The organism is Bradyrhizobium vignae, assembly GCF_004114425.1.
Taxonomy (GTDB): Bacteria; Pseudomonadota; Alphaproteobacteria; order Rhizobiales; family Xanthobacteraceae; genus Bradyrhizobium; species Bradyrhizobium vignae.
The window spans coordinates 1-112135 of the sequence record NZ_RDQF01000022.1 but is presented as its reverse complement, the minus strand read 5'-3'; the positions used below and the strand labels follow the sequence as shown (position 1 = coordinate 112135).

Here is a 112135-nt window from a genome sequence, read left to right as displayed (position 1 = left end):
ACTGTTCGAGTACCTCGTCTACTACAACAACCACAGACCCCATCAGGCCTTGGCAGGACAAACTCCCAAGGCTTTCGCCGCTTCCAAGACCACCGCGATCCAATCAGCGAATTATTGAACATCGACAATTGCGAGCGCAGCGAAGCATTCCAGAAATGCATCCGCGGGAAAGATTCTGGATTGCTTCGTCGCGAAGGCCTCCTCGCAATGACGGCGTGTGAGGAAGACCCTTCGCGTCTCACCGCGCATGAGTTAAAGTCCGGCCGCAATGCAACCTTTCCGGGTCACGTGACGCAACTGCTCCATCCCATCGTCGCATTTCTTCTCGTCGCGGCTCACGGCGCGTTCGCGACACCGTGCCATTTCGAGTCACAAGGCGAGGGCCGCGTCGCGGCGATCGTGGATGCGCGCAGCGTGCGTCTCGATGACGGGCGCGAGATCCGCCTCACGGGGATCGAGCAGACGGCGACCACGAAGCAGGCGCTGACCTCACTGCTCTCCGGCCGCGACGTGACGCTGCGCAGCGCCGACGACACGCCCGACCGCTACGGCCGCCAGGGTGCGCTGGTCTTCATCGGCGAAAACGACACCTCGGTGCAGGCCATGCTGCTCGCCCAGGGCGACGCCTTCGTCTCCGCCGAGATTGTGGACAAGGACTGCGCGACCGCGCTGATGGCGTCCGAGGCGGCGGCACGGCGGCAAAAAATGGGCAGCTGGGCTGACCCGTCGGCCATAAAAAACGCGGAAAGTCCGGACGATATTTTGGCGGAGATCGGGCGCTTTACGGTAGTCGAGGGCAAAGTCCTGTCGGTCCGGCAAGCTGGGGCAACGACCTACCTCAACTTCGGACGGAACTGGACACGTGGCTTTGCCGTGACTATTTCAAAGCGCACGCTACCGGCGTTCGAAAGCGCTGGCATCGCCCTTAAGTCCCTGGAAAATAGGCGTATTCGAGTTCGGGGCTGGGTTGAGGGGAATACGGGGCCGCGCATCGATGTGCGCCTTGTGGGACAGGTCGAGTTGCTGGGCGCAAGCGAGCCGACAGGGGTAAGGCCTTAGATCAGGCCAGGCACGGGTTAAGCGACGTGGATGGGGTGCTAGAACGGCACGTACGGAGTGAACGCCGCCGGCTGCGGGCGGCGCCGGCTGCGCTGTGCCTTGTCCTGGGCACGGCTCTCGCCGGTTGTGGCGATATGGGCCGGTTCCAGACGGCGGCGCCCCCGCCGACCGTGGTGATGCCGAAGCCGAAGCCCGCCGTGGCGCAAACCCCCGCCACCGAGAAGGAGCACGAGCGCATCCTGGCGAGCTATGGCGGCACCTATGACGACCCCAAGCTCGAGGCGCTCGTCAGCAAGACCGTCGACCGGCTGGTCGCGGCCTCCGACCGTCCCGACCAGGGCTACAAGGTCACCATCCTCAATTCCGGCGCAGTGAACGCCTTCGCCCTGCCGAACGGCCAGCTCTACGTCACGCGTGGCCTGCTCGCGCTTGCCAGCGATACGTCGGAATTGTCCTCCGTGCTCAGCCACGAGATGGCGCATGTGCTGTCCAAGCACGCGGCAATGCGCGAGGACCAGGCTCGCCAGGCCGCGATCGTCACCCGCGTCGTCACCGACATGAGCAACGATCCCGATCTCACCGCGCTGGCGCTCGCCAAGACCAAGCTCACCATGGCGAGCTTCTCGCGCAAGCAGGAGTTCGAGGCCGACGGCATCGGCGTCGGCATCTCCGCCAAGGCGCATTTCGACCCTTATGGCGCTGCTCGCTTTCTGTCGGCGATGGAGCGTAATGCCGAGCTGAAGGCCGGCAAGAGCTCGCTCGATCCGCGCGCCCAGGATTTCACCTCGTCGCATCCGGCAACCCCGGAGCGGGTGCAGAACGCGCAGAACATCGCGCGGCAATACACTGCGCCTGAAGGCGCCGAGCGCGACCGCGAAAGCTATCTCGCCGCGATCGACAACCTCGTCTATGGCGAAGACCCCAGCGAAGGTTTTGTCCGCGGCCGGCGCTTCCTGCATCCGAAGCTCGGCTTCACCTTCCAGGCGCCGGACAATTTCACGCTCGACAACACCGCGCAGGCCGTGATCGGCGTGCGCGAGGGCGGCGCACAGGCGATGCGCTTCGACGTCGTGCGCGTGCCGGCCGAACAATCGCTCGGCGACTACCTCAATTCGGGCTGGATGGAAGGCGTCGAGAAGGCCTCGACCGAGGATCTCACCATCAACGGTTTTCCGGCGGCATCCGCCACCGCCAAGGGCGATCAGTGGCAGTTCAAGGTCTATGCGCTGCGCTTCGGTAGCGACGTCTACCGCTTCATCTTCGCGACACGGCAGAAATCGACCGAGAGCGAGCGCAACGCGCGCGAGACCGTCAACTCATTCCGCCGCCTGACGCTCGACGAGATCCAGGCCGCGCGCCCGCTGCGCATCAAGGTCATCACCGTGCAGCCCGGCGATACCGTTGAGTCGCTCTCCCACCGCATGGCCGGCGTCGACCATCCCGCCGAGCGCTTCCGCGTGCTCAATGGCCTCGATCGCACCGCGCAGGTGAAGGTGCGCGATCGCGTGAAGATCGTGGCGGATTGACACTCGCCCGACTGCCTTAGGGTGGGCAAAGCGCAAGCGTCCCCACCACTTCTCTATTGCGATCTCCGAAAGATGGTGGGCGCGGCGCAAAGCGCCTTCGCCCACCCAACAAGCTACGCGCTATAGCTAACGGCCCGCGTCCATATCCCCCGCCTCACGCTGGCCACTGAGCCAGAGCGCGAGCAGGGTCCAGAACGCGCCTGACAGCAGATACGCGCCCGAAGCGATGACGCCGAGATTGGTGGCGAGCAGCAGCGCGACCAGTGGAGCAAAGCCGGCGCCGAACAGCCAGGCCATGTCGGAGGTCAACGCGGACGCCGTGTAGCGGTACGCCTGCCTGAAGTTCGAGGCGATCGCGCCGGAGGACTGGCCGAAGGACAGGCCGAGCAGGATGAAGCCGATCACCATGTAGATGGTCTCGCCGAACGCGCCGGCATCGAGCAGTTGCGGCGCGAAGCCGCTGTAGATCGCAATTGCGATCGCCGATCCCATCAGCAGCGACTTGCGCCCGACACGGTCGGCGATGATGCCGGAGACAACGATCGCGGCGACGCCGAACACGGCAGCGACGATCTCGATGATCAAGAAGCGCACCGGGCTTTCGCGGGTGAACAGGAACACCCAGGACAGCGGAAACACCGTGACCATGTGGAACAGCGCGAAGCTCGCCAGCGGCGCGAATGCGCCGAGCATGATGTTGTGGCCTTCGCGCGCGACGGTCTCGGAAATGCGCGCGGGCTGGAGTTCGCGGGTCTCGAACAGCGTCGCGTATTCTTCCGTCGTCACCATGCGCAGGCGCGCGAACAGCGCGACGACGTTGATGGCGAAGGCGACGAAGAACGGATAGCGCCAGCCCCAATCGAAGAAATCATCGGCCGAGAGGTTGCCGGCGAAATAGGCGAACAGCGCGCTCGCCACGATCAGTCCGAGCGGGGCGCCGAGCTGCGGCACCATCGCGTACCAGCCGCGCTTCGAGGCCGGCGCGTTCAACGCCAGCAGCGAAGCCATGCCGTCCCAGGCGCCGCCCCAGGCCAGACCTTGTGCGATGCGCGCCAGCGCCAGCAGCCAGATCGCGGCAACGCCGATGTCGTGATAGCCGGGCAGGAACGCGAGCGCCACGGTGGCGGTGCCGAGCAGGAACAGCGCCGAGATCAGCTTGGCCGTTTTGCCGTAGGCATGGTCGATCGTCATGAAAATGACGGTGCCGATCGGCCGGGCCATGAAGGCCAGCGCAAAGATCATGAAGGAATAGAGGGTGCCGGTCAGTTCGCTCGCGAACGGGAACACCAGGCGCGGGAACACAATCACCGAAGCGATCGCGAAGACGAAGAAGTCGAAGAATTCGGAGGTGCGGCCGATGATGACGCCGATGGCGATCTCGCCGGGACTGGCCTGATCGTGGCCGTGTTCGCCCGTGTGGAGGTCTGCCATTGCGGGGGTCTGTGCCGTCGCCATTCGTGCGCCCTTAACGTCCTGAAAACCAAAGCCGAACGCCCGGCCGGACGCCAGGCAATCTGCCCTTGTCTGACCCAACCTCCCGCACTGCAACATTGGACAAATTGTCCAATGTCCGGATTGTTGCGCCGCAGCTACCCGTTGGCCCCGCATAGGAAACTCATTCTCAAAGGCTCGGCCCGTGTCTCGTCTCAAGATCCTGGCGCTACTACCTCTGGCTGCCGCACTCAGCGGCTGCGACTATGTCGTGCTGGCGCCAGCCGGCGACATCGCTGCCCAGCAGCGCGACCTCGTCATCATCTCCACCGTCCTGATGCTCCTGATCGTCCTTCCCGTGATGGCGCTGACGCTGCTGTTCGCCTGGCGCTATCGCCAATCAAACACGGCCGCTCGCTACGAGCCGGAATGGGACCACTCGACCAAGCTCGAGCTGGTGATCTGGTCGGCGCCGCTCTTGATCATCGTCTGCCTGGGCGCGCTGACCTGGATGGGTACCCATCTGCTCGACCCTTATCGCACCCTCGGCCGCATCCATGCCGACCGCGCCGTGGACCAGTCCAAAGCCCCGCTCGAGGTCGATGTCGTCGCGCTCGACTGGAAGTGGCTCTTCATCTATCCGGACTACGGCATCGCCACCGTCAACGAGCTCGCCGCGCCGGTTGATCGCCCGATCAACTTCCGCATCACCGCCTCCTCGGTGATGAACTCCTTCTACATCCCCGCGCTCGCCGGCCAGATCTATGCGATGCCGGGCATGGAGACCAAGCTCCATGCCGTCGTGAACCACGCCGGCACCTATAAGGGTTTCTCGGCGAACTACAGCGGCGCCGGCTTCTCCGGTATGCACTTCAACTTCCAGGGCCTCGACGACAAGGGCTTTGATGCCTGGATCGCCAGCGCCAAGTCCGCCGGCGGATCGCTCGGCCGGGCCGAATATCTCCAGTTGGAGAAGCCCAGCCAGAACGAGCCCGTGCGGCGCTGGGGCAGCGTCGATGCCGATCTCTACCGCCTGATCCTCAACATGTGCGTCGAAACCGGCAAGATGTGCCAGAGCGAGATGATGGCCATCGACGCCAAGGGCGGCAACGGCCATGAGGGCCTGAACAACACCCTGCCGCTCACCTACGACAAGTATGCCCGCCGCGGCACGGTGCTCGGACCGGAGCCGACCTTCGTCGCCGGCACCTGCACACCGGATGCGCCGCAAGGCCAGACCACCGCGTCGATCAAGGCGCCCACCGACACAATGCCGCTCATCGGCGCCGGCCTGAAGCGGCCGTCGTTCACGCCGCTGAAGTCCTTGTCCTTCTTCCTCGGACAGCGTCCGAAGTCAGACTCCTAAAGAGAACGCGCATGTCTCCTGATCTTCTCAAGCTCATCTTCGGCCGGCTCGGTTTCGAGTCACTGCCGCTGCACGAGCCGATCGTCGTCGGCACTTTCGTGGTGGTCGCCCTCGGCGGCGCCGCGCTGCTTGGCGGCCTCACCTATTTCCGTCTCTGGGGCTATCTCTGGCGCGAATGGTTCACCACGGTGGACCACAAGCGCATCGGCATCATGTACATGATCCTCGGTATCGTGATGCTGCTGCGCGGCTTCGCCGACGCACTGATGATGCGCGGCCAGCAGATGCTCGCCTTTGGCGGCTCGGAAGGCTATCTCAATGCCCATCACTACGACCAGGTCTTCACCGCCCACGGCGTGATCATGATCTTCTTCGTGGCGATGCCACTGGTCACCGGCCTGATGAACTACGTGGTGCCGCTCCAGATCGGCGCACGCGACGTGTCGTTCCCGTTCCTGAATAATTTCAGCTTCTGGATGACGGTCGGCGGTGCGGTGCTTGTGATGGCCTCGCTGTTCATCGGCGAATTCGCCCGCACCGGCTGGCTGGCTTATCCGCCGCTCTCGAACATCGGCTACAGTCCCGATGTCGGCGTCGACTACTACATCTGGGCACTGCAGGTCGCCGGCGTCGGAACGACATTATCCGGCATCAACCTGATCTGTACCATCGTCAAGCTGCGCTGCCCCGGCATGACCATGATGAAGATGCCGGTGTTCACCTGGACCTCGCTCTGCACCAACGTGCTGATCGTCGCCTCCTTCCCGGTCCTGACCGTCGTGCTCGCGCTGCTGTCGCTCGATCGCTACGTCGGCACCAACTTCTTCACGAACGATTTCGGCGGCAGCCCGATGATGTACGTGAACCTGATCTGGATCTGGGGCCACCCCGAGGTCTACATCCTGGTTCTCCCGGCGTTCGGCATCTTCTCGGAGGTCACCTCGACCTTCTCGGGCAAGCGGCTGTTCGGCTACACCTCGATGGTCTACGCCACGGTCGTCATCACCATCCTGTCGTACCTGGTGTGGCTGCACCACTTCTTCACGATGGGCTCCGGAGCCAGCGTCAATTCGTTCTTCGGCATCACCACGATGATCATCTCGATCCCGACGGGCGCGAAGATGTTCAACTGGCTGTTCACGATGTACCGCGGCCGCATCCGCTACGAATTGCCGATGATGTGGACGATCGCCTTCATGCTGACCTTCGTGATCGGCGGCATGACCGGCGTGCTGCTCGCGGTGCCGCCGGCCGACTTCGTGCTGCACAACAGCCTGTTCCTGATCGCGCACTTCCACAACGTGATCATCGGCGGCGTGGTGTTCGGCGCCTTCGCCGGCATCAACTACTGGTTCCCGAAGGCGTTCGGCTTCAAGCTCGATCCGTTCTGGGGCAAGATGTCGTTCTGGTTCTGGGTCACCGGGTTCTACCTGGCCTTCATGCCCCTCTACGTGCTCGGCCTGATGGGCGTGACCCGCCGCCTGCGCGTGTTCGACGATCCCAGCTTGCAGATCTGGTTCGTCATCGCCGCGATCGGGGCGCTCTTCGTCTTCATCGGCATCCTCTCGATGCTGATGCAGTTCGCAGTGAGCCTGCTCAAGCGCGAGCAGCTCAAGGACGTCACCGGCGATCCCTGGGACGCGCGCACGCTGGAATGGGCGACGTCCTCGCCGCCGCCGGACTACAACTTCGCCTTCACCCCCGTCGTGCACGACAATGACGCGTGGTGGGACATGAAGAAGCGCGGCTACCAGCGTCCGCTCACCGGGTTCAAGCCGATCCACATGCCTGCTAGCACCGGCACCGGCATCATCCTCGCCGGCTTCGCCACCGCGATGGGTTTCGGCCTGATCTGGTACATGTGGTGGCTGGCGGCCGTGAGCTTCGTTGCGATGCTCGCCGTCGGTATCGGTCACACCTTCAACTACCACCGCGACTTCGACATTCCGGCTGAAGACGTCATCCGGACCGAGGACGCGCGCACCAAACTGCTCGCCGGAGCCAAGTAAATGACTGTCTCTGTAAATCCCTCGCAAACCGGCGAGCCGCTGTTCTATCTCGCCGACGAACATCCCCATCCGGAAGGCTACAGCACCTCGCTCGGCTTCTGGATCTACCTGATGAGCGACTGCCTCATCTTCGCGATCCTGTTCGCCACCTTCGGCGTGCTCGGCGGCAACTACGCCGCCGGGCCGGCGCCGAAGGACCTGTTCGACCTGAACCTGGTCGCGGTGAACACGTCCATGCTGCTGCTGTCGTCGATCACCTACGGCTTTGCCATGCTGACGATGCAGCAAAATAAGATCGCCCAGACCCAGATGTGGCTGGCGATCACCGGCCTGTTCGGCGCCGCTTTCATTGGCATCGAGCTCACCGAGTTCGCCCACATGATCCACGAGGGCGCCACGCCGCAGCGCAGCGCCTTCCTGTCCGCCTTCTTCACCCTGGTCGGCACCCACGGCCTGCACGTCACCTGCGGCCTGATCTGGCTGGTGACGCTGATGGTACAGGTGCAAAAGTTCGGCCTGATCGAGGCCAACCGCCGCCGTCTGATGTGCCTGTCGATGTTCTGGCATTTCCTCGACGTGGTCTGGATCGGCGTCTTCACCTTCGTCTATCTCCTGGGAGTTCTGCGATGAGCACCGATACCCACGCCGCCCATGCGGACGACCATCACCATGGCGATGGCCACGCCCATGGCACGTTCTCGAGCTACATGCTCGGCTTCGTGCTCTCGGTGGTGCTCACCGCGATCCCGTTCTGGCTGGTGATGAGCGGTACGCTGCCGAGCAAGCAGATCACCGCGCTGGTGATCATGGCCTTCGCGGTCGTGCAGATCGTGGTGCACATGATCTACTTCCTGCACATGAACACGACATCGGAGAACGGCTGGAGCATGATGGCGCTGATCTTCACCATCGTCATGGTGGTGATCGCACTGTCCGGTTCGCTGTGGGTGATGGGCCACCTCAACAGCAACATGATGCCGGTCCACCAGATGACGGGAATGAATTGAGCGAGGCTCCAGATTGAGCAAGGCTCGGACCGTGACGCGCAGGACAGGAGGGACGCACAGCGAGGCTGTGCGCGCCCCCTCGCCGTGGCTCACGGTCCTCTCGCTTGCCGCCTTTGTACTTCTGATCGCGCTCGGCGTCTGGCAGATCGAGCGACGGGCCTGGAAGCTGGCTCTGATCGACCGCGTCGAGCAGCGCGTCCACGCTCCGGCCCAACCGATCCCCTCGCCCGCTTCATGGCCCGCCATCAGCGCAGCAAACGACGAATACCGGCACGTCAGCGTCAGCGGCCGCTTCCTGCATGACCGCGAGACGCTGGTTCAGGCCGTCACCGAGGAAGGCCCGGGCTATTGGGTGCTGACGCCGCTCGAGCGCGATGATGGCACGCTGGTGCTGATCAACCGCGGCTTCGTGCCGTCCGAGCGGCGCGACGTATCGACGCGCAGGGACGGCAATCCCGATGGTCAGGTCGAGATCACCGGCCTGCTCCGCGTGACGGAGCCGAAGGGCGGTTTTCTCCGGAACAACGTGCCCCAGCACAACCGCTGGTATTCGCGGGACGTCGCCGCCATCGCGGCGGCACGCGGTCTTCATGACGTCGCGCCCTTCTTCGTGGATGCCGACGCCGGATCACAAGTTCCCGCCGGTCCAATCGGCGGATTGACCGTGATCCGCTTTCCCAATAACCACCTGATCTACGCGCTGACGTGGTTTGCCCTGGCTTTCATGCTAGCCGGCAGGTTTTTCGTCACATTCGGCGGCGGGCTGTTCCGGCGCAAGCGCTTCGTCCAGGAACCGGCTGGCGGCTCGGATGCCGCCGCCCGCAGGACGGGATCAGATGCTGGAACGATCGTCGAGCCGACCTGACGACGGGAAGACGCTTCCCCAAACGCTTGCCCATGGCGGCGGGCCCGTCACGCTGCAATCGCAGGCGGACGCGCGCAGCGAGCTGATCGGTCCGGCTCCCACCGACGACGAGACCAATCGCAAGAACATGGCGCTGCTGATCCAGCTGCGCTGGACCGCGGTGGTCGGCCAGATCGTGACCATCGGTGCCGTGCATTTCGGCCTCGGCATTCGCCTGCCGCTGGAGCGGATGGGCGCGGTGATCGGCGCGCTGGTGCTGCTCAACGTCTCCAGCCTGGTCTGGGTGCGCCATCGCGCCGCGATCACCAATAACGAGCTGCTGGTCGCCTTGATGCTGGACGTCGCTGCGCTGACCGCACAGCTCTATCTCTCCGGCGGCGCCACCAATCCCTTCACCTCGCTGTTCCTGCTCCAGGTCACGCTCGGCGCAGTGCTGCTCGATGCCCGCTCGACCTGGTCGTTGGTCGCGCTGACTTGCGCGAGCTTCGTCTGGCTGACATTGGCCTACCGGCCGCTCGATCTGCCGCCGAACCCGATCAGTGAGACCTACAGTCTCACGGTTACCGGCATGCTCCTGGGCTTCGTGCTCAATGCCGTTCTGCTGGTGGTGTTCGTCACCCGCATCAACCGGAATCTGCGCGAGCGCGACGCGCATCTTGCGGCGCTGCGCCAGCATGCCGCCGAGCAGGACCACATCGTGCGCATGGGCCTGCTCGCCTCCGGCGCCGCACATGAGCTCGGCACACCGCTCGCTTCGCTCTCGGTGATCCTCAGTGACTGGCGCCGCATGCCGGATCTCGCCGCAGATCAAGAGCTGGCCGAGGATCTCGCGGAGATGGAGACTTCGCTGCAGCGCTGCAAATCGATCGTGACCGGCATCCTGGTGTCGGCGGGCGAAGCGCGCGGCGAAGGCTCCTCGCCGACGACGGTGACGGCCTTCGTCACCGCGCTGGTCGACGAATGGCGCAACGCGCGCTCGGCCCGCACGCTCTATTTCGTCAACACGTTCGGCGAGGACGTCGCGATCGTCTCCGACGTCGCGCTGAAGCAGGTGATCTTCAACGTGCTCGACAATGCCTATGAGGTCTCGCGCGACTGGGTCGAGCTCGTGGCCGAGCGCGAAGGCGACAATCTCGTGCTGTCAATCTCCGATCGCGGCCCGGGCTTTGCGCCGGAGATGCTGGCGCAGCTCGGCAAGCCCTATCAGTCGAGCAAGGGGCGCGCCGGCGGCGGGCTCGGCCTGTTCCTGGTGGTGAACGTCGTACGCAAGCTGGGAGGCAGCGTGACCGCCGAGAACCACAGGAAGCGCGGCGCCACCGTGCGCTTGACGCTGCCGCTCGCAACGCTCGCGATCGGAGGGAATTTTGACGCCTGACCGTTCACTCATCGTCGTCGAGGACGATTCCGGCTTCGCGCGCACGCTGAAGCGCTCGTTCGAGCGCCGCGGCTACGAGGTCGTGGTGGCCGACTCGATCGAGGAGATGCGGAAGGTGCTGGAGGAGCGTACTTTCGGCCATGCCGTGGTCGACCTCAAGCTCGGCGGCGCGTCGGGCCTCGCCTGCGTCGAGCTCTTGCACACGCACGATCCGGACATGCTGATCGTGGTGCTGACCGGATTTGCCAGCATCTCCACCGCCGTCGAGGCGATCAAGCTGGGCGCCTGCCACTATTTGGCAAAGCCGTCGAACACCGACGACATCGAAGCCGCCTTCCACAAGGCCGAAGGCAACGCCGAGGTCGCGCTCGATGCACGGCCGACCTCGATCAAGACGCTGGAATGGGAGCGCATCCACCAGACCCTGATCGAGACGGAGTTCAACATCTCGGAGGCGGCCCGCCGGCTGGGCATGCACCGGCGGACGCTGGCAAGGAAGCTCGAAAAGCGGCCGGTGAAGTAGCGTCGCGCGTCGTTTGATGAATGCTCTCTCCTCTCGTCGTTCCGGCGAAGGCCGGGAGCCATACCGCGGAATCTATCGTTGCGATCGGTAGGAGTGCCGAACAACCAATCTTCGCCGAACTTCTCCCTGGGATATGGGTCCCGGCCTCTGCCGGGACGACAGCGAATTTGTTGAGGCGACGTTCGCGAAGACCCGTCATCACTTCACGCCCCAAATAAAAAGCCCGGCCGAGCGGCCGGGCTTTTGAACTCTTGCAATCGGCGTGGCGCTTACGCGGCCTCGTCGGCGACGGTGGTGTCGTCGCCATCGGTATCGTCGGTATCGCCCTCGGCGTCCGTATCGGCTTCGCCGTCGGCGGCTTCCGCCTTGGCGCTGGCGCGGCGCGGGCTCTTGGCGAGCTGGGCCTCGATCTCCTTGACCGCTTCGGTCTCGGTCGAGTGCTGCACCACCGCGATCTCACGGGAGAGACGGTCGAGCGCCGCTTCATAGAGCTGGCGTTCCGAATACGACTGCTCCGGCTGCGACTCCGAGCGATAGAGGTCGCGCACAACTTCCGCGATCGCGACGATGTCGCCCGAATTGATCTTCGCTTCGTATTCCTGGGCGCGCCGCGACCACATGGTGCGCTTGACGCGCGCACGGCCCTTGAGCGTCTCCAGCGCCTTCTTCACCAGGGCCGGATCGGACAGCTTGCGCATGCCGACATTGGCGACCTTGGCGGTCGGCACGCGCAGCGTCATCTTGTCCTTGATGAAGTTGATGACGAACAGCTCGAGCTTGGCACCGGCGATCTCCTGCTCCTCGATGGCCAGGATCTGGCCGACGCCGTGAGCGGGATAGACGACGAATTCGTTGGCCTTGAAGCCCTGACGCTGGGTCACGACCTTCTTTTCCTCGACCTTCGGCGCAGCAGCGGGCTTGGCAGCCGGCTTGGCGGCGGCGGGAGCCTTGGCAGGCGCAGCAGCAACAGGGGCCTTCGGCGCGGGCTTGGCAGCGGGAGCCTTGGCAGTCACTGGCTTGGCAATCACAGGCTTGGCAGCAGCAGGCTTGGCAGCGGTCGCTTTCGCGGCCGGTTTGGCAGTCTTGTTAGGCATTGCGCTTCTTTTGTTCTTCGAGGACTTTGCAGCCGGCGCCTTCGTCGCGGTCCGACCCTTGGATGCGCTACGGCTGGCCGCGGCGACTTTTTTGGCCTCCTTATGGGAAGCCCTCGCTGAAGTACTCTTTTTACGCGTTTTCTGTGACACAGCCTGCGCGCGGAAACTGCCACGCCCCTGTTCGACATTTGGTTTCACGGGAACCCAGAGGGGCCAACGGGGCTGACGGGGTTCGGCTTAATGTGCCCAATATAGCACATTTCCCGCAAAAATCAATGATTTAGGGGTCTTGAGGGCTGGTTTTCGGCGGCAGCGCCGCTATTAGGGTTAAGTTTGGGCGCGAATTAGTCTCCCGAGCCGGGGTTCGGAGAAAAATATTTCTCGAACTTGCCTTCCATGCCGTCGAATTCCTTGGCGTCGGCCGGTGATTCTTTCTTCTGGGTGATGTTGGGCCAGCTCTTGGCGTATTCGGCGTTGACCTCGAGCCACTTTTCCAGGCCCGGTTCCGTGTCCGGCTTGATCGCGTCGGCGGGGCATTCCGGCTCGCACACACCGCAATCGATGCACTCGTCGGGGTGAATGACGAGCATGTTGTCACCCTCGTAGAAGCAGTCGACCGGGCAGACCTCGACGCAGTCGGTGTACTTGCACTTGATGCAGTTTTCAGTGACGACGTAAGTCATCCAACGCTCCGAAAAGCTCTTTCAAAAGTCGCGGCTTGCCTAGCGCGGATGGCCCGGCGCCGCAAGGTCGGGAAGGCCCGATCATGACGGCTTTGTGTGTTTGATCGACCAAGAAATGAATAACAAGCGCAATTAATTGCGCGTCCCGAGCTCCTCGTAGAGCACCCGAGCCGAGGCGGCATCGCCGCGGCGTTCGTTGAAGGCGATCACCTTCAGAACGCGCACGGTGCGGTCGAGCGCGATGGTGAGCACGTCGCCGGCCTTGATCGCATGCCCCGGCGACGTCTCGCGCGCGCCGTTGACGCGAACATGGCCGGTGACGACCAGCTCAGCGGCGGAGGTGCGCGCCTTCACCACACGGGCGTGCCACAGCCATTTGTCGATGCGCTGGCGCTCGGTCGTGGGGCTACTCCTTCCGCCCCGACAGCTGCTCCTTCAGCGCGGCGAGCTTGGCGAAGGGCGAATTCGGATCAATGGGACGGTCGCGCTCGCGCGGACTGGCGCTCGAAGCGTAGGGACGCAGCGAGGGGCCGGACTCACGATCGCGACGATCGCGCCCCTTGTCGCGGTCGCGGCCACGATGCTCGCGGCCGCCATCGCGATCGCCTGGCTTGCCCTTGCCGCGATCACGCTCCTTGCCTTCGAAGCGGCGGTTGTTGTCGCTGCGCTGCTCGCGGCGATCGCCACCTTCTTCGCGGCCCTTGCGGAAATCCTTCCGATGTCCGCCGTGGCGATGGCTCGGCTTCGCGCCTTCAGCAGCTTCACCGGGTGCAGCGCCAGCTTCGGCAGCCGCCTGCGGACGCGGCTGATGGTGGTGGCGCTGGTGGCGATGGCGCTCGTGGCGCGGCTTGCGATCCTCGTGACGGCCGGCCGGGCGCCAGACCTCGACGAGCGCGGGTTCTGTGGGCGCGGCCGCCCCCTCAGGCGCGGCAGCGTCGGGCGATGCGGCAGCTTCCGTCGCGGCCGTCTCGGCAGCAGCGGCTTCGAGGCCGGCAGCCTCGGTGAACGCCGCAGCTTCCTCGGCGGGCGGCACGATGCCGGGGGCGTCCTCGGGCGTGACGGGCGCTTCTGGTGACGCTTCGAGCGCCGGCTCCTCATGGACGGGCTCGTCGTGCGGCTCCATGCCGGGCGCGTCTTCGACCGTGACGGATTCGGCAGCGGCTTCGGTGGATGCAGCCGGCTCCACCGGCAGGCCGGCGACGGCCTCCGCCGCGGTCTCGGTCGAGGTCTCCGCGCTGCCCTCGGCGGGCGGTGTCTCGGCCGCAACCGTCTCGACGGCGACAGGCTTCTGTGGCAACGGCGGACGCTTCTCCATGCGATAGCCGAGCGCGCGCAGCACGGAGGCGAAGTCTTCGCCGGCCGAGCCCGTGAGCGAGGTCATCGCCTGCGTCACCACGAAGCTGCGGCCGTCGAACGCGCCGGCGGGCTTTTCGCCGGGCGAATTCTCGCGCCAGGCCAGCGCCGGGCGGATCAGATCGGCCAGCCGCTCCAGGATATCGACGCGCACGGCGCGCTCGCCGGCCTGCTTGTAGCCGAGCACGCGATAGGCATCGCGCGGCAGCTGCTTGTCGACCGGGAACGAGGTGCGCCCCGACGATGCCAGATGCTGCGCGCCCGACAACGCGGAGAGATCGACATTGTCCTGCTTCAGCGCCCAGAGCAGCGCGGCGAGCGCACGCGCGGCGGGCTTGAGCAGGCCGGGGAAATAGATGTGGTAGGCGCCGAAGCGGACGCCGTATTTCCGCAAGACGGCGCGCGAGGGTTGATCGAGATCCTTCAGCTCGCTCGCAATCTTCGGACGCTCGAGCACGCCGAGCGCCTCGACCAGCTGATAGGCGATGCCGCGGGCAATGCCGGTGACGTCCTCGGCCTTGGACAGCTCGAACATCGGCCCGAGCAGCTTTTCGATATGGGTCTTGAGCCAGAGCTCGAGCCGCGCCTGCACCTTGTCGCGCGGGCCGCCGGTCAGGCGCTCGTCGGAGATGATGCGGATGCGCGGATGCAGCGCGTCGTCTGCGGCGGCGAGGCGCGCCACGGCATCGCCGGTCCAGCGGATGATGCCTTCGGAGGTGAGCACGAACTGCTCGTCCGGCGCATTGCCGAGCTTCTCGGCGCGCGCATTGATCTCGCCGGCGAGCACGGCTTGCGCTGCGGCCTGCAAGGCTTTCGCATCGGAGCCGGCCTCCGCCGCATCCGGTGCAAAGGTGAAGCCGTCGAGGCGGCCGATGACATGGCCTTCGACGATGACTTCGCCGGTCTTGCCGATTTCAGTATTCAAGCTCGTGTTCTCCCGCAGGCGGCGCATCAATACACTGGTCCGACGATCAACGAAACGCTCAGTCAAGCGTTCATGGAGCGCATCCGATAATTTATTTTCGACCTCCCGCGTGATCCCCTGCCAGCGTTCGGGGTCTCTCAGCCAGTCCGGGCGGTTGGCGACGAAGGTCCAGGTGCGGATCTGGGCGATTCGGGCCGACAACGTGTCGATGTCGCCGTCGATGCGGTCGGCCTGGGTGACCTGGGCCTCGAACCAGGAATCGGGAATGCAGCCTTTCTGCATCAGGAAGCCATACAGCGTCGTCACCAGCTCGGCATGGGCGGCCGGCGACAGCTTGCGGTAATCGGGGACCTGGCAGACGTCCCAGAGGCGCTCCACCGCCGCCTTGCCATGCGCGATATCGCGCACCTCGCCGTCACGGGCGGCATGGTCGAGCACGCGCATGTCCTCGGCGATCGGCGCGCGCGTCAAGGTCTCGTGGCCGGGGGCGAGATTCAGCGACACCTGCAGGGCGCCGAGCGAAGAGAAATCCAGCCTGGAGTTGCGCCATTGCAGCACCTTCACCGCATCGAAGGTGTGGTTCTGCAGCGCGTTGACGAGCTCGGGCTCGAACGGCGCGCAGCGGCCCGTGGTGCCGAAGGTGCCGTTGCGGGTGGCGCGACCGGCGCGGCCGGCTACTTGCGCGAATTCGGCCGGCGTCAGACGGCGGAACTGGTAACCGTCGAACTTGCGGTCGGAGGCGAAGGCGACGTGGTCGACGTCGAGATTGAGGCCCATGCCGACGGCATCGGTGGCGACGAGATAATCGACATCGCCGTTCTGAAACATCGCCACCTGCGCATTGCGTGTGCGCGGCGAGAGCGAGCCCAATACCACGGCGGCGCCGCCGTGCTGGCGGCGGATCAGCTCGGCGATGGCGTAGACTTCATCCGCCGAGAACGCGACGATGGCGGTGCGGCGCGGCTGGCGCGTGATCTTGCGGTCGCCGGCGAATTCGAGGCTGGACAGGCGCGGCCGCGTGATCATGGAGACGCCCGGGAGCAGCCGCTCGATGATCGGGCGCATGGTGGCGGCCCCTAGCAGCAGCGTCTCGTCGCGGCCGCGGCGGTTGAGCAGCCGATCGGTGAAGACGTGGCCGCGTTCGAGATCGGCGGCGATCTGGACCTCGTCGACGGCGAGGAAGGAGACGTCGATATCGCGCGGCATCGCCTCGACGGTCGACACCCAATAGCGCGGGTTCTTCGGCTTGATCTTCTCCTCGCCGGTGACGAGCGCGACGCTCGCCGCGCCGGCGCGCTCGGCGATCTTGTTGTAGACCTCGCGCGCGAGCAGGCGCAGCGGCAGGCCGATCATGCCGGAGGGATGCGCGAGCATCCGCTCGATGGCGAGATGGGTCTTGCCGGTGTTGGTCGGTCCGAGCACCGCAGTGACGCCCGCGCCAGGCACTCGATCGGAAAGTGCGCGCTCGGAGGCAAAGGGGGAGGAAGAAAAAGCCATGTCTGAGAGATTAGGTAGTGGCGATTTGGGCGAATGTCAGTGCTGGATGAGGCGGTGAGGGGGCTGGGCCCTGTCAGCGAACGCTACGCGGCGACCACGCACTCCGCTGTCATGCCCCGTGCCGCCTTTGCTGAAGCTTCGGCAGGCCGAGCACCCCTGTGGGCCCCGTAGCCTAGGCGGAGCCGGGACCGGGGCATCCAGTACGCCGCGGCCTCTCGGCTCGACCACAACCGCCGCGGCGTACTGGATCGCCCGGTCAAGCCGGGCGACGACACCGTGGGTGTGGGAACGCTCTCCCCAAATCCCGCGCAACTGTCTCACTTTGCGACGCTTTTCCCGTTGGCTTTAAGCTTCGGAACGACTCTAGAACGAATCGCGGCCGAATCGCTGACTCCCCTGTGAGTCCTGTTCCGTTCACGCAACATGTCGCGGGACTCGTATTGGTTGCGCACTAGATGGAGTTTTGCGCGGCCGCACAAGCGATCGGGTTCGTTAAAGCTGGGGACGGCGCCGAGTCGAATCAGAATCGGGGTGGAGTCAAATGGATTCCCGGATCCGGGGCGCCAAACAAAAACTCCGAAAACAACCCCATGCACAGTAGGTAAGTGATTGAAATAACGCGACTTCTTTTTACCCTCCCCTGGAGGGGGAGGGTCGGCTCACATGGAGCACAGCGGAATGTGAGACGGGGTGGGGTGATCTCTTCCCACGGGCACCGTTCGCGCGGAGAGATCACCCCACCCCGCTCGCGCTGCGCGCGATCGACCCTCCCCCTCCAGGGGAGGGTAAGGTCACTGCGTCTTCGCGACCCGCGGGGGCTGGGGAGAGGTCACGAAGCTGGTGGCTTCCAGCATGGCCGGCCCGAGCGGCGTCGGCACTTTCAGCCAGAACGGGACCAGGATGCGCGTGCCCGCCACCGGCGCAAACGCGATCTCGATGTTGCGCTGGGCGGCGAGGTATTTGATCACGGGGCGATCGGGGATGTAGCCGGCCACAGGCACGAAATAGAGCGCGCAGACCACGACCGGGCCCCGGTACCCCTTCTCCGCCTTCACGGTCTCCATGCGCTTGAAATCGAGCTTGAGGTCGTAGCGCATGCGGCCGTCGAACACGGGCGCGGCGTTGTGGCAGGCCTCCGGCGCAACGGGGTCGCCGGTGCCGGGCACGCGCAGGAGCGAGGCCGTCATGGGGTCCCAGACGCCGCGGCGATGCGCCTCGGTGACGACGATGCGGTCGGGATCGACCGGCGGCTCCGGCAGGATGGCAAAATCCTTCACATTGCCCTTGTCGAGGGTGATGCGGATCTCTTCGGTCTTCTTCTGGGTGGTGGTGGAGGCCTGGTAGCCGGTCGCCACCAGCGCGCCGTTGACGATGCGCCCCTGGCTGGCGCCGGTGCCCGACCCGCCCGTGAACGACTTCAGCAGCCCCGTGGTGCCGCCGGAGGCCGCCGCCGAGAACACGTCGTCCTGGATATCGATGTTCCAGGCGCCCTTGCCGACGGGAATGCCCGATAGCGTCGCCTCATATTGCGCCTCGAGCTTGCCTTGCGCGGCGGCCGGCGCCACGCCCCACGCCAGGACCAGGGCCAAGACCAGCGCGCAAAAGACAACCAGCCAGCCGGCCAGGCCTGGGCGGGCCGGGCGCAGGTCCTGCGCAAAAAGGGGCGTTGTCGGCACGAAACAATCCAATCGGGGCGCGATGCGTTGTTACTTAAGCCAAAAACGGCGGCAAACAATGTGTGGGCGTCTTGCCCTTGGAACTCCACCTGAGTCTTCGGCGGCGAATACGCCCTTTATGTGATGGTAAGGTGCGACAATCATTGCCGTTTTGGTGATCGGAAGGTAACCGCGGGCTCCCTTCCTCTCCCGCTTGCGGGAGAGGTCGCGCGAAGCGCGGGTGAGGGCTTTCTCCTCTGGGGGGACACCATCCGTCATGACGTCTGGCCTCGCAGAGCAGAGAGCCCTCTCCCCAGCCCTCCCCCGCGCGGGGGAGGGAGCGCACCACCCGGGCGGCCGAATCCCCGCCCAAAACCTTGACGTCCTGCCCCTTCCCCCCTATACGTCCGCCCGCTCCCTGCAAGGACAGAGAATTTGCCCCCGTGGCGCCCAAAAATGGCGGCCGCAGATCGTTGGGGGTTCACGGATAAGGATTTTGCCATGTCTCGCCGCTGCGAACTGACGGCCAAGGGCCCCCTCGTCGGCCACAAGGTCAGCCACTCCAACATCAAGACCAAGCGCCGCTTCCTGCCGAACCTCGTCAACGTGACGTTCATGTCGGAAGCCCTGGGCCGCAACGTGCGCCTGCGCGTTTCCACCAACGCGGTCAAGAGCGTCGACCACAATGGCGGCCTCGATGCCTTCCTGCTCAAGGCCAACCCCGACGCCCTCTCCCCGCGCGCAGTCGAACTGAAGCGCGCCATCCAGAAGAAGGTCGGCGACACGCAGCCGGCGAAGCAGGCGAGCTGAGATTTTCGGAAATTGGGCGGGGGCTAAGTTGCGTCGCGCGGCGTAGGCTTAGCCGAGTAGAATTTGAGTAGCGGCCGGATCGGAAGATCCGGCCGTTTTTGTTTTGGTGCAAATGTCTACGTCCCCGCGTAGCCCGGAGTAAACTACGCTAAAATCATCAATTGACTGAGATTTTGGGAGTCCCTCAACTGACGGCCGCACCGTCATTCGCGCAGTACAGAATGAGTTAGCTTTTGAGCATTCGCCCAGCGGAAGCACGCCCCCTCATGCATAGTTACCAAAAACAAACGGTTGCCGTGCAGAATCACACCGACGAGCACATCGAAGGTGAACGACAAACCTTTCTTCGTGTCGCGGAGATTGTGTTGAGCAAGTCTCGTGTCCCACTTAGCGCGGGTGAGATCGTTGATCGAGGGATCGAGCAAGGGCTCTTTGGCGACCATGCAATGGGCCGCACTCCCCAAAAATCCATGCAAGCACGGCTTAGCATGGATATCTTACACAGAAGGACTGACTCCCGATTTGTTCGTACTGGTCGCGGGCGCTTTACCCTACGCACCTCGCTAGGCACACCAGCCAGTGAACCAGGCGTCACTGCTGGCGAAGCTCAATCTGAATACGTAGCTGAGCGCCGAGTCCTTCGTACCCCGAGAGAAGAAGTTCTGTGCGTTCCGGAGTCTGCTTTTCGCGATGTCCTCACCTTTCAGGGCATTGATACGGATACGGCTCCAATCCTGGGGCAACTACTTAGCGAAAAGAACACTACCTATGTCGGGCGGGGTGAGGCCGAAGTCAAAAATGACGCGAAGCAATTCATAACGTACGTCCTAGTTCAATGTGGTCAGCGCCTGCTGTTCTTCAAACGGTCCTATCTCAGCCGAGCAGCTGAATTTCTAAGAGGATCGAAGTGCATCGGCTTCGGTGGCCATGTCAGTGCGGCTGACCTCGATATGCTTTCGCGCGCCGACTTTGGCTTGTCAGCTTGCGGGCGCAGAGAACTCGCAGAAGAACTTTTCTTGCCGGACCGACCTCGACGAAAGCGCAAGGATTCGGCCGAGGCAAGTCTTACAGATAAGGCCACTATCGATCTCTTTCAAAGCGTCCCACTGGAGTGCCTTGGCGTACTAAACGACGATTCTTCGGAGGTCGGACGGCGGCACGTTGCCGTTGTTTATCGTGCGTGGCTTCCTGATTGGAACATCGCCAAAAAACTTCAGAAGGGCGATTCATCTATTAAGGGGCTGGGATGGATCGATCTTTCAAAGGACAAGGTCGACATAACTGACTTCGAATATTGGTCACAACTTTGTTTGCGACGCTTCTACCCGTCGACTCTATTCACGCGAGCGAGATTCGAGATCGTAAATAATTCTCGCTTCGCCAGCGACCGCATCCTGGTCGTCGCAGGCCGAATTGGATCAGGGAAGTCAGAGACCGCAAATTATCTGAGCCAGCGCCTGCATTGCTCATTGGTTAAAACCGGAGAGTTGGTTCGCGAGCTAATGGCGTCACCTCCAATCTCGGAGATCGGACGCGAGGCGTTCCAAAGCCGAGCATACGAATTCATAAGCGCGGAAGGCGGCACTCAGAAGCTCGCTGATGCGATAGCGAGCCAGATCGCTCGCAACGGAAGCAATCGCACGATCGTTGATGGAATTAGAAATCTCGACACGTTCGAGCACTTAGAAAAAGGGTGCAATGGCGGGGTTGGACTACTCTTTGTACAAACCCCACCTGACGTTGCCTTCGACATGTATCGCGCTAGAGAAGCGGGAACGCTCAAATTCAGCTATCGCGACTTTCTTAAAGTATACGATGCCCCAGTAGAGGAGGAGATTTCGAGCCTCGGGCGCCGAGCAAACGCATACATCTACAATTCATTTGGAATGGAAGCATTTCGGCGAACGCTAGATGAACTACTACCGAAAATGCGTTCATAGCGCTGGAAAGAGAGATGGCTCGGCGGCGAGACGATGCAACATGAATGCCTTCAGCGCCTTGATGGATTGCGATACGGCGAGCTTTTCCCCAAGCCCGGAATGATCAGCCTTTACGATCTCCGCATAGGTCCGATCGCCAAAGCCATCGGGACAGAAGATGGTATCCCAATAGAATTCTCTAGTTCCTCTTGCAGAGCGGCTCAAAGTACCTCGGGTCTCCCCAACAAAAGTATGTACGTTCAGGCCGTCGCAATAGCCGACTACAGCCCGTGCAACAGCTCTACTCGTGAGCGTCGAGCAAGCCGCTACAAACTGCTCTGGGGCAAGCGAGTCCCACATAGGTTGAGTGAGCCCACCAGGAAACGACTTGTCTTCCAATCCCTCGAGAATGAGCCCCGCATGCTCAACAATGCAGGGAACTTGAACCTGCCGATACGCAGACTCAACTTTGAACTTCACCATGGCCTCAAGATCGCACAATAGCGGCTCGGTTGTTGCGACCCTCCTAAAACGAATATCGAAGAGCTCGCCCAGCTTCTTGCCAGTAGCGTCAAGCTCAATCGCGTCCTTCGCTAACGCCCATTCTTCCTTCTTGTAGTTGCTCCAAGAGCAATAGACGATCTGGATGGGAGGGGAGCTCATCGCTAAATTCTCATTTCATGGAGCACTTCGGCCACGTTCTTTGATATTTCTTCGGCTCCAACCGGTATGACTTCGATGTTGCGCTCATTGAAAAGCCGCCGCTCGAACTCCGACGGCTCTGGCAGAACGATGTACGCCCTTCTGCCGCTCGGAGAGTTTGGCAGATCCGAAAACAGGCGATTCACGATGTGGAAGATGTAGTTCACATTAGGATCTCGGAAGCTGTATCCGATGAACAGAACGGCTCTACCGAGAATGTCGCCGCGCAATTTGAAGTCCATTGGGCTCTCTAGTCGCATTCGCTCCATGTATTGCGATTCAGACACCACCATCTGCTGTGGATTATTGAAGTCACCGTGAAACTTCACGACTTCGACAACCGACCTATCGTGCGCGATGGTGTGTTCGCCGGATACAATGTGCGCATTGCGGCCGCTCCTTTTTAGAGCTCGCTCGATAAAATCATCATAATTCGTTGTGTAATAAAGGCTGCAACGATCCAGCTCGACCAACTCTGAATGGATCGGCGAAGCAAGAATGTCCGCATCGGTCGCTTCTGCGAATTGCAACGATAACCAATTCGTTAGCGGCGCGAGCTCGCGGTTCATGATCTTGAAGTATTCCAGTATCTGGAGGTCACTCCCCCGCATCCGAAGTAGATTTTCTTCATTGCATCCAATCAGCTTGGCGGCGTGATCTACCATAGCCTCCCAAGACGGACCCCTCTTAGCACCTCCGTCCCAGCTAACTGACATAGACGCTCCCGCGCCAATGAACGGGACCACACGCCTATCACGATACAGTCTTCGAAGATCAGGGGGACAGGTCATAGAACCTTCTTCACCAGCAGCCGAGTAAGACTATGAAAGTGTGGAATGTTGTTGTGAGGGTGTGTCTCGTAAATAATTGAATCCGATTCAGTCAGGATCGCGTGACTCTCGTATTGATCAACATAGAACGAATGCGGTAGCAGCGTAGGTGAGAAATTTGGATGGGCTGACAGATCGTGCGGCCCATCATTGAACGAAACAAGGAAATGATACCCGCCGGGCCGCGTCCTCTGTAGCGCAGTTTGGATTAGCGAGGATATATCCTCAGGAGAACTAAGACAGTGCGCTAGGCCATAGAGCACAATCACATCAAATAGTTCATCCCTCGTAAGATAGGCTCTCGCATCTAAGACAAGCCATTCAATTCGCGGGTCTTGAAACGCGCGCCGCCCATTTTCTATTGCCTTCGCGGAGCAATCAACTGCAGTGACACTTGCACCACGACATGCAAATGCAGCGGCATTCTTCCCTTCCCCACAGCCCAAGTCGAGTACACGGACTCCACTCAGATCCGGGCTCTCTTCAAGAAACGACTGAACCAGCGAGCCCGGCGAAGCCCCCCAAAAGCAATCACTCGACGAATATCCATCATCGTAACCACCGTTGTCTTTTGTCATCTTGCCTGCAACATGGACTGAACCAGAAACCGGCAGTGTATGGATATCGACAAAGTCTCGCAATCACTGGTTGATTTTCGTCCACCGGCTGCTCTGCATATGACCACCGATCCGCTATACGCGCCCTCGGTAGCATCACCCGGAGGCACATCCCGTGGAGCACCGCGCGACGCCGACCACAAATCGGAGCCGAAAAAACCTCGTCATCTGCTGTGACGGGACCGGCAACGAGATCAGCGAGAACATCTCCAACGTCCTGAAGCTCTATCGCTGCCTGCGCAAGTCGGACAAGACGAAGCCGCGGCAGATGGGCTCTCCGATCCCGGGGATCGGCACGGTGACGCTATCCGTAAACACCCCCCTCGCCCGTTAACCGTCCATTAACCAACGCAGCCTAGCCTGCGGTAATCGTCCAGCCATCATTAGCTCGAAATGCCTTCCCGGTTCGCTCCAGGAGAAGCGCCGATGTGCGTTGAGTTGTTGACGTATGCCGATCTCGGTGCCCGCCTCGATATCTCGCGCGAGGCCGCACGGTCGCTGGCGAGACGTCGCCGCCTGCCGCGTTCGCGCTCGGAGGACGGCAAGGCCCTGGTGAGCGTCGATCTCGCCGCGCTCCGGTACACGCCCCGCCCGCGAAAGGGCCGCCGGGCAGACCCCGTCGATGCCTCCATGGCAAGGATCGAGGCCATCAAGATCGAGGCATTCAAGGCGGAGATCGCGCGGCTCGAAGACGTCGCGACCGCCTACAGGGCCGTGTTCGAGCGCGAGCGGGACCGCGCCGATCGCCTCGCCGTCGAGCTGCAGCAGGCGATCGCCGAGACCATGGCAGCCAATGCGTGGGCGGCACGACTGGACGACGAAGTGAGGGCGCTGCGGAACGATCGCCGCCCTGGCGGGACGATCGCGGGACACGCCGCGCGTCGATTGGGACATCTTGCCGCCGCCATCGTCAAAGCAGACCGCGCGGCTTGCAGGTAGCACTCGAGACTTTCTTTAACCCCCGGCTTGCCGGAGCAATCGCGAGGGAAGAATGACTGGCAATACCGATATCCATGAAATGAAGGCCCGCATCGTCGTCTTCGGCGTCGGCGGCGCCGGCGGCAATGCCGTCAACAACATGATCACGGCCGGACTGCAAGGGGTCGAGTTCGTGGTCGCCAACACGGACGCGCAGGCGCTGGCGATGTCGAAGGCGAAGCGCCTCATCCAGCTCGGCACAAGGGTGACCGCAGGCCTCGGCGCCGGCTCGCAGCCGGAACTGGGACGCGCCGCAGCCGAAGAGGCGATCGACACGATCCGCGAGCAATTGAACGGTGCGCACATGGTGTTCGTGACGGCCGGCATGGGCGGCGGCACCGGCACCGGGGCTGCACCCATCGTCGCCAGGATTGCGCGCGAACTCGGCATCCTCACCATCGGCGTGGTCACCAAGCCGTTCTACTTCGAGGGCCAGCGCCGCATGCGCTTTGCCGAAGCCGGCATCGAGGAGCTGCTGAAGACGGTCGACACCCTCCTGATCATCCCGAACCAGAACCTGTTCCGGGTGGCCAGCGAGAAGACCACGTTCGCCGATGCCTTCGCCCTTGCCGACCAGGTGCTTTATTCGGGCGTGGCCTGCATCAGCGACCTCATCGTCAAGGAAGGCCTGATCAATCTCGATTTTGCCGACGTCCTCTCCGTCATGAAGGAGAAGGGCAAGGCCATGATGGGACGGGGCGAGGCTTCCGGCGAGAAGCGCGTGCTCGCCGCCGCCGTGGCCGCGATCTCCAATCCATTGATCGAGAATCCCTCGATCAAGCGTGCCAGTGGCCTCATCATCTCCATCACCGGCGGCAAGGATCTGATGCTGTACGAGGTCGACGAAGCCGCAACCCGCATTCGCGACGAGGCCGACCCGGACGCCAACATCATCGTCGGTGCGTCGTTCGACGAAAGCCTCGAAGGCATCGTCCGCGTCTCGGTGGTGGCGACCGGAATCGATAATCTCGATCCGGCGCAGGCGCTGCCGGTGGAAACCGCCCTCACCCAGCTCGCCGGCAGGCTGCGCAACGACGGCCGTCGCATCGCCGATCGCATCGAGCGCAGTGCCCCCCTTCCGCAAGCGGGAAGCCCGCCGCTCCGCCCGCAGCCGCACCACCCCGTGGGGCCGCCGGCAAGGCCGGGCCTGGACTATGCGCGGCAGGCGGCGCTTCAGCCGCTCGATCCTTACGGCCGCGCCCCTGCGCGCAATGCGCCCGACGAGGCCGTTCTCGATATCCCGGCCTTCCTGCGCCGCGCCGCCAACTGAGGGGTGGCGAAGGAGGTGCGCTCCCTCTCCCGCAAGCGGGAGAGGTTCGAACGAGCCCACGGCCAGTCGATTCGACTTGAAGCCATTCCGCGTTAGGCTAGTCCAGGGTGCGATGAGATCAGGTTCGGCCGCCCGGTTCACCCTCTCCCAGCAGGGAGAGGTGGTCTAATTCTCAACGCGCTCCGAACGTCAGATATGCAGACAAGCTTTTGAGCTGCACAGCGTGCCGATGCTTCACGCCGCCGTGCTGCGCGGGCTCTCGGCGGTGTCCTTCCTGTCGGTCTCCTTGTCGCGGGACAGCCACGCCGGAAAACGAAGCAGGCGTTCGTTGGTGTCTTTCGGCAGCTCGATGGGCGGCGCTTCAATGGCCGAACTCGGCAGGTCCAGCGCTGCGTGTCCGGTTCGCACCGCATCCGCGCGCTGATCCAGTTCGCGGAGCAGGGGATCGAGCACGCTGTCGATCTCGGTCGCCACCGATACCAGGAAACTATTGAGCTCGCGCGCCTCGGGCACGACCGCCGCAGCCTGCTCGATCGCCCTCGAGAGACCATCGACGACAGGCGCAAACGCGCCGGCGGCTTGCTTGATTCGCGTCTTGATCGCTTCGACCTCGCTCAAGACGCGCTCACGCTCACGCCTTTTCTTTTCCTCCGAAAGACGGGCTTCAATTTCGGCGATCTGGGCCGCCAGAGTCGCGGCTTCGGATGCGAGCGCATCTCGTCTTCCGCGCGCGCGATCGAGATCGCGGCTGAGATTGTCCACTAAGTCGTCCTTTCCGAACATGGCTTTGCTCCGTAGGACAGGCGCTTTGCCCTGTAGGACGGCCTTGGCGCGAACAGCCAGCCTCGCCACCGACCGGATGGCCGGATCGGCCGAAACAGGCATCAACCTCGGTCGCGTCACATGGGCCGACATGGTGATCCCCCCATCGTCAACATTAGGCAACCGCATGGTTAACAACAGGTTAATGTCAACAGACGATGTGGCCATGGGGCTGGGTGCCGGCGACGTTGCCTCCCCGCTGTCATCCATTTCCGCTATACTCGCCCCGGTAGCATCACCCGGAGGCGCATCCCATGGAGCACGCAGCCAGCACCGACCACAAGCCCACCGGCAAGAACCTCGTCATCTGCTGTGACGGGACCGGCAACGAGATTTCGGAGAACATCTCCAACGTCCTGAAGCTCTATCGCTGCCTGCGCAAGACGGACAAGACGTCGCCGCGGCAGCTGGTGTTTTACGATCCCGGGGTCGGCACGGTGACGCAGCCGACGACGTGGCACCGCTGGAAGGCCAATATCAACCTGGTGCTGGGGCTCGCCACCGGCTATGGGCTCGATGACAACGTGCTCTCGGCCTATTGCTTCCTGGTTCAGCACTACGCGCCGGGCGACAAGATCTATCTGTTCGGGTTTTCGCGCGGGGCTTACACGGTTCGCGTGCTGGCGGGGCTGATCCACAAGATCGGGCTGATCTCGCCGGAGCAGGCGAACCTCGCTGGGAGCGGGCTCGTCGCCTACAAGCAATATTCCGGCACGGGGCGCGGCAACGATATCGAGGATCTCAAGGATATCGCGACCGACGAGAGCGGGCCGCTGCCGAAGGACGAATTCGACCTCGCCGCGCAGTTCGCGCGCATCACCTCGACGCGCTGGCCGACCATCCACTTCATCGGCGTCTGGGACACGGTGGCGAGCGTGATCGTGCCGCGGCGCGACAATTTCTTCTTCCTGTTCAGCCTGGAGGAGCTCGCCTTCACGCTGCGCAATCCCAGCGTCAAAATCTTCCGGCAGGCGATCGCGATCGACGAGCGGCGCTGCATGTTCCGCCTGAAGCAGTATGAAGAGCCGCAGGAGTTCTGGAGCAACCGCTACGTACCCGACGAGAAGAAAGTGCCGCAGGACATCCTGCAGGTGTGGTTTGCCGGCGTGCATTGCGACGTCGGCGGCGGCTATCCGGAAGCGGAGAGCGGGCAATCCAAATATCCGCTGCTCTGGATGATCGCGGAGGCCGAGAAGGCCGGGCTGAAGTTCAACCCGCGCACGGTGAACCAGCTCGCCTGGGGCGTCCCTCGCAAGAACTCGCCGTTCAAATACGTGGAGCCCGCTTACACCGGGAAGACGGGCGAGTTGCACAATTCGATGACGGCCGCCTGGCGCGTGCTGGAATATCTGCCGAAGCGTGCGACGTACAAGGAATGGCCGGAGCGGAAGGTCTATTTCGGCTTCTACATCCCCGATTGCGAGCCGCGCGTCATCCCCGAAGGCGCGCATGTGCATGAGAGCGTGTTGAAGCGAATGGCGGTGGAGCCGGGGTATCGGCCGGCGAACCTGCCGAAGGATTACGTGACGGTGCCGATGCCGGTGGAGCCGCGGGTGGATGTCGCGGCGGATGGGATGGAGGAGGGCGTGACGGGGTGAGGTGGCGGCGACCTCTCCACCCGTCATTTGCCCTTGCGACCAAGCAATCCAGGGTCCCTCCGCGGAAAGATTCTGGATTGCTTCACGGAGCCTGTCATCGGGCCGCGCTTCGCGCGGATCCGTTGGCTCGCAATGACGGTGGTGGGCAGGGTCGCGCAACGACAGGGCGGATTGACGCGAGACGTCCCACCCCGCTACCGCCGCTTTTCTGCTCTCGCCGACACTTTTCATTAAAATTCTCCCGGCAACCTTAGTCTGATCGCATCATCTCTTTTCCATCATGGGACAAACCACCCGCCGCGATACCTGCGGAATTGGAGGAGACGTGCCAATGCATCCGCGCAAGTATGTCCGTGTGAAGCCCGCCGGGCTGGTGTCGCGACAGGCCAAGATCATCACCGACCCGCGCGCGCCGGTGATCCCGTGCACGCTGATCGACTATTCGCCCGGCGGCGCCTGCGTCGATCTCGGCGGCCAGGTGAAGATTCCCGATCGTTTCGAGCTGCTCCACGTCAACACCAGGAAGCGCTGCCGCATCGCCTGGAAGCGCGGCACGCGCGTGGGCGTGGTGTTCTAGGCATCTTCCTTAGCCTCCCCTGGAGAGGTCTTGGAGGGGTAAGCTACTTCCGCATCCTCGCCTTGGCGCCGGCGACGATCTGCATGGCGACGCCGGCGATCCAGCCGGCGAAGACGAGCCAGGTCCAGGCCAGGTGCGGATCGAGCCGCAGCACGATCACGGCGACCGAGACGAACGCGGTCAGCGTGGCGCAGAGCGTGCCGGCCGAGCTCAGAAATTCCGCGGCGTCGATCGCGCTGTGCGCGTCGTCGAAAGGCATTTGCGGCGTGTCGATGCCGAGATAGAAGCCGACGGCGCCCAAGGCCATCATCAGCAGCAGGAATCCCTGCGTGGTCAGCGTGGGGATCGCAGATCCCACATAGGCGCCGACGAACAGGCCGCACGCGGCTCCCGCCATCGCAAGGGCCACGCGCTCGAACACATGGGCAGTTTTGCGGATACCAAAACGCATGGCCGGCCTCCGTGAGGCGTTGAGGAGACGGAGGTTAGGCCAGTTTTGGGGGGCGTGGAAGGCGAAGGGGATTATAGCAGGCGGCTTAGCTCTCTCTCCCAGCAGGCGGGGCCGCGAGGAGCCTCGTTTGCGCTGGAGGCGAGGAAATCACCTCGCCCCGAACGTGGTCTTGCCGAACAGCGCCTTTTGCGCCTGTGGCTGCGAGCGCCAATATTGCGGCGGGACCTCGACCACGCCGCCGAGCTCGGCGGCGGCGTGCCAGCCCCAGCGCGGGTCGTAGAGCATGCCGCGAGCGAGCGCGACCATGTCGGCCTTGCCGGATGCGACGATCTCCTCGGCATGCTTGGCATCGCTGATCAGGCCGACGGCGATGGTGGGCAAGCCGGTCTCGCGCTTGATGCTATCGGCAAACTGCACCTGATAGCCGGGGCCGAGCGGGATCTTCTGCAGCGGCGAGACGCCGCCGGAGGAGGCATCGATCCAGTCGACGCCGCGCGCCTTCAGCGCTCTCGCAAATTCTATTGTTTGCGCCAGATCCCAGCCGCCCTCGACCCAGTCGGTCGACGACACCCGCATGCCGACCGGCTTGTCAGCGGGGAACGCGGCGCGCACCGCGTCGAACACTTCGAGCGGAAAGCGCATGCGGTTGGCGAGGCTGCCGCCATATTCGTCGGTGCGCTTGTTGGAGATCGGCGAGAGGAATTGATGCAGGAGATAGCCGTGCGCGCCATGCACCTCGATGGCGTCGATGCCGAGGCGCGCGGCGCGTTTGGTGCAGTCGACGAAGGCCTCGCGAATGCGCTTCAGGCCTGCCGCATCCAGCGCCAGCGGGGCGGCCTCGCCCTCCTTGTGCGGCACCGCCGATGGCGCCACCGTCTGCCAGCCGCCATGCTCGACCGGAATCAGCTGGCCACCCTCCCACGGCCGCGCGCTGCTGGCTTTGCGGCCGGCATGGGCGAGCTGCATCCCGATCGCCGCGGAGGAATATCTCCGCACCGAATTGAGGATCGGCCTCAAGGCGGCCTCGCAGGCATCGCTGTAGAGCCCGAGGCAGCCCGCCGTGATGCGGCCGATCGCCTCGACATGCGTCGCCTCGATGCAGAACATCGCGGCGCCCGACAGGCTGAGATTGTTGATGTGGGTGAAGTGCCAATCGGTGGCGACGCCGTCCTCGGCCGAATATTGGCACATCGGCGACACCACGATGCGGTTGTTCAAGGTGAGGCCGCGCAGCTTGATCGGGTTAAACAGGGCGCTCATGTGGGGAGTTCCGGGAGATGGAGGAACAATGCAGGGAGTGTAGTGAGCAAAGCGCGGATTGCTAGGCGCGCGGGGGGAATGGCGGGCGCGACGGAATGCATTGCCGCACGATGGGAAGCGAATGCCTCCGCAATGACGGGGGGTGAGACCGCCCTACTCGACCAGCGTGAACTGCAGCAGCAGCGTCCGCTGCAGCATCGAGAAATTGTCGTCCGACACCAGGGTCAGCACGGTCTCGCCGTCGGGCGTGACATGGGCGTCGATGCCTTCCATGTTGTCGATCTCGTGGCCGAGATCGGCGGCGAACAGCGCGGGGCCGTCGACCAGCGCGCCCGGCGCGATTCCCTTCAGGGGGATCGCGCGAATGCGGATGTTGATGCCGGTGAACCAGGAGAATTTGCGTTCGAGGATCAAGAGCTCGCCGGAGGGCAGCAGCACGGCATCGCTGATGTCGTATTTCTCGGTGCGGCGGACGCTGAACTGGCCGGGCGTGGGGCCGCCGATCAGGAAGGCGACGAGATTGCCGTCGGCGTCGAGCCCGCGCTCTGAGAACGCGATCAAGGTGCCCGCGAGCGGCTGGCCCTTCGGGATGAACACCAGCGCTTCAATGCCCTTGTTGGAGGGCAGCTTGCGCAAGGCCGGCGGAACGGCGATCACCTCGCCGCGGGCACGCGTGCCGCCCTTGGCGAAATCGTAGCGCAGGATCTGGTTGACGCGCTCGAGCCCGACATAGACGAGGTTGCCGTCGCGCGCGATCGATTCCGAATCCCACCAGAGGTGCTTTTCCGTGATCGGCCGACCTTCGGCGCCGAGCAGCGGCGCGGCCTCGACCTCGGTGAGCCCGACCATCTCGCGGCCGGAATAGCGGATGGTGCCGGTGAACCAGCCGCCCTGGTCGGAGATCGCGACGAAGCGCTCGCCCTTGCCGTCGAGGAAGCGGATGCCGGACAGGCCGCCGAAGCCGCGATAGGGCGAGGTCAGCACCAGGCCGCTGCGATAATCCAGCGAGCCGAAGCGCGTGCGCGCGCGGTCGCGCGGTTCGAAATCGGGAATCGGACGCGCGTTGACCTCGATGCTGACAGGCGCGGCGACGGCGTGCTCGACCTGGAGCTCGCGTGGCTCGGTCGCCGCTTGCGCCTGCGCGAGACGCGAGAGCGCGAGAGTGGAGAATCCTGCCGCAGCAAAGCCAAGAAAGCTGCGGCGGGATGACGGCGTGCTCACGAATGCAATTTGCGTCGCGGGCGACCGGGTGCTTGCGTGGGCGCCGCGTTGGTCTCGCTGAACAGCTCGGCGAGTTTTTCGGTGATGGCGCCGCCGAGCTCCTCGGCATCCACGATCGTCACCGCGCGGCGGTAGTAGCGCGTCACGTCATGGCCGATGCCGATCGCGATCAGCTCGACCGGCGAGCGGGTCTCGATCTCCTCGATGATGTGGCGCAGATGCCGCTCGAGGTAGTTGCCGGGGTTGACTGACAGGGTGGAATCGTCGACCGGCGCGCCGTCCGAGATCATCATCAGGATCTTGCGCTGCTCGGGGCGACCGAGCAGGCGCTTGTGCGCCCAGTCCAGCGCCTCGCCGTCGATGTTCTCCTTCAAGAGACCCTCGCGCATCATCAAACCGAGATTCTTGCGCGCACGGCGCCAGGGCGCATCCGCCGACTTGTAGATGATGTGGCGGAGATCGTTGAGGCGGCCGGGATTGGCCGGCTTGCCGGCGGCAAGCCAGGCTTCGCGCGATTGCCCGCCCTTCCAGGCGCGCGTGGTGAAGCCGAGAATCTCGACCTTGACGCCGCAACGCTCCAGCGTGCGCGCGAGGATGTCGGCGCAGGTGGCGGCGACCGTGATGGGGCGTCCGCGCATCGAGCCGGAATTGTCGAGCAGCAGCGTCACCACGGTGTCGCGGAACGTCGCCTCCTTCTCGTGCATGAAGGACAGCGGGTGATAGGGATCGGTGACGACGCGCGACAGCCGCGCGGGGTCGAGGATGCCCTCTTCGAGATCAAACTCCCAGGCGCGGTTCTGCTGCGCCATCAGGCGGCGCTGCAGGCGGTTGGCCAGGCGCGCGACGATGCCTTGCAGATGCGCGAGCTGCTTGTCGAGATAGGCGCGCAGCCGCTCCAGCTCGTCATGGTCGCAGAGGTCTTCGGCGGCGATGACCTCGTCGAACTTGGGCGCGAAGGCGTGGTATTCCGGCCCGCGCGGCTCGTTCCTGCCGTGCTGGTTCGGACGCGTCGCCTCGCCCGGGGTCTCGTCGTCGCCGAGCTCGCCGTCGTCGAAGGTGTCGGAGGTCGAGGCCTGCGCGCTTTCCATCGCGCTCTCGCTCATCTCCTCGCTCGTCGCCTGCGCCTGGTCGGCGCTCATCTCCTGCGCGGCGTCGGAATCGGGCGAGCCTTCGGCGCCGGACTGATCGTTGTCGCCGTCCTGGTTCTCGTCGTTCTCGTCATTGTCCTCGCTGTCGGCGTTGCGCTCGTCGCCGAGCTCGAGCGCCGAGAGCAGATCGTGCACGGCATCGCCGAACCTGGTCTGGTCCTCGAGCACGCCGTCGAGCCGGTCGAGCCGCTTGCCGATCTTGTCTTCGAGAATGGGACGCCAGAGGTCGACCATCTTCTTCGCGGCCGTCGGCGGCGCCAGGCCGGTGAGGCGCTCGCGCACCAGCATCGCCAGCGCGTCCGCCAGCGGCGCGTCGGCACGGTCGGTGATCTCGTCGAACTTGCCGCGGTGGAAATGGTCGTCGAGCATCGCGGTGAGGTTCTTGGCAACGCCCGCCATGCGGCGCGCGCCGATCGCCTCGACGCGGGCCTGCTCGACCGCCTCGAACACGCCGCGCGCCTGCGGATTGCCGGGCATCAGCTTGCGATGAACCTTGGGATCGTGACAGGCGAGCTTGAGCGCGATGGAATCGGCATGGCCGCGCACGATCGCGGCGTCGCGCCTGGTCATCTTGCGCGCCGGCTCGGGCAAGCGGGCTTTGCCCGGCGCGAGCCCAGGCCGCTCGGCCGCGAAGGAGATGTCGAGCTCGGGCGTCTTGGCGATCGCCTTGAGGCAGGAGGCGACCGAGCGCTTGAAAGGCTCGGTCGGCGCTTCCTTGTTGTTGCGGAATTTGGAGTTGGAGGTGGTCATCTCGCCCTGTCCGTCGTCCCGAAGGGCGGGACGACATCTCAAACCTCAGCTGAGCGCGACGTTCACCGCCGATTCCGGCAGCTCCGCATTGAAGCAGCGCTGGTAGAACTCGGCGACCAGGGGGCGTTCGAGCTCGTCGCACTTGTTGAGGAAGGTGACGCGGAACGCAAAGCCGATATCGCCGAAGATGTCGGAATTTTCCGCCCAGGTGATCACCGTGCGCGGGCTCATCACCGTCGACAGGTCGCCATTGGCGAAGGCGTTGCGGGTGAGGTCGGCAAGGCGCACCATCTTGTTGACGATGTCGCGGCCCTCCTGGGTGCGATAATGCTTGGCCTTGGCCAGCACGATCTCCACTTCCTCGTCATGGCTGAGATAGTTCAGCGTGGTGACGATCGACCAGCGGTCCATCTGGCCCTGGTTGATCTGCTGGGTGCCGTGATAGAGGCCCGAGGTGTCGCCGAGGCCGACCGTATTCGCCGTGGCGAACAGTCGGAATGCCGGGTGCGGCTTGATCACCTTGTTCTGGTCCAAGAGCGTCAGGCGGCCCGAGACTTCCAGCACGCGCTGGATCACGAACATCACGTCGGGACGGCCGGCGTCGTATTCGTCGAACACCAGCGCGACGTTGTTCTGCAGCGCCCAAGGCAGGATGCCGTCGCGGAATTCGGTGACCTGCTTGCCGTCGCGGACCACGATGGAGTCCTTGCCGACGAGGTCGATGCGGCTGATGTGGCTGTCGAGGTTGACGCGCACGCAGGGCCAGTTCAGGCGGGCGGCGACCTGCTCGATATGGGTGGATTTGCCGGTGCCGTGATAGCCCGTCACCATCACGCGGCGGTTCTTGGCGAATCCGGCGAGAATGGCGAGCGTGGTGGCGCGGTCGAAGCGGTAGTCGGAATCGACTTCGGGCACATGAGGATCGACTTCGGAATAGGCAGGGACTTCGAGATCACTATCGATCCCGAACACCTGGCGCACCGACACTTTCATGTCGGGCAGACCGGAAACTTCCTCAACTTTGGACAGGGCGGCGGTCGTCATCAATCCTCCGAGGTCCCGGGCGGTCCCGAAACCGGTTATTCGCACGTTGGCTGCGGCTGGGTGCTGGACAGCAACCTATCAGAGACACGGGACGGGCAGAAGCCCGCCCTCCAATCAAAGTTCCATTGTCTTTTCATTTAGATAGGCAAGGAACGCAGATTTTGGAGGGCTGCGTTGCGAATCACGCCCGCATTTCGCACCCGGGAGGACCGGCCCAACCTATGCGAATGGCAAATTTCGCCGGTTCTCCTTATGTAGGGTCCACTGCCCCGCGCGCCAGCCCGCCACAGAGACGACGTGACGTCCTTCCTCGATCCTCTCATCTCCTTCGTCTCGGCCCATGCGTGGCTGGGCTATCTGACCCTGTTCCTGGCGGCGCTGCTCGAAGCCGTTCCGGTGGTTGGATCGGTGATCCCCGGCTCGACCATCATCCTGGCGCTGAGCGCCCTCGTGCCGGGCGGCGAGCTGCAGCTGCCGTGGGTGCTGCTGGCGGCGGCGCTTGGCGCGGTGTTGGGTGACGGGTCGGCCTATTGGATCGGGCACCGGCGGCAACGCGAGATCCTCAACACCTGGCCGCTGACCAATTATCCGCGCGTGGTCGCGGAGAGCGAAAGCTTCTTCAACCGCTTCGGCACCTGGGCCGTGTTCTTCGCCCGCTTCGTGCCGCCGATCCGCGCCTTCGTGCCCGTGACCGCCGGCGCGCTGGGCATGGCCCCCACGAAATTCTACGCAGTGAACGTTCCCGCGATCCTGCTCTGGGCGCCGGCGCATGTGCTGCCGGGCGTGCTCGCGGTGTCGGCCTTCCACCAATATTTCGGGGTGCCGCACGCGGGGCATCCGTTCAAGCATGTCTGGATTCTAACCGTCGTTGGGATTGCAATCATTGTCGGCGCTGCAATCTGGACCATCCGCCGCCGGCACGGCAGCGCAGTCGCGGAAGCCAAACCACGGGCCTGATGGCGCGATGCCCGGCGTCCGCTCGCGGCCGCGACCTTGCTCCTCTCGAGCACGACTGCCGAATAGCTGAGGACCGCGGGCCGGACAGCACGCCGCACAAGAGGCGGGCAAACAGAGCTTTCCGCTGCCCAAATTGCGATCCGCTACGGCTCCGCGATGCGCAAATGTTCGTCAGCGGAACACGTTGTCGATTAATTGCTTCACGGCGCATCGCCTTCGGATGACCCTCCTCCAATCACAGGCTGGCCGTTGCGGCCGCCGACATGACCGGAGGTGGTTGCATGCGCGCGAAAACAGCTCTTCGCATGGTCTCGTTTGCGATCTCGGCCTGTGCGGGCATCTTGAATCCGGCTTGCCAGGCCGCGGCCGAGGAGGTGCTGAAGGCACGGCTTGCGCAGAACCTCGCACCGATCTCGGCCCTCGCGATCGTCGCCAAGGCGAACGGCCTCTTCGGCAAGCAGGGACTCGATATCTCGGTCTCGAATTTCACCAGCGGAAAACAGTGTCTCGACACGGTGATGGGAGGAGGCGCGGACATCGCGACGACCGCCGAAGCTCCGGTCACCGCGGCCGCGATGGCGCAGCAGCCGATCGCCTTCGTCGCCGGCATGGAGTACTCGGATCTGAAGACGATGACGGCGGCGGCCGCCGCAATCAGGACCAAAGCGGATCTGCGCGGCAAACGCATCGGCTTCACGGCCGGCACAGGGAGCGAGGTCTACACTTCGGCTCTGCTGAAGGCGGCGGGATTGACCGCCAAGGATGTCACGCTCGTCAACCTTCGCCCCCAGGAGATGCTTCCCGCTCTGGCGGCGGGGAGCATCGACGCGTTCGACACCTGGGAGCCGCACCTGGCGAATGCAAAGAAGGCGCTCGGCGAGGGCGCCGTCCTGCTCGATACCAAGGGGCTCTACTCGGAGAGCTTCAACATCGTCGTGACGCGGCCCTATCTGGAGGCAAACCCGGCAATCGTCAGCAAATTCCTGGCGGCTCTCATTGAAGCGGAAGGCTGGATGAAGTCCCATCCGGACGAAGCGATCGACATTGTCGCCGCCGCAAGTGGCATGAAGCGCGACGAGCTGGCGCCGATCTGGTCGGATTACGTCTATCGCGTGCGCCTCGACGACAAGCTGCTCGAGACGCTGAAGACGCACGCGGCCTGGCGGCTCGAGACCGGCAATCACCCGCCGGGGGCGGGGATGCCTGATTTCTCGAAGGTCATTGTGGCGGCGCCGCTGAAGGCGCTTGATCCCGCACGTGTGACACTGTCGGCCAATCCATGAGCACCGGCGGGCACAACCGCGCGACGGCGGCCGGACGTCTGAGCATGCTTCTCGGCGCGCTTTCCGTGCCAGCCTTCGTCGGCGTCTGGGAATTGATCGCGCGCTCCCGGATCGTCAACGCGGTGCTGTTCCCGCCGCCGTCGACGGTCGCTGTCGCCATCCTTGACTGGATCCACAGCGGGCAGTTTGTCGGCGACCTTTCCGCGAGCCTATTCCGCGTCACCATGGGCTTCCTGATCGGGACGACGGGTGGCATCATGCTCGGCGTGCTGACGGGCCGGTTCCGGCTGGTCTCGAGCCTGCTCTCGCCGCTGTTTCATATCCTCCGCCCGATCCCCCCGATCGCCTTCGTGCCGATCGTGATCCTCTGGTTCGGCTTGTCCGAGGCCGGCAAGCTCTTTCTGGTCGTCTGGGGCGTGTTCTTCACCGTATGGCTCGCGACCCATATCGGCGTTCAGAAGGTCGATCGCGGCCTCATTCGCGCCGCGCTGATGCTCGGCACGCCACGTCGGCAGATGCTCACGGAGATCGTCCTGCTGGGGGCGCTTCCCTACATCGTTGTCGGTCTGCGCACCGCCGTCAGCATCTCCTTTTACACGCTCGTCGCCGCCGAGCTGGCGGGTGCGTTCGCCGGCATCGTCTACCGGATCGAGATTGCGCAACAGAACATGCAGACCGGACAGGTCATGGGAGGGCTGGCGGCGCTCGGACTGCTCTCCTTCGTTGCCGATCGGTCCTTCGCGGCCATTGCCGAGCGCGCCGTATGGTGGCGATGATGCACACCCCGCTTCGCCCGACATCACCGCTCCGGCTCGTGGATGCTCAGCCGGAGCCTTCATCGACGGCGCCGGAAGCAATCATCCGGGTCGAGGATTTGAGCATCGTGTTCGATGTGCCGCGCGGCGCGGTCATTGCCGTGGACCGGGTGTCCCTGGCCGTGATGCCGGGTGAATTCGTCTCGCTGGTTGGTCCGTCGGGCTGCGGCAAGTCTACGCTCTTGAACGCGATGGCGGGCCTCGAACGGCCGTTCGAAGGCGAGATCACGGTCGCCGGCAAGCCGATGCTGGCACCTCGACCCGATATCGGGATGGTCTTTCAGCAGCCGCATCTGTTCCCCTGGAAATCGGTACGCCGTAACATCGCTCACGGACCGCGCGCGCTCGGCAAGTCGAAAACGGAGGCGCTTCGTATCGCCGACGACCTGATCGACATGATCGGGCTGACAAAATTCGCCAGCGCCTATCCGCATACGCTTTCAGGCGGCATGCAGCAGCGGGTGGCGATTGCTCGCGCCCTCGCGAACCAGCCGCGTGTGCTGCTCATGGACGAACCCTTCGGTGCGTTGGACGCGCAGACCCGGGCCGTGATGCAGGACAACCTGCTCGAGCTGCGCGACCGGATCAACGCCACGATCGTTTTCGTCACGCATGACATCGACGAAGCCATTCTCCTGTCGGATCGCGTGCTGATCATGAGCGCCGGCCCGGGCCGCATCCTGCGGGATCTTTCGGTGGCCCTGCCGCGCCCGCGCTCCAGCGCTATCTTGACCGACCCAGCCTATCTCGCGCTCAAGCGGGATTGCCTTGACCTGATCCGGACCGAAGGCCGCAAGGCGTTCGAGCAAATGGAGCGGTGACCTGAAGCGCGATGAGCTCGCTTCAATTTAGCCGCAGCGAGGGCTGGCATAGCTCTTGAATGGATCTGCTCCAGCTACGATGGAGCGGGCAGATGTCAGCGGCAACTCTCAAGGCGACGGCCGGGATCATGCTGGCGGAGTCGGATGCTCTGGTCAGATCGCTGCCGGGCTTGCTCGACCATCTGAGCGAGGCTGACCGGGGCCGTGTGCTGGCAATCGGTCGCCACCAGGTTCTGGACACCGGCAAGCATATCTGGCGCCAGGGAGAGAGCCAGAACGGCATATATCTGATCGAGTCCGGCCGGATCCGCAGCTATTACGCAGCACCTTCGGGGCGTGAGGTGACGCTCGCCTACTGGTTCGGCGGCAATTTCGTCGGCGGGCCGGACCTCTTCGGCTCCGGAGCGCATATGTGGTCTTCGGTTGCGATCGAGCGCAGCCGGCTCCTCTTTCTGCCTGGCCCCGCGCTGCGCGAGCTTGCGCTTCAGTCGGCGACCATCGCGGTAGCCCTGCTGGATGCGCTGGCCTTCAAGGCAAGGTGTTACTCGGCCATGGCGCAAATGCTCGGCACACGATCGGTGACCGAGCGGTTGCAGCGTCTGCTGATCTTTCTCTCGAATATCTACGGCTCGCAGCACGGCCGCGAGATCGTGCTCGGCATTCCCTTCACCCATGGCGATCTCGCCAACCTGATCGGAGCGACACGACAATGGGTGACGGTGCAGCTCTCTCGCATGCAGGCGAGAGGCATCATCCGCTACGACAGAGGTCTGATCGTCATTCTGAATTTGCGCGCGCTCGACCTCGAGATCGTCTAACCGACGCCGCGCGAATAGACGTTCAGTCCGAACAGAGCGCCGTCATTGTCCGGCTGCCATCGCGAGGCGAAGTCCAGGAGGGCGTGGTCGTGCCATGCGGGTGCCAGCAGAGTGACGCCCATCGGCATCCCGCTGGTGAGCGTCGCATTGGGAAGCGCCACCGCACACAGATCCAGAAGATTGACGGAATAGGAGTAGTGACCAAGACGCGTATTGAGCGTGACGGGGTCTTCCAGCATGTCCGCAATGGTGAAGGGACGCGGCGCTGTCGGCACGACCAGGACGTCGATCTGCTTGAAGAGGAGCTGGACCTGTCGGCGCAACTTCAGGAGACGATGTTGCGCCGCGAATGCGTCAGCCGCTGAAAATTGCGCCGCAAAATGCAGGACTTTGCGCGTGACCTCCAGCAGATCGCCATGATCGACGTCAAAGAGCTTGCTGATCGCCGCGTAGCGTTCGGCGATCCACGGTCCCGAGAACAGCATTTCGCCGGCCTCGGCGAAAGGCGTGAAGTCGATCTCGAGGGCCTCGCCTCCCAGTCCCACCAGTCTCCCGCAAGCCTGCTCGTAAAGCGCGTCGCATTCAGGCAACCCGAATGAATTGAGCTGAGAGGCGGAAATGCGCCCGAAGCGGAATTCCTGGGGGACAGCGGATGACCGGCCGCGCGCTTCGCGGCTGTAGGGATCCGCCTCGTCGAAGCCCTGGATGAGCTCCAGCAACAATTTGCCCTCGGTGACGGAGTTGCAGAAGATCGACGGACAATCGAGCGTGGGGCAGTTCGGAACGAGCCCGCGGGATGAGACAAGCCCGACCGTCGGCTTGATCCCGATGATGCCGTTGAAACCTGCCGGCACCCGACCTGAGCCGCCGGTGTCGGTGCCGAGTGAGAAGGCAACGTGACCGGCCGCCACGGCGACGGCCGAGCCCGAGCTCGATCCGCCCGCGACATAGCGATCATCGGCGGCGCTTGGGCAGGCGCCGTGAGGTGACCGGGCCCCGGATAGCCCGGTTGCGAACTGATCCAGATTGGTCTTGCCGAGACAGATTGCGCCCGCCGCGACGAGGCGCTCGACGCACTGAGCCGATCGCTCCGCAACATAGGCGAAGGACGGACAGGCCGCCGAGGTCGGCATGCCCGCCACGTCGATGTTGTCCTTCACGCCAAAAGGCACACCGAGCAGAGGCAGCAGTTCGCCCTGTGCGCTGCGCCGCGCGAGAGCCTCGGCCTCCGCCAGCGCCTCTTCCTTTGGCCTCACATGGATCCAGCAATTGCGGTGTTGGTCACGATCGATGCGCTCATATGCCGTCGCGAGGACCGAACTGAGTTCGGCCGAGGTACGAAGCGGGCGACTGCGGCGAGTTAGGGCGGCGGCTTGCGACACAAATGGCTCCCGGGGAGATCGAAGGTGCCACGAGCCTGCCCGGAGGTAGACCGGACGGAAAGCAATTAAGCGCTTCTGCTGCCGCCGTGAACCGGACCGCAAGTGGAGCGATCACGAACTCCCCGCCCGTCTCCCTGGCGCCGGCCCGACGTAGCGCGCCCTGGGCCGGATCAGCTTGCCGAACTGCAATTGCTCGCTGGCATGGGCGATCCAGCCGACACTGCGGGCCATCGCAAACAGTGCGAGCTCGCTGCCCGCCGGCAGGCGCAGGGCGTGCACGAGGACTGCGAGCGCATAGTCGATGTTGACGAACTCGCCGGTCGCTTCGGCGATCCGCTCGGGCACCTCGCGGGTGAATTTGCGCGGCGCGCCGGCGCGGGAGAGTGCGTTCAGCAGCGATTGCGCGCGGGGATCGCCGCGCTTGTAGACGCCATGGCCGAAACCCGCGAAACGCTCGCCGAGCGCGACGCGCTCGCGCACCATCGGCTCGACGTCGCGGTCGACCAACGTCTTGACCAGCTGCGAAGCCAGCACGCCGGCCCCGCCGTGCTTCGGCCCTTTCAACGCGGCGAGCCCGGCGATGACGGAGTCGTAGAGATTGAGGCCGGTCGACGCGGCGCAGCGCGCGGTGAAGGTCGAGGCATTCAGCTCATGATCGGCGAGCAGCACCAGCGCGCGGCGGATCAGGTCGGGCGCGTGCTTGTTGTCCGCCGCCCAGGCGCGCGCGACCTGCTGATGCAGCGGCTCGGCCGACGGCTCGGCGTTGAGCATGGTCGCAACCAGCAGGCGGACGATGCGCGCCCCGACCATGGCGCGGCCGTCGGGCGCTCGGGTGAAGGCGCGCGGATCGGCGCTGGCGGCGAGCGCGAGCACCGCGATGGCGCGGTCGATCGGCGCGGCGCGGTGCGCAGCCGCTGCGATCGTGCGCATCTCCTCGGACATCTCGGGCTGATTGTCCGGATCGAACGGATCGACGCCGGAGACGTCCCAGAGCAGCGTCGCGGTGTGCTCGAGCGTGTCGCTCTCGGAAAGATCGACGCAATTGACGCCGCGATAGATCGCGCCCTCCTCCGTGATGGTCGAAATCTCGGTGTCCATCACCGGCAGGTCGGCATCGAAGCTGCGCAGGCCGCGCGGTTCCGGCGGCACCCGGCGCTCTTTCAACGCGCGGACGTCCTCGGCGCGGTAGCGGTTCTTGCGCGAATCCGGCGTCGGCTCGGAGCGGATCAGGCCGCGGCTGACATAGGCATAAAGGGTGGCCGGGGAGATCGCGAGCTCGGCAGCGGCTTCCCGGGCGGACAGGTACAGCTCCGGAGGATTTTTCATATTGATTCATGTAATCAAGATTGATCAATCTGTCGAGAGGCCCGACCTTTCCAGTCGTGAAAGGAGACAGGCCATGAACATCCACCTCACCAAAAGCCAGATCGGGCTGGACGGCGTTCCCGCGGCTGAGACCGTGCTGAGCCACGTCGATGGCGAGCGCGGCGAGTTGATCATCGCCGGCGAGCATGTCGGGCGCCTCGCCGCCGAATCGAGCTTCGAGGGCGTCACCGCCCGACTCTGGAATGGCGCGAGCGGGACCAGCCGCAGCGAAGCCAATGTGCGGGCGAGCCTGGGCGCGGCGCGCGAGCGCGCCTTCGCGCGGCTGGACGAGTTGCTGCCGGCGACGCGCGGCATGGGCATTATCGACGGGTTCCGCGCAGCGGTCGCCGGGCTTCGCGCGGAGCACGGCCTGGAACATGAGGCGACCATCGTCGGCGCATTTCCGGTGATCGCGGGCGCGCTGGTCCGGCGCGCCAAGGGGCTCGAGCCGGTCGCGCCGAATCCGGACGCGAGCCATGCCGCGGACACGCTGCGCATGCTGCACGGACGCACCCCTGCGGCGCGCGAGGTCACCGCGCTCGATGCCTATCTCGTTACCGCCAGCGATCACGGCATGAACGCCTCGACCTTCACCGCGCGCGTGGTGGCCTCGACGCAAGCCGACCTGTTTGCCGCAGTGACCGCCGGCTATTGCGCGCTCACGGGTCCGCTGCATGGCGGCGCGCCGGAACCGGTGCTGGAAATGCTCGACGCAATCGGCTCGCGCGAGCGCATCCAGCCGTGGGTGGATGCGGCGCTGGCGCGTGGCGAGCGGATGATGGGATTTGGCCACCGCGTCTACCGGGTGCGCGATCCGCGCGCCGACGTGCTGAAGGCCGCGGTCGAGGCGCTCGCATCCAGCGGCACCGACCTGCCGTTCGCCGGCGAGGTCGAAGCCTATATTCGGCAAGCGCTGCGCAAGAAGAATCCGGATCGGCCGCTGGAGACGAATGTCGAGTTCTTCACCGCGATCCTGCTCGATGCGCTGGCGATTCCACGGCAGGCGTTCACGCCGATCTTCGCGGTGGCACGCAGCGCAGGCTGGACCGCGCATGCGCGCGAGCAGCAGCGGACCGGGCGCTTGATCCGGCCGAGCTCGTCTTATGTCGGGGCGATGCCGGAGGCGTGACGAAGTAGCCCCGCATGGAGCGGCAAGCGTAATCCGGGAAAGTCGTGGTTGTGAGAGAAAGGTCCCGGATTACGCTTGGGGAGAAAGGAAGCTGCGAGGCCCTACGCCTCCCGTACCACCGTCTTCAGATAGTTGTACGCCTTGATGATCTCGATCAGACGGTCTTCGGTGGAGCGGTCGCCGCCATTGACGTCCGGATGATGCTGCTTGACCAGCGCCTTGTACTTGCTCTTGACGTCGGCGAGCGTGGCGTCGGCGCCGAGGCCCATGACCTGAAGCGCCTTGCGCTCGGCGTTCATCACCTTGCGCGTCTCGGCCTTGGGCGCAGCTTCCGGGCCGCCGCGCCAGCTGGCGCGGCCGTTGATCTCTGAGAACATGCTGAACGGGTCGAAGGCGCCATCGATCTCGGCTTCCGATCCCTTCTTGCCGCCATTGGCACCCATCTTCCAGGTCGGACGATGGCCGGTCAGCGCATCCTTCTGGTAGCGCGCGACGGCCTCGGCATTCATGCCGGAGAAGAAATTGTAGTTCTGGTTGTATTCGCGCACGTGGTCCAGGCAGAAGTGCCAGTACTCGCGCTGGTTCTCGCGTCCCTTCGGCGCGCGATGGCTGCCCTTGTTCTGACAGCCGGCCCATTCGCAGGCGACCACGGTCTCGCGCGGCTTCGCTTCCGGTTTCGCGCCTCTCGGCTTGACGCGGATGGAGTCGAAGAACTTTGATGAATCGATCGGCATGGCTGACTTTGACTACGCAATGCACAAACCTTCAAGTCTTGACATTGCAATTCGCTGAGCACCCGGTCGCAGTGACCTCGGACGTCCGGGTATTGACGGGGTGCGATCGCACACCTTAATGGCACAGATGGCTATGAAAGACACTATCAGCAACAAGTTGCAGGAAGCTTTCACGCCTGAAAGCCTGCAAGTCGTCGACGAGTCACATCTGCATGAAGGCCACGCCGGCCATCGGCCGGGCGGTGAGACGCACTTCCGTGTGTATATCGTGTCTGCCGCCTTCAAAGGGAAGAGCCGGGTCGACCGCCATCGCATGATAAATTCGGCGCTCTCCACGGAACTCTCCGGCGGCGTGCACGCGCTCGCGATCCATGCGCAGGCGCCGGGGGAAGGGTGACTGCCGCAAATTCCGCTGTCATGCCCCGCGCAGGCGGGGCTCCAGTACTCCGCCGCACTAGTTAGGTCCGCCGCGGAGTACTGGATCGTCCGCCTGCGCGGACGACGACAGCGGTGGGGAGACTAAAACGACGTCCCCGCCCTTCTCGGCTTTGCCTCTTCCAGCTCGGCCTCGCGCGGCACCGGCGAAATGCGCAGCGCGGTGATGCGGTTGCGCTCGCGGCGGAGGACGCGGAAGCGGAAGCCGTGGAAGGTGAAGCTCTGGCCGCGGTCGGGGATCGAGCGCGCCTCGTGAATGACGAGGCCGGCCACCGTCGTCGCCTCTTCATCGGGCAGGTGCCAATCCATGGCGCGGTTGAGATCGCGGATCGGCACCGAGCCGTCGACCACGACGGAGCCGTCCGGCTGGGCGCGCACGCCCGCCACCACGACGTCGTGCTCGTCGGAGATGTCGCCGACGATTTCCTCCAGGATGTCTTCCAGCGTCACAAGGCCTTCGACCTCGCCATACTCGTCGACGACGAGCGCGAAATGGGTTTTCCGCCGGCGGAACGCTTTCAGCTGTTCGGAGACCGGGCGCATCTCCGGTACGAACCAGGGCGGCAGCGCGATGGTGGAGACGTCGATGCGTGAGGTGTCGCCGTCGGAGGCGCGGATCGCGCGCAGCAAATCCTTGGCGTGCAGCACGCCGATGATGTTCTCCGGCTTCTCGCGCCAGAGCGGAATGCGGGTGTATTCGGTCGCCAGCACCTCGCGCACCAGCTCTTCCGGCGGCAGATCGGCGTTGATCATCATCATCTCGGTGCGATGGATCATGACGTCGGACACCTGGAGCTCACGCAGGTCCAAGAGACCGCCGAGCATGTCGCGGTCCTGCTTCTCGAACTTGCCCTCGTGGTGCAACAGATCGACCGCGCCGCGCAAGCGTTCGGTCGGAGACAGAATGGCCTGATGCTCGCCGGCCAAGCCAAACAGCCGCATCAGCAGGCGTACGATGACCTCGACCACTCTGAGCAGCGGGCCCAGCACATACATCGTCAGCCGCATCGGCCGCGCCACCGCGAGCGCGATGCGGTCAGGCGCGTTGATCGCGATGGTTTTGGGCAGCACCTCGGCGAAAATGACCACCAGCGCGGTCATCACACCGGTGGCATAGAGCACCCCGACATCGCCGAACCACGATGTGAAGATGCCGGTTGCGAGCGCGGATGCACCGATATTGGCGATGTTGTTGCCGAGCAACAGTGCGCCGATCAGGCGCTCGCGCATGTCGAGCAGGTCCGAGACGACGTCGGCGTCGCGATTACCCTGCTTGGAAAGCCTGAGCATGCTGGCGCGCGAGGCGCCGGTCAGCGCGGTCTCGCTCGCGGCGAAGAACGCCGAGACCAAGAGGCAGAGGACGACGATGGTGAATCCGAGCCAGTCCATGCACCACTCTAGCTACTTTTGACGCGTTTTCCTGACGCGAGCCGGTATCCACTTCGCTCGAAAACGCGTTGGCGAAATAAAGCTCCGCCGCGCATCAGGCCTTCTGCGCGAGCTTCTCCTTCAGGAAGTCGCGCACCGGCGCCGGCTCGACGTCCTTCGCGATCACGGCGCGGCCCACGGCCTCCAGCAGGATGAAAGTGAGCTTGCCGCGCTTGACCTTCTTGTCCTGCGCCATCAGCGTCATCAGCGCGTCGGCATCGGCAAGACCTTCCTGCGCGAAGCCCGCGATGTCCTGCAAGCGCGTCGGCAGGCCCGCTTCAATCAGGTGCCGTTCGACGCGTGCCGCATCGGATTCGCCGATCATGCCGAGCTTCGCCGAGAACTGGGCCGCCAGCGTCATGCCGATGGCGACGCCCTCGCCGTGGAACAGGCGGTCGGAGAAACCCGTCGCGGCTTCCAGCGCGTGACCGAAGGTGTGGCCGAGATTGAGCAGCGCGCGCTCGCCGGTCTCGCGCTCGTCGCGCGAGACGACGCCGGCCTTGGCACGGCAGGAGGTCGCGATCGCATGCTCGCGCGCGGAGCCGCCCTTGAAGATGTCGGAATGGTTCTTCTCCAGCCAGGTGAAGAAGGCCTCGTCGCCGAGCACGCCATATTTGGCCACCTCGGCATAGCCGGCGCGGAACTGACGCGGCGACAGCGTGTCGAGCACGGCGGTGTCGGCGATAACAAGCACCGGCTGATGGAAGGCGCCGAGCAAATTCTTGCCCTGCGGCGAGTTGATGCCGGTCTTGCCGCCGACGGAGGAATCGACCTGCGCCAGCAGCGAGGTCGGCACCTGCACGAAATCGACGCCGCGGCGCAGGATCGCCGCGGCAAAGCCGGCGAGATCGCCGACCACGCCGCCGCCGAGCGCGATGACGAGATCGTTGCGCTCGATCCTAGCGGCGATCAGGGCTTCGCTGACCTTTTCGAGGCCGGCATAGGTCTTCGAGATTTCGCCTTCCTCGACGACGATGCGCGAGCTCGGGATGCCGGCGGCCGCGAGCGAGGCCTCGGTCGGCTCGAGCCAGTATTTCGCGACGGTGCGGTCGGTGACAACAGCGGTACGTACGCCCGGCCGCAAGGCTGCGACCCTCTCGCCGAGCGACGACAGCACGCCGCGGCCGATGATGATGTCATAGGCGCGATTTTCCAGCGCGACGCCGACTTTGACGGGATCGGAATGTTTCATCGGCGCGGTCATCGTGCGGCACTCGCAACGTCGGCAGGTGGTTGGGCGGCCTGTCCGCCGCACAGATGGGCGTGCAGCGCCGCGATGCATTCCTCGACGATTCTGTCGTGCGGCACGTCGCGCGAGGCGATCGTGAGGTCGGCATTGGCATAGACCGGCTCGCGCTCGGTGAGGAGGCGCGTCACGGTTCCTTCGGGATCCGCGGTCTGAAGCAGCGGACGGTCGGCACGACGGCGCACGCGGCGCATGATGACGTCGTGATCCGCCCTGAGCCAGATCGAGATGGCTTTCGCCGCGATGCGCGCACGCGTATCCTCGCGCATGAAGGCGCCGCCGCCGGTCGCCAGCACCGCGGGACCGCCGTCGAGCAGGCGCGCGATCACACGGGCTTCGCCATCGCGGAAATGCTGCTCGCCATGGCGCTCGAAGATTTCCGGTATGGTCATGCCGGCCGCCGCCTCGATCTCGGTGTCGGCATCGACGAAGGGCAGCTTGAGCCTGAGAGCCATGCGCCGGCCGATGGTGGATTTGCCCGCTCCCATCATGCCGACGAGCACGATCGAGCGCGCACCGAGCGCCGACAGGATGTCGGCCTCAGGCGAAGCAGGAAGCGGCAACGCGGCGTCGGACATTGTCTCGCTCGATTGGATCTAGCTCGAACCGCCGCCAGATGCGGCATGGTTTGGCCACCTATACGACCCCATGGGGGCCCTCGCCAGAGGACTCTTGCCACGAAACGGCGAACATGTTGGATGATTTCATTGGTTAATTTGGCTGCCTGGCCCCCTACCCGAGACCTCAGAACGATGCCGAGCTTGTTCCGCTTCCTGACGGTCGTCGCCGTGATCGCCGGCATCATCTATGGCGTGGTCTTCGCGCTGGCGAACTTCGTCACTCCGAAGCCGCGGGAAATGACGGTGACGATCCCGCCGGATAAGTTTCTCAAGAAATAGGAGCTAGCCTCCAGGGCATGCCTACCCAGCCCTCAGACGCCAAGCTCACCGGCCTGTTCCTCGACATGCTCGCGGCGGAACAGGGCGCCGGGCCCAATACGCTCGACGCATATCGCCGCGACCTCACCGATTTCTCGGAATTTCTGGACCGGGTCGGCCATACATTCGCGGACGCGGAGACGCAGGTCCTGCGCGACTACCTCGCCGATCTCGACACCCGCGGCTTCAAATCCACCAGCGTCGCCCGGCGGCTATCGGCGATGCGGCATCTCTATCGTTTCCTGCTGAACGAGCGCATCCGCGCCGACGATCCCGCCGCCATCCTGTCCGGCCCGAAGCGCGGCCGCGGCCTGCCAAAAGTGCTGTCGATCGCGGACGTCGACCGCATGCTCCGCCGCGCGAAGGAATTGAGCGAGGCGGAGGATGCCTCGCCCTCGAAGCGGCTGCGCGCTTTGCGGCTCTATTGCCTGCTCGAGGTGCTCTACGCCACGGGCCTGCGCGTTTCCGAGCTGGTGGCGCTGCCGCGCTCGGCGGCCAAGCGCGATGCGCGCATGATCGTGGTGCGCGGCAAGGGCAACAAGGAACGCCTGGTGCCGCTCAACGAGGCCTCGCGGCAGGCGATGGCGGATTATCTCGCCGCGACGGACGCGGCAAAGACGGAAAAGAAAAACAGCGTGGCCGCCTCGAAATGGCTGTTCCCCTCCTTCGGCGAGAGCGGACATCTGACGCGGCAGCATTTCGCCCGCGACCTCAAGGAGCTCGCGGTCGCCTCCGGGCTTCAGGCCCGCCTGGTCTCCCCGCACGTGCTGCGCCACGCCTTTGCCAGCCACCTGCTGCACAACGGCGCGGATCTGCGCATCGTCCAGACCCTGCTCGGCCACACCGACATCTCCACGACCCAGATCTACACCCACGTGGTCGAGGAGCGGCTGAAGAGCCTGGTGCGCGACCTGCACCCGCTGGCGGAGAAGTGACGCACCGTAGATGGGCTACGGGCATCCCAGGAAACCGCCTTGACTTCGACCACATCTCCGCAGAAAGAGCCGTGGCCTCACGCATGATTTGGCCGGCTGCCACGAGCACACAAGTCAAACCATTGAAGACGCTACACTTCTGTCCGTGACCCTAACCTCGCTTCGCTTCTTTAGCCCCGTCCCCTTATATTGAGTTGATGCAAGACCAGATGCGCAGCTATCTCGACTTCGAAAAGCCGGTCGCCGAGCTCGACTCCAAGGTCGACGAATTGCGCGCGCTCGCTGCCTCCGGCACCGACATCAGCGACGAGATCGGCCGGATCGAGGACAAGGCGGCGCAGGCGCTGGCCGACCTCTACACGAACCTGACGCCGTGGCAGAAGACGCTGGTTGCGCGGCATCCGCAGCGGCCGCATTTCAACGATTTCATCAAGGGCCTGATCACCGAATTCACCCCGCTCGCCGGTGACCGCAAGTTCGGCGAGGACGAGGCGCTGGTCGCCGGCTTCGGCCGCTTCCGCGGCGAGCCGATCTGCGTGATGGGCCAGGAAAAGGGCGATTCCACCGAGAGCCGAATCCGGCACAATTTCGGCATGGCGCGGCCCGAGGGCTATCGCAAATGCGTGCGGCTGATGGAGATGGCCGAGCGGTTCGGCCTTCCGGTGCTGTCGCTCGCCGATTCCGCCGGCGCTTATCCCGGCATTGGCGCCGAGGAGCGCGGCCAGGCCGAGGCGATCGCGCGCTCGACCGACGCGTGCCTGGCGCTGACCGTGCCGAACGTGGCCATCATCACCGGCGAGGGCATGTCGGGCGGCGCCATTGCCATCACCACCGCCAACAGGGTGCTGATGCTGGAGCACGCGATCTACAGCGTGATCTCGCCGGAGGCGGCCTCCTCCATCCTGTGGCGCGACGGCACCAAGGCGCAGGAAGCCGCCAACAACATGAAGATCACCGCCCAGGACATGCTCCGCTTCGGGGTGATCGATCAGATCCTGAAGGAGCCCGTCGGCGGCGCCCATCGCGACCCCGCCGCCATGATCGCCACTACAGGCGAGGCCATCGCGAAGGCCTTTGACGAGCTCCGGGGCCTGGACGGGGATGCGATCCGCAAGCAGCGGCGGCAGAAATTCCTCGATATCGGCCGGAAACTGGGCTGATTCGTCTCGATTTGGTGTCCCGGACGCGGTGCGGCACGTTGTGACGCTCCGCGGAGCCGGTGCACGAGACCCCCCGGTAACCCCGCGTTAACCCTTTTTTTGCCCAAATCGGCGATCTCAGTGCCGGCTTGGCCGCAGGGCCCAAGTTCCGGCCCAGTTTAAGTCTCTGTTGACCACACCTTTGGGCCAACGTCCTCGTGATCCCCGCTTGGGTTGCGACCACATGACCCAGAGGTTAGAATTTTAATCAATGGCTTCAGGGCATAAGCGCTGGAGCGTGGTCTAAAAAGGGCCCGTTGCGACGGGCCCCCGGGGTACCCGGTCGGATCATGCGCCAAACGAATTGGGGTTCGCGCTTGCTGCCCGGCACGGTGTGGGGTCCATCTTGATTTCTCGTTCGCTTGCTCGCGCGCTCTTGGCTTCGGTTGCGCTGATGACGGCCGGCGTTCTGCTCACCGGCTGCGACACCGACCAGGTCTCGCTCGCGACCAACGCCAAGGCCAACCAGCCGGTGCCGCCGAAGCTGGTCGCCGCCATGGCCGAGAAGGACATGGACCTGCAATCGCCGATCCTGGTCCGCCTGTTCAAGCAGGAGGCTGAGCTCGAGGTCTGGAAGCAGACCCGCTCCGGCCAGTTCGCGCTGCTCAAGACCTATCCGATCTGCCGCTGGTCGGGCGATCTCGGCCCCAAGGTGCGCGAGGGCGACCGTCAGGCGCCGGAAGGATTCTACTCGATCAATCCGAGCCAGATGAATCCGCAGTCGGCCTATTACCTCTCCTTCAACACGGGCTTTCCGAACGCGTTCGACAAGGCGCTGGGCCGCACCGGCTCGCAGCTGATGGTACACGGAGACTGTTCTTCGCGCGGCTGCTACGCGATGACGGACGAGCAGATCGCGGAGATCTATTCGCTCGGACGCGAATCCTTCTTCGGCGGCCAGAAGGCGTTCCAGCTGCAGGCCTATCCGTTCAGGATGACGCCGGTGAACATGGCCAAGCACCGGAACAATCCGAACATGCCGTTCTGGAAGATGATCAAGGAAGGCTATGATCATTTCGAGGTGACGCGGCAGGAGCCGAAGGTCGATTTCTGCGAGAAGAAGTACGTCTTCGACGCGGCCAAGCCGGCCGACGCCAAGCGCGATCCGGTGTTCGACGCCTCGGCCAAGTGCCCGGCCTATGTGATCCCCGAGGACATCGCCAGCGCCGTGCGTGAGAAGCAGGCGAAGGACGAGGCTGAATACGCCAAGCTGGTTGCCAAGGGCACGCCGGTGGCGCGCATGAACACCGGCATCGACGGCGGCATGAACAAGATCTTCGCCGCAAAAATTCCGGAAGGCTCGACCGGCCTGTCCGAGAGCGCCGAAGGCACCACGCTGCAGATGCTGGCGATGGCGAAGGCGCCGGGCACGATCCCCGGCCACGTCAATCCGCCCAAGCCGAATCTCGATGCGGTCGCGTCCGCGCCCGCGCCGCAGGAAGAGCCTGTGGTCGCCGTGCCCGCGACCGGCACCCGCGTCGCCTCGGCGCAGCCTGCCGAAAAAGCCTCAAGCGGCGGCTTCTTCTCGAACCTCGGCCGCAAGATGGGCCTCGGCGCCGCCGATACCACCGCGACGGCAACGCCAGCGCCGCAGCAGGCCACCGCGTCTGTCGCTCCGGCCCAGACGTCCACGACCCCGCCTACGGCCGCGTCGCGGCTCAAGGCCGCAGTGACGAGATTCGTGCCGGGGCACGACAAGTCCAAGGACACCGCGAAGGATGCGCCGAAGCCGGCCGTAGCGGCGGCCAAGCCCGCCGAACCGGCAAAGCCGGATACACGGCTTGCTCAGACCCGTCCGGCGCTGAAGCCGTCGGTGTCGGAGGGCGCATCCGATAGCGGACAGATGGCGGGCGCCGCGCCGATCGTGCAGTCGAACTCGTTCGACAGCCGCTTCTCCGCGATGAAGTAGGCGTTCCGCGCCATGAAGCGAACGAGCGGTGAGCCCGTTCTTCGACGCCGATATCTTGATCTCCGCCTACTCGACCGACGTCCGGCGCGATCAGGCGCTGAACACGATTGCCGGCGGTGGCGTCATTAGCACACAGGTGCTGAACGAGTTCACCAACGTGCTGCGCAAGAAGCAGAGACAGGAGTGGCCGATCATCGAGGCCGCCGTGCAGTCAATTCGTTTCCGCTTCCCGGACATCGTGCCACTCACGGCTGACACGCACGCTACAGCGCTCACGCTTGCCCGTGGCCACAATTTTGCATTTTATGACGCGCTGATCGTTGCGACTGCAGTCGAGGCAGGCTGCGGACTCCCTCCGCGGGGGCATTCTGGATTGCTTCGCTGCGCTCGCAAGGACGGAAAATGAGGCGGCGGTGGCCCGCCTCACTCAAACCTCACGCATACCGCCCGTGGCAGTGCTTGTACTTCTTGCCCGAGCCGCACGGGCAATCCTCGTTGCGGCCGACCTTGCCCCAGCTGGCGGGGTTCTTGGGGTCGCGCAGCGCGGCGTCGGTGTGCTGCGGGGCCAGCGTGACGCTGGCGAGCGCCATCTCGTCCTCGCCGGTGCTCGGGTCGAACTTGTGCGCTTCCATTGCAGGCAGCACCGGGGCTTCCTGCTCCGGCGGGACGATCTCGACGCGCATCAGCTGCGCCGTGACGGCCTCGCGCAAATGAGCGCTCATCTCCTGGAAGAGGTTGAAGGCTTCGGTCTTGTATTCCTGCAAGGGATCGCGCTGGCCGTAGCCGCGCAGGCCGATGACCTGGCGCAGATGATCGAGCATGATCAGGTGCTCGCGCCAGAGATGATCGAGCGTCTGCAACAGGATGGTCTTCTCGACGTAACGCATCACGTCGGGGCCCCATTGCGCGACCTTGGCCGCCATGTGCTCGTCGGCCTTGGTCTCGATGCGCGTGAGCAGCTCCTCGTCGGCGATGCCCTCTTCCCTGGCCCATTCGTCGACCGGCAGGTCGAGATCGAGCACGCGCTTCAGTTCGTCCTTGAGCCCGGCGACGTCCCACTGCTCGGCATAGGCATGCTCGGGCACGTGCTTGGCGACGAGATCGTCGATGAAGGCATGGCGCATGTCGGCGATGGTCTCGGCGACGCTCTCGTCCTTCATCAGCTCGACGCGCTGATCGAAGATCACCTTGCGCTGGTCGTTCTGGACGTTGTCGAACTTGAGGAGATTCTTGCGGATGTCGAAGTTGCGCGCCTCGACCTTCTGCTGCGCCTTCTCCAGCGCCTTGTTGATCCAGGGATGGATGATGGCCTCGCCCTCTTGCAGGCCGAGACGCTGCAGCATGCTGTCGAGGCGATCCGAGCCGAAGATGCGCATCAGGTCGTCTTCCAGCGACAGGAAGAATTTCGAGCGGCCGGGGTCGCCCTGACGGCCGGAACGGCCGCGCAGCTGGTTGTCGATGCGGCGGGATTCGTGACGCTCGGAGCCGATGATGTAGAGGCCGCCGGGCTTCTTCACGGTCTTGGCGGACTTGCTCCCCTTCGCCGGCTCGACCTCGACGGTCTCCTCGGCCTTCAGCACGATGTCGCGGAAGTGCTCGATGTCGGCCTTGATCTGCTCGATCTTCCTGGCCTTCTCGGCCTCGTCGGTAATGCCTGCGGTCTCCTGCTGGATGCGCATCTCCAGCGAGCCACCGAGCTTGATGTCGGTGCCGCGGCCGGCCATGTTGGTGGCGATCGTGATCGCGCCGGGCACGCCGGCTTCGGCGACGATATAGGCTTCCTGCTCGTGGAACCGCGCGTTCAGCACCGCGAACAGCTTGGCCGGCTTGCCGGCGCGGGCCGCGGCATAGAGCTTGTCCAGCGCGCCCTCCTTGCCGAAATCGATCTGCTTGTAGCCGTTCTTCTTGAGGAATTCGGCAAGCACTTCCGACTTCTCGATCGAGGCCGTGCCGACCAGCACCGGCTGCAGCCGCGCATTGGCACGCTCGATCTCGGCGAGGATGGCCTGGTATTTTTCCTTCTGCGTGCGGTAGACCTCGTCGTCTTCGTCGAGACGCGCGACCGGCAGGTTGGTCGGGATCTCCACGACCTCGAGCTTGTAGATGTCGAACAATTCGTCGGCTTCGGTCGCCGCCGTGCCGGTCATGCCCGCCAGCTTCTCGTACATACGGAAGTAGTTCTGGAAGGTGATCGAGGCGAGCGTCTGGTTTTCGGGCTGAACCGCGACGTGCTCCTTGGCCTCCAGCGCCTGGTGCAGGCCTTCCGAATAGCGCCGGCCCGGCATCATGCGTCCGGTGAACTCGTCGATGATGACGACCTCGCCGTCGCGGACGATGTAGTCCTTGTCGCGGGTGAACAGCGTGTGGGCGCGCAGCGCCTGGTTGACGTGATGCACGACCGAGACGTTCTCGACGTCGTAGAGCGATTCGCCCTTGAGCTGGCCGGCGTCGCGAAGCAGCGTCTCCAGCTTCTCCATGCCGCCTTCGGTCAAGGTCACCGTGCGCTGCTTCTCGTCGACCTCGTAGTCGGTCACCTTCTCCAGCTTCGGCATGAAGGTGTCGATGGTGTTGTAGAAGTCGGAGCGGTCGTCGAGCGGACCGGAGATGATCAGCGGCGTGCGCGCTTCGTCGATCAGGATGGAGTCGACCTCGTCGACGATCGCGTAGTAGTGCGGCCGCTGGACCATGTCCTCGAGCCGGTACTTCATGTTGTCGCGCAGATAATCGAAGCCGTATTCGTTGTTGGTGCCGTAGGTGATGTCGCAGGCGTAGGCCGCCTTGCGCTCGGCATCGTCGAGCCCGTGCACGATCACACCGGTGGTCATGCCGAGGAAGCCGTAGATCTGGCCCATCCAGCCGGAGTCGCGGCGGGCGAGGTAGTCGTTGACGGTGACGACGTGGACGCCCTTGCCGGCGAGCGCGTTGAGGTAGACTGCAAGCGTTGCCACCAGCGTCTTGCCTTCGCCGGTCTTCATCTCGGAGATGTCGCCCTCATGCAGCACCATGCCGCCGATCAGCTGGACGTCGAAATGGCGCTGGCCGAGCGTGCGCTTGGCGGCCTCGCGCACGGTGGCGAAGGCGGGGACGAGGAGGTCGTCCAGCGTCTTGCCGTTTGCGAGCTGCTGCCTGAATTCCGCGGTGCGGGCCTTGAGCGCCTCGTCGGAGAGCTTTGAAAGCTCAGGCTCGAGCGCGTTGATCGCGTTGACGCGGGACTGATATCCCTTCACCCGCCGGTCATTGGCGGAGCCGAAAAACTTGCGGGCGAGCGCGCCGATCATGCTTAGTTCCTGTGTTCGCGATTTAACCGCGTTGCAGCCAAGAAGTTGTCACCCGTCTGCCTATCAACTCACCGTGACGCTTCGCGGCGTCAGAGCCCGGACTGCGGGGGTCATCCGCCATATGGGTGGGAATTGGGCAAGTCTGGGTTCAACGGCCAAAAACGCAGCAAAATAAACGCCATCGCCATGGTCGCGACCGGGCAGAGATATGGCCCGGTCAGGGCCTTGTCAACGGCGGGCGCATTGCGGCTAATTCATCATTTTGACAGACTTTTCGCGTTGCCAAGCCCCCCTGAATTGGGCGAGTGTCCGCCCCGCTTCGAGCAGGCCCCTGCTTCAACATAAGGATTTTCCATGACCACCTCGTTCCCGGTAACCACCGGCCAGCGTTTCCGCCATGCCTCCGCCTTGGCTGGCAGCCTCGCTCTGGCGCTGTCCCTGGCGTTCGCGGGCCCGCTCCGGGCCGCCGATGATCCGGTGCTGGCGAAGGTCAATGGCACTGAAATCAAGAAGAGCGACGTCACCATGGCCGAGGAGGAACTCGGGCCGAGCCTCGCGCAGATGGACCCGGCGACCAAGGACGAGAACGTCCTGTCCTTCCTGATCGACATGAAGATCGTCAGCAAGGCTGCCGAAGACAAGAAGCTCGCCGACAGCGAGGAGTTCAAAAAGCGCCTGGCGTTCGCCCGCAACCGGCTTCTGATGGACAGCCTGCTCGCCAACGAAGGCAAGGCCGCGACCACGCCGGACGCCATGAAGAAGGTCTATGAAGAGGCCTCCAAGCAGATCACCGGCGAGCAGGAGGTGCGCGCCCGCCACATCCTGGTCGAGACCGAGGACGAGGCCAAGGCCGTGAAGGCCGAGCTCGACAAGGGCGCCGATTTCGCCGAGCTCGCCAAGAAGAAGTCCAAGGACCCGGGCTCCGCCGATGGCGGCGATCTCGGCTTCTTCACCAAGGAGCAGATGGTGCCGGAGTTCTCGGCCGTCGCTTTTGCGCTCGAGCCGGGCAAGATCTCCGATCCCGTCAAGTCGCAGTTCGGCTGGCACATCATCAAGGTCGAGGAAAAGCGCAACCGCAAGGCGCCGGACTTCGAGCAGGTCAAGTCCCAGATCGAGAACTACGTCACCCGCAAGGCTCAGGCCGATTACGTCGCCAAGCTGCGCACCGAAGCCAAGGTCGAGCGGCTGGACCAGCCGGCGGCGGATGCCTCCAAGGACGCCAAGCCTTCCGACAGCAAGATGGCTCCCCCGGCGAAGAAGTAAGAATTCGCTGTCACTTCGCTGATGTGAAGAGTATCTAAGCCTTCGTGATGCCCGGCCCCCGCGCCGGGCATCTGCTTGTCCAGATCCCACCAAGGCGCCTGCGATGTCCTCCTCCGTCTCTCCCCTCGCCCCGAAACACGTTCCCGACATGCCCGTGATCGCAGGCGTCCGCCTTGCGACGGCCGAGGCCGGCATCCGCTACAAGAACCGCACGGACGTGCTGCTGGCGGTGATGGACAAGGGCACTGCGGTGGCCGGCGTCTTCACCAAATCGAAATGCCCGTCGGCACCGGTCGAATGGTGCCGCGCCAAGCTCAAGGGCGGCAAGGCGCGCGCACTCGTGGTCAATTCCGGCAATGCCAATGCCTTCACCGGCAAGACCGGCCGCGCCTCCACCGCGCTGACCGCGAAGATCGCGGCCAAGGCGGTCGGGTGCAGCGAAAGCGAGATCTTCCTGGCCTCGACCGGCGTCATCGGCGAGCCGCTGGACGCGACCAAGTTCGACGGCGTGCTCGGCCGCCTCGCCGAGGCTGCAGAGCCCGGTAACTACCTGGCCGCGGCCAAGGCGATCATGACCACCGACACCTTCCCGAAGGTCGCGACCGCCACCGTCAAGCTCGGCAAGGCCAAGGTCACCATCAACGGCATGGCCAAAGGCGCCGGCATGATCGCCCCCGACATGGCGACGATGCTGTCCTTCATCTTCACCGACGCGCCGATCGCGCCCGCCGCGCTCCAGGCCCTGCTCAAGAGCGGCGTCGAGGACACCTTCAACGCCGTGACAATCGATGGCGACACCTCGACCTCCGACACGCTGCTGGCCTTTGCGACAGGTGCCGCTGCCGAGCAGGGGGCGCCAAAGATCAGCCGTGCCAGCGACCCGCGCCTGAAGGCGTTCGTCAAGGCGTTCAACCAGGTGCTCGCCAACCTCGCCGAGCAGGTGGCCCGCGACGGCGAAGGCGCGCGCAAGCTGGTCGAGATCACGGTCGAGGGCGCCAAGACCAAGGCTTCGGCGCGCAAGATCGCGATGTCGATCGCCAACTCGCCGCTGGTGAAGACCGCCATCGCCGGCGAAGACGCCAATTGGGGCCGCGTGGTGATGGCGGTCGGCAAGGCCGGCGAGCCGGCTGATCGCGACAAGCTCTCGATCTCGTTCAACGGCATCCGCGTCGCCAAGAACGGCGCGCGCGATCCAGGCTATGACGAAACGCAGGTCTCGGAAGCGATGAAGGCGCCGGAGATCGCGATTCTGGTCTCGCTCGGCCTCGGCAAGGGCCGCGACCGCGTCATGACCTGCGATCTCACCAAGGAATACGTCGCGATCAATGGGGACTACAGGTCGTAGGCTCCCCGGCCGTCATTCCGGGGCTGGCGAGGCGAGAACCCGGAATCCAGAAGTTTATGCCCGAGATTCCGGGTCGATGCCGGCGCATCGCCCCGGAATGACGCCACTGGCGTCACCCCGAAATCCGCGCATCCGCCACCGCCTTCTTGAAGAGTGCGTTCATGGCATCCGAAATCCCTTGCGTCGGGCTCACCTCGAAATACACAAACCGTTGCGGACGAACTTCAGCGAGCGACAGACACGCATGGCCGATCTCAAATTGACACTGGTGGTGGCCTGTGCACTGGTCGACGCCGACAAGCGCATTCTGATCGCGCAGCGCCCCGAGGGCAAGGCGCTGGCCGGCCTCTGGGAATTTCCCGGCGGCAAGTTAGAGCCCGGCGAGCGGCCGGAGCAGAGCCTGATCCGGGAGCTCCATGAGGAGCTCGGCATCACGGTCGCCGAGCCGTGCCTAGCGCCGTTGACCTTCGCCAGCTATGGCTACGAAATCTTTCATCTCCTGATGCCGCTCTACATCTGCCGGCGCTGGGAAGGCCTGGTCACGCCGCGAGAGGGCCAGAACCTCGCCTGGGTCCGCGCCAACAAGCTGCGCGACTATCCCATGCCGCCCGCGGACATGCCGCTGATCCCGCATTTGATTGATTTGCTGATGTGAGGTGGGCCGTGCCCCGGACGCGCAGCAGCGTAGGAACGCTGCGGCGGGGCCGGAACACGCGTCACTCTTTCCCCGCCTTCTTCACCGCCTCCGCCAGGCTCGCCTTGGCCGACCCCGGCTTCAGTGGCTGCTGCTGGCTCGCATGCGGGGCCCAACCGGACAGCCAGATGATGTCGAACGTCGCACGGATGCGGCCATCGGCATCGGCAAAGCGCTCGGCATAGATTTCGGCCATCCGCAACAGCGTCGCGCGCCGGCTCGGCGTGCGCCGCCGCAGGATCAGCACATTGGCCGCGCCCATGCGGCGGAGATCCTGCATCAGGGCGAACGCATTGCCATAGCGCACCACGACACGGTCGACGTCGGTCACCGGCAATGCAAAGCCGGCCCGCTGCAGCAGCGCGCCGATGTCACGAAGGTCAGCGAACGGCGCCACGCGCGGCGACACACCGCCCTCGCATTCGGCTTCCGCCGCGGCAAAGGCCTGGCGCAGCTCGGTCAGGCTGTCACCGCCGATCATCGCGGCGAGCAGCAGCCCGTCCGGCTTCAGCGCGCGCCGGACCTGCGCAAGCACGCCCGGCAGATCGTTGACGAATTGCAGCGCCAAGGCGGAGACGACGAGGTCGAGGCTTTCGGGTGCGAAAGGCAGTTTTTCCGCGCCGGCCGCATCAATCGCGATCCGCGCCATCGCTGGAAGCCGCGCGTGTAGGACTTTGAGACCTTCGCCGGGCGTCCACAGATCAGCCGGAGCGTGAAACTCGCGCATCACTGCGGCCAACCGGTCTGACATGTCCTCGGCGACGCGATCGAGCAGGAAGCTCACGGCACCTTGTGCCTGCGCACGCCGCTGCCGTGCGTGCAGCAAGGCACGATCGAACAAAGCGGGCGGGGTTTGTCGGTTCTGGGCCATGCCGCTGGTTACGCCGATCATGCCGGCCATGGCAATCACTCTCGTGATCCGGACGCGCCGTGCTCATTGGTGCTGCCGCGCAGAGCCGGACCCAGGGAATGCGCGCCAGATCGCGGTGAGATGGGTCCCGGCTCGGCAGCGCAGCGCTGAAGGAGCGCTGCGCTGCGTCCGGGGACGAGACGACGGCTTGAGCAATCTATGGTGCAACGCTAGCCTCTCCTCATGGAAGCCGACGCCGCCCCTGCCCGTTCCATTCCCGCACCGCTGCGTGCCGCCTGGTCCGCCGGCGGCCGCGTGCTGTCGCGCGCAGCACGGCTCGCGCTCGACATCGCGCTGCCGACACTGTGCGTGTCCTGCCGCGAGCCGGTGGAGGGCGAGGGTGTTTGCGCTTCGTGCTGGGCGCGGCTGTCGTTCATCGAACGGCCCTTTTGTCCGCGGCTCGGCATCCCCTTCGTCTATGATCCCGGTCCCGACATGCTGTCGATGGAGGCGATTGCGAGCCCGCCGGCCTACCAGCGCGCCCGCGCGGCGGTGCGCTATGACGACGTCGCGCGCACGCTGGTCCATGCGCTGAAGTATCAGGACCGCACCGATCTGGCGCCGGCCATGGGCCGCTGGATGGCGCGCGCCGGCGGCGAGCTGCTGGCGGGCGCCGACATGCTGGTGCCGGTGCCCCTGCATTGGCGGCGCGCCTGGCGCCGCCGCTACAACCAGTCCGGAGCGCTGGCGCGCATCATCGAACGGCAGAGCGGGATCAGGGTGCGGGGCGATGTGCTGCGGCGGGTGCGTGCGACCGAGCAGCAGATCGGCCTGTCGCGGGCCCAGCGCGCCACCAATGTGCAGGGCGCATTCCAGGTATCTGCCGAGCGTCAAGCCGAGATCCAGGGCCGCCGCATCGTCCTGATCGACGATGTCCTGACCTCGGGTGCGACATTGGATGCCTGCGCGCGCGCCCTGCTCCGCGCCAAGGCAGCCCAGGTCGACGTGCTGGTGTTTGCCCGGGTTGTGGAGGTCAGGTGAAGTCCCATATAATTCAATGAATTCATGACATGAGAGCGCCTGACGAGATGACTGCTGCTGTCGAGATCTATACGAGGCCGGGCTGCGGCTATTGTTCCGCCGCCAAATCGCTGCTGACCCGCAAGAAGGCGACCTTCACCGAGTTCGACGTCGCCAAGAACCCGTCCTGGCGCCAGGAAATGTACGGCCGCGCCGGGCAAGGTTCGACTTTCCCGCAGATCTGGATCGGCGGCACCCATGTCGGCGGCTGTGACGACCTCTATGCGCTCGATCGCGAAGGCAAGCTCGACGGCATGCTCGAGAGCATCAAGGCCGCCATATGAGCGAGAATCGCACCTTCACCGCCGCCATGGTGCAAATGCGCACCGGCCTGCTGCCCGGGCCGAGCCTGGAACAGGCGACCAGGCTGATCCGGCAGGCTGCGGCCAATGGCGCCGACTACGTGCAGACGCCCGAAGTCAGCAACATGATGCAGCTGAACCGCAAGGCATTGTTCGAGCACCTGCAGAGCGAAGAGGACGACACTTCGCTGAAGGCGTACCGAGCGCTCGCGGCGGAGCTGAAGATCCACCTTCATGTCGGCTCGCTGGCGCTGCGCTTCTCGCCGGAGAAGGCGGTCAACCGCTCCTTCCTGATCGGGCCCGAGGGCAATGTGCTCGCGAGCTATGACAAGATCCACATGTTCGACATCGAGCTGCCGGACGGGGAGAGCTATCGCGAATCCGCCAACTACCAGCCGGGCGAGACCGCCGTGATCTCGGATCTGCCCTGGGGCCGCATCGGGCTGACGATCTGCTACGATCTGCGCTTCCCGGCACTCTATCGCGCTCTCGCCGAGAGCGGCGCCTATTTCATCACGGTGCCGTCGGCCTTCACCCGCAAGACCGGCGAAGCGCATTGGCACGTGCTGCTGCGCGCGCGTGCGATCGAGACCGGCTGCTTCATCTTTGCCGCGGCGCAGGCCGGGCTGCACGAGAACAAGCGCGAGACTTATGGCCACTCGCTGATCATCGATCCCTGGGGCGAGATCCTCGCCGAGGGCGACGTCGAGCCCGGCATTATCATGGCCAAGATCGACCCGGCCAAGGTCGAGACGGCGCGCCGCGCCATTCCATCGCTCCAGCACGGCCGCCGCTTCGGCGTCTCCGATCCCAAGGCGGGGCCTGACCATTTGCACCTCGTGCGGGGCTCGGCATGATCCGCTACGCGCTTCGCTGCGACCGCGGCCACGACTTCGAGAGCTGGTTTCAGAGCTCGTCGGCCTATGATTCGCAGGTGAAGCGAAAGCTCGTGACCTGCCCGATCTGCGGCTCGGCCAAGGTCGGCAAGGCGATCATGGCGCCGCGCATCGTCGGCAAGAAGGGTCGCGCCACGCCTCCGCCGGAAGCCGTGGCTGCGGCCACACCCGACACTACACCGTCCGGACCGACCTCGCTGCTGATGGCACAGGAGCGCGAGCTGCGCGCCAAGCTCAAGGAACTGCGCGATCACATCGTCAAGAACGCCGACAATGTCGGCGACCGTTTCGCCAACGAAGCTCGCGCCATGCACTATGGCGACAAGGAGCACCGTCCGATCTACGGCGAGGCCTCGCCGGACGAGGCGAAGTCGCTGATCGACGAAGGCATCGAGGTCTCGCCGCTGCCGACGCTGCCGGAAGACCGAAATTAGCACCGTCGTTCCGGGGCGCGCAAAGCGCGAACTCAGGTGCGCAGCTGCGCACCTGAGTTCCTCGAGATTCCGGGTTCGCCCTTCGGGCGCCCCGGAATGACAGCCAGTTAAAGCATGATCCGGAAAAGTGCGAAGCGGTTTTCCGGAAAGATCATGCGTAAACAACAAGCTAAAGCGCGATGACGATTCATCCAAATCGCATCGCGCTTTAGACGCCCACCAGCACCGCCACGCCGACCACGATCAGCGCGATGCCTGCAAGCTCGCGCGGCGCGATCGGCTGCTTGAACGAATAGTAGGCCACGCCTTGCGCGAACAGCACCTCGATCAAGGCGAGCGTGCGGACGTTGGCGGCGGCCGTCAGCGCGAACGCCAGGAACCAGAACTGCGAGGCGAAGGCGCCCGTGAAGCCCGCCAGCATCGACGGCCTCCACATGCCGAGGATGCCGCGCAACACGTCCGGCGCGCGCCAGAGCAGATAGATCGTCAGCACCAGCGTCTGCACGAACAGGCCGAGCACCAGCGTGAACGACGACGCCGTCACGAACGACACGTTCGGCACGGTGATGATGGCGCCGCGAAAACCGACCGCGGAGAGCGCGAAGGCCGCGGCCGCAACGAGGCCGGTGATGGTCGGCTTCAACTCCGCAAAGCTCTTCTCTCCGCCGGGCCGCAGCGCGGTGATGACGACACCGACGGTCGCGATCACGATCGCCAGCACCTTGAGCCAGGTCAGATGATCGCCGAGGAAGACGAAGCCGAAGATCGCGGTCTGGATCGCTTCGGTCTTGAGGTAAGCCGTGGTCACGACGAAGGAGCGGTCGTTCATCGCGAGCAGCATCAGGCCGGTCGCAACGATCTGGCTGAGCGCCCCGAGCAGCAGCCAAGGCCAGAACACGGCCGGCGGCATGCCGATATGATCGCCGGTCGCGACCAGCACCACGCCGAGGAACAGCAGCGAGAACGGGAAGCCGAACAGGAAGCGGATATTGGTCGCCCCCCAGGTCCCCAGCGGCTTCGTCAGCGACCGCTGCATCGCATTGCGCGCGACTTGGCCCAGCGCAGCAATGATCGTGAAGGGAATCCAGAGGCTGGCGATGGTGAGCATCGGGGGGGTGGAAAGGTTAGACAAACAGAGCGATTACCGTGACGGGAACAGACTCACTGGTCAACCGCATGGGTGTCATGGGTGCGATGCTCTCGCAACAAATTCGGTGTCGTCCCAGCGAACGCAGTGCGTTCGCTGGGACGACAGCGACTGTGGAGAAACAGATCGCGCCTTGCCTCACACCATCGCTTCCGCGACCACCATATAGTTCACGTCCATGTCGGACGAGAGGCTCCATTTATCGGCGAACGGTGAGTAGACGACGCCGGTCTGCTCGGTGATGACGAGGCGGTTGTCGAGCAGATATTTGGTCAGCTCGTCCGGCGTGACGAACTTGTTCCATTCGTGGGTGCCGCGCGGCAGCCAGCGCAGCACGTATTCGGCGCCGACGATGGCAAGGGCGAAGCTCTTCCAGTTGCGGTTCAGCGTCGAGACGACCATCAGGCCGTTCGGCTTCAGCATTGAGGCGCAGCGCTTCAGGAAGATGCCGACGTCGGTGACGTGCTCGACCACCTCCATCGCCAGCACGATGTCGAAGCGCTCGCGCGGGTCGATCTCCTCCACCGTGGTGCAGCGATAGTCGATCGCAAGATGGCTCTTGTCGGCGTGCAGCTTCGCCGCCGCGATGTTGCTCGCCGAAGGGTCGATGCCGATGACCTGAGCCCCCAGGCGCGACAGCGGTTCGCAGAGCAGGCCGGCGCCGCAGCCGATGTCGAGCACGCGCAAGGACCCGAGGCAATTGAGGCTGCGGACGTTGCGCTCGAACTTGCGGCAGGCGGCGTCGCGGATATAGCCGAGCCGCAGCGGGTTGATCCGGTGCAGCGGCGCCATCTTGCCCTTGGGGTCCCACCACTCCGCCGAAAGTTTTGAGAATTTCGCGATCTCGGCGGCGTCGACGGTCGAGCCCGGCTGGGCGGAGAGGGAAGTATTTTGCTGCATGCTCATGGTTACGCGCGGTCCTACCGCGTGGTGATCGAACTACGGAAAGCGAGCGGCGAGGCGATCGTCTTGATCGTCTCGATCCCCTCGCCGACGCCGCGAATCGTCACGTCGCCGTAGTTGAGAATACGTCCAAGAATGGTCTGGTCGACGTCGACGCTCTCGACCTTGTCGAGCGCCATCTCGAAGGTTCGGCGCCTGATGAAGCCGGTCTTGTGCACGACCCTGAGGTTGGTGACGTCGGTCTCGGTGGTGAAGCGATGGAACCAGCCCTTGATGGTCCAGTAGAGGGCCGCCAGAGCCACGAGACCGGAGGCAACGAGGCAAAGCAAAACCAGCCCCTCGGCGGTGGCCTGCCGCGACAGGATGAACAAAACCAGCGCCACGATCCAGGCCACGATGGCCGGAAAGTAGAAGATCCAGTGCGCATTGGTCGAATACAGCACCCGCTCGCCCGGTTGCAGGATCTCGTCGATATAGCGCGCCATGATCTCGGTTAACCCACTCCCCCGCACCCTGCCCCCGCAGGAACCCGCTTGCCCCGGGCCCCGCCGCTCTGTATACGCGCGGTCGGTGCCCGTGAGGCATGTCCGGTGCGGGTCACCATACTGATCCTTATGAAGGAATGCACGCGTCGTCATGAGCCGCCTCGTGATGAAATTCGGCGGCACGTCCGTCGCCAACATCGAACGTATCCGCAACGTCGCACGCCATGTGAAGCGTGAGGTCGATGCCGGCCATGAAGTGGCCGTGGTCGTCTCGGCGATGGCTGGCAAGACCAACGAGCTGGTGGCCTGGTGCACAGAGGCCTCGCCGATGCACGATGCGCGCGAATACGACGCCGTGGTCGCCTCGGGCGAACAGGTGACGTCCGGCCTTCTTGCCATCGTGCTCCAGGGCATGGGCATCCAGGCCCGCTCCTGGCAGGGCTGGCAGATCCCGATCAAGACCAGCGACGCCCATGCCTCGGCCCGGATCGAGGACATCGACGGCAGCGAGATCATCAAGCGTTTCAAGGAGCGCAAGGAGGTCGCGGTCATCGCCGGCTTCCAGGGCATCACCCCCGAGACGGGTCGCATCACCACGCTCGGCCGCGGCGGCTCCGACACCTCGGCCGTGGCGATCGCCGCCGCCGTCAAGGCGGACCGTTGCGACATCTACACCGACGTCGACGGGGTCTACACCACCGACCCGCGAATCGTGCCGAAGGCCAAGAGGCTCGACAAGATCGCGTTCGAAGACATGCTGGAACTGGCCTCGCAGGGCGCCAAAGTGCTCCAGGTCCGCTCCGTGGAACTCGGCATGGTCCACAACATGCCGATCTTCGTCCGCTCGAGCTTCGACAAGCCCGAGGATATCGACCCGCATGCCAACCAGCCGCCCGGCACGCTGATCTGCAGCGAGGAGGAGATCATGGAAAGCCACGTCGTCACCGGCATCGCCTTTTCGAAGGACGAGGCCCAGATCTCGGTGCGCCACATCGAGGACAAGCCTGGCGTTGCGGCCTCGATCTTCGGCCCCCTGGCGGAGGCCAACATCAACGTCGACATGATCGTGCAAAATGTTTCCGAGGACGGCAAGACCACCGACCTCACCTTCACGGTGCCGGCGGCCGACTACACCCGCGCCAAGGAGACGATTACCGCGGCCAAGGCCAAGATCGGCTATGCACGGCTCGATACCGCCACCGACGTCGCCAAGATCTCGGTGATCGGCAGCGGCATGCGCAGCCATGCCGGCGTCGCCGCCCAGGCGTTCTCGGCCCTTGCGGGGCGGAACATCAACATCCGGGCCATTACAACCTCCGAGATCAAATTCTCGGTCTTGATCGACACCGCCTATACCGAGCTTGCGGTGCGCACCCTGCACACGCTCTACGGCCTCGACCAGGCCTAAAGCACGACCCGTCGTCGCGCTTCAGATCGTCGTTTTGAGCATGGTCTTTCCGGAAAACCGCTCCGCACTTTTCCGGACCATGCCTGGGCTAATTTTCTCTTAGCGGTCGCAGCAAACGCTGGGGTGTACACACCTTCGCGTTTGGCAGGCGTTTTGCTTGGCAAAACAAGCCTCAATTCGCTATACGGCGGACAGGGTGGGCTGCCGCAGACTGTGTCCCAGTTCAGGCGGCGCTGATTCGGTACAAGTGCCAAATCTCGAGTAGATTTTTGGGCTTGTGCCTGCGCCGGACAAACAATTTGGTTGTTTTTCTGGAATTTTGGGCCAGCCGCCGGCCGATATCGCCGGGTCCGGCAGACGGAGGAGATTGACGGTTCATGCGGAGCGCGTCGGGAGGTCCCCGCGTCTTGTTGAGACGGCTCCGCGAAACCATGGCGGAGCAGGTCTCGGCCCAGGAGCGGCTGGACAAGATCGTGGTGCTGATCGCCGCCAACATGGTGGCCGAGGTGTGTTCGGTCTACGTGCTGCGCGTCGACAACACGCTCGAGCTCTACGCCACTGAAGGCCTCAACCGCGAGGCGGTGCACCACACCGTGCTCAGCGCCCATGAGGGCCTCGTCGGCCTCGTCGCCAGCGAGGCGACGCCGCTCAACCTCAGCGATGCGCAGAGCCACCCGGCCTTCTCGTTCCGCCCCGAAACCGGCGAAGAAATTTATCACTCCTTCCTCGGCGTGCCGATCCTGCGCGCCGGCAACACGCTCGGCGTGCTGGTGGTGCAGAATCGCGCCAAGCGCAACTATGTCGAGGAGGAACTCGAGGCGCTGCAAACCACCGCCATGGTGCTGGCGGAGCTGATCGCCTCGGGCGAGCTGTCGGCGCTCGCCAAGCCCGGCCTGGAGCCGGCCGCACGCCATTCCGCGCAGAAGGTCGGCGCCATCCTCTCGGAAGGCATCGCGCTCGGCCACGTCGTGCTGCACGAGCCGCGCGTCGTCATCAAGGACTACATCGCCGAGGACCTGCCGAAGGAGATCAAGCGGCTCGACAGCGCACTGGCCAAGCTGCGCGCCGATCTCGACCGCATGCTGGAGCGCGGCGACGTCGCCGACGGCGGCGAGCATCGCGACGTGCTGGAAGCCTACCGCATGTTCGCCAACGACCAGGGCTGGTCGCACAAGCTGCACGAGGCGGTCGCCACCGGCCTCACGGCGGAGGCCGCCGTCGAGCGTGTGCAGTCCGACACCCGCGCGCGCATGCTGCGCTCGACCGATCCCTATCTGCGCGACCGCCTGCACGATCTCGAGGATCTCGGCTACCGCCTGATGCGACAGCTCGTCGGCCAGGATCATGCGCCTTCACGCGAGCAACTGCCCGACAACGCCATCGTCATCGCCCGCGCCATGGGCCCGGCGGCGCTGCTCGATTACGACCGCAAGCGCCTGCGCGGCATCGTGCTGGAGGAAGGCACCGCCAATTCCCACGTCTCGATCGTGGCACGTGCGCTCGGCATTCCCGCCGTCGGCGAAGTCCCGAACGCCCCCGGCATCGCCGATCCCGGCGACCCCATCATCGTCGACGGCACCTCCGGCACGATCTATGTGCGCCCGTCGCAGGAGATCGAGGCCGCCTTCGCCGAGCGCGTGCGCTTCCGGGCCCGCCGCCAGGCACAGTATCTGGCGCTGCGCGACCGGCCCTGCGTCACCAAGGACGGCCAGAAGGTCGAGCTGATGATCAACGCAGGGTTGGCCATCGACCTGCCGCATATCGAGGACACCGGCAGCGCCGGCATCGGCCTGTTCCGCACCGAGCTGCAATTCATGGTCGGCCAGAGCCTGCCGCGCACCAGCGACCAGCTCGCGCTCTATCGCACCGTTCTGGATGCCGCCGGCAGCAAGCCGGTCACGTTCCGCACCCTCGATATCGGCGGCGACAAGGCGCTGCCCTATATGGAAGCGGTGATCGAAGAAAATCCCGCGCTCGGCTGGCGCGCGATCCGGCTCGGGCTCGATCGCCCCGGCCTGTTGCGCGGCCAGATCCGCGCGCTGCTGCGCGCCGGCGGCGGCCGCGCGCTGCGCATCATGTTCCCGATGATCTCGGAGGTCGCCGAATTCGACGCAGCCAAGGCGCTGGTCGAGCGCGAGCTCACTTACTTGCGCCAGCACGGCCACACGCTGCCTGAAAGAATCGATATCGGCACCATGGTCGAGGTGCCGGCTCTGCTCTATCAGCTCGACGAGCTCCTGAAGAAGGTCGATTTCATCTCGGTCGGTTCCAACGACCTGTTCCAGTTCCTGTTCGCGGTCGACCGCGGCAATGCCAAGGTGTCCGAACGCTTCGACACCATGTCGGCGCCGATCCTGCGCGCGCTGCGCGACATCGCACGCAAGGCGCACGCGGCGCAGAAGTCGCTGTCGCTCTGCGGCGAGATGGCGTCCAAGCCGATCGGCGCGCTGGCGCTGATCGCGCTGGGCTACCGCTCGCTGTCGCTTTCGGCGACTGCGCTCGGCCCGGTCAAGGCGATGGTGCTCGACCTCGACGCCAAGAAGGCCGAAGCCATACTCAACCCTCTGCTGGATGCGCCGGCGGGCAGCGTCTCGATCCGGCAGAAGCTGACGGAATTTGCGGAGGCCGAGGGCCTTGCGTTGTAGCGGACCTGCCGCTGCTCCCTGCCGCCTCGCCTTCTTCCGCCCTTTGAGACCGAACCGATGTCGTCACTCCCCGAAGCAAAACTGGACGTCCTGCTCGCGCATCACGCCTCGCTCGAGGCCGAATCGCTCGGGCAGCTCACCTCCGAGCGATATGTGCAGATCACGCGCGAGCTCGCCGAGATCACGCCGCTGGTCGAGGCGGTGAAAGCCTATCGTTCCGCGGTCAAGGAGCTCGCCGACGCCGAGGCGCTGATCGCCGATCCCGCCACCGATGCCGAGATGCGGAGCATGGCGGAAGCCGAGCGCGACGAGCTGACGCCCAGAATCGAGGAACTGGTCCAGAAGATCCGCGTCGCGCTCTTGCCCAAGGACGCCATGGACGACCGCAACGTGGTGCTGGAAATCCGCGCCGGCACCGGCGGCGACGAGGCCTCGCTGTTCGCCGGCGACCTGTTCCGGATGTACGAGCGCTTCGCGGCCTTGCAGGGCTGGAAGGTGGAGGTGATCTCGGCGAGCGAAGGCACGGTCGGCGGCTACAAGGAAATCATCGCGGAGGTGCAGGGCCGCGGCGCGTTCTCGAAGCTGAAATTCGAATCCGGCGTGCACCGCGTGCAGCGCGTGCCCGACACCGAGACGCAGGGGCGCATCCACACCTCGGCAGCGACCGTGGCCGTGCTGCCGGAGGTCGAAGACGTCGACGTCGACATCAAGAACGAGGATCTGCGGATCGAGACCATGCGCGCGCAAGGCGCGGGCGGTCAGCACGTCAACAAGACCGAATCGGCGATCCGCATCACCCACATCCCGACCGGCATCGTGGTGATGATGCAGGACAGCCGCTCGCAGCACAAGAACCGCGCCTCGGCCATGAACATCCTGCGCTCACGCATCTACGACGCCGAGCGCCAGCGTGTCGACGCCGCACGCTCGGCCGAGCGCAAGGAGAAGGTGGGCTCCGGCGACCGCTCCGAGCGCATCCGCACCTATAATTTCCCGCAAGGGCGCGTCACCGACCATCGCATCAACCTGACGCTCTACAAGCTGCCGCAGGTGATCGCGGGTGAAGCGCTGGGCGAATTGATCGACGCATTGACGACAGAGCACCAGGCCGCACAGCTCGCTGCGCAGGGCGCGGCGGCCTGAAGCGTGAGCAACCCTTTCGCCGGACAATCCATCGAGCGCGCCCGGCGTACGCTGGCTGCGCAGCTGAAATCGGCACAGCTCGACGAAGCCGAGCTCGACGCCCGCACCCTGATCAGTGCGGCGCTCGGCCTCGACCTCACCGGCCTGGCCACGCAGGCGGCCCGTCCTCTCACCGCAGCCGAAGCATCGCGGCTGGCGCAGCATGCGCAGCGCCGCATCGCTGGCGAGCCTGTGGCGCGCATTCTCGGGACACGCGAATTCTGGGGCCTGCCCTTCCGCCTGTCGGAAGCAACCCTGGTTCCGCGGCCCGACACCGAAACCGTGGTCGAGCTTGCGCTCGAAATCTTTCGCGAGCGGCAGGCGTCCCATCCGCCCCGCATCGCGGACATCGGCACCGGATCGGGCGCGATCCTGCTCGCGCTGCTGCACGAAATTCCGGATGCTTTCGGCGTCGGCACCGACCTCAGCCTGAACGCGCTCAAAACGGCCAGGAACAATGCCGCGGCGCTCGGCCTCGCCGACCGCGCCGCCTTCGTCGCCTGCTCCTATGCGGCGGCGCTCCGCGGCCCGTTCGATCTCATCGTCTCGAACCCGCCCTATATTCCCTCGGGCGAGATTCCGAAATTGAGCATCGAGGTGCGCGAGCATGATCCGCATCTGGCGCTCGACGGCGGCAATGACGGATATGACGCCTACCGCGCCCTGATCCCGCAGGCGGCCGAGCGCCTCGCCCCCGGCGGGGCGCTGATCGTCGAGGCCGGACAGGGCCAGGCCCAAAATATTGAAACCTTGATGAGGGGCGCCGCGTTATCGCTGGACAGGCCACCCAAGGCCGACTTGGCAGGCATTCCACGGGCGGTTTCGGCCCGAAAAATGCCCCCATAAAAGCCGGTTTGGGCTGCAAAAACCTCTTGGAATATCGCCTGGGAACGACTACGTTCCGTTCAACACATCGGTGCCGGCCCCGTAGACCTACGGGCGAAAGCCGGGCTCTCGGGCGAGAGCTTTACTGATTTAAAGGTTCCAAGCCGCAGGTCCTGTTGAGCGCGATGGCCAGTGGAGCTGCGCTGCTCTCCGACCGCAACGTGAACGAAAGCCAGATATTGCGCTTGAAGACTGACGCAAGAAAGCTGGGCTTGTTTCGGCAAGCGAAATGAATGGGTTCGCTGGCAATGAATGCTGGCGAGTGGGGAACGCGTCTTTGTTGAACGCGACGGTCGACGAACATCGGCAGGGTTCGATCCGCTTTTGCGCGCGGTGCGCGCGAGAGGTGTGAGCCGCTGGCACCAGGTCACTCCTAGCAATCAGTATGCGTGCAATCTTTAGGGCTGGAATTAAAGGCAGGACATGAGAAACGGTCAAAACAAGCAGCGGATGCGCAACCGCAACAACAATAACAACAACCGACGCGGCCAGAACCCGATGACCCGGGTCTACGAATCCAACGGACCCGACATCAAGATTCGCGGCACCGCTTCGCACATCGCCGAAAAGTATCTCCAGCTTGCGCGTGACGCGCGCTCTTCCGGCGACCCCGTTGCAGCCGAGAACTACTACCAGCACGCCGAGCATTATTTCCGCCTGATCGCGGCGGCCCAGGAGCAGTTCCGCCAGAACCAGCAACCGCGCGGCGATGAGCCCATCAGCAGCAGCGACGACGGCGAGGACGACGGCGAGAATTTCTCGGCCTTCGGCCAGGAGCCGGGTTTCGTCCCGCAGCCCCAGCAGCAGCCCTTCATGCGCGACCGCGATGGGCAGCGCGATCACCACCAGCGTGATCACCAGCCGCGAGACAACCAGCAGCCCTACCAGCGTGACAACCAGCAGCCGCGCGAGCACCGCGAACGCGACCATCGTCCGCAGCCGCAATATCAGCCGCAGCCGCAGCCCGCGAACCAGCCGCAGCCCGTCATAGCCGATGCCGGCGGTGTCGACCGCCTGCCGTCCTTCATCACCGGCGCGCAGCCGCAGGTGAACGGCGGCCAGGGCGGCTTCGAGGGCGGCGGTGGCGGCGAGCGCTATCCGCGCCGGCGGCGCCGGCCGCATGGGCCGCGTCCCGAGCGCGAAGCGGCTCCCGCCGCGTCCAGCGACGAGGTCGCCCCGGGCGAGTAAGCTCCTTCTGATTTTCTGATCTGGATCGTCCCGGCCTCGCCGGGACGATTTGTTTGTGACGATGTGCGTTGGTTGAATTTATGGGAACGCACGGGCACGGATCACCCGTCCCGTCAGGCCCGTAAGGAGAGGTGAAGCTAACTCCGCGTCACCGTCGTCGAGGACGGCACCAGCACCGGCTTCGCGAGCGAGGGAATGAGCCGTACGCGCTCGCGCTTGGCGGGGATCGCGCGGTAGACCTGCTTGGTCGCCTCCACGATATGGACGCCGGCAAAGGGCAGCGACAACGCCGCACCGGCACGCTCCCACATCTGCGCCGATTTCAACACCCAGCCGCCAGCATAAGGCGGCATGAACAGTGCCTCGCCCCAGGCGGTCGGCGTGAACCAGGTCTGGCGCAAGAGCTCGGTGATCTGCGAGCGCGAATAGGGCCGGCCGTGGCCGAACGGCGTGCTGTCGGTGCGGGTCCAAACCCCCCGCCGGTTCGGGATCACGGCGATGACGCGCCCCGAGGGCGCCAGCACCCGCCACACCTCGCGCAGCAGCGCAGCCGGATCGTCCGACATCTCCAGCGCGTGGACCAGCAGGATGCGGTCGACGGCAGCGTCAGGAAGCGGCAGCGAGAACTCATCCACCAACGAGGCCAGCGCCGGCCGGCCCGTCGGCCATTTCAGGACGCCCTGGGCCGCCGGCATGAAGGCGATGCACCGCTCGGCGTCCTCGCGGAACAACCCCAGATAGGGCGTCGGATAGCCGATGCCGAGCACGCGCTGGCCCGCGGCGTTGGGCCAGCGTTCCCTGATGCCGCGATTGATCATTTGCCGCGCCACGATCCCGAGGCGGCGGGAGTAGAACTCGCGGAGGTCGACGACGTCGATGGTCATGACGGCAATGTAACATGCGCGAGGGCGCCGCTGCGCGCGGAATATTGCATTGCCTGCGCAACGTTAACGCCATATTTGTCTGCCGGGGCTGGGCGCGATGGAGATGACATGGCCGCCGAAATTCGTACTTTCACCTGTTTAAACGACAATTTCGGTTATCTGATCCACGATGTGGAAACCAAAGCGACGGCATCGATCGACGCGCCGGAGGCCGGTCCCATCCTCGAGGCCCTGGAGCGCGAGGGCTGGCAGCTGACCGACATCCTGATCACCCATCATCATGGCGATCATGTCGGGGGGGTTGCCGAACTCAAGCAGAAATACAATTGCCGCGTCGTCGCACCGCACGACAAGACGACGAAGATTGCGAATGTCGACCTGCGCGTCGCCAACGCCGACGTGATCAAGATCGGCAATTTGCTGGCGCGTGTCGTGGAGACGCCCGGCCACACGCTCGATCATATCTCATACGTGTTCGACAATGAGAAGGCGGTGTTCGCCGCCGATACGCTGTTCTCGATCGGATGCGGCCGCGTCTTCGAGGGCACCTATCCGATGATGTGGGATTCGCTCCTGAAGCTGCGCGCCCTGCCCGACGACTTCAAGCTCTATTGCGGCCACGAATACACGGCGTCCAACGTCAAGTTCGCTCTCACCATCGAGCCGGACAATGCGGCGCTGCAGGCGCGCGCCGCGGAGGTGACGAAGCTCCGGGCCGAGAACAAGCCGACCATTCCCTCGCTGCTGGGTGACGAGAAGCGCGCAAACGTGTTCCTGCGCGCCGACGAGCCGGCGGTCGCGGCCAAGCTGCACATGAAGGGCGCGGATCCCGCCGCAGTGTTCGGCGAACTCCGCGAGCGCAAGAACAAGTCCTGAAGAACAAATCCTGGCGGGCATCGATGCCGACCGCAGCCGAGATCATCGCGCGCCTCGAACTCCGGCCGCATCCCGAAGGCGGGCATTACCGCGAAACGTTTCGCGATCAAGCCACGGACGCCAACGGGCGTTCGCGCTCGACCCTGATCTACTTCCTGCTCGCGCGCGGCGAGCGTTCGCACTGGCATCGCGTCGATGCGGTCGAGACCTGGCACTATTACGCCGGCAGTCCCTTGATGCTGCGCATCGCCCATGACGGCTGCTCGCAGCACGAGGTACGGCTCGGCACCGACCTCGTCAGCGGCGAGCGGCCGCAGGCCATCGTGCCGGCGAATGCCTGGCAGATGGCGGAAACCACGGGCGAGTGGACGCTGGTCGGCTGCACCGTGGCGCCCGCGTTCGAGTTCGCAGGCTTCGAGCTCGCGCCGGCGGGCTGGGAACCGTAGTGATTTTCACCTCTTCCGCAGCACCATGTCCTTCGCCGCGATCAGGCCGCCGCCGGCAATCAGGATCGCAGCAATCGCGATGTTGGTGCTGGCCTTGGCAAAACCGGCAGCGATGAGGAATCCCGTCGAGAGCAGCGGCGTCGCGTAGGAGGCGGCGCCGAGCACGCGGATGTCGCCGCGCTTCATGCCGATGTCCCAGGCGTAGAACGCGGCACCGACGGGGCCGATGCCGAGTGCGATGACCGAGAGCCATTGCACCGTGGTCTCCGGCCAGACCGTGGTTTCAAGCAGGCCATGCATCAGCGCGGCCAGTATGGCCGTGGCAAGACAGAAGCCCGCGACGGCATCGGTCGGCACCGCCTTCAATCGACGGGATAGCACCGAATAGCTTGCCCAGACGAAAGCGGCGATGAAGGCCGCGATCAATCCCGGCACCGCGCCCGGCGCGAAGCCGGAGGTGTTGCCGGCGAACAGCAGCACGGTGCCGACGAGGCCGAGCACGGCGCCGATGATGTGATGCGCGGCCAGCCGCTCACCGGGCAGGAATGACGAGAACAGCACGATCAATAGCGGCCACAGATAATTCAGAAGGCCGGCTTCGGCCGGCGGGGCGAAGCGCAGCGCGAGAAAATACAGCGCGTGATAGCCGAACAGGCCACCGACGCCGACGACCCAGACCACGAGCGGCTGCTTAAGGCTTTTCGCCGCCTCGCTCCGCCCGATCCAGGTGAGCAGGCCGACGACACCGCCGATCGCGAAGGTCATCGCAGCGAGCTGAAACGCCGGGATCTTTCCGGTCGCCACCGTCATCACTGAGAGCAGCGACCACATCAGGATCGCGGTCAATCCGATCAGCGTGGCAGTGCGGGGAGTCATTCGAGGGAGCCCTTGTCATTCCGGGATGGCGCATAGCGCCAGACCCGGAATCTCGAGATTCTCAGGTGCGCAATTGCGCACCATAGTTCGCCGCTGTCGCGGCGCCCCCGAATGACAGGGCATGATGCCCGGGACAAGCCCGGGCATGACGATGTTGCGAATATCAGCCCACGTGATGCGATGGCATCACACCATGTACTGACCGCCGTTGACCGTCAGCGTCGAGCCGGTGATGAAGCCGGACTCGTCGGCCGCGAGGAACACGACCGCGCGCGCAATCTCCTCGGGCTCGCCGAGCCGGCTGGCCGGGATCTGCGGGATCACGCTCTTCTCCAGCACGTCCTTCGGCACCGCCTGCACCATTTCGGTGTTGATGTAGCCGGGGCAGATCGCATTGACGGTGATGCCGCCCTTGGCGTTCTCGAGCGCGAGCGCCTTGGTGAAGCCGATGTCACCGGCTTTCGCGGCGGAATAGTTGACCTGGCCGAACTGCCCCTTCTGGCCGTTGATCGACGAGATCGAGATGATGCGGCCGAACTTGCGCGCGCGCATGCCCTCGATGACCTGGCGCGTCATGTTGAACAGCGAGCCGAGATTGGTGTTGATGACCGCGTTCCACTGCTCGAGCGTCATCTTGTGGAAGGCGGTGTCGCGGGTGATGCCGGCATTGTTGACGAGCACCTCGATCGGCCCGAGATCGGCCTCGACCTTCTTCACGCCCTCGGCGCAGGCGTCGAAACTGCTGACGTCCCATTTGTAGACGGCGATGCCGGTCTCGGCCTTGAATTTCTCCGCCGCCGCATCGTTCCCGGCATAGCTTGCCGCGACCTTGTAGCCGGCCGCCTTCAGCGCCTTGCTGATCGCCGCTCCGATGCCTCGCGTACCACCCGTCACCAGTGCAACACGTGCCATGTCGTATTCCTTCCCTTGGACTCTTCAGACGTTTCTGACGTGATCGTTTTTAACAGCGGATTATGCGGGACGTTTGACGGACATCAAGAACAAAACGCCCGGCGCGAGCCGGGCGTTTCTCTTTAGTCGAGGCTTGCGTGGTTGCGAAGAATATTTGATTTGCAACCGCTGCCTTTTTAGTCGCGTGCAACGCACGCGCTGACGTGTGCGGCGCACGCGTCAGCTGCGTGTCGGGTCGTCGTCAGTCGCGCGCCACACACATGGCGATGCCCATGCCGCCGCCGATGCACAGCGTGGCCAGGCCCTTCTTCGAATCGCGCTTCTGCATTTCGTGCAGCAGCGTCACCAGCACGCGCGCGCCGGACGCGCCGACCGGATGGCCGATCGCGATCGCGCCGCCGTTGACGTTGACCTTCGAGGTATCCCAGCCGAGGTCCTTGTTGACGGCGCAGGCCTGTGCCGCAAAGGCCTCGTTGGCCTCGACCAGGTCGAGATCGCCGACATTCCAGCCGGCCTTCTTCAGCGCGGCGCGCGAGGCCGGGATCGGGCCCGAGCCCATGATCTTCGGATCGACGCCGGCCTGCGCCCACGACACGATGCGCGCGAGCGGCTTCTTGCCTTCCTTGGCCGCCTGCTTGGCCGTCATCAGCACCACGGCGGCAGCGCCGTCATTGATGCCGGAGGCCGAGCCCGCGGTGACCGTGCCGTCCTTCTCGAAAGCCGGCTTGAGCTTCGCCATCGCCTCCAGCGTGGCGCCGTGGCGCGGATATTCGTCGGCGCTGACGACGACGTCGCCCTTGCGGGTCTTGATGGTGACGGGAACGATCTCGTCGTTGAACTTGCCGGCCTTCTGCGCGGCCTCAGCCTTCTGCTGCGAGGCGACCGCGAACTCGTCCTGCTGGGCGCGGGTGATCTGCCATTGGCGCGCGACGTTCTCGGCGGTGTTGCCCATGTGATAGCCGTTGAAGGCATCCCACAGGCCGTCCTTGATCATGGTGTCGACCAATTCGAGACCGCCCATCTTGACGCCGCCGCGCAGGTGCTGGGCGTGCGGGGCCATGCTCATGGACTCCTGACCGCCGGCGACCACGATCTCGGAATCGCCGTTGAGCAGCGCCTGGTAGCCGAGCGCGACCGTGCGCAGGCCCGAGCCGCAAAGCTGGTTGACGCCCCAGGCCGGGCTCTCCACCGGAATTCCGGCGGCGATCGAAGCCTGGCGGGCGGGGTTCTGGCCCTGGGCGGCGGTCAGGATCTGACCCATGATGACTTCGGAGACCCGGCCGGGCTCGATGCCCGCGCGCTCCAGCGCGGCCTTGATGGCGACGGCGCCGAGATCGTGGGCGGGAAGGGTCGCGAAGGCTCCGTTGAAGCTTCCGACCGGGGTGCGGGCGGCGCTGACGATGACGACATCGTCTGACATGGGCATCTCCTGGGGCTTGAGGTTCTTGTAAAGGGGGCAGGCGGGCTGGAAAAGCAATCGCCAGTCTGTCAGCCATCCTGTTAACGTCGTTGAGGCATGTCAATCGGCCGGGCACCGAATTCATACCGCAGCGCATTCAAAACAGCGTTCTTGGCGCTTTCGCAAGCAAGATTTTGCCCTGCAATTAACCGTGCCGCACAAAACGGTAGCGTGAGCCCTTTGAAAATGCTTATTTTGTTGCGTTGCGTACTCTTCCCGCCCTGCGGCATTGCCCGACAGGTTCCCGTTCTCCGCGCTTGCAAGTGAGAGCCCATGGCGAAATCAGACCAACCCACCACAATCAAGAAATACGCGAACCGCCGGCTCTATAACACCGGAACGAGTACCTATGTAACGCTGGAAGACCTCGCCGCCATGGTCAAGGACGGAGAGGATTTCCTGGTCTATGACGCCAAGACCGGCGACGACATCACCCGCTCTGTGCTCGCCCAGATCATTTTCGAGCAGGAGAACAAGGCCGGCCAGAACCTGCTGCCGACCACCTTCCTCCGCCAGCTGATCCGCTTCTATGGCGACAGCATGCAGATGGTGGTGCCGAAATATCTGGAGCAGTCGATCGCGACTCTGACCCAGGAGCAAGAGAAGTTCCGCAAGCAGATTGCCAACACGCTGTCCGGCACTCCTTTTGCTCCGCTGGAGGAGCAAGTCCGCCGCAACATGGAGCTGTTCCAGCAGACCTTCTCGATGTTCAAGCCGTTCGCAGCGCCCCGTCCGGCCGCCACTCCCGAGCCGGAGCCCGATGCGAATGCCGAGGCACCGAAGGACAGCAATATCGACGAGCTGCGCCAGCAGATGAAGGAAATGCAGGATCGTCTCGAGCGGATGTCGAAGAAGGACGAGTAGTCTTTTATTCGCGCCGCCCGCGCACGGAAGCGCGAGCTATGTCTGAGCGAAGCACCCATTGGGACCACGTCTACGCCACCAAGGGCGAGGCCGAGGTCAGCTGGTTTCAGGACAGCCCGGCGATCTCGCTCGAGATGATCCGCGCTGCCGGCCCCAACCATGACGCAGCCATCATCGATGTCGGCGGCGGAGCATCACGGTTGGTCGATGCGCTGTTGCAGGACGGATATCGCGACGTCACCGTGCTGGACCTTTCTGCCAAAGCGCTTGACGCGGCGAAGAAGCGATTGGGCGGAGCCGCTTCGATGGTCGACTGGATCGTCGCCGATGCCACGACGTGGCAAACGGCGAAGACCTACGACGTCTGGCACGATCGCGCCGCGTTTCACTTCCTGACCGATCTCCGCGACAGGGCCGCTTACGTCGAGCGCCTGCGGTCGGCAATTGCGCCTGGCGGTCACGTCATCATTGCGACGTTTGCACCTGATGGTCCTGAGAAATGCAGCGGCCTGCCGGTGCAGCGCCACGACAGTGCCAGCCTTGCAGCGGAGCTTGGGCCGGAGTTCGAGCTGGTCGAGACGCGGCGCGAGACGCATCACACGCCGTGGGATTCGACGCAGGCGTTTCAGTTCAGCCGGTTTCGCAGGCGCGGCTCGTGAGGGCGCCGCACGATCCGCAAACTCGTCATTGCGAGCGCAGCGAAGCAAATCCAGACTGCCGCCGCGGTAAAATCCAGGATTGCTTCGCTGCGCTCGCAAATGACGGAGGGACAGGCTCCTACGCCGCCAGCTTCACCGCATGCGCAAAGTCCCAATAGAGCATTCGCGCTTTCGTGTAAAACGGGCCCGGCTTCAGCTCGCGCTCGTCGATGCGAATCACGGGCGCGACCTTGGCGAAATTGCCGGTTGAAAAGATCTCGTCGGCGGCCAGGAAATCGGCATAGCGCAGCGTCTTCTCGACCACGGTGACGCCGTCGCCGCGAAGCAGGCTGATGACGCGCTGGCGCGTGATGCCGTTGAGGAAGGTGCCGTTCGGCACCGGCGTGAAGACCACGCCGTCCTTGGCCATGAACACGTTGGAATTGCCGAACTCGGCGACGTTGCCGAGCATGTCGAGCATCAGCGCGTTCTGGAAGCCGCGCGAAGCAGCTTCCGCGAGCGCACGCGAATTGTTCGGATAGAGGCAAGCCGCCTTGGCCTCGACCGGCGCGCATTCGGCGGTGGGCCTGCGGAACGGCGACAACGTGATGGCGTTGCCGACAGGCTTTGGCATCGGCGCCTCGTAGATGCACAGGCACCAATTGGTGGTCTCGGGGTCGAACAGCACGCCGCCGCCGCTCCCGTTCTGCGCCCAGTACATCGGACGGATATAGAGCTCGGCATTCGCGGCAAAGCGCGCGATGCCTTCGTTGGCGAGCGCGAGCCAGGTATCGGTATCGACCACCGGCTTCAGGCCGAAATTGATCGCGGATTGATTGGCGCGAGCGACGTGACGGTCGAGATCGGGTGCAACGCCCTCGAACGCGCGCGCGCCGTCGAACACGATCGAGCCGAGCCAGGCCGCATGCGTGCGCGGGCCCATGATCGGCACATTGCCGTCGTGCCATTTGCCCTCGAAGAAGGTCCAGCTCGGCGAATAGTCGATGGGTTTTTTGATCTCGGCCATGACCGGCCTCCCCTGAGAATATCCGGGCACTATTGCCGCAATTTCTAAACGATTTGCTGCGGGATTTGGGCACCCTCTGCCTCCAGGGAGGTTAGGACCGCGCAAACCGGCTATAATGTCCGGCAGTCACGGAGTGTCCCCATGCCGCTCGATCCGCTCGCAAAGCGTTTGTTGACCATGTTGGCGGCGGCTGCGCCGCAGGCGCGGAGCCGGCCCAGCGTGGAGGCGCGACGGCAATCGCTGGCAAAGCTGATGCAGTTCGCGCGCGCCGAGGCGCCGGATGTGACGACCTCGGACGGCATGCTGACCGGTGCGGGCGGCGAGCTGCCCTATCGCCTCTACACGCCGGCAAGCGCTGGGGAGCTCGCACCGGGCTTCGTGTTCTTCCATGGCGGCGGCCTCGTCGCCGGCAGTATTGCCACGCATGACCGCATCGCGGCGGCGCTGGCGCATGCCACCGGCTGCCGCCTGGTCTCGGTCGACTATCGGCTCGCACCCGAGCACAAATTTCCCGCTGCCGTGGACGATGCGATCGCCGCGACCGAATGGGTCGCGCGCGAGGCGCGCTCCCTGGGCATCGACGCCGAACGGCTGGTTGTCGGCGGCGATTCCGCCGGCGCCACATTGGCGGCGATCGTGTGCCAGCAGGCTTTGCAAAACGCCGGCCTCTCCATCGTGGCGCAATGCCTGATCTGCCCGGTGCTGGATTTCGAGGAGACCTCGCCCTCGCGCGAGGCCTTTGCGGAGGGCCACCTGATCGATCGTGCCACGATCGAAGCCGATCTTTCCGACTATCTGCCTGACGGCATCGACACCGCCCATCCGCGTGTCTCTCCGTTGCGCGCGACACGGCTCTCGGGCCTGCCGCCCGCGATCATCCACACTGCCGAGTACGACCCGATGCGCGACGAGGGCAATGCCTATGCCCGCAAGCTGCTCGCCGCGGGCGTCGCCGTCGAGCATGTCTGCCACGACGGCATGGTCCACAATTTCCACGCCATGGGCGCGATCTTGCCACAGGCTCAGCTCGTGCTGTCGCAGATCGGCGAGCAGGTGCGCAGGGCGGTGAAGAGGGAAGAAAGCAGCGTCATGCCCTCGAGCCAATGACCGCGCGCGCTGCCGCGACATACTCCGGCCAGTGCGCGTCCGCATAGCGTTCGGCCTGCCGCGCGCAGATAATATCGGGGGCATGCGCGGCCGCAATCGTGCGCGCAAAGCGTTCTTCGGCTACGGTCACGTCGCCGGGTTCTGCCGATGGTGCAGCGGCGGCAGCAGCGGTGGGAGCAACGGCGAGCCCCGCCATTCCGGCGAGCAGGATGCGGCGTGACGTGTTCATGGCTGTCGTCCTCCATTGTTCGGCCTGCACTGTGGCTGGCGAGTGTGTCGGTGCGATCACGGCAGGGTAACCGCACACGTCCATGCCGTCCATCGCTTGCGAAGAGCGCTTGACCGCACGAGCGATCACGTTCCATCTAGCACCGGTTTCGCCGTCAAATCGCCATGCGCCGGATCGTCACGTGCCCCTTCGCAGCCAATCTCGTCGTTCGGTTTTGCGCGTTACCGCGACGGGACTGCTTTGTCTGGCGATCTCGGCCGGCGGAGCCTTCGCGGCCGACGATGAGGACGACGAGCCCGCAAAGCCACGTGTCCCGAACATCTACCTCGATTTGCGCACAATCTATGCGAGGACCCCGGCGGGCGCGCTCGGGCTCGGCTTCGGCAACACCTCGGTATCGGCCGCGCTCGAAGCCCTGGCGGTGCGTGGAGGCGCAACGCTGCCAAACGGCTCGCCGGCGGCAAAATCCATCGCCGTCGACCTGCCGCTGACCGTCGACGTCAGCGACCGCGTCTCGCTTTATGGCGGCGTGTCGGGCTCGACCATTGACGTCGGCGGCGGCTGGTCGGCGTTCGACATCACGAGCTGGAACATCGGCGTGCAGGCCGATCTCTACCAGCAGAACGGCGGGAAGATCCCGACCATCAGGCTGCAGTCGACCCTGACGCAGTCGGTGCCGAACGAGCAGGGCATGACGAATTCCTTGAACAACATCCTGGAATTCGACTACGCGCTCGACGAGGACGAGACACGGGGCTGGCTGGCCGGCATGCAATACACCAAGACCAGCATCGCCAGCCCGTTCGCCAGCATCGGAACGAACACGATCCTCTATGCCGGCGGTTATTATCAATGGCCAAGCAACTGGAAGTTCACCGGGCGCGTCGGCATGCAGTCTTTCGGCGGCGCGCAGCTCGGGGGGCGGACGCTGGCGGCGTCCTTCACCCAGCCGACCCTGCGCCTCGACCTCGATCGCATGGACGACAACGATAACCGCCTGTTCGGCATCACCGCACAGATCGCGTGGATGCCGAAACCGGCCTACCAGCTGACGCTGCGAACGCCCCTTTACGCCGTGCGCAATTAGCCAGCTCGCTAGTCCGGCACCGGCACGTCAAAGGTGTTGAGCGTGACCGAGACCATACAGTAGACGCCGACGAGATAGGACAGCTCGGCGGCGCCGTGCTCGCCGAATTCCTTCACCGCCGCGCGCCAGGTCAGCTCCGGCAGTACGCCGCCGCCGACCAGTGCCGATGCCATATCGTAGGCGACCGCCTCCTGCTTGGTGAGGTCCACCGGTCGCTGCCCGGCGACGATGGTCGCGAGCTTCTCGTCGGAGAGGCCACGCTGCTCGGCAACGAGCACGTGGGCATAGAGCTCGTAACCGGACCGGAAATGCGAGCCGGTGACGAGGATCGCGACCTCGCGGACGGCAGCGGGCAGCAACGGGTTCGACGCGATCGCTTTGACCAGCTCCCATACCGGCTTGCCGAAGCGCGGCTCGCGGATCCAGGGATTCCAGGGCCCGAGCAGCGCGCCGTCGTCGCGCATGTTCACAAAACCCTTGAAATGATCCTTGATGCCGGCTCGCATGTCGTCATAGAGCGGCTTCTGTTCGGCACTCAGGTCTTTCGGATCGAGAATGGGAAGTCGCACGGCAGGATCTCCTCGTTGAGAGGACGCAACCGTCACCTGCAGCCGCGCGCAAGGCAAGTGAAGTTGCCGTGACGGGCCGTGCCATTTCGTAAATCGCACGAAGATGTCAGCTACGGACCTTTGGGCCCTATGCGCTCTCCGGATTGACGACGTCGTCGACATCGAGTCTCAAGGGCTCACCTGTCGCGAGTAACGACGACAATGTCGCCTCGAACGGTGCCGGATCGAGACCGCGCGCTTTCAGCCATCCCGACTCGTAATAGGTCTGTCGGTAGCGCTCGCCGGAATCGCAGATCAGCGTCACCAGCGACCCCGTGACGTTCGCCTGGCGCATCTCCGAGGCGAGCCGGCACAGCGCCAGGAAATTGGTGCCGGTGGAGCCGCCGACCGGGCGGCGCAGCCGGCGCGCCAACACGTTCATCGCGGCGATCGTCGCCGCATCCGGGATCTTCATCATGCGATCGACCACGCCCGGCACGAAGGAAGGTTCGCAGCGCGGCCGGCCGACGCCCTCGATCAGCGACGGCCGATCGCAGACATGGGATCGGTCCTGGGAGCGGAAGCAGTCGAAGAAGGCGGAGTGCTCGACATCGGCAACGCACAGCCGCGTCGGATACTGGCGATAGCGCAGATAGCGTCCGATAGTGGCCGAGGTGCCGCCGGTGCCGGCGCCCATCACGATCCAGTCCGGCAGCGGGCGCGGCTCGCCCTGCAATTGCGTGAAGATCGATTCGGCGATGTTGTTGTTGCCGCGCCAGTCGGTGGCGCGTTCGGCAAAGGTGAACTGGTCCATGTAATGGCCGTTCAGACGGGCTGCGAGCGCCGCAGCCTCCGCATAGAGCGCGCGGCCGTCGTCGATCAGGTGGCAGTTGCCGCCATAATGCTCGATCGCGGCGATCTTCTCCGCCGAGGTCGTGCGCGGCATAACGGCATAGAAGGGTACGCCGATCATCTGCGCGAAATAGGCTTCCGACACCGCGGTCGATCCCGACGAGGCCTCGACGACGGACGTACCTTCGCGGATATGGCCGTTGCACAGCGCGTAGAGGAATAGCGAGCGCGCCAGCCGATGCTTCAGGCTGCCGGTCGGATGCGTGGATTCATCCTTCAGGTAGATATCGATGCCGGACAGTGCCGGCACGATCAGCCGAATCAGATGCGTGTCGGCGGTGCGGCACTGGTCGGCCTCGATCGCGGCCACGGCCTCGTCGACCCAGCCGCGCCGATAGGCCGGCCCGGCCGGATTGTGCTGGCGGAACGGGAATGTCTGCATTGCGCGAATCTCTCATGATGCCGATCGTGCATCAAGTGTGAGGCTCAAAACTCCAGCGGCGCGTTGTCGACGACCTCCTTCATCACGAAGAAGGTGCGGGTCTGGCGCACGCCGGGCAGCGCGATGAGCTGCTCGCCGTGGATGCGGTTGAAATCCTCCATGTCACCGACCCGGATCTTGAGGAAATAGTCGAAGTCGCCTGCGACGAGGTGGCAGTCGAGCACGAATTTCAACTTCGCAATCGCCTGCTCGAAGGTGGCAAAGCTCTCCGGCGTCGAGCGGTCGAGCACGACGCCGACCATCACCAGCGTGCCCTTTGCCACCTTTTTCGGCGCGACCATGGCGCGCACCGCGGCGATGAAGCCGTCCTCGAACAGGCGCTGGGTGCGGCGGTGGCATGTGGCGGGGCTGATCGCGACTGATGCGGCCAGCTCGGCGTTGCTCAGCCGCCCGTTATTTTGCAGCAATCTCAATATCTTGAGGTCGATACGGTCGAGCCGCCCGGACATGGAAGAATCTTTCACTTGGAGATGCATCGGCGGAAGAAGTCTTAGCTGAAGTCGCATCTTCCGCAAGATCACGTGCAATATGGGCGCAAAATTCGAGAGCACCTTTTTGCGCCGCAATGCTAGCCACGTTGCAGACACCAACGCCAACGGGGATGATCCATGAACCTGGAAAAATTCGCGCGCTATCCGCTGACCTTCGGTCCGACGCCCATCGAGAAGCTGGAGCGGCTGTCAAAACATCTCGGCGGCCACGTCGAGGTCTATGCCAAGCGCGAGGACTGCAATTCCGGCCTCGCCTATGGCGGCAACAAGCTGCGCAAGCTCGAATACATCGTCCCCGACGCGATCGCCTCCAACGCCGACACGCTGGTGTCGATCGGCGGCGTGCAGTCCAACCACACCCGCATGATCGCCGCCGTCGCCGCCAAGCTCGGCATGAAGTGCCGCCTGGTGCAGGAAGCCTGGGTGCCGCACGAGGACGCAGTGTACGACCGCGTCGGCAACATCATGCTCTCGCGCATCATGGGCGCCGACGTGCGCCTGGTCGATGACGGCTTCGACATCGGCATCCGCAAGAGCTGGGAGCAGGCGATCGAGGAGGTGAAGGCCGCTGGCGGCAAGCCTTACGCCATTCCGGCCGGCGCCTCCGTGCACAAGTTCGGCGGGCTCGGCTATGTCGGCTTCGCCGAGGAGGTGCGCAAGCAGGAGAAAGAGCTCGGCTTCAAGTTCGACTATATCGTGGTCTGCACCGTCACCGGCTCGACCCATGCGGGCATGCTGGTCGGCTTCGCCGCCGACGGCCGCGCCCGCAAGGTAATCGGCATCGATGCGTCCTTCACGCCCGCGCAGACCAAGGCGCAGGTGCTCGAGATCGCGCAGAACACCGCCAAGCTGGTCGAGCTCGGCAAGGAGCTCGTCGCCGACGATGTCGTGCTGATCGAGGACTACGCCTATCCGGCCTACGGCGTGCCGTCGGAAGAGACCAAGGAGGCGATCCGTCTCACCGCGCGTCTCGAAGGCATGATCACCGACCCCGTCTACGAGGGCAAGTCGATGCAAGGCCTGATCGATCTTGCGAAGAAGGGCTATTTCGAGAAGGGCGCGAAGATTCTCTACGCCCATCTCGGCGGCGCGCCGGCGCTGAACGGATATGCGTATGCGTTCCGTAACGGGTGAGTGAAGCTGGCTCTCGCGCCTCATTAACTGCTGTCGTCCCCGGCAAGCGTCAGCGCAGACCCGGGACCCCCGCGCGAGCGCCTGCGCTCGTCGCGACCACATGACCGCGTTTGGCGAAGACTCGTGCTTGGCAGCTTGCCCCAGCCACATCGGCCTGTGGTTACGGATCCCGGATCTGCGCGCTTTGGCGCGCTTGTCCGGGATGACAATTGAGTTGGCGGCTACCTCGTCCTGACGATCTGCAGCAGCTCGTCGCCGTAATGCTCGAGCTTCTTGTCGCCGATGCCCGGCACGTTGCGCAGCTCGTCCAGCGTGGTCGGCCAGGCCCGGACGATGCCGTCGATGGTGGCATCGTGGAGTACGACGTAGGCCGGCACGCCGCGCTGGCGCGCGACCTCAGAACGCCAGGCACGCAGGCGCGCGCGCAGCTCGGGATCGACGTCGCCTTGCGGCGCGCTGGCCGCGGGCGCGAGATCGCCGCGACGGGACTTGGCGCGGCTCGACCGGATGCGGGTGCCCGGCGCCTCCTCGCGCAGCCACACGTCCGTTTCGCCGCGCAGCACGCCGCGCGAGGACTCCGTCAGCTTGAGCGCGCCGTAAGCTTCGCTGTCGCTTCGCAGATGTCCCATCGCCACCAATTGCCGCAGCACCGTGCGCCATTGCTTTTCGTTGAGCTCGCGGCCGATGCCGAACACCGACAGCTTGTCGTGACCGAACTGCGTCACCTTCTCGGTCAGGCGCCCCATCAGCACGTCGATCAAATGCATCGCACCAAAGCGCTGTCCGGTGCGGTAGACGCAGGACAGCAGCTTCTGCGCCAGCACCTTGCCGTCGCGCATCTTGGGCGCCGTCAGGCAATTGTCGCAATTTCCGCAGCTCTCGCCCATCACGATCTCGCCGAAATAGGCGAGCAGCCGCCGTCGGCGGCAGTGCGGCGTTTCGGCAAGACCGACCAGTGCATCGAGCTTGCCGATCGAGACCCGCTTGAACTCGTCGGAGGCGTTGGACTCGTCGATCATGCGACGCTGCTGCACGATGTCCGACAGCCCGTAGGCCATCCAGGCCGTCGATGGCTTGCCGTCACGGCCGGCGCGCCCCGTCTCCTGGTAATAGGCCTCGATGCTCTTGGGCAGATCCAGATGGGCGACGAAGCGCACGTCGGGCTTGTCGATGCCCATGCCGAACGCGACGGTCGCGACGATGACGATGCCGTCCTCGTTGAGAAAGCGGTCCTGGTTGCGCGAGCGCAACGACCCATCGAGCCCGGCGTGATAGGGCAGCGCCGCAATACCGGCGTCCTGAAGCGCGGCAGCGACCTCCTCGACCCGGTTGCGCGAGAGGCAATAGACCACGCCGGCATCGCCCATGTGGCGCTCGCGGATGAATTCCTTCAGCTGCGATACCGAATTGCGCTTGTCGACGATCTCGTAGCGGATGTTGGGCCGGTCGAAGCTCGAGACGAATTGCGGCGCGTCCGAGAGCTGAAGCCGCGCGACGATCTCCTTGCGGGTCAGCTCGTCGGCGGTCGCGGTCAACGCGATGCGCGGCACGTCGGGAAAGCGCTCGGCGATGATGGAAAGGCCGACATATTCGGGCCGGAAATCATGGCCCCATTGCGAGACGCAATGCGCCTCGTCGATCGCAAACAGCGCCACCTTCGCCTGCGCCAGCAGCGACAGGCAGCGGGGCGTCACCAGGCGTTCCGGCGCGACATAGAGCAGGTCGAGGTCGCCCGCGAGCAGGCGCCGCTCGATGTCGGACGCCTCCTGCGGCGTCAGCGACGAGTTCAGCGCGGCGGCGTTGACGCCGGCCTCGATCAGGCCGGCGACCTGGTCGCGCATCAGGGCGATCAAGGGCGACACCACGATGCCGCAGCCTTCACGCAGCAAGGACGGAAGCTGGTAGCACAGCGACTTGCCACCGCCGGTCGGCATCAAAACCAGGCAGTTGCCGCCGTCCGTGACGTGCTGGATGATCTCGCCCTGCGCGCCGCGGAAACCCGGCAGGCCGAACACCGAATGCAGCACCGACAGCGCATCGCGCCCATTGGCCGGCGCAGGCAGCGGAGCGGTGGAGGGAGCGGACATGGCGGAGCAGATCAGGCCGTGAGATTCGTCACAAGGCCAGTCGCATGCTGGCGTCGGCGTGGCAAGACCGTTTGCGGGGCGAGTGCGCCCCTTCCCCTCTCCCCCTGCGGCCTTGCGGGGAGAGGGTGGCTCGCCGCATAGTGGCGAGACGGGGGAGGGGTCTCCATCCACGAATTCGATTTTGCGGAGGCATACCCCTCATCCGGCGCTTCGCGCCACCTTCTCCCGCAAAGGGGGAGAAGGGAAAAAGACGCTACGCCCCGATCCGTCGCAGCGCTTCTGCGACGGTCACGATCGGCATGTTGCGCTTGCCGGCGGCCTCCAGCGCATGACGCATCAAATGTGGCGTGCAGCCATAGGGGCTCGGCCTAGTGGTGACGTCGTGGCCGTACAAGATCAGCCAGCCGCCGCTTGCGACTGCCTCGTCGAAATAGCGATCGATGCCCGCCTTGTCGATCTCGCAATCGACCAAAGGCGAGGCGCGCAGGAACTGGAGATCGATGACGCCGCTGTTGACGCCGGGAAGGATGCCACGCGCGGAGCGAAAGGCTTTTGCGAGTTGCGGCTTGCGCCAGACCGAGGCGATCCCATAGGGATAGGCGAAGTTCTCCAGCGTGATCGAAGCATCGATGCCGCGGAAATGACTGCGGTTCCGCTCGATCTCGCGAGCCATCGCGGCTTCGCCGAGAGTGGCCGAGCTCTGATGCGAGAAGGTGTGGCAGGCAATCTCGTGTCCAACGCGGTGAAGCCGCACGATCGCGTCATTCGACAGGCCATGCCAATGATCCGAGGGGCGATCGATCAGACTGCCGGCGAGGTAATAGGTGCCGCGGCCGCCATGCTGCTCCAAAAGCTCGGCGCCCTCGCCTGCGGCGCTGTCGGGGGCATCGTCGAAGGTGAAGCTCACCATCGGCACATGCACGGGCAGCCGGTGCGGCGCGGCCCGAAAATGCCGGGCCAGCCGATTGTTCACGCGTCCCTGGAGTGCCGACCACACGCTTGCGTTTCCCGTGGTGTCCTGTTTCTCTACTGAAACATTCGTGCGCAGGTTGAGGCAAGCCTAACGCACGGGTAATCCTAACGCGGAATCAAGACCGCTTCGGCTAGCGCGCCGCCACCGCCGCATCGGCGTCCGCGCCGAGATAGCGCAACCAGTTGCGGAAGAGCACCGCCGCGGCGTTGCCGGCGTCGATATCGGCGCGCAAGCTCAGCCCAGGCAGCTCGTTGGTGAGCGCCGGATGGCGCTCGTGTGTCGCCTTCTTCTCGAACCGAGCCAGCTTCTCTTCGGTCGCTGCGTCAAAGTAACTCACCGGCAGGCGCGGATAGTTGTCGCGCTCCCGCGCGAGATAGCGGCCGATGTCGCGCAGATATTCGCGCTGGAGCGACAGCGCGTCATACTCCGGGTGGCCCTGGAAGAACACGAAGCGGCTGGCATATTGACGAACGAAGACGTCGACGCCGGCTTCGGCCGAGCGTGTCAGCACCTGATAGCCGGCCTCAGCGAGATCGCTCTCGGCGATTTCGTTCAGACGTGAATGCGAGACCTTGAGCGGCGAAGGCGCCGCATGGGTCAGCGAATCGCTCATCACGACGTCGCAATCGAAAATGCCGTGGCATTTGGCCGGCAGCCGCCGCCGCTCAATGCCGTCGAGATGCAGCACCGCGGCATGCGCGGCAAGGCACGACCAGATCGTCGATCGCGTGTTGGTCTTGGCCCAGTCGATCAGGCTCGTGAGGTCGCGCCAGTATGGCTCCTGGTCGAGCTCGGGCGCGATCGGCTCGGCGCCGGTCACGATCAGCCCATCGAGTTTTCCACGCTCGAGATCGGATAGGTCGGAATACTCGCTCTCGACATGCCACCTCGCTTCGGGCGAGCGCTTCACGCTGGGAAGCGAGAAGCAGTGGAAGCGGATACGGCGCGCACCTGCTGCGGCCTGGAGCAGCTTCATGAACTGCCGCTCGGTCGCCTTCAGTGCCGCATCCGGCATGTTGTTGACGAGACCGATGGTGAGTTCGGTGCCGGCTTCGCGCGCGAGATGGTGCGCGGCGGGCACCAGCGCCGGGCCCGCAATGAATTGATCGCTATCGATCAAGATCGTCATGGGCGGCGGCGCCTACTCCGCGGCCTCGAGGCGCGCCGATGGGCAGGCTTTTTCCAGCGCCTGGTCGACGTCCTCGATGATGTCAGAGACATGCTCGATACCGATCGACAGACGGATGGTCTCCGGCAGCACGCCGGCAACGCGCTGCTGCTCCGCCGACATCTGCCGGTGCGTGGTCGAAGCCGGATGGCAGGCGAGCGACTTGGCATCGCCGATATTGACGAGCCGCGTAATCAGCTTCAGCGCATCGTAGAAGGTCTTGCCGGCCTCCATGCCGCCTTTGATGCCGAAGGTGAACAGCGATGAGGCGTTGCCATTCAAGTACTTCTGCACCAGCGGATAATAGGGGCTGTCCGGGAAGCCGGTGTAATTGACCCAGGCCACGCGCGGGTCGTCGCGCAAAAATTCGGCGACCTTGCGGGCGTTCTCGACATGGCGCTCCATGCGCAGCGCGACAGTCTCGATACCCTGGAGCAGCAGGAAGGCGTTGAACGGCGACAACACCGAACCCATGGTGCGCTGGTAGACGCTGCGCGCGCGCTCGATATAGGCGGTGCGGCCGAACCGCTCGGCATAGACGAGGCCGTGATAGGACGCGTCGGGCTTGTTGTAGGCCGGAAAACGATTGGCGTATTTCGCCCACGGGAAGTTTCCGGAATCGACGATGGCGCCGCCGAGCGTGGTGCCGTGACCGCCCAGGAACTTGGTCAGCGAATGCACGGCGATGTCGGCGCCGTAGTCGAACGGCTTGAGCAGGATCGGGGTTGCGACGGTGTTGTCGACGATCAGCGGCACGCCATGCGCGTGGGCGATCTTCGCCAGCGCCTCGATGTCGCAGACATTGCCGGCGGGATTGCCGATGGTCTCCGCGAACACGGCCCGGGTGTTTTCGTCGATCAGCTTCTCGATCGCCTCCGGCTTGTCGCTCTCGGCGAAACGGCCGGTAATGCCCTGGCGCGGCAGGATGTGCGAGAGCAGCGTGTGCGTGGTGCCGTAGAGCTGCGGCACTGAAACAATGTTGCCGCCGTGATCGGCGACGTTGACGAAGGCAAAATGCAGCGCAGCCTGCCCGGTCGCGACCGCAAGCGCGCCGACGCCGCCTTCGAGTTGGGCGATGCGCTTCTCCAGCACCGCGCTGGTCGGATTGGCGATGCGGCTGTAGCGAAAGCCCTCAGTCTCGAGATTGAACAGGGCCGCGCCGTGATCGGCACTGTCGAAGGCGTATGCCGCGGTCTGGTAGATCGGCACGGCCACGGCGTGCGTCGTGGCTTCGGGCTCGTAGCCGGCGTGAATAGCGATCGTCTCGTTGCGCATCGTGCCACCTCCGCGTGGAGCGGGCCGCACTTATTGGCCTACAATGAGGCGTGTGCGTTATCCGCCGTCCCTCTGTTAGAGGCGGGTGGTAAAGCGGACAATAATTCGCCTAGAGATCGAGGAAGTAACCCTAATGCTTGCTCGCGAATTGGCCGGAAATCCGGTTAAATTCAATTAACTGACCTTGCCGTGTCTCGCGCGGTGTCGTCTCGCCCTGCGCGGCCGAGCTCCCCTCCCCCATGGGCAGGGTTATCGCATTTGCACATTTGGCGGAGGTCGTCATGCCCTGGCTTGTCCCGGGCATCCATGTCTTTGTGCTGCATGGAAAGGCGTGGTTGGCCGGGACAAGCCCGGCCATGACCCTGGACAGACAGTCGGTGCTCAACAGCGCACACCGCGGGAAAGGGGAATGCATCTCCAACGCGGCGGCGCTTGCTTAGGCTTACGCCATCGTCTCCCACAGCCGATGTGCCAGCACGCCGACGCGCTTCTCGATCGCGGCCGCGGCATCGAGTGCGAGATCCTCGCGATAGCGCCCTGCAATCAGCTGCACACCGATCGGCTTGCCCTCGTGGAGCGCCACCGGCACCACTGCGCCGGGCAGACCCAGCACGTTGATGGCGGAGATGAAGCGGATCTCGCCCCAGAAGATCTCGCGCACGCGCTCGGCGCTGACGGCATCCTCGCGCGGGCCCGGCGTCGGCTTCACCGTGGTCGGCGCCAGCACCACCGGATAGTCCTCGAAGAACAATTGCCAGGCGCGGACGTGGCCGTTGCGCGCGGCAGTGGCGCGCATCCAGGCCGGCAGATCGAGCACGTTGGCCTTGGCTTTCATGCCGCCCCAGGCCTTGTGAAAATCTTCGGACGCGACCTTCAGCATGGAGGCTTCCTGCATCACCACGGTCTCGTTGGTGATGATGTCGCACCAGGTCTGCCAGACACCGTTGATGTCTGGCACCTCGACCTCGCTGACGCGATAGCCGGACCGTTCAAGATGGTCCGCGGCCTGGCGCAGCGCCGCGGCGACAGACGGATCGACGTCCATGTCCTCTGGGATCTTTGCCAGCGCGACCTTGATCGGTCCCTTCGGCTTCTCGCCGACCAGTGGTGCCGGCACCCACCAGGGATCGCGCGGATCGCGCTGGCTCATCACCTCCAGCGCAAGGCGAACGTCGGCGACGTGGCGTGCGAGCGGCCCCTGCGCCGACATTAGATGCGCCAGCATCGGCCGCTCCGCCGTTGCGCTGGCGTTGAAGGCGGGGATGCGGCCCTGCGTCGGCTTGATGGTGGCAACGCCGTTGCAATGCGCCGGCCAGCGCAGCGAGCCACCGATATCGTTGCCATGGGCGATGGTGCCGATGCCCGCCGCGACTGCCGAACCCGCGCCGCCCGAGGAGCCGCCGCAGGTGATATCGGGATCCCAGGGGTTGAGCGTCAGCCCGTGCAGGGGATTGTCGGTAAAGCCGCGAAAGGAGAATTCGGGCGTATTGGTCAGCCCGATGACGATCGCGCCGGCCTTCTTCAGGTTGCGCACGACAGGCGCATCGGAGGGCGCAACCAGGTTCTTGTTGGCGGGCACGCCGTTGAAGTTCGGCCGGCCCTGGTAGTCGACGTTTTCCTTGATGGTGACAGGCACGCCGTGCAGGAGGCCGAGCTCGCCGCCTCTGGCGCGCTGCTTGTCGGCCGCATGGGCCGCGGCAAGTGCTTCCTTGGAGAGATCGACGACGACGGCGTTCAGCCGCGGATTGACGGAGCGCATCCGTTCGAGATGGGATTCGACCGCCTCGACCGCGGAGATGGCGCCGGAGCGGATCGCGGCGGCGGTCTCGACTGCCGACCATTGCCAGGGCGCCCCCTTGGGGCGGCGTGGTGCGGCGGCCTTCGCCCGAGGCGCCTTCCTGGCCGGCTTCGCGACCACGCTCTTGCGGCTGGAGCTCGCCTTGCTCGGGGTCTTCACTTCTTTCTCCAAGACACTTTTCTTCTTGGTCTTCTTGGTCACCGTCTTCTTCGCCACGCCAGCATCTCCTTCAATTGCGCGGCGGAGGTTACGGACGACATGCGGCGCTGTACAGCGCGTTTCTGCATGGCGCGTTGGCGTGAGGGCCGATGCGACCAATCGTCAGCGCACCGCACGCCTTCGCCCTACTCTGCCGGAGACGCTGCGACGCCGGCCGGCGCACGGTCGAGCCGGAGGCTCCACAGCGCCAGCACGAGACCAATGGCCGTGATCCCGGCTGCGACCAAAGGCAGCGTGGAGAGACCGAGCCCGCGGTCAATGGTGACGCCACCGGCCCAGGCGCCGAGCGCGTTGCCGAGATTGAACGCGGCGATGTTGAGGCTGGAGGCCAGCGTGCGACCGCTGGGGCCGGCAGCCTCCAGCACCCGAAGCTGGAGCGGGGCGACGGTCGCGAAGGCGGCGATGCCGAGCAGCAAGATCAGCGCGATGGAAAGGATCTTGACCGATAGTACGGCGGCCAGGCCAAGCAGCACGATCGCAAGCCCGGCGAGCGTGCCGGTCAAGGCCCGTGCGAGGCCGCGATCCGCAAGCCTGCCGCCGGCGACGTTGCCGATCGCAAGCCCGACGCCGAACACCAAGAGAATCGGCGAGACCGCGGCCTCCGAGAAGCCGGTGAAACGTGTCAGGATCGGCTGGATATAGGTGAAGACGACGAACAGGCCGGCGAAGCCGAACACGGTCATCGCAAGACCGAGCAGCACCTGCGGACGACCGAGCCCCGCCACTTCTTCGGCGAGCGAGATCGGCTTGTCGCCATTGCCGACATGGCCGGGGACGAGCAGCGCGACCACCGCAAACGCAATCACGCCGATGACAGTCACCGCCCAGAACGCCGCGCGCCAGCCGAGCATCAGGCCGAACCAGGCGCCAAAGGGCACGCCGAGCAACGTTGCCACCGTGAGACCGATGAACATGGTCGCTATCGCAGACGCACGCTTGTCCTCGGCAACGAGGCTGGTGGCCACGACCGAACCGACGCCGAAAAAGGTGCCGTGGGCGAGCGAGGTCAGCACACGTGCGGCCATCAGCAATTCGTAGTTCGGTGCCAGCGCGCAAGCCGAATTGCCCAGCGTGAAGATCGCCATCAGCGCCAGCAGCACCGTCTTGCGCGGCATTTTGCGCGTCGCGAGGGTGAGGACTGGCGCCCCCACGAACACGCCGAGCGCATAGCCGGAGATGAGCAGGCCCGCAACCGGCACGGAGACATGCATGTCAGCGGCGACCTGGAGCAACAGGCCCATGATGATGAATTCGGTGGTGCCGATGCCGAAGGCACCGGCGGTGAGAGCGAGAACGGCGGGAGGCATGCGTGGCTCCGATGGGTGAGACGAGCCACGCAGATAGCGGCACGGCCGCAGAATCATTAGAATGTCCGCAATCCAATCATTTGTGACGTGAATTCAACATGGCCCGCTTCGACACCAACCGCGCCGCCGAGATGGAGGTCTTCGTCCGCGTCGTCGACCTCGGCGGATTCACCCAGGCCGCGCGAAAGCTGCGCCTGACCCCGTCCGGCGTCAGCAAGCTGATCTCGCGTCTGGAGGCGCGCCTCGGCGCGCGGCTGGTCAACCGAACCACGCGCAAGCTGACGCTGACGGAGGAAGGCCAGGCCTTCTACGAGCGCTCGTTGCGCATCCTCGCCGAGATGGAGGAGGCCGAGCGCGAGGCGGCCTCAGGCGCGGCGCCGCGCGGCCGCCTCACGGTCAATTGCAACATTCCGTTCGGCATGCTGCATGTGATGCGGTTGATCCCGCGCTTCCTGAAGCAGCATCCGGACGTCACGCTCGATCTCGTGCTGACCGATACGCTGATCGACCTGATGCAGGAGCGCGCCGACGTCGCCATTCGCGTCGGCCCGCTGCGCGCCTCACGCCTCGTCGCGCGAAAGCTCGGCACCAGCCGCATGGTCGTGGTCGGCGCGCCGGACTATCTCGCACGCTGCGGCATGCCGAAGACGCCGGCCGATCTCGTCGATCACCGTGGCATCGGCTGGACCTTTCCGCGCAGCATCCGCGGCTGGCCGTTCAGGCGTGGCGACCACACCGAGCAGGCCCTGCCCGCTCCGGTCGCGCGCGCCAGCGACGGCGAAGCCGCCCGCCGTCTCTGCCTCGGCGGCGTCGGCCTCGCCCGCCTCGCCCTCTTCCACATCGGCCCCGACATCGAATCCGGCCGCCTCGTGCCGGTGCTGCAAAGCTACAATCCCGGCGACCGCGAAGACATCCACGCCGTCTATGTCGGCCACGCCGCCCCGCTACCCGCGCGCGTCCGTGCCTTCATCGATTTCCTCGCCGAGCACGTGCGGGTGAGCGATCCCGCGCTGAAGCGGGCCGGAGATGGGAGGTGGAAATTGGTGGGATGAGATAGCGGTGGAGGGCTCAGAGGAAGTTTGACCCGCGCCGGCTTGCCGAGCCGAAGCAAGCGGCAACGAGTCCGCCTTCGTCCCTGCGGGCTTCGGCGCGAAAGCCTTGCGTGACGTTCGGAAAAAAGGGGTTGTTCACGCCATGCCTACTTGTCTGGGCTTCTCCTCGCGGGAGAGCCACACACCAAATCCGTTTGATGAACGAAGGGGGTAATCCGGACGGCACCAACTACCGTCCGGCTAAGCTCCTGCTTGGAGCCGTCCGGCGTGCAAGCAACGCCGCGCAACGCGCGGATCGATGTCGACGACACAAGTCATAGCAGACTGAATATAGTGGCCATTCAGCTGGAAACATTGCGACGAAACCGCACAGTGGCGGGCAATCCGGACGATCAAGGTGAAGACCATCGAGGATGGCCGCGATCCTCGCTCGCTGCAAAGGATATCTGTCGGTTGAATAGTAGACCTTGACGTGAATGTGAGTCGCAATCCGACTGGACGTGGTTATGTTGCTCGATCGCTTGCACCTGCGGCGGAACAGACGAAGGGCCACGATGACGCGGGGCCACGCCGAGTTCAGCCAAGCTGAGGACACCGAGCCAAACGACAAGCCAATCGATACAAGTGGCTGGCGGACAATCGTGCTCTGCGGCCTTTACGCTTTGCTCGGCGCTATCGCGGCCCCAGTTGCCGCTCTGGTCGGCACCTTTCCTCACTGGATCTGAACCGCTCAATTTAGAGCGAGTCTTGTCAGCGGTTCTGGCGGAGTAGGGCTTCAAGGTCGATCACTTGCAACCGCGCCAAATCTAGCAGTGGAGATATCTATTCGCGTCGGCTAAGCAGTCGGGGTCAGCGAATACACACATCTTGCAGCTGGGCAACGAACGCGATGTTCCTCCTTGCCGTCCTTGCGCTTCCTTTCGCCGGAAGCTGTACTGCGGCTCTTTTGCGAGTCAATGCGCGCAACGCTGAGGCGTGGCTCGCCGGCGGCGTCGCACTTGCTGCCTTTAGCCTCGTCGGTATGGCTTACCCGAGCGTGACGAACGGTGGCGTTGTCTGCTGGCGGACGGAATGGATCGCTGAACTTGGACTGGAATTTGCGTTGAGGCTCGACGGCTTCGCATGGGCATTCGCCATGCTGATCACCGGAATTGGCTTTCTGGTGGTGCTGTATACCCGCTATTACATGTCGCCCAGCGATCCCGTGCCCCGGTTCTTTTCCCTGCTGCTGGCGTTCATGGGCGCGATGCTGGGGATCGTGCTCTCCGGCAACCTGCTCCAGCTCGTGTTCTTCTGGGAGCTGACTAGCCTGTTTTCGTTCCTGCTGATCAGCTACTGGCATCACAATTCGGCTGCGCGTGACGGCGCGCGTATGGCGCTGGTGGTCACCTCGAGCGGTGGGCTCTGCCTCTTCGCCGGCGTCTTGCTGATTGGCCACATCGTCGGCAGCTATGACCTGGACAAGGTGTTGACGTCAGGAGAGGCGATCCGTTCGCATCCGCTCTATGTCCCCGCGCTCGTGCTGATCCTGCTCGGCGCCCTGACCAAGAGCGCCCAATTTCCCTTCCATTTTTGGCTGCCGCACGCGATGGCGGCTCCGACTCCCGTATCGGCCTATCTGCACTCGGCAACGATGGTGAAGGCCGGTGTGTTTCTTTTGGTCAGGCTCTGGCCCGCCCTCGGCGGATCGAACGAATGGCTGTGGCTGGTGGGATCGGCCGGTCTGATCACCTTCCTGGTGGGCGCGTTTCTCGCGGTATTCCAGCAGGATCTAAAGGGCCTGCTGGCTTACTCGACCATCAGCCATCTCGGCTTGATCACGCTCTTGACTGGACTGGACACGCCGTTCGGGCAGATCGCAGCGGTCTTTCACATCATGAATCATGCCACCTTCAAGGCATCGCTGTTCATGGCGGCGGGCATCATCGACCACGAAACCGGCACGCGCGACATTCGGCGCTTGAGCGGCCTCTACGTGTTCATGCCGATCACCGCGACGCTGGCCATGGTCGCGGCCGGGTCCATGGCCGGCGTGCCGCTGCTGAATGGCTTCCTCTCGAAAGAGATGTTCTTCGCCGAAACAATCGAAGTCCATGACAATTCACTCGTCGATCGAGCGCTTCCCTACATCGTCACCGCGGCAAGCACCTTCACAGTTGCCTATTCTCTCCGGTTCATTCGTGACGTATTCTTCGGTCCCGCCCCCGTCGGTCTTCCGCGCACCCCCCACGAGCCGCCCCTCCTGATGCGGCTTCCGGCCGAGCTTCTCGTGCTTGCATGCGTCGTGGTGGGCATAGCGCCGGCGTTGACCGTTGCACCGGTCCTCGATACCGCCGCTGGCGCTGTGCTCGGTTCCAGCATGCCGGAGTACAGTCTGAAGATATGGCACGGCTTCACGCCCGAATTGCTGATGAGCGTTCTGGCGATGGTTGGCGGCGTCGGCGTCTATGTGATGCTGAGCTCCTACCTTCTCGCCAACGAGGGGCCGCCCTTGCTCGGCCGGTTCAGCGGGAAGCAGATCTTCGACTGGATGATGGTGACGTTATCCTGGCGTCTTGCACGCTGGCTCGAGAGCAAGCTTGGGACGCGACGTCTCCAGCCACAACTGAGAGTCTTGGCCGCTACGGCGTTCCTCGCCGCCTTGCTGCCGCTCTATTCGCGCGGCCTCCCGCTGGCGGATCCCCTGCGGACTACATTTGACCTTGCGTTCGCTTTGCTTTGGACGGTCGGCGCCGCCTGCGCGGTCGGCGCCGCGATCGAAGCCAAGTTTCATCGCGTCGTCGCGCTGATCCTGCTCGGGTCTGCCGGTCTCGTGACCTGCGTCACCTTCGTATGGCTATCGGCTCCCGACGTGGCCCTGACGCAGATCGTCGTCGAGACGGTCACGACAGTGCTGCTGCTACTCGGCTTGCGATGGTTGCCAAAACGTATCGCACCGGCCGGGGCGGAACCGCCAGCCGGCAGGATTCGATGGCACCGCGTGCGTGACTTCGCGATCGCGCTCTCCGTCGGCGTCGGGCTGGCGACACTCGCGTTTGCAGCCATGCAGCATCCCGATACGAACAGCATCTCGCGCTACTTCGTCGAGAACGCCTATACCAAAGGTGGCGGAACCAACGTGGTCAACGTCATCCTGGTGGACTTCCGCGGATTCGACACAATGGGTGAGATCACAGTCCTCGCTGTCGTTGCGCTCACCGTCTACGCGCTGTTGCGCCGCTTCCGTCCGGCGCCTGAGAGCATCCCCGTTCCCGAACAGCAGCACGCCCAGGACAGCCACGACGAGGCGCATCCCGACCGACAGAAGGGTGACACCGCCAAGGACACGATGGAGACCGCGTCGCTGATGATGAGGCTGATGTTTCCCGTGATCGGCGTAGTCGCGGTCTTCCTGCTGTTGCGCGGGCACGATCTTCCGGGCGGAGGCTTCGTGGCCGGCGTCGCCATGGCGACCGCGTTCATCCTGCAGTACATGGCTCGCGGCACGACATGGGTGGAAGCTCGTCTGCACTTCATGCCGGTACGCTGGATGGGGATTGGGCTTCTGCTCGCTGGGTGCACGGGGGCAGCTGCCTGCGTTTTCGGATATCCGTTTCTGACCTCGTACTTTGCGTATGCCGAACTGCCGCTGGTCGGCCGCGTCCCCACAGCGAGCGCATTCCTTTTCGACGTCGGCGTGTTCTCACTCGTGATCGGCGCCACCGTGCTGATGCTCATCGCGATCGCGCATCAATCGCTGCGTCGCTACGCAGTTCCGCCTCAGAGCGGCCGAGGCTTGGCCAGTGAGCCATCGAGGGAGGAACTGGTCTGATGGAGTTCGTGCTGGCGATCGGTATCGGTACGCTTGCCGCGTCCGGCGTTTGGCTGATCCTCAGGCCGCGCACCTTTCAGGTTATCATCGGGCTCTCGTTGCTTTCCTACTCGGTTAATCTGTTCATCGTGGCCATGGGGCGAGTGCGGACGGGGGCTCCGGTGCTCATCACAAAGGAGGCCGGAGATTCTGCGCGGTTTGCCGATCCGCTTCCGCAGGCGCTTGTACTGACTGCAATCGTCATCAGTTTCGCGACCACCGCGCTCTTCCTCGTGGTGCTGCTGGCATCCCGCGGCCTCGCCCGGACCGATCATGTCGACGGCCAGGAGCCGGAAGCGTGAGCGGCGCCTCTGGTCTGGTCATTGCGCCGATCCTCCTGCCCCTGCTGGCAGGTGCCGGCATGCTGCTGCTCAACGGAGAGAAGCACCGCTCGATCGTCGCCGGCCTCAACGTCGGCGCAACCGTTGCCCTCGTTTGCATTGCCACGATCCTGCTCGGACTCTCGGATGCCGGTACAAGGGACGTCTATCGTCTGGGCAATTGGCCTGCGCCATTCGGAATTGTCCTCGTTCTTGATCGGCTGTCGGCTCTAATGCTGCTGCTGACCAATGTCCTCGCGCTGGCCTCGGTGGTGTACTCCCTTGCACGCTGGCACCGGGCAGGCGCGCATTTCCATCCGCTGTTTCAATTCCTGCTGATGGGCCTCAACGGCGCCTTCCTCACGGGCGATCTCTTCAACCTGTTCGTGTTCTTCGAGTTGTTGCTGGCGGCGTCGTACGGTCTTCTGCTGCACGGATCCGGCCTTGCACGGGTGAAGGCAGGGCTGCATTACATCGTCGTCAACCTCGCCGCCTCGCTGTTGTTTCTGATCGGGGTCAGCCTGATCTACGGCGTGACCGGAACGCTCAACATGGCGGATCTCGCGGCACGCGTGCACGCGGTCGCCGCCGAGAGCCGCGGCTTGCTCGAAGCAGGTGCGGGCGTGCTTGCGGTTGCCTTCCTGCTCAAGGCCGGAATGTGGCCCTTGAACTTCTGGCTGCCGACCGCCTACGCGGCCGCAAGTCCGCCGGTGGCGTCGATCTTTGCGATCATGACGAAGGTCGGCGTCTATATCGTGCTGCGCCTGTCGCTCTTGCTTTTCGGCGAGGACGCCGGCGCATCGGCCGGCTTCGGCAGGGAGTTCTTGTTGTTGGCCGGCTTGGCGACGATCCTGTTCGGAGCGATCGGCACATTGGCCTCGCAAGACACCGCCCGACTCGGCGGTTTCTCCGTGCTCATATCCTCCGGAACGGTGCTCGCCGCCACGGGGATGGGACAGGTCGGCGTCACCAGTGGAGCGCTCTTCTACCTGGTCAGCTCGACGCTCGGCATCGGAGCATTCTTTCTCCTCGTCGAGCTCATCGAGCGCGGCCGTGAACCTGGAGCGGACATGATCGCTGTCACGCGGGAAGCTTATGGAGAGGAGGTCGAGACAGACCAAGCCGAAGGGGACGTGGGCATCGCGATCGTGGCCACCATGGGATTGCTCGGCGTCGCTTTCATCGGCTGCGCGCTGGTCATCGCCGGCTTGCCGCCGCTGTCCGGATTTATCGCCAAATTCGCGCTGCTCGCGGCGGCTCTGCATCCGGCCGATCAGCCAGGGGGGGCCATTCCCGGCAGCGGATGGGCTCTGCTCGCAGTGCTGATCCTCTCGGGTTTCGCGACCTTGGTCGCGATGGCACGCGCTGGAATCCGTATCTTCTGGGCCTCGCCCGATCGCACTGTGCCGCGCGTGCGCGTGATCGAGATGGCGCCGATCATGTTCCTGCTGTTCATCTGTGCTGCGCAAACCGTCTGGGCCGGTCCCGTGATCCGCTTCATGCAGGCCGCGGCGCAATCCCTCCACGCGCCGGCGGACTACATCAGCGACGTCCTGAACACCGGCTCTAGCAGCCGACAAGCGGAGGGCAAATGACACGCTTGCTGCCTTTTCCGATCGTGAGCTCCTGCCTGCTCGCATTGTGGCTGCTGCTCAATCAAGCGGTCACGTTTGGGCACATCCTGCTTGGCTGCTTGGTCGCCCTCGTCGGTGGTCGGATCCTGACCGTACTGGAAATACCGAGCGTGCGGGTCAGGCGACCCGGCGTCATTATGCGACTGTTGGCACGGGTCACCGTCGACATCGTGCGCTCGAACCTGGCGGTGGGGCGGATCGTTCTCGGCTTTGGACGGTGGCAGCGAGCGCCGGGCTTCGTGGAGATTCCGCTCGACATGCGCGCCCCCTACGGGCTGGCCTCGCTCGCCTGCATCATTACGTCGACCCCGGGGACGCTGTGGGTGAATTTCGACGCCCAAAGAGGGGCGCTGACCATCCACGTTCTGGACCTCGTCGATGAAGAGGAGTGGATCCGCACCATCAAGGACCGTTACGAACGTCATCTGCTGGAGATATTCGAATGAGCCAGCTCATGCTGACCTACTCGCTCCTGGTCGCGCAGGTGTTGCTGGGATTGGCGATCGGCTGCGGCGCTTTGCGCATCTTCCTTGGACCGCGCGCTCAGGATCGCGTTCTCGGTTTCGACACGTTGTCCGTCAACGCAATGTTGTTGCTTCTGACGGTCGGGATTCGAACCGGCGAGGCGCTTTATTTCGAGGCTGCCCTGGCCATGGCCCTGTTCGGATTCGTCGGGACGGTTGCGCTCGCCAAGTTCCTCCTTCGCGGCGAGGTGATCGAATGAACGGCATCGAGCACTTGCCGCCTTGGGCTGCCGTCCTCACAGCGGTCTTCCTTTTGACCGGCGCTGCCGTCACGCTGATCGGCTCGCTGGGCCTTTTGCGGCTCGGCACATTCTACGAGCGCGTCCATGCGCCGACGCTCGGAACAACACTCGGCACCGTCTTCATCGCGGCCGCTTCGATGGTCTGCTTCTCGGTTCTGGAGAGCAGAGCGGTGCTGCACGAAATCCTGATCGTCGTACTCGGCGCCGTGACCACCCCGATCGCGTTGACCGTTCTCGTCGGCGCAGCCCGCTTTCGCGACACCGCGGAACGGGCACAGCTGGGTGAACCCGTAGGCCGGGCGCTGCCTCACGCGGCGCCAGGCGACGCTTCGGCGGGCAAGGCCGACTAAATGTCGCAATTGATCCCCTGCGGCGCACGCTTAAGTCCATTGTAGGCGTGATGCTGAACTGTGCGCGTTCTCCGCGACTTCAGCCGGCCGATCGTTGGCCCGTCGCCGGCCTGATTATGCGGATGCCATTCAGAGATCTGCGGCATCCCAAACAGAGGACGTGATGACCAAAGTGCGACCAGACATTCAGGAGAACCGGCTGCAAATCGGCATGTGACCCGGGCGATTTGTATCGCCCGGGCGCGGCAACTCAACGATTCTGACCAAGCCGGGAGTTCTTCATGTCTGTCTTTTTGGCACTGCTGGTTCTGACCTCGTGGATCCTGTTCATCTGGATTTACGACCCCGACGGGTTTCGGGCGGCATTCGCTCGCCGTCCGCCGCCGATGCCGCATGACCCGGAAAGTTGACGCTGGAAGGTGCTTTGTCACCTGACGGTTTTGACCGCGACCCGCTACCGCGCTCTTCATCTCAGGGCGCGCCCGCGCGTTGCCGCGTCATGAGCCGGCCTTGAAGCAATCAAATCGCCGGCCTTGCCGAAAAGACGCGGCGCGGTCGGCCAGTACAAGGGTTCTGACATGATCATCGTCGCTGCGACGGATTTCTCTACGCGTTCCCATCGCGCCCTGCGGCAAGCCGGCCTTCTGGCCCGCGCTCGCCGCGCCGAGCTGCACCTTGTTCACGTCGTTGATGAAGACCAGCCGGACGATCTGGTTCGCATGGAAGAACGGGAGGCCCAGCGGGTGCTGGTGGAGCAGATCTGGTCCATGCCCGAGCTGCATGACGCGCGCTGTCATCCGATCGTGATCACGGGTCACCCCTTCGACGGAATCTTGCGCGCGAGCGCCGCGGTCGGCGCCGATCTCATCGTGATGGGGGCCCATCGCAAGCAGTTTCTGCGCGACATCTTTACAGGGACCACTATCGAGCGTGTCGTCCGCGGAGGAAAGTATCCCGTGCTGATGGTGAACAACGAGGCGCAGCGGCACTACGAACGGGTTCTGGTGCCAGTCGACATGTCGGAGACATCGGCCGACGCGATCCGCTTCGGTCTGTCCGCCGGGTTTTTGGAAGACGGCTCGACGCTCCTTCACGCCTTCTCGCCGGTGGCTAAGAGACGATTGCTCAGCTCTGGTGCGAGCTCCGACGTCATCAGTGGATATGTCGATAGCGAGCGTCACGGAGCGATGGAGGAAATGAGCAGTTTTCTCGTCGCCAATGAGTTCGACGCCCAGCGATGGTCGCTTAGAGTCGACGAGGGCGTTCCCATGCAGGTGATCGCGCGTGCGGTTGCAGAGAAGCGACCCGACATGCTCGTGATGGGTACGCACAGCCGATCCGGGCTGCTTCGCGCGTTGATCGGGAGTGTGACGGAAGAAGTTCTTCGCTCCCTCAACGTGGACGTTCTGGTGGTTCCTCCCACCGGTCCTGACCTCAGACCTTCAAAGACGGCCACCGCTGCCTGTTCTGACGCCTGACGGGAAAAGACTTTCGGATCGCCTGGAGAGACCGGGGCCGCATCCAGCACTAAAGCATGATCCGGAAAAGTGCGAAGCGGTTTTCCGGAAAGATCATGCGTAAACAACAAGCTAAAGCGCGATGACGATTCATCCAAATCTCATCGCGCTTTAGGGCGCGGTATCCTCCCACGCAGCAAGCATGACATCCGCAGGCATTCGCACGTCCGCGGATCGCCATGTAGCACCACGGCTCGCGCCCTCCCGAGATGACTTACCGGCATCTTCGCCCGGGGTCGCGGACAGACGATTTCAAACACTTAGTAACGGGCCGCCTGTCGCCAGAGAACCTCGGCGCCAAGTGCCGAATAACGCAAAAAGCGAGCGGAATTGAGGTTTGTGCCTCGGAGCCACCACCTGCCGGCTCTCGGGCGACGAGCCACGTGATTGGGCTCATTACAATCCCCTGCAGCGATTATACTCGCGGCGAATCCCAACACGTAAACTGAGCGCGAGGCCCGCTTTGGGTAAGCGGCGGTCGAAGTGAGCACAGCGCGCGTCCGGTCTAGCCGCGATAGCCGACACCACAATGGCCGCGCCTTGTTCGGCCAAGGGCCATAAGCGGCAGCCGATGCTCATTGGGAGGCGATCAATTCTCTCTACCCGCCGGGATCAGTTGCGGCCTCAGAGCGGGACCATAATTTCGCAGACAAGTCCCTCTTTGTGCCAATCAAAGCGGACCGTCCCCTTCAAGTGGCTGATCATTCCTTCAATCATACCGACACCAACGCCGTTCTGGGTCGGTTGCTGCACGTCTGGACCACCTGTCTCAGTCCAGAACAGGTATAATTTGCCGTCAGCCCCCTGCGACCATTGCAGGCTTAACTGGCCCTTGGGCTGGGACAAAGCACCGTATTTTGCAGCGTTGGTGGCCAGCTCGTGCAACGTCATGGCAATTGCCTGAGCGATGCCGGGCTCTAGTAGAATTTGCGCTCCGTCTATGAGTACCCGCTTCCCGCTTTGGGAATATGGAGCCAGTTCCTGTGTCGCGATCGCGGATAACTCGGCACCGATCCAGCGTGTCGCGACAAAAAGTGAGCACACTTTCTCAAGCGCTTCGATGCGTCCAATAATTATTTCTTTGAGATCTTCCGGCGAGTCTGATTGAGAACGACTAACCACCGCCCGAATGGTCGCAAGCAGGTTCTTGCTGCGGTGCTCGGCCTCCCGCGCCAATGTCGTGATCAGCTCCTGATTCCTCTTCTGCTCCGTAATATCTCTCGCGATCTTTGATGCACCGACAATTTTGCCATGGTCATCTTTGACAGGAGAAACGGTCAACGAAATTACGATCAAGCTGCCATTCTTGCGTTGCCGAACCGTCTCAAAATGGTCGATGCGCTCGCCTCGTCTGATGCGCGTGAGAATCTCGCGCTCTTCGCTCTGCCGGTCCTGAGGGATTACAATTGTAATGGGTTGGCCGATCGCCTCGCCGGCCGAGAAGCCAAATATACGCTCGGCACCTTTGTTCCAGCTTGTAATAATGCCATCGAGATTCTTGCTTACAATCGCGTCGTCACTGGACTCGACTATCGCGGCCAGGAAGCGCAACCGCTGCTCACTTTCGCGAAGCGCAGTTTCGACTTCTCTCGTCTCCTTGCTGGGAGACTTGCGTTCAATTTGTCCGCCCACAGTGCACCTCCAGGTACGCTTCGCTGCGACAGCCTAGCCCCGTTTTGCGAATTGAAAGGATCGCAATGGTGTGTTCGAAGGCAGCGTTCTGGGACTAGGAGCAAAGTAGATGCCGAAGTTTTACGTTCAGACATACGCCAAGGTCCATATCGGCGAAATCGAGGTAGAAGCAAATAGCTACCACGAAGCGGCTGCAAAGGCCGACCTGATCGTACAGAAAGATTACCTGCAGGATAAGGGTGACGAAGGCAAGCTGATCGCCGGTCAGTACCTCGAGATCGAGGAGGCGGAGCTTCACCTAGGTGACCCGGACAGCGCCTACGACAACACGCGATTTCTCGAGCTGTCGACCTCCAGTGGTCCGGACGAAAATTCGCGAAGCTCCGTAGTCATATTCCAAGCTTGAGATCGCCGGAGGAATCTTCCCAGGTCCTCTGGCGTCAGCGACCCCTGATTATCCAAGACATCCAGGGACTGGTTACGTCAGGCGCACCCTGGCTTAAGTTTCTGAAAGCGAAACGATAGTGATCGGTCCCGGTCAGCTCTTTCATGCTGCCGGCTGCGGAGGCCGCTTGTTCAAATCGACCGAAGCGAAAAGCAAGAAAACGGCCAAATTTTTGGCCTGTCTGCAGCTCTAAGTACGAGATCATTTTTGCCGGCTGGCGGAGGGAGAGAATTTAGAAAAAAAACTTGCTCGACCGCTGCGCCTCAGGTGCTCTCCCTCGGGGGACAGAAGCTGCAATTTAAGCTTCTCTCCAGAGTATACTGGAGGAGCAACGGTATAATAGTGCCTCGCCGAAGCAGTGGCACGCCCCTCTTGCCCGACAGAAGGCCATCCGCCTTCCGCCAGCCCTGAGGCCTTTGATCCCAAGATGCGAAGCTATGGGCGGCCAGAAAATATCCTCGAGCCGGTCTGCTTTTACTTCAGACTACCTTAAACTCCACCTTGTGTCCCGCCATAGACGACTTTGCGGTGAAGTCCCTGCCGGCCTTTTTGCTTTCCGTCCACTGGATTGGGCTGATGGGATTGTTTTCAAGTTGCAAGTCGAGGGAGGTTAATACGATCGGTGCCGTGGGGTAGTCCGCAGGGGTGACGGTTACTTTGTAACTTTCGACAGCACACACGGCGTAAGTCAGCTCAGATATATCGTCCATTTTCAGTCTGGTGTCCGACTGAATTTGATTGTTACGCGAAAGCGAGCAGACATAGTTGAACTTTCCGCCAGTATCTCTGCCGCCCTCAATAGAGCCGGTAATTATATCTCCTGTCGTGACTGGGATTGCCTTAGAGTAACAGCGGTTCTCGTCACTCAGGTGATCTTGGCCGACCGCCGAGCCTGGATCAGGCAGGTTCGGGTACTTCATAGGGTCGAAATCAGCACTCACGTACCAGCTCCGGATGAACCAACCATTGGTGGTCCACTGGAGGACCGGCTGTAAGATTCCTCCCGTTGCATTTGGTCCCGATACGCTCTCCAGACCATTGAAGATGAATATGATCTGCCCTTCATCGTTCGTTGGTGGCGAGGGCACCACCCAATTGGCTTCGAATTTCGTAATGTGGTCGCTCGTAGATCTGTTGCGCCAGAGCGTGTAACCCTGCCATCCGCCGTCGGGACAATCGATGTTGATGGTCAGCCCATTCAATCGAAGGTTTGGATTAGTTCCGGGCTGCGGCGCAGGGTCCCATTCGGTTGTAAGACCGTGATGCCGTCTGCGACTCTTATTCACTTTGATCTTTATCGGTACTGCGTAGTCCCACAGCGCAATGCGAATAACCTCATCTAAATGCTCCAACAGATTGGCGCCCACTTGCCTGGTGTCGAACGGGTTCATTGCGTTCTTCGGATCAGCAAACCTCGCCGGCTGCTTCTCCAGGTCATCACGAGCTTCCTGAGAGAAGTCGGGCCAATGGTCGAACGCGGCCTGTCCAATTTGCGGTGTACGGCCCCACTTTTTAGGATCCGGCTCCACGTCGCGTTGATAAAGTCCCCACTTAAGATCACTTCTGTTCAGGAAATTGTTCTTAATTAGATTGTGAACATTACCGATATTGCCCCGCGAGTAGGCGTGATCGTTGAATGTCGATAGATAATCGGGGTCCATGTAAATTGCGCCACGGGTTTCTATTCCGCCAGCACCCTTCGGCTGAGCGAGCGCCGCCCGCGGGAGAGCGGCCGTCGCCGCGGTTGCAACGCCACCCGCTAGCACGGTACGCCGATTGAGCGTGTCTTGCTTCTCGGTCCTGCCGTCTTCTTCTTCAGACATGACGTTCCTCCTTGTTAGCTCGCCAGCTGTGAACGATCCAGCACCCTTGAAAGCGTGCGATGAACTTCGCGCTGCGTTCCTAGGGCGCCGATTTGCTTTGCTATTTGCTCGGCTTTGTTTCGGTCCGCCGAAGACTCCACTCCCAATGCGCTATTTAAAGCACTCTTGATGAGCAACGCTTCCAGCTCTAGGGGTTGGTACCCGCTCTGTTGAGCGCTCTGCTCACATCGGCAAACCATCTCTATTGCTACGTTGCGTTGGGTTGTCGATGCTGCCTCACAGAGCGCTAGACCTAGCTCTGCGCGCAATGCAGCCGACCGATGCCCAAGCAGTTCGGCCTCTTCACGGGCCATTTCAAACGCCGTTCGCGCTTCTGTCACGCGCCCTACTCGCAAGAGTGAAAGCCCATGCTGGTTGGCAAGCACGGGTATGAAAAGGTGCACTTCATGCTGATGCGCAAGCTTGAGGGAGTGTGCCAGCGCCGTTTCCGCCGCCTGCGGCTCATCTCTTGAGAGCAAAAGCACTCCGCGGCTAAATCCCCCTGCTATCGCTGCAGCGGGACCTTCATTCTGAGCCGCAATCTCATCTGCTCGTGCTTGCGCCGCGACAGCGCCCTCTTCGTCCCCAAGCGCTACTTTACTGACGCAGATCATCATACAGCTAAGCAGTGCAGCTTGTGCTGCTCCGCCGCCGGGTGGCGGTGAAGCACCTTCAAAATAAAACCGCTTATAAGCTCTCTCCAAAATCTCTACGGCCTTTACGAAGTGACCGGCGATAAACCGCGCCTGCCCCAACCCGTATTCCGCATAGGCCAACCATCCAGGCTCGCCGCTCTGGCCTGCTTCGCGCACTGCAGCCTCGCCCGCGTCGAGCGCTTCGGCCGGCGCACCATAGAAGTTCAACGCCGCCGCACGCATGGCCAACGCAGGAATTCGTCGTCTATTGTCGCCGGAGGCGAGTGCGCGCGCCTCGGCCTCTCTTGCCAAGTCGAGCCAACGGCTCACCTTTCCTAGATTTCCGTAAGCCATTCGCGCCTCAATCCTAAGATCAATCGCGATTGCCTCACGTTGCGGTGACGGCGGCAGCTTGTCGACCGACGCTATTGCCAGTTCGAAATGCTTCATCGCATCCGAAAACGCAGATTGGCCAAAGCAGCGACGCGCGATCGTTGCCCCCAAATCGGCTGCACGCGCCCATTCCTTGGCTTGAACAGCGTGGTGCACCATTATGGCTGCCAACTCGTGCGCGTTCTGAGCAGTAGCCGCCTCGGCCTCGAGCTCGGTCAGAACACGCTTGTGTAGTTTCACCCTATCGGATTCCAGGGTGGCATCGTATGCAACCTGGCGAACGCATTCGTGCGGGAACGTGTTTTGCCCCTCTCCCGCCTGCGGGACGCACACCAACATACCCGCCGCCAGTAGTGCGGTATGGATTTGACGGAAGACCGCCTCCTCCAAACCTGCGATCACCCGGAGTAAACGGCTTGGCACTTGAGGACCGATCGAGGCGGCTACTTGCAAGACCCGCTTCTCGCGCGGGGCCAGTCGATCAATGCGACTCGCGATCACACCTTGAACTGTCAAAGGAACGCCGAGCTCTGTCCCCTCTAAGGCCGGCTCAAATTCACCCCACGCTCCCCTTAATCGACCGGCTTCTATAAGCCCACGACACACTTCCTCTAGGAACAACGGCATCGCACCCGTGTGCTCTAGAATTCGTTCCTTTAAAAGCTGAAGGCGAGGCGATGGACCAAGCAACTGATTAAGCATTGCAAGGCCTTCATCGGGCGCTAGTGGGGCTAGTACCAGTCTGGCATCCGGCTCACACCAAGAGGGCAGCTCATCTGTTCGAGCAGTGATTAACACGAAAAGTGGAAGACGCTTGGCCAACGCCACTATTGCGTCAAGGGCGGGGGCGCTTGCCTCATCAGCCCATTGCGCATCCTCAATGAGAAGCAATGTCGGCTGCCCACCAACCCGACGGGCCACGACCGAACAAGCCATATCGATGATGGCACGAGTTCGCGCGCGGGAGGCTAGCTTTGTCCATACGGGAAGGCTTTCTGCAACTACTCCATCGAGCAGAATCCGCAGCGCAGCCGATTGTACATCTGGCAGGTCGGTGTTGGCGCCCGCTTTATCAGCCCCACTTAGCTCCGAAATAGATTTGACCAGGATATCCTTGAGGAGGGAAAACGGCGAATCGCCAATGATGGGGCTACATTCCGCCTCCACGGAATGCCAGCCGCGCTGATGCAGCACGTGCACAGCCTCGCGCACCAAGCGCGACTTGCCCACGCCCGGTTCCCCCGAAACAAGGGCAACGCGACCGGGGCCATTCGCAGCCGCGACACCAAGCGCAAGTAAGTTTGATAATTCCGTCTCGCGACCGACGAATGCTGCTGTACCTCGCCCCAGGGTCACTTGCCATTTCGATAGCTCACCAACCCTTTTTATGGGATGAACCATGACTGGCTGGGCAAATCCCTTTAGAAGGTGCCTTTCCGGTGCTTCGAAATGGATATAGCCTCCGGCCAGCATCCAGCACGTCTCGGACGCCAGCGCCTGGCCAGGCTCCGCCACCGCTTGCAAGCGCTCAGCCATGATCAGTGGAGGGCCGTCAAAATCGTACATCTGGGTGTAGTCGAGCTTCCGGGGTCCGGCCACTACCAAGCCTGAGTGCACGCCAACCCGCACGCGAATGCTACCATCCGCAAGCGCTTCAATCCGGCTCAGAAGGTCGAGCGCAGCGAGGCAAGCCAGGACCGCGTGCATGTCGTTGGCGACCGGCGCACCGAACACGGCGAATATGCCATCACCCATTTCTCGATGAATAATGCCCCCGTACTGATGCACAGCCGATCGCATCTGACCCATTGCCGGCGCGAGCCGCGCGATCGACTCTTCTAAATCGAGGCCTGTCACCAGATCCGATGAGCGGTGCAGATCGGCTCGCAAGATGGAGACATATTTTCGTTCGGTCGCTAGATTCCGCAAATGCCTCCGGCGATTTATCGGGGACGAGGCTGTTGGCCTTCCATCTCCAGCCGAATCACGCCCCCCTCTGCCCGCGTGGACGATCGTGCTATTCTGCCCAAAAATTAGGGGGCTCGCGATAGATCGGGCGTCCAGCGGCCTGAATGGCGCAGTATCGCTCAAACCTGAACCAATCGAGCTGTGATGCCGGCGTGCCACAGGCGATGCCCTCCTCGCCCGGCAGAAGTGACGCCCGCCGAGCGGAGCTCAATTTCCGGTAAATTAGTCCTCAGATTACTCTTTGGAGTCAAGGCGTCACCGGGCCTGTTCCATGATCTGGCCGCCTGTCAGCCGCAACCGCTCTGCTAGGATGCAACCTGGACAAGAACGTTGAGACCTCGCCTGGCCAATTCTGCCGACGGTCTTAGATTTATCTCCCCTCCGGTGCTAGAGTTGCCTCAGCCGTCCTGCAGTTCGATTAATTCGGAAAGGCAGATCTGCTGTGACGTGCAAGCTATTTCGTACTTTGGCGAGCTTCTCGCTACAGAATGGCCAGTCGAGGCGAGAGCCTCAAGACAAAGTCGATCACCCTATCCGAATTGCGCGTTGAGCTTCTCTCTACCGTTCAACCGCGAATAATCTGACGCTATTAGTAATGCCCTTTAGAGAATGATGACCTTCGTCATGGAACCGAATGTTTGATCCTGCCACCAGGTCACGGACGGTATTCGAGACCAAAACCTGTCCGGGCTTCGCCATCGTCGCAACGCGCGATGCGATGTGCACGGCGATTCCGCTGACATCGTCATCGGCAACTTCAATCTCGCCCGTGTGAAGGCCGGCCCTCACCTGCAACCCGAGCGGTTCGACGCTTTCATTTATTGCAAGAGCGCACCGGATCGATCGGGCCGGACCGTCGAAAGTTGCTAAGAACCCATCACCCAATGTCCTCACTTCACGGCCGCGATGCCGCAACAGTTCTCGTCGCACGATCGCATTGTGGTGACCCAGCAGGTCGTGCCATGCGCGGTCGCCGATCTTCTCCGCGCGTTTGGTTGAGTTCACAATATCGGTAAACAGAACAGTGGCGAGGACGCGATGCTTCGGCGGCCGATCGCGACCCAGTAAAAAACTCCTCAACCTCATCTAGCAGGCTGTTGAAGAACTCAGCCGCGTTCGCAAACGAAGGCTGAATCGTCGCCATTGTGGATGTAGAAGTGGCCGACGAGCCTGCCCGCAGTGCCGATCATAGCCCATCCGCGACCGCA

The 112135-nt window shown here is 63.9% G+C and carries 101 protein-coding genes and 1 pseudogene; 57 read left to right on the top strand and 45 right to left on the bottom strand.

The annotated features are described in order from the left end of the window. Nucleotides 1–207 precede the first annotated feature (207 nt). Entirely contained in the window at nucleotides 208–1059 is an 852-nt protein-coding gene (locus EAV90_RS20390; RefSeq protein WP_129144487.1) for a thermonuclease family protein, read from the top strand. A 134-nt stretch (nucleotides 1060–1193) separates the two neighbouring features. Beyond that, nucleotides 1194–2585 carry a M48 family metalloprotease gene (locus EAV90_RS20385; RefSeq protein ID WP_244607851.1) on the top strand — a complete coding sequence of 464 codons (1392 nt, stop codon included), beginning with the start codon at nucleotides 1194–1196 and terminating at the stop codon, nucleotides 2583–2585. Between the two features lie 126 nt (nucleotides 2586–2711). Here the strand turns inward: EAV90_RS20385 and EAV90_RS20380 are convergent, their stop codons facing one another. Further along, on the bottom strand, nucleotides 2712–4040 hold the full coding sequence (locus EAV90_RS20380; protein ID WP_122400582.1) for an MFS transporter: 1329 nt from the start codon (nucleotides 4038–4040) through the stop codon (nucleotides 2712–2714). A 181-nt stretch (nucleotides 4041–4221) separates the two neighbouring features. On the opposite strand from EAV90_RS20380, the gene cyoA reads away from it, so the two are divergent. From cyoA to EAV90_RS20345, 7 genes are read left to right on the top strand one after another with little or no spacing between them, the layout of a single operon-like run. Further along, nucleotides 4222–5382 carry a ubiquinol oxidase subunit II gene (gene cyoA / locus EAV90_RS20375; RefSeq protein ID WP_129144484.1) on the top strand — a complete coding sequence of 387 codons (1161 nt, stop codon included), beginning with the start codon at nucleotides 4222–4224 and terminating at the stop codon, nucleotides 5380–5382. A gap of 11 nt (nucleotides 5383–5393) precedes the next feature. Beyond that, nucleotides 5394–7391, top strand: coding sequence for a cytochrome o ubiquinol oxidase subunit I (gene cyoB / locus EAV90_RS20370; protein ID WP_129144483.1), 1998 nt, complete (start codon nucleotides 5394–5396; stop codon nucleotides 7389–7391). Continuing rightward, nucleotides 7392–8021, top strand: coding sequence for a cytochrome o ubiquinol oxidase subunit III (gene cyoC, locus EAV90_RS20365; RefSeq protein WP_129144482.1), 630 nt, complete (start codon nucleotides 7392–7394; stop codon nucleotides 8019–8021). Continuing rightward, nucleotides 8018–8398, top strand: coding sequence for a cytochrome o ubiquinol oxidase subunit IV (gene cyoD / locus EAV90_RS20360; RefSeq protein ID WP_122400578.1), 381 nt, complete (start codon nucleotides 8018–8020; stop codon nucleotides 8396–8398). Before cyoC ends, cyoD begins: the two co-directional genes overlap by 4 nt. A 13-nt stretch (nucleotides 8399–8411) precedes the next feature. Next, nucleotides 8412–9263: an SURF1 family protein gene (locus tag EAV90_RS20355; protein WP_129144481.1), complete on the top strand. Its 852-nt coding sequence runs from the start codon at nucleotides 8412–8414 to the stop codon at nucleotides 9261–9263. Continuing rightward, on the top strand, nucleotides 9235–10638 hold the full coding sequence (locus EAV90_RS20350) for an ATP-binding protein (protein ID WP_164937026.1): 1404 nt from the start codon (nucleotides 9235–9237) through the stop codon (nucleotides 10636–10638). The genes EAV90_RS20355 and EAV90_RS20350 overlap by 29 nt, the downstream gene beginning before the upstream one ends. Further along, nucleotides 10628–11161, top strand: a complete 534-nt coding sequence (locus EAV90_RS20345) for a response regulator transcription factor (RefSeq protein WP_122400575.1) — start codon at nucleotides 10628–10630, stop codon at nucleotides 11159–11161. The genes EAV90_RS20350 and EAV90_RS20345 overlap by 11 nt, the downstream gene beginning before the upstream one ends. A 269-nt stretch (nucleotides 11162–11430) precedes the next feature. Here the strand turns inward: EAV90_RS20345 and EAV90_RS20340 are convergent, their stop codons facing one another. The 5 genes from EAV90_RS20340 to EAV90_RS20315 form a co-directional block, all read right to left on the bottom strand. Then, complete coding sequence (locus EAV90_RS20340; RefSeq protein WP_162500082.1) at nucleotides 11431–12255, bottom strand: CarD family transcriptional regulator; 825 nt, start codon at nucleotides 12253–12255, stop codon at nucleotides 11431–11433. A 344-nt stretch (nucleotides 12256–12599) separates the two neighbouring features. Further along, nucleotides 12600–12938, bottom strand: a complete 339-nt coding sequence (gene fdxA, locus EAV90_RS20335) for a ferredoxin FdxA (RefSeq protein WP_063698041.1) — start codon at nucleotides 12936–12938, stop codon at nucleotides 12600–12602. Nucleotides 12939–13070: 132 nt separating this feature from the next. After that, nucleotides 13071–13322, bottom strand: a complete 252-nt coding sequence (locus EAV90_RS20330) for an RNA-binding S4 domain-containing protein (protein WP_129144479.1) — start codon at nucleotides 13320–13322, stop codon at nucleotides 13071–13073. A 22-nt stretch (nucleotides 13323–13344) separates the two neighbouring features. Continuing rightward, nucleotides 13345–16713 carry a helicase-related protein gene (locus EAV90_RS20325; RefSeq protein WP_129144478.1) on the bottom strand — a complete coding sequence of 1123 codons (3369 nt, stop codon included), beginning with the start codon at nucleotides 16711–16713 and terminating at the stop codon, nucleotides 13345–13347. Between the two features lie 791 nt (nucleotides 16714–17504). Beyond that, a complete protein-coding gene (locus tag EAV90_RS20315) occupies nucleotides 17505–18338 on the bottom strand; it encodes a DUF3108 domain-containing protein (protein WP_208738521.1) in 834 nt (277 codons plus the stop codon). A gap of 531 nt (nucleotides 18339–18869) precedes the next feature. Between EAV90_RS20315 and rpmB the strand changes: the two genes are divergently transcribed. Then, nucleotides 18870–19178: a 50S ribosomal protein L28 gene (gene rpmB / locus EAV90_RS20310; protein ID WP_129144477.1), complete on the top strand. Its 309-nt coding sequence runs from the start codon at nucleotides 18870–18872 to the stop codon at nucleotides 19176–19178. 266 nt (nucleotides 19179–19444) lie between these two features. Then, entirely contained in the window at nucleotides 19445–21118 is a 1674-nt protein-coding gene (locus EAV90_RS20305; RefSeq protein ID WP_129144476.1) for an HTH domain-containing protein, read from the top strand. Here the strand turns inward: EAV90_RS20305 and EAV90_RS20300 are convergent. The 3 genes from EAV90_RS20300 to EAV90_RS20290 form a co-directional block, all read right to left on the bottom strand. Continuing rightward, nucleotides 21113–21760 (bottom strand): non-canonical purine NTP pyrophosphatase, encoded by a 648-nt coding sequence (locus EAV90_RS20300; RefSeq protein ID WP_129144475.1) that lies wholly within the window; start codon nucleotides 21758–21760, stop codon nucleotides 21113–21115. The genes EAV90_RS20305 and EAV90_RS20300 overlap by 6 nt on opposite strands. A gap of 2 nt (nucleotides 21761–21762) precedes the next feature. Continuing rightward, nucleotides 21763–22464, bottom strand: a complete 702-nt coding sequence (locus tag EAV90_RS20295; RefSeq protein ID WP_245509566.1) for an SIR2 family NAD-dependent protein deacylase — start codon at nucleotides 22462–22464, stop codon at nucleotides 21763–21765. Between the two features lie 122 nt (nucleotides 22465–22586). Then, entirely contained in the window at nucleotides 22587–23207 is a 621-nt protein-coding gene (locus tag EAV90_RS20290; RefSeq protein WP_129144473.1) for a class I SAM-dependent methyltransferase, read from the bottom strand. A 193-nt stretch (nucleotides 23208–23400) separates the two neighbouring features. Here EAV90_RS20290 and EAV90_RS20285 point away from each other — a divergent pair. The 3 genes and pseudogenes from EAV90_RS20285 to ftsZ form a co-directional block, all read left to right on the top strand. Beyond that, nucleotides 23401–23550: pseudogene (locus EAV90_RS20285) on the top strand (T6SS phospholipase effector Tle1-like catalytic domain-containing protein); the annotation flags it as partial. A 122-nt stretch (nucleotides 23551–23672) separates the two neighbouring features. Continuing rightward, nucleotides 23673–24185: a hypothetical protein gene (locus EAV90_RS20280; protein ID WP_164937025.1), complete on the top strand. Its 513-nt coding sequence runs from the start codon at nucleotides 23673–23675 to the stop codon at nucleotides 24183–24185. A 52-nt stretch (nucleotides 24186–24237) separates the two neighbouring features. Further along, nucleotides 24238–25494: a cell division protein FtsZ gene (gene ftsZ, locus EAV90_RS20275; protein WP_129144471.1), complete on the top strand. Its 1257-nt coding sequence runs from the start codon at nucleotides 24238–24240 to the stop codon at nucleotides 25492–25494. Between the two features lie 234 nt (nucleotides 25495–25728). Here ftsZ and EAV90_RS20270 read toward each other — a convergent pair whose 3' ends face one another. Then, the gene (locus EAV90_RS20270) at nucleotides 25729–26484 is read right to left on the bottom strand and encodes a hypothetical protein (protein WP_245509565.1); all 756 of its coding nucleotides are present in this window, start codon (nucleotides 26482–26484) and stop codon (nucleotides 25729–25731) included. Nucleotides 26485–26570: 86 nt separating this feature from the next. Between EAV90_RS20270 and EAV90_RS20265 the strand changes: the two genes are divergently transcribed. Both EAV90_RS20265 and EAV90_RS20260 read left to right on the top strand, forming a co-directional pair. Then, nucleotides 26571–27914 (top strand): T6SS phospholipase effector Tle1-like catalytic domain-containing protein, encoded by a 1344-nt coding sequence (locus tag EAV90_RS20265; RefSeq protein WP_129144470.1) that lies wholly within the window; start codon nucleotides 26571–26573, stop codon nucleotides 27912–27914. Between the two features lie 331 nt (nucleotides 27915–28245). Continuing rightward, on the top strand, nucleotides 28246–28491 hold the full coding sequence (locus EAV90_RS20260) for a PilZ domain-containing protein (protein ID WP_027573877.1): 246 nt from the start codon (nucleotides 28246–28248) through the stop codon (nucleotides 28489–28491). Between the two features lie 43 nt (nucleotides 28492–28534). On the opposite strand, the gene EAV90_RS20255 is transcribed toward EAV90_RS20260, so the two are convergent. The 5 genes from EAV90_RS20255 to cobS form a co-directional block, all read right to left on the bottom strand. After that, nucleotides 28535–28942: a hypothetical protein gene (locus EAV90_RS20255; protein WP_122400563.1), complete on the bottom strand. Its 408-nt coding sequence runs from the start codon at nucleotides 28940–28942 to the stop codon at nucleotides 28535–28537. A 147-nt stretch (nucleotides 28943–29089) separates the two neighbouring features. Continuing rightward, entirely contained in the window at nucleotides 29090–30202 is a 1113-nt protein-coding gene (locus EAV90_RS20250; protein ID WP_129144469.1) for an NADH:flavin oxidoreductase/NADH oxidase, read from the bottom strand. 153 nt (nucleotides 30203–30355) lie between these two features. Further along, nucleotides 30356–31423 carry an esterase-like activity of phytase family protein gene (locus EAV90_RS20245; protein ID WP_129144468.1) on the bottom strand — a complete coding sequence of 356 codons (1068 nt, stop codon included), beginning with the start codon at nucleotides 31421–31423 and terminating at the stop codon, nucleotides 30356–30358. After that, complete coding sequence (gene cobT / locus EAV90_RS20240) at nucleotides 31420–33321, bottom strand: cobaltochelatase subunit CobT (protein WP_122400560.1); 1902 nt, start codon at nucleotides 33319–33321, stop codon at nucleotides 31420–31422. Before cobT ends, EAV90_RS20245 begins: the two co-directional genes overlap by 4 nt. Nucleotides 33322–33366: 45 nt before the next feature. After that, nucleotides 33367–34365, bottom strand: coding sequence for a cobaltochelatase subunit CobS (gene cobS, locus EAV90_RS20235; protein ID WP_122400559.1), 999 nt, complete (start codon nucleotides 34363–34365; stop codon nucleotides 33367–33369). 297 nt (nucleotides 34366–34662) lie between these two features. On the opposite strand from cobS, the gene EAV90_RS20230 reads away from it, so the two are divergent. The 5 genes from EAV90_RS20230 (at nucleotide 34663) to EAV90_RS20210 (ending at nucleotide 39059) form a co-directional block, all read left to right on the top strand. Further along, nucleotides 34663–35322 carry a DedA family protein gene (locus EAV90_RS20230; protein WP_129144467.1) on the top strand — a complete coding sequence of 220 codons (660 nt, stop codon included), beginning with the start codon at nucleotides 34663–34665 and terminating at the stop codon, nucleotides 35320–35322. A 281-nt stretch (nucleotides 35323–35603) separates the two neighbouring features. Next, nucleotides 35604–36605, top strand: coding sequence for an ABC transporter substrate-binding protein (locus tag EAV90_RS20225; RefSeq protein ID WP_129144466.1), 1002 nt, complete (start codon nucleotides 35604–35606; stop codon nucleotides 36603–36605). Beyond that, on the top strand, nucleotides 36602–37381 hold the full coding sequence (locus EAV90_RS20220; protein ID WP_122400556.1) for an ABC transporter permease: 780 nt from the start codon (nucleotides 36602–36604) through the stop codon (nucleotides 37379–37381). The genes EAV90_RS20225 and EAV90_RS20220 overlap by 4 nt, the downstream gene beginning before the upstream one ends. Nucleotides 37382–37488: 107 nt before the next feature. Further along, nucleotides 37489–38241 carry an ABC transporter ATP-binding protein gene (locus tag EAV90_RS20215; RefSeq protein ID WP_407120388.1) on the top strand — a complete coding sequence of 251 codons (753 nt, stop codon included), beginning with the start codon at nucleotides 37489–37491 and terminating at the stop codon, nucleotides 38239–38241. A gap of 92 nt (nucleotides 38242–38333) precedes the next feature. Beyond that, nucleotides 38334–39059: a Crp/Fnr family transcriptional regulator gene (locus tag EAV90_RS20210; RefSeq protein WP_129144465.1), complete on the top strand. Its 726-nt coding sequence runs from the start codon at nucleotides 38334–38336 to the stop codon at nucleotides 39057–39059. Here EAV90_RS20210 and atzF read toward each other — a convergent pair. Continuing rightward, a complete protein-coding gene (gene atzF / locus EAV90_RS20205) occupies nucleotides 39056–40441 on the bottom strand; it encodes an allophanate hydrolase (protein ID WP_129144464.1) in 1386 nt (461 codons plus the stop codon). The genes EAV90_RS20210 and atzF overlap by 4 nt on opposite strands. A gap of 111 nt (nucleotides 40442–40552) precedes the next feature. Continuing rightward, nucleotides 40553–41767, bottom strand: a complete 1215-nt coding sequence (locus tag EAV90_RS20200) for a citrate synthase family protein (RefSeq protein WP_129144463.1) — start codon at nucleotides 41765–41767, stop codon at nucleotides 40553–40555. A 73-nt stretch (nucleotides 41768–41840) separates the two neighbouring features. On the opposite strand from EAV90_RS20200, the gene EAV90_RS20195 reads away from it, so the two are divergent. Continuing rightward, entirely contained in the window at nucleotides 41841–42935 is a 1095-nt protein-coding gene (locus tag EAV90_RS20195; RefSeq protein ID WP_129144462.1) for a citrate synthase/methylcitrate synthase, read from the top strand. Nucleotides 42936–43036: 101 nt separating this feature from the next. On the opposite strand, the gene EAV90_RS20190 is transcribed toward EAV90_RS20195, so the two are convergent. After that, nucleotides 43037–43669: a J domain-containing protein gene (locus EAV90_RS20190; protein ID WP_129144461.1), complete on the bottom strand. Its 633-nt coding sequence runs from the start codon at nucleotides 43667–43669 to the stop codon at nucleotides 43037–43039. Nucleotides 43670–43796: 127 nt separating this feature from the next. On the opposite strand from EAV90_RS20190, the gene EAV90_RS20185 reads away from it, so the two are divergent. Further along, on the top strand, nucleotides 43797–44066 hold the full coding sequence (locus tag EAV90_RS20185) for a BolA family protein (protein ID WP_129144460.1): 270 nt from the start codon (nucleotides 43797–43799) through the stop codon (nucleotides 44064–44066). A gap of 122 nt (nucleotides 44067–44188) precedes the next feature. Here the strand turns inward: EAV90_RS20185 and EAV90_RS20180 are convergent, their stop codons facing one another. The 3 genes from EAV90_RS20180 to EAV90_RS20170 form a co-directional block, all read right to left on the bottom strand. Then, on the bottom strand, nucleotides 44189–45493 hold the full coding sequence (locus EAV90_RS20180) for an HlyC/CorC family transporter (RefSeq protein ID WP_122400551.1): 1305 nt from the start codon (nucleotides 45491–45493) through the stop codon (nucleotides 44189–44191). Nucleotides 45494–45587: 94 nt separating this feature from the next. Then, complete coding sequence (gene aroB / locus EAV90_RS20175; protein WP_129144459.1) at nucleotides 45588–46736, bottom strand: 3-dehydroquinate synthase; 1149 nt, start codon at nucleotides 46734–46736, stop codon at nucleotides 45588–45590. Next, on the bottom strand, nucleotides 46733–47356 hold the full coding sequence (locus tag EAV90_RS20170) for a shikimate kinase (protein WP_129144458.1): 624 nt from the start codon (nucleotides 47354–47356) through the stop codon (nucleotides 46733–46735). The genes aroB and EAV90_RS20170 overlap by 4 nt, the downstream gene beginning before the upstream one ends. A gap of 174 nt (nucleotides 47357–47530) precedes the next feature. Between EAV90_RS20170 and EAV90_RS20165 the strand changes: the two genes are divergently transcribed. From EAV90_RS20165 to EAV90_RS20145, 5 genes are all read left to right on the top strand, one after another. Further along, nucleotides 47531–47677 carry a histidine kinase gene (locus EAV90_RS20165; RefSeq protein ID WP_129144457.1) on the top strand — a complete coding sequence of 49 codons (147 nt, stop codon included), beginning with the start codon at nucleotides 47531–47533 and terminating at the stop codon, nucleotides 47675–47677. 17 nt (nucleotides 47678–47694) lie between these two features. Continuing rightward, nucleotides 47695–48651, top strand: a complete 957-nt coding sequence (xerD, locus tag EAV90_RS20160; RefSeq protein ID WP_129144456.1) for a site-specific tyrosine recombinase XerD — start codon at nucleotides 47695–47697, stop codon at nucleotides 48649–48651. 197 nt (nucleotides 48652–48848) lie between these two features. Next, nucleotides 48849–49811 carry an acetyl-CoA carboxylase carboxyltransferase subunit alpha gene (locus EAV90_RS20155; protein WP_122400547.1) on the top strand — a complete coding sequence of 321 codons (963 nt, stop codon included), beginning with the start codon at nucleotides 48849–48851 and terminating at the stop codon, nucleotides 49809–49811. 433 nt (nucleotides 49812–50244) lie between these two features. Next, nucleotides 50245–51759: a L,D-transpeptidase family protein gene (locus tag EAV90_RS20150; RefSeq protein ID WP_245509564.1), complete on the top strand. Its 1515-nt coding sequence runs from the start codon at nucleotides 50245–50247 to the stop codon at nucleotides 51757–51759. 28 nt (nucleotides 51760–51787) lie between these two features. Next, a complete protein-coding gene (locus tag EAV90_RS20145) occupies nucleotides 51788–52165 on the top strand; it encodes a PIN domain-containing protein (RefSeq protein WP_129144454.1) in 378 nt (125 codons plus the stop codon). Between the two features lie 28 nt (nucleotides 52166–52193). On the opposite strand, the gene secA is transcribed toward EAV90_RS20145, so the two are convergent. Continuing rightward, nucleotides 52194–55037 carry a preprotein translocase subunit SecA gene (gene secA / locus EAV90_RS20140; RefSeq protein WP_122400544.1) on the bottom strand — a complete coding sequence of 948 codons (2844 nt, stop codon included), beginning with the start codon at nucleotides 55035–55037 and terminating at the stop codon, nucleotides 52194–52196. A 354-nt stretch (nucleotides 55038–55391) separates the two neighbouring features. On the opposite strand from secA, the gene EAV90_RS20135 reads away from it, so the two are divergent. The 3 genes from EAV90_RS20135 (at nucleotide 55392) to EAV90_RS20125 (ending at nucleotide 58300) form a co-directional block, all read left to right on the top strand. After that, complete coding sequence (locus EAV90_RS20135) at nucleotides 55392–56300, top strand: peptidylprolyl isomerase (protein WP_122400543.1); 909 nt, start codon at nucleotides 55392–55394, stop codon at nucleotides 56298–56300. Between the two features lie 103 nt (nucleotides 56301–56403). Next, complete coding sequence (argJ, locus tag EAV90_RS20130) at nucleotides 56404–57645, top strand: bifunctional glutamate N-acetyltransferase/amino-acid acetyltransferase ArgJ (RefSeq protein WP_122400542.1); 1242 nt, start codon at nucleotides 56404–56406, stop codon at nucleotides 57643–57645. Between the two features lie 244 nt (nucleotides 57646–57889). Then, complete coding sequence (locus EAV90_RS20125) at nucleotides 57890–58300, top strand: (deoxy)nucleoside triphosphate pyrophosphohydrolase (protein WP_129144453.1); 411 nt, start codon at nucleotides 57890–57892, stop codon at nucleotides 58298–58300. A gap of 61 nt (nucleotides 58301–58361) precedes the next feature. Here EAV90_RS20125 and EAV90_RS20120 read toward each other — a convergent pair whose 3' ends face one another. Then, nucleotides 58362–59231, bottom strand: coding sequence for a methyltransferase domain-containing protein (locus EAV90_RS20120; RefSeq protein ID WP_162500536.1), 870 nt, complete (start codon nucleotides 59229–59231; stop codon nucleotides 58362–58364). Between the two features lie 201 nt (nucleotides 59232–59432). Here EAV90_RS20120 and EAV90_RS20115 point away from each other — a divergent pair, with 201 nt between their 5' ends. The 4 genes from EAV90_RS20115 to EAV90_RS20100 are packed head-to-tail and all read left to right on the top strand — an operon-like array spanning nucleotide 59433 to nucleotide 61901. Continuing rightward, nucleotides 59433–60230, top strand: a complete 798-nt coding sequence (locus EAV90_RS20115; RefSeq protein WP_129144452.1) for a ComF family protein — start codon at nucleotides 59433–59435, stop codon at nucleotides 60228–60230. A 47-nt stretch (nucleotides 60231–60277) separates the two neighbouring features. After that, nucleotides 60278–60553, top strand: coding sequence for a glutaredoxin 3 (grxC, locus tag EAV90_RS20110; RefSeq protein WP_122400538.1), 276 nt, complete (start codon nucleotides 60278–60280; stop codon nucleotides 60551–60553). Next, on the top strand, nucleotides 60550–61428 hold the full coding sequence (locus EAV90_RS20105; protein WP_129144451.1) for a carbon-nitrogen hydrolase family protein: 879 nt from the start codon (nucleotides 60550–60552) through the stop codon (nucleotides 61426–61428). Before grxC ends, EAV90_RS20105 begins: the two co-directional genes overlap by 4 nt. Then, nucleotides 61425–61901, top strand: a complete 477-nt coding sequence (locus EAV90_RS20100) for a DUF1178 family protein (protein WP_129144450.1) — start codon at nucleotides 61425–61427, stop codon at nucleotides 61899–61901. Before EAV90_RS20105 ends, EAV90_RS20100 begins: the two co-directional genes overlap by 4 nt. Nucleotides 61902–62109: 208 nt before the next feature. Here EAV90_RS20100 and EAV90_RS20095 read toward each other — a convergent pair whose 3' ends face one another. The 3 genes from EAV90_RS20095 to EAV90_RS20085 form a co-directional block, all read right to left on the bottom strand. Further along, nucleotides 62110–63009: an EamA family transporter gene (locus EAV90_RS20095; RefSeq protein ID WP_122400535.1), complete on the bottom strand. Its 900-nt coding sequence runs from the start codon at nucleotides 63007–63009 to the stop codon at nucleotides 62110–62112. A gap of 177 nt (nucleotides 63010–63186) precedes the next feature. Next, nucleotides 63187–63954 carry a bifunctional 2-polyprenyl-6-hydroxyphenol methylase/3-demethylubiquinol 3-O-methyltransferase UbiG gene (ubiG, locus tag EAV90_RS20090; protein WP_162500077.1) on the bottom strand — a complete coding sequence of 256 codons (768 nt, stop codon included), beginning with the start codon at nucleotides 63952–63954 and terminating at the stop codon, nucleotides 63187–63189. Nucleotides 63955–63968: 14 nt separating this feature from the next. After that, complete coding sequence (locus EAV90_RS20085) at nucleotides 63969–64436, bottom strand: PH domain-containing protein (protein WP_122400534.1); 468 nt, start codon at nucleotides 64434–64436, stop codon at nucleotides 63969–63971. Between the two features lie 151 nt (nucleotides 64437–64587). Between EAV90_RS20085 and EAV90_RS20080 the strand changes: the two genes are divergently transcribed. The 5 genes from EAV90_RS20080 to EAV90_RS20060 all read left to right on the top strand — a co-directional run bounded on the left by EAV90_RS20080 (nucleotide 64588) and on the right by EAV90_RS20060 (nucleotide 71744). Beyond that, entirely contained in the window at nucleotides 64588–65844 is a 1257-nt protein-coding gene (locus EAV90_RS20080) for an aspartate kinase (protein ID WP_122400533.1), read from the top strand. Between the two features lie 377 nt (nucleotides 65845–66221). Next, nucleotides 66222–68489, top strand: a complete 2268-nt coding sequence (gene ptsP / locus EAV90_RS20075; protein WP_122400532.1) for a phosphoenolpyruvate--protein phosphotransferase — start codon at nucleotides 66222–66224, stop codon at nucleotides 68487–68489. 57 nt (nucleotides 68490–68546) lie between these two features. Then, complete coding sequence (gene prfA, locus EAV90_RS20070) at nucleotides 68547–69632, top strand: peptide chain release factor 1 (protein ID WP_122400531.1); 1086 nt, start codon at nucleotides 68547–68549, stop codon at nucleotides 69630–69632. Between the two features lie 3 nt (nucleotides 69633–69635). Then, nucleotides 69636–70517, top strand: coding sequence for a peptide chain release factor N(5)-glutamine methyltransferase (gene prmC, locus EAV90_RS20065; RefSeq protein ID WP_122400530.1), 882 nt, complete (start codon nucleotides 69636–69638; stop codon nucleotides 70515–70517). A gap of 462 nt (nucleotides 70518–70979) precedes the next feature. Then, on the top strand, nucleotides 70980–71744 hold the full coding sequence (locus EAV90_RS20060; RefSeq protein WP_122400529.1) for a DUF4167 domain-containing protein: 765 nt from the start codon (nucleotides 70980–70982) through the stop codon (nucleotides 71742–71744). A 137-nt stretch (nucleotides 71745–71881) separates the two neighbouring features. Here the strand turns inward: EAV90_RS20060 and EAV90_RS20055 are convergent, their stop codons facing one another. Next, nucleotides 71882–72628: a class I SAM-dependent methyltransferase gene (locus EAV90_RS20055; RefSeq protein ID WP_122400528.1), complete on the bottom strand. Its 747-nt coding sequence runs from the start codon at nucleotides 72626–72628 to the stop codon at nucleotides 71882–71884. A gap of 108 nt (nucleotides 72629–72736) precedes the next feature. Here EAV90_RS20055 and gloB point away from each other — a divergent pair, with 108 nt between their 5' ends. Then, complete coding sequence (gene gloB / locus EAV90_RS20050; RefSeq protein WP_129144449.1) at nucleotides 72737–73504, top strand: hydroxyacylglutathione hydrolase; 768 nt, start codon at nucleotides 72737–72739, stop codon at nucleotides 73502–73504. 23 nt (nucleotides 73505–73527) lie between these two features. After that, nucleotides 73528–73950: a cupin domain-containing protein gene (locus EAV90_RS20045; protein WP_027577422.1), complete on the top strand. Its 423-nt coding sequence runs from the start codon at nucleotides 73528–73530 to the stop codon at nucleotides 73948–73950. A 6-nt stretch (nucleotides 73951–73956) separates the two neighbouring features. Here EAV90_RS20045 and yddG read toward each other — a convergent pair whose 3' ends face one another. The 3 genes from yddG to EAV90_RS20030 all read right to left on the bottom strand — a co-directional run bounded on the left by yddG (nucleotide 73957) and on the right by EAV90_RS20030 (nucleotide 77158). Beyond that, nucleotides 73957–74826: an aromatic amino acid exporter YddG gene (gene yddG / locus EAV90_RS20040; protein WP_129144448.1), complete on the bottom strand. Its 870-nt coding sequence runs from the start codon at nucleotides 74824–74826 to the stop codon at nucleotides 73957–73959. Between the two features lie 186 nt (nucleotides 74827–75012). After that, a complete protein-coding gene (gene phbB / locus EAV90_RS20035) occupies nucleotides 75013–75738 on the bottom strand; it encodes an acetoacetyl-CoA reductase (RefSeq protein ID WP_122400526.1) in 726 nt (241 codons plus the stop codon). Nucleotides 75739–75979: 241 nt separating this feature from the next. Continuing rightward, nucleotides 75980–77158 (bottom strand): acetyl-CoA C-acetyltransferase, encoded by a 1179-nt coding sequence (locus EAV90_RS20030; RefSeq protein WP_122400525.1) that lies wholly within the window; start codon nucleotides 77156–77158, stop codon nucleotides 75980–75982. Nucleotides 77159–77470: 312 nt separating this feature from the next. On the opposite strand from EAV90_RS20030, the gene phaR reads away from it, so the two are divergent. After that, nucleotides 77471–78061, top strand: coding sequence for a polyhydroxyalkanoate synthesis repressor PhaR (gene phaR, locus EAV90_RS20025; protein WP_122400524.1), 591 nt, complete (start codon nucleotides 77471–77473; stop codon nucleotides 78059–78061). A 38-nt stretch (nucleotides 78062–78099) separates the two neighbouring features. Further along, entirely contained in the window at nucleotides 78100–78720 is a 621-nt protein-coding gene (locus tag EAV90_RS20020) for a class I SAM-dependent methyltransferase (RefSeq protein WP_129144447.1), read from the top strand. A 118-nt stretch (nucleotides 78721–78838) separates the two neighbouring features. Here the strand turns inward: EAV90_RS20020 and EAV90_RS20015 are convergent, their stop codons facing one another. Next, entirely contained in the window at nucleotides 78839–79726 is an 888-nt protein-coding gene (locus EAV90_RS20015; RefSeq protein ID WP_129144446.1) for a branched-chain amino acid aminotransferase, read from the bottom strand. 141 nt (nucleotides 79727–79867) lie between these two features. On the opposite strand from EAV90_RS20015, the gene EAV90_RS20010 reads away from it, so the two are divergent. Further along, nucleotides 79868–80833, top strand: a complete 966-nt coding sequence (locus EAV90_RS20010) for an alpha/beta hydrolase (protein ID WP_129144445.1) — start codon at nucleotides 79868–79870, stop codon at nucleotides 80831–80833. On the opposite strand, the gene EAV90_RS20005 is transcribed toward EAV90_RS20010, so the two are convergent. Beyond that, nucleotides 80814–81062 (bottom strand): hypothetical protein, encoded by a 249-nt coding sequence (locus EAV90_RS20005; protein WP_129144444.1) that lies wholly within the window; start codon nucleotides 81060–81062, stop codon nucleotides 80814–80816. The genes EAV90_RS20010 and EAV90_RS20005 overlap by 20 nt on opposite strands. A gap of 214 nt (nucleotides 81063–81276) precedes the next feature. Between EAV90_RS20005 and EAV90_RS20000 the strand changes: the two genes are divergently transcribed. Beyond that, nucleotides 81277–82149 (top strand): hypothetical protein, encoded by an 873-nt coding sequence (locus EAV90_RS20000; RefSeq protein ID WP_122400519.1) that lies wholly within the window; start codon nucleotides 81277–81279, stop codon nucleotides 82147–82149. Nucleotides 82150–82157: 8 nt separating this feature from the next. On the opposite strand, the gene EAV90_RS19995 is transcribed toward EAV90_RS20000, so the two are convergent. The 3 genes from EAV90_RS19995 to EAV90_RS19985 all read right to left on the bottom strand — a co-directional run bounded on the left by EAV90_RS19995 (nucleotide 82158) and on the right by EAV90_RS19985 (nucleotide 84500). Further along, complete coding sequence (locus tag EAV90_RS19995) at nucleotides 82158–82718, bottom strand: carboxymuconolactone decarboxylase family protein (RefSeq protein ID WP_162500076.1); 561 nt, start codon at nucleotides 82716–82718, stop codon at nucleotides 82158–82160. A gap of 127 nt (nucleotides 82719–82845) precedes the next feature. Next, on the bottom strand, nucleotides 82846–83991 hold the full coding sequence (locus EAV90_RS19990) for a PLP-dependent cysteine synthase family protein (RefSeq protein ID WP_129144443.1): 1146 nt from the start codon (nucleotides 83989–83991) through the stop codon (nucleotides 82846–82848). 44 nt (nucleotides 83992–84035) lie between these two features. Further along, entirely contained in the window at nucleotides 84036–84500 is a 465-nt protein-coding gene (locus EAV90_RS19985) for an Lrp/AsnC family transcriptional regulator (RefSeq protein WP_129144442.1), read from the bottom strand. Nucleotides 84501–84659: 159 nt separating this feature from the next. Between EAV90_RS19985 and EAV90_RS19980 the strand changes: the two genes are divergently transcribed. Then, on the top strand, nucleotides 84660–85676 hold the full coding sequence (locus tag EAV90_RS19980; RefSeq protein ID WP_122400516.1) for a 1-aminocyclopropane-1-carboxylate deaminase: 1017 nt from the start codon (nucleotides 84660–84662) through the stop codon (nucleotides 85674–85676). 221 nt (nucleotides 85677–85897) lie between these two features. Here EAV90_RS19980 and recQ read toward each other — a convergent pair whose 3' ends face one another. From recQ to EAV90_RS19950, 6 genes are all read right to left on the bottom strand, one after another. Then, nucleotides 85898–87763 carry a DNA helicase RecQ gene (gene recQ / locus EAV90_RS19975; protein WP_129144441.1) on the bottom strand — a complete coding sequence of 622 codons (1866 nt, stop codon included), beginning with the start codon at nucleotides 87761–87763 and terminating at the stop codon, nucleotides 85898–85900. 253 nt (nucleotides 87764–88016) lie between these two features. Next, a complete protein-coding gene (locus EAV90_RS19970; protein ID WP_129144440.1) occupies nucleotides 88017–88760 on the bottom strand; it encodes a polysaccharide deacetylase family protein in 744 nt (247 codons plus the stop codon). A 106-nt stretch (nucleotides 88761–88866) separates the two neighbouring features. Continuing rightward, entirely contained in the window at nucleotides 88867–89865 is a 999-nt protein-coding gene (gene metA, locus EAV90_RS19965; RefSeq protein WP_129144439.1) for a homoserine O-succinyltransferase MetA, read from the bottom strand. A 12-nt stretch (nucleotides 89866–89877) separates the two neighbouring features. Then, nucleotides 89878–91179: an O-acetylhomoserine aminocarboxypropyltransferase/cysteine synthase family protein gene (locus EAV90_RS19960; protein ID WP_122400512.1), complete on the bottom strand. Its 1302-nt coding sequence runs from the start codon at nucleotides 91177–91179 to the stop codon at nucleotides 89878–89880. 442 nt (nucleotides 91180–91621) lie between these two features. Continuing rightward, nucleotides 91622–93193: an amidase family protein gene (locus tag EAV90_RS19955; RefSeq protein WP_129144438.1), complete on the bottom strand. Its 1572-nt coding sequence runs from the start codon at nucleotides 93191–93193 to the stop codon at nucleotides 91622–91624. A 128-nt stretch (nucleotides 93194–93321) separates the two neighbouring features. Continuing rightward, entirely contained in the window at nucleotides 93322–94503 is a 1182-nt protein-coding gene (locus EAV90_RS19950) for an MFS transporter (RefSeq protein ID WP_164937022.1), read from the bottom strand. 98 nt (nucleotides 94504–94601) lie between these two features. On the opposite strand from EAV90_RS19950, the gene EAV90_RS19945 reads away from it, so the two are divergent. The 9 genes from EAV90_RS19945 (at nucleotide 94602) to EAV90_RS19910 (ending at nucleotide 103953) form a co-directional block, all read left to right on the top strand. Continuing rightward, entirely contained in the window at nucleotides 94602–95555 is a 954-nt protein-coding gene (locus EAV90_RS19945) for a LysR family transcriptional regulator (RefSeq protein ID WP_129144436.1), read from the top strand. Nucleotides 95556–96444: 889 nt separating this feature from the next. After that, nucleotides 96445–99366 carry a monovalent cation/H+ antiporter subunit A gene (locus EAV90_RS19940; RefSeq protein WP_129144435.1) on the top strand — a complete coding sequence of 974 codons (2922 nt, stop codon included), beginning with the start codon at nucleotides 96445–96447 and terminating at the stop codon, nucleotides 99364–99366. Then, on the top strand, nucleotides 99366–99707 hold the full coding sequence (locus tag EAV90_RS19935; protein WP_122400507.1) for a Na+/H+ antiporter subunit C: 342 nt from the start codon (nucleotides 99366–99368) through the stop codon (nucleotides 99705–99707). Before EAV90_RS19940 ends, EAV90_RS19935 begins: the two co-directional genes overlap by 1 nt. Next, the gene (locus EAV90_RS19930; protein WP_129144434.1) at nucleotides 99704–101320 is read left to right on the top strand and encodes a monovalent cation/H+ antiporter subunit D; all 1617 of its coding nucleotides are present in this window, start codon (nucleotides 99704–99706) and stop codon (nucleotides 101318–101320) included. Before EAV90_RS19935 ends, EAV90_RS19930 begins: the two co-directional genes overlap by 4 nt. Next, nucleotides 101317–101805, top strand: coding sequence for a Na+/H+ antiporter subunit E (locus EAV90_RS19925; RefSeq protein WP_129144433.1), 489 nt, complete (start codon nucleotides 101317–101319; stop codon nucleotides 101803–101805). The genes EAV90_RS19930 and EAV90_RS19925 overlap by 4 nt, the downstream gene beginning before the upstream one ends. Beyond that, nucleotides 101802–102083, top strand: coding sequence for a K+/H+ antiporter subunit F (locus EAV90_RS19920; protein ID WP_122400504.1), 282 nt, complete (start codon nucleotides 101802–101804; stop codon nucleotides 102081–102083). The genes EAV90_RS19925 and EAV90_RS19920 overlap by 4 nt, the downstream gene beginning before the upstream one ends. Then, a complete protein-coding gene (gene mnhG / locus EAV90_RS19915; RefSeq protein ID WP_122400503.1) occupies nucleotides 102080–102475 on the top strand; it encodes a monovalent cation/H(+) antiporter subunit G in 396 nt (131 codons plus the stop codon). The genes EAV90_RS19920 and mnhG overlap by 4 nt, the downstream gene beginning before the upstream one ends. A gap of 281 nt (nucleotides 102476–102756) precedes the next feature. After that, nucleotides 102757–102885: a hypothetical protein gene (locus tag EAV90_RS41280; protein ID WP_283810494.1), complete on the top strand. Its 129-nt coding sequence runs from the start codon at nucleotides 102757–102759 to the stop codon at nucleotides 102883–102885. A 168-nt stretch (nucleotides 102886–103053) separates the two neighbouring features. After that, nucleotides 103054–103953, top strand: a complete 900-nt coding sequence (locus EAV90_RS19910) for a universal stress protein (RefSeq protein ID WP_129144432.1) — start codon at nucleotides 103054–103056, stop codon at nucleotides 103951–103953. 663 nt (nucleotides 103954–104616) lie between these two features. Here the strand turns inward: EAV90_RS19910 and EAV90_RS19905 are convergent. Continuing rightward, complete coding sequence (locus EAV90_RS19905; RefSeq protein WP_129144431.1) at nucleotides 104617–105624, bottom strand: PAS domain S-box protein; 1008 nt, start codon at nucleotides 105622–105624, stop codon at nucleotides 104617–104619. A 109-nt stretch (nucleotides 105625–105733) separates the two neighbouring features. Here EAV90_RS19905 and EAV90_RS19900 point away from each other — a divergent pair, with 109 nt between their 5' ends. Beyond that, entirely contained in the window at nucleotides 105734–106030 is a 297-nt protein-coding gene (locus EAV90_RS19900; RefSeq protein ID WP_129144430.1) for a hypothetical protein, read from the top strand. Nucleotides 106031–106548: 518 nt separating this feature from the next. On the opposite strand, the gene EAV90_RS19895 is transcribed toward EAV90_RS19900, so the two are convergent. From EAV90_RS19895 to EAV90_RS19885, 3 genes are all read right to left on the bottom strand, one after another. Continuing rightward, nucleotides 106549–107892, bottom strand: a complete 1344-nt coding sequence (locus EAV90_RS19895) for a hypothetical protein (RefSeq protein ID WP_129144429.1) — start codon at nucleotides 107890–107892, stop codon at nucleotides 106549–106551. Between the two features lie 14 nt (nucleotides 107893–107906). Beyond that, nucleotides 107907–110816 (bottom strand): ATP-binding protein, encoded by a 2910-nt coding sequence (locus tag EAV90_RS19890; RefSeq protein WP_245509568.1) that lies wholly within the window; start codon nucleotides 110814–110816, stop codon nucleotides 107907–107909. 669 nt (nucleotides 110817–111485) lie between these two features. Continuing rightward, complete coding sequence (locus tag EAV90_RS19885) at nucleotides 111486–112013, bottom strand: adenylate/guanylate cyclase domain-containing protein (RefSeq protein WP_129144427.1); 528 nt, start codon at nucleotides 112011–112013, stop codon at nucleotides 111486–111488. Nucleotides 112014–112135 lie beyond the last annotated feature (122 nt).

Coding starts and splice junctions, on each gene's coding strand:
- EAV90_RS20390 (WP_129144487.1), top strand. CDS start 208: ATGACGGCGTGTGAGGAAGACCCTTCGCGTCTCACCGCGCATGAGTTA.
- EAV90_RS20385 (WP_244607851.1), top strand. CDS start 1,194: ATGGGCCGGTTCCAGACGGCGGCGCCCCCGCCGACCGTGGTGATGCCG.
- EAV90_RS20380 (WP_122400582.1), bottom strand. CDS start 4,040: ATGGCGACGGCACAGACCCCCGCAATGGCAGACCTCCACACGGGCGAA.
- cyoB (WP_129144483.1), top strand. CDS start 5,394: ATGTCTCCTGATCTTCTCAAGCTCATCTTCGGCCGGCTCGGTTTCGAG.
- cyoC (WP_129144482.1), top strand. CDS start 7,392: ATGACTGTCTCTGTAAATCCCTCGCAAACCGGCGAGCCGCTGTTCTAT.
- cyoD (WP_122400578.1), top strand. CDS start 8,018: ATGAGCACCGATACCCACGCCGCCCATGCGGACGACCATCACCATGGC.
- EAV90_RS20350 (WP_164937026.1), top strand. CDS start 9,235: ATGCTGGAACGATCGTCGAGCCGACCTGACGACGGGAAGACGCTTCCC.
- EAV90_RS20340 (WP_162500082.1), bottom strand. CDS start 12,255: ATGCCTAACAAGACTGCCAAACCGGCCGCGAAAGCGACCGCTGCCAAG.
- fdxA (WP_063698041.1), bottom strand. CDS start 12,938: ATGACTTACGTCGTCACTGAAAACTGCATCAAGTGCAAGTACACCGAC.
- EAV90_RS20325 (WP_129144478.1), bottom strand. CDS start 16,713: ATGGCTTTTTCTTCCTCCCCCTTTGCCTCCGAGCGCGCACTTTCCGAT.
- rpmB (WP_129144477.1), top strand. CDS start 18,870: ATGTCTCGCCGCTGCGAACTGACGGCCAAGGGCCCCCTCGTCGGCCAC.
- EAV90_RS20305 (WP_129144476.1), top strand. CDS start 19,445: ATGCATAGTTACCAAAAACAAACGGTTGCCGTGCAGAATCACACCGAC.
- EAV90_RS20300 (WP_129144475.1), bottom strand. CDS start 21,760: ATGAGCTCCCCTCCCATCCAGATCGTCTATTGCTCTTGGAGCAACTAC.
- EAV90_RS20295 (WP_245509566.1), bottom strand. CDS start 22,464: ATGGTAGATCACGCCGCCAAGCTGATTGGATGCAATGAAGAAAATCTA.
- EAV90_RS20290 (WP_129144473.1), bottom strand. CDS start 23,207: ATGACAAAAGACAACGGTGGTTACGATGATGGATATTCGTCGAGTGAT.
- EAV90_RS20280 (WP_164937025.1), top strand. CDS start 23,673: ATGTGCGTTGAGTTGTTGACGTATGCCGATCTCGGTGCCCGCCTCGAT.
- ftsZ (WP_129144471.1), top strand. CDS start 24,238: ATGACTGGCAATACCGATATCCATGAAATGAAGGCCCGCATCGTCGTC.
- EAV90_RS20270 (WP_245509565.1), bottom strand. CDS start 26,484: ATGGCCACATCGTCTGTTGACATTAACCTGTTGTTAACCATGCGGTTG.
- EAV90_RS20265 (WP_129144470.1), top strand. CDS start 26,571: ATGGAGCACGCAGCCAGCACCGACCACAAGCCCACCGGCAAGAACCTC.
- EAV90_RS20260 (WP_027573877.1), top strand. CDS start 28,246: ATGCATCCGCGCAAGTATGTCCGTGTGAAGCCCGCCGGGCTGGTGTCG.
- EAV90_RS20255 (WP_122400563.1), bottom strand. CDS start 28,942: ATGCGTTTTGGTATCCGCAAAACTGCCCATGTGTTCGAGCGCGTGGCC.
- EAV90_RS20250 (WP_129144469.1), bottom strand. CDS start 30,202: ATGAGCGCCCTGTTTAACCCGATCAAGCTGCGCGGCCTCACCTTGAAC.
- cobT (WP_122400560.1), bottom strand. CDS start 33,321: ATGACCACCTCCAACTCCAAATTCCGCAACAACAAGGAAGCGCCGACC.
- cobS (WP_122400559.1), bottom strand. CDS start 34,365: ATGACGACCGCCGCCCTGTCCAAAGTTGAGGAAGTTTCCGGTCTGCCC.
- EAV90_RS20225 (WP_129144466.1), top strand. CDS start 35,604: ATGCGCGCGAAAACAGCTCTTCGCATGGTCTCGTTTGCGATCTCGGCC.
- EAV90_RS20220 (WP_122400556.1), top strand. CDS start 36,602: ATGAGCACCGGCGGGCACAACCGCGCGACGGCGGCCGGACGTCTGAGC.
- EAV90_RS20210 (WP_129144465.1), top strand. CDS start 38,334: ATGTCAGCGGCAACTCTCAAGGCGACGGCCGGGATCATGCTGGCGGAG.
- EAV90_RS20200 (WP_129144463.1), bottom strand. CDS start 41,767: ATGAAAAATCCTCCGGAGCTGTACCTGTCCGCCCGGGAAGCCGCTGCC.
- EAV90_RS20195 (WP_129144462.1), top strand. CDS start 41,841: ATGAACATCCACCTCACCAAAAGCCAGATCGGGCTGGACGGCGTTCCC.
- EAV90_RS20190 (WP_129144461.1), bottom strand. CDS start 43,669: ATGCCGATCGATTCATCAAAGTTCTTCGACTCCATCCGCGTCAAGCCG.
- EAV90_RS20185 (WP_129144460.1), top strand. CDS start 43,797: ATGGCTATGAAAGACACTATCAGCAACAAGTTGCAGGAAGCTTTCACG.
- EAV90_RS20180 (WP_122400551.1), bottom strand. CDS start 45,493: ATGGACTGGCTCGGATTCACCATCGTCGTCCTCTGCCTCTTGGTCTCG.
- aroB (WP_129144459.1), bottom strand. CDS start 46,736: ATGACCGCGCCGATGAAACATTCCGATCCCGTCAAAGTCGGCGTCGCG.
- EAV90_RS20170 (WP_129144458.1), bottom strand. CDS start 47,356: ATGTCCGACGCCGCGTTGCCGCTTCCTGCTTCGCCTGAGGCCGACATC.
- EAV90_RS20165 (WP_129144457.1), top strand. CDS start 47,531: ATGCCGAGCTTGTTCCGCTTCCTGACGGTCGTCGCCGTGATCGCCGGC.
- xerD (WP_129144456.1), top strand. CDS start 47,695: ATGCCTACCCAGCCCTCAGACGCCAAGCTCACCGGCCTGTTCCTCGAC.
- EAV90_RS20155 (WP_122400547.1), top strand. CDS start 48,849: ATGCAAGACCAGATGCGCAGCTATCTCGACTTCGAAAAGCCGGTCGCC.
- EAV90_RS20150 (WP_245509564.1), top strand. CDS start 50,245: ATGACGGCCGGCGTTCTGCTCACCGGCTGCGACACCGACCAGGTCTCG.
- secA (WP_122400544.1), bottom strand. CDS start 55,037: ATGATCGGCGCGCTCGCCCGCAAGTTTTTCGGCTCCGCCAATGACCGG.
- EAV90_RS20135 (WP_122400543.1), top strand. CDS start 55,392: ATGACCACCTCGTTCCCGGTAACCACCGGCCAGCGTTTCCGCCATGCC.
- argJ (WP_122400542.1), top strand. CDS start 56,404: ATGTCCTCCTCCGTCTCTCCCCTCGCCCCGAAACACGTTCCCGACATG.
- EAV90_RS20125 (WP_129144453.1), top strand. CDS start 57,890: ATGGCCGATCTCAAATTGACACTGGTGGTGGCCTGTGCACTGGTCGAC.
- EAV90_RS20120 (WP_162500536.1), bottom strand. CDS start 59,231: ATGATCGGCGTAACCAGCGGCATGGCCCAGAACCGACAAACCCCGCCC.
- EAV90_RS20115 (WP_129144452.1), top strand. CDS start 59,433: ATGGAAGCCGACGCCGCCCCTGCCCGTTCCATTCCCGCACCGCTGCGT.
- grxC (WP_122400538.1), top strand. CDS start 60,278: ATGACTGCTGCTGTCGAGATCTATACGAGGCCGGGCTGCGGCTATTGT.
- EAV90_RS20105 (WP_129144451.1), top strand. CDS start 60,550: ATGAGCGAGAATCGCACCTTCACCGCCGCCATGGTGCAAATGCGCACC.
- EAV90_RS20100 (WP_129144450.1), top strand. CDS start 61,425: ATGATCCGCTACGCGCTTCGCTGCGACCGCGGCCACGACTTCGAGAGC.
- EAV90_RS20095 (WP_122400535.1), bottom strand. CDS start 63,009: ATGCTCACCATCGCCAGCCTCTGGATTCCCTTCACGATCATTGCTGCG.
- ubiG (WP_162500077.1), bottom strand. CDS start 63,954: ATGAGCATGCAGCAAAATACTTCCCTCTCCGCCCAGCCGGGCTCGACC.
- EAV90_RS20085 (WP_122400534.1), bottom strand. CDS start 64,436: ATGGCGCGCTATATCGACGAGATCCTGCAACCGGGCGAGCGGGTGCTG.
- EAV90_RS20080 (WP_122400533.1), top strand. CDS start 64,588: ATGAGCCGCCTCGTGATGAAATTCGGCGGCACGTCCGTCGCCAACATC.
- ptsP (WP_122400532.1), top strand. CDS start 66,222: ATGCGGAGCGCGTCGGGAGGTCCCCGCGTCTTGTTGAGACGGCTCCGC.
- prfA (WP_122400531.1), top strand. CDS start 68,547: ATGTCGTCACTCCCCGAAGCAAAACTGGACGTCCTGCTCGCGCATCAC.
- EAV90_RS20060 (WP_122400529.1), top strand. CDS start 70,980: ATGAGAAACGGTCAAAACAAGCAGCGGATGCGCAACCGCAACAACAAT.
- EAV90_RS20055 (WP_122400528.1), bottom strand. CDS start 72,628: ATGACCATCGACGTCGTCGACCTCCGCGAGTTCTACTCCCGCCGCCTC.
- gloB (WP_129144449.1), top strand. CDS start 72,737: ATGGCCGCCGAAATTCGTACTTTCACCTGTTTAAACGACAATTTCGGT.
- EAV90_RS20045 (WP_027577422.1), top strand. CDS start 73,528: ATGCCGACCGCAGCCGAGATCATCGCGCGCCTCGAACTCCGGCCGCAT.
- yddG (WP_129144448.1), bottom strand. CDS start 74,826: ATGACTCCCCGCACTGCCACGCTGATCGGATTGACCGCGATCCTGATG.
- phbB (WP_122400526.1), bottom strand. CDS start 75,738: ATGGCACGTGTTGCACTGGTGACGGGTGGTACGCGAGGCATCGGAGCG.
- EAV90_RS20030 (WP_122400525.1), bottom strand. CDS start 77,158: ATGTCAGACGATGTCGTCATCGTCAGCGCCGCCCGCACCCCGGTCGGA.
- phaR (WP_122400524.1), top strand. CDS start 77,471: ATGGCGAAATCAGACCAACCCACCACAATCAAGAAATACGCGAACCGC.
- EAV90_RS20020 (WP_129144447.1), top strand. CDS start 78,100: ATGTCTGAGCGAAGCACCCATTGGGACCACGTCTACGCCACCAAGGGC.
- EAV90_RS20015 (WP_129144446.1), bottom strand. CDS start 79,726: ATGGCCGAGATCAAAAAACCCATCGACTATTCGCCGAGCTGGACCTTC.
- EAV90_RS20010 (WP_129144445.1), top strand. CDS start 79,868: ATGCCGCTCGATCCGCTCGCAAAGCGTTTGTTGACCATGTTGGCGGCG.
- EAV90_RS20005 (WP_129144444.1), bottom strand. CDS start 81,062: ATGAACACGTCACGCCGCATCCTGCTCGCCGGAATGGCGGGGCTCGCC.
- EAV90_RS19990 (WP_129144443.1), bottom strand. CDS start 83,991: ATGCAGACATTCCCGTTCCGCCAGCACAATCCGGCCGGGCCGGCCTAT.
- EAV90_RS19985 (WP_129144442.1), bottom strand. CDS start 84,500: ATGTCCGGGCGGCTCGACCGTATCGACCTCAAGATATTGAGATTGCTG.
- EAV90_RS19980 (WP_122400516.1), top strand. CDS start 84,660: ATGAACCTGGAAAAATTCGCGCGCTATCCGCTGACCTTCGGTCCGACG.
- recQ (WP_129144441.1), bottom strand. CDS start 87,763: ATGTCCGCTCCCTCCACCGCTCCGCTGCCTGCGCCGGCCAATGGGCGC.
- metA (WP_129144439.1), bottom strand. CDS start 89,865: ATGACGATCTTGATCGATAGCGATCAATTCATTGCGGGCCCGGCGCTG.
- EAV90_RS19960 (WP_122400512.1), bottom strand. CDS start 91,179: ATGCGCAACGAGACGATCGCTATTCACGCCGGCTACGAGCCCGAAGCC.
- EAV90_RS19950 (WP_164937022.1), bottom strand. CDS start 94,503: ATGCCTCCCGCCGTTCTCGCTCTCACCGCCGGTGCCTTCGGCATCGGC.
- EAV90_RS19945 (WP_129144436.1), top strand. CDS start 94,602: ATGGCCCGCTTCGACACCAACCGCGCCGCCGAGATGGAGGTCTTCGTC.
- EAV90_RS19940 (WP_129144435.1), top strand. CDS start 96,445: ATGTTCCTCCTTGCCGTCCTTGCGCTTCCTTTCGCCGGAAGCTGTACT.
- EAV90_RS19935 (WP_122400507.1), top strand. CDS start 99,366: ATGGAGTTCGTGCTGGCGATCGGTATCGGTACGCTTGCCGCGTCCGGC.
- EAV90_RS19925 (WP_129144433.1), top strand. CDS start 101,317: ATGACACGCTTGCTGCCTTTTCCGATCGTGAGCTCCTGCCTGCTCGCA.
- EAV90_RS19920 (WP_122400504.1), top strand. CDS start 101,802: ATGAGCCAGCTCATGCTGACCTACTCGCTCCTGGTCGCGCAGGTGTTG.
- mnhG (WP_122400503.1), top strand. CDS start 102,080: ATGAACGGCATCGAGCACTTGCCGCCTTGGGCTGCCGTCCTCACAGCG.
- EAV90_RS41280 (WP_283810494.1), top strand. CDS start 102,757: ATGTCTGTCTTTTTGGCACTGCTGGTTCTGACCTCGTGGATCCTGTTC.
- EAV90_RS19910 (WP_129144432.1), top strand. CDS start 103,054: ATGATCATCGTCGCTGCGACGGATTTCTCTACGCGTTCCCATCGCGCC.
- EAV90_RS19900 (WP_129144430.1), top strand. CDS start 105,734: ATGCCGAAGTTTTACGTTCAGACATACGCCAAGGTCCATATCGGCGAA.
- EAV90_RS19895 (WP_129144429.1), bottom strand. CDS start 107,892: ATGTCTGAAGAAGAAGACGGCAGGACCGAGAAGCAAGACACGCTCAAT.
- EAV90_RS19885 (WP_129144427.1), bottom strand. CDS start 112,013: ATGAGGTTGAGGAGTTTTTTACTGGGTCGCGATCGGCCGCCGAAGCAT.